105 protein-coding genes and 1 other RNA gene (2 of these 106 cut by a window edge) are annotated in these 113543 nt (G+C 64.1%); 71 read left to right on the top strand and 35 right to left on the bottom strand.

Going from position 1 to position 113543, the window contains the following annotated elements; all coding sequences use genetic code 11:
- From WH367_RS02850 to WH367_RS02840, 3 genes are all read left to right on the top strand, one after another.
- On the top strand, positions 1–1387 hold the 3' portion of the coding sequence (locus tag WH367_RS02850) for a sensor histidine kinase (protein ID WP_339534083.1). It extends 149 nt beyond the left edge of the window; the window shows 1387 of its 1536 coding nt (coding positions 150–1536); the start codon falls outside the window, past its left edge; its stop codon occupies positions 1385–1387.
- A 198-nt stretch (positions 1388–1585) separates the two neighbouring features.
- Entirely contained in the window at positions 1586–2068 is a 483-nt protein-coding gene (locus WH367_RS02845) for a tripartite tricarboxylate transporter TctB family protein (protein ID WP_021027529.1), read from the top strand.
- 3 nt (positions 2069–2071) lie between these two features.
- Positions 2072–3625: a tripartite tricarboxylate transporter permease gene (locus WH367_RS02840; protein WP_312988755.1), complete on the top strand. Its 1554-nt coding sequence runs from the start codon at positions 2072–2074 to the stop codon at positions 3623–3625.
- A gap of 95 nt (positions 3626–3720) precedes the next feature.
- On the opposite strand, the gene cysK is transcribed toward WH367_RS02840, so the two are convergent.
- Complete coding sequence (cysK, locus tag WH367_RS02835) at positions 3721–4638, bottom strand: cysteine synthase A (RefSeq protein ID WP_312988756.1); 918 nt, start codon at positions 4636–4638, stop codon at positions 3721–3723.
- Between the two features lie 221 nt (positions 4639–4859).
- On the opposite strand from cysK, the gene WH367_RS02830 reads away from it, so the two are divergent.
- Entirely contained in the window at positions 4860–5030 is a 171-nt protein-coding gene (locus WH367_RS02830; protein WP_239644993.1) for a hypothetical protein, read from the top strand.
- A gap of 4 nt (positions 5031–5034) precedes the next feature.
- Here WH367_RS02830 and WH367_RS02825 read toward each other — a convergent pair whose 3' ends face one another.
- Positions 5035–5937, bottom strand: a complete 903-nt coding sequence (locus tag WH367_RS02825) for a DMT family transporter (RefSeq protein ID WP_339534082.1) — start codon at positions 5935–5937, stop codon at positions 5035–5037.
- 128 nt (positions 5938–6065) lie between these two features.
- Here WH367_RS02825 and WH367_RS02820 point away from each other — a divergent pair, with 128 nt between their 5' ends.
- Both WH367_RS02820 and rnpB read left to right on the top strand, forming a co-directional pair.
- Positions 6066–6863 (top strand): AraC family transcriptional regulator, encoded by a 798-nt coding sequence (locus WH367_RS02820; protein ID WP_312988758.1) that lies wholly within the window; start codon positions 6066–6068, stop codon positions 6861–6863.
- Between the two features lie 91 nt (positions 6864–6954).
- Positions 6955–7294: RNase P RNA component class A (gene rnpB / locus WH367_RS02815), an RNA gene on the top strand.
- A gap of 68 nt (positions 7295–7362) precedes the next feature.
- Here the strand turns inward: rnpB and WH367_RS02810 are convergent.
- From WH367_RS02810 to dapF, 3 genes are all read right to left on the bottom strand, one after another.
- On the bottom strand, positions 7363–8292 hold the full coding sequence (locus tag WH367_RS02810; RefSeq protein WP_339519678.1) for a tyrosine recombinase XerC: 930 nt from the start codon (positions 8290–8292) through the stop codon (positions 7363–7365).
- Between the two features lie 5 nt (positions 8293–8297).
- Positions 8298–8990, bottom strand: a complete 693-nt coding sequence (locus WH367_RS02805; RefSeq protein WP_133856986.1) for a DUF484 family protein — start codon at positions 8988–8990, stop codon at positions 8298–8300.
- Positions 8991–9055: 65 nt separating this feature from the next.
- Entirely contained in the window at positions 9056–9928 is an 873-nt protein-coding gene (gene dapF, locus WH367_RS02800; RefSeq protein WP_312990132.1) for a diaminopimelate epimerase, read from the bottom strand.
- 183 nt (positions 9929–10111) lie between these two features.
- Between dapF and WH367_RS02795 the strand changes: the two genes are divergently transcribed.
- Positions 10112–11809 carry an MBL fold metallo-hydrolase gene (locus tag WH367_RS02795; protein ID WP_339534077.1) on the top strand — a complete coding sequence of 566 codons (1698 nt, stop codon included), beginning with the start codon at positions 10112–10114 and terminating at the stop codon, positions 11807–11809.
- 30 nt (positions 11810–11839) lie between these two features.
- Here WH367_RS02795 and pssA read toward each other — a convergent pair whose 3' ends face one another.
- Entirely contained in the window at positions 11840–12463 is a 624-nt protein-coding gene (gene pssA / locus WH367_RS02790) for a CDP-diacylglycerol--serine O-phosphatidyltransferase (RefSeq protein WP_027011044.1), read from the bottom strand.
- A gap of 211 nt (positions 12464–12674) precedes the next feature.
- Between pssA and WH367_RS02785 the strand changes: the two genes are divergently transcribed.
- The 3 genes from WH367_RS02785 to WH367_RS02775 are packed head-to-tail and all read left to right on the top strand — an operon-like array spanning position 12675 to position 16032.
- The gene (locus WH367_RS02785) at positions 12675–14057 is read left to right on the top strand and encodes an aspartate aminotransferase family protein (RefSeq protein WP_339534075.1); all 1383 of its coding nucleotides are present in this window, start codon (positions 12675–12677) and stop codon (positions 14055–14057) included.
- Complete coding sequence (locus tag WH367_RS02780) at positions 14054–15121, top strand: GNAT family N-acetyltransferase (protein WP_339534073.1); 1068 nt, start codon at positions 14054–14056, stop codon at positions 15119–15121. The genes WH367_RS02785 and WH367_RS02780 overlap by 4 nt, the downstream gene beginning before the upstream one ends.
- Positions 15118–16032 carry a hypothetical protein gene (locus WH367_RS02775; protein WP_339534071.1) on the top strand — a complete coding sequence of 305 codons (915 nt, stop codon included), beginning with the start codon at positions 15118–15120 and terminating at the stop codon, positions 16030–16032. The genes WH367_RS02780 and WH367_RS02775 overlap by 4 nt, the downstream gene beginning before the upstream one ends.
- Here WH367_RS02775 and WH367_RS02770 read toward each other — a convergent pair.
- The 9 genes from WH367_RS02770 to WH367_RS02730 are packed head-to-tail and all read right to left on the bottom strand — an operon-like array spanning position 15962 to position 23851.
- On the bottom strand, positions 15962–17200 hold the full coding sequence (locus WH367_RS02770) for a DegT/DnrJ/EryC1/StrS family aminotransferase (RefSeq protein WP_339534069.1): 1239 nt from the start codon (positions 17198–17200) through the stop codon (positions 15962–15964). The genes WH367_RS02775 and WH367_RS02770 overlap by 71 nt on opposite strands.
- 28 nt (positions 17201–17228) lie before the next feature.
- Positions 17229–17678, bottom strand: coding sequence for an EamA family transporter (locus tag WH367_RS02765; protein ID WP_339519689.1), 450 nt, complete (start codon positions 17676–17678; stop codon positions 17229–17231).
- 4 nt (positions 17679–17682) lie between these two features.
- Positions 17683–18057: an EamA family transporter gene (locus WH367_RS02760; protein ID WP_339519690.1), complete on the bottom strand. Its 375-nt coding sequence runs from the start codon at positions 18055–18057 to the stop codon at positions 17683–17685.
- Complete coding sequence (locus WH367_RS02755; protein ID WP_339534067.1) at positions 18047–18982, bottom strand: alpha/beta hydrolase; 936 nt, start codon at positions 18980–18982, stop codon at positions 18047–18049. Before WH367_RS02755 ends, WH367_RS02760 begins: the two co-directional genes overlap by 11 nt.
- Positions 18979–19689 (bottom strand): MtnX-like HAD-IB family phosphatase, encoded by a 711-nt coding sequence (locus WH367_RS02750; RefSeq protein ID WP_339534065.1) that lies wholly within the window; start codon positions 19687–19689, stop codon positions 18979–18981. Before WH367_RS02750 ends, WH367_RS02755 begins: the two co-directional genes overlap by 4 nt.
- A complete protein-coding gene (locus WH367_RS02745; RefSeq protein WP_339519694.1) occupies positions 19682–20611 on the bottom strand; it encodes an HlyD family secretion protein in 930 nt (309 codons plus the stop codon). The genes WH367_RS02750 and WH367_RS02745 overlap by 8 nt, the downstream gene beginning before the upstream one ends.
- Positions 20608–21336: an ABC transporter ATP-binding protein gene (locus WH367_RS02740; RefSeq protein WP_021025291.1), complete on the bottom strand. Its 729-nt coding sequence runs from the start codon at positions 21334–21336 to the stop codon at positions 20608–20610. Before WH367_RS02740 ends, WH367_RS02745 begins: the two co-directional genes overlap by 4 nt.
- An 11-nt stretch (positions 21337–21347) precedes the next feature.
- On the bottom strand, positions 21348–22493 hold the full coding sequence (locus tag WH367_RS02735; protein WP_339534063.1) for an ABC transporter permease: 1146 nt from the start codon (positions 22491–22493) through the stop codon (positions 21348–21350).
- On the bottom strand, positions 22490–23851 hold the full coding sequence (locus WH367_RS02730) for a TolC family protein (protein WP_339534061.1): 1362 nt from the start codon (positions 23849–23851) through the stop codon (positions 22490–22492). The genes WH367_RS02735 and WH367_RS02730 overlap by 4 nt, the downstream gene beginning before the upstream one ends.
- 305 nt (positions 23852–24156) lie before the next feature.
- Between WH367_RS02730 and WH367_RS02725 the strand changes: the two genes are divergently transcribed.
- The 26 genes from WH367_RS02725 to WH367_RS02600 all read left to right on the top strand — a co-directional run bounded on the left by WH367_RS02725 (position 24157) and on the right by WH367_RS02600 (position 53425).
- Positions 24157–24882 carry a response regulator gene (locus WH367_RS02725; RefSeq protein ID WP_339534059.1) on the top strand — a complete coding sequence of 242 codons (726 nt, stop codon included), beginning with the start codon at positions 24157–24159 and terminating at the stop codon, positions 24880–24882.
- Entirely contained in the window at positions 24879–26036 is a 1158-nt protein-coding gene (locus WH367_RS02720) for a sensor histidine kinase (RefSeq protein WP_239644922.1), read from the top strand. The genes WH367_RS02725 and WH367_RS02720 overlap by 4 nt, the downstream gene beginning before the upstream one ends.
- Before the next feature lie 158 nt (positions 26037–26194).
- Positions 26195–26950 (top strand): RNA pseudouridine synthase, encoded by a 756-nt coding sequence (locus tag WH367_RS02715; RefSeq protein ID WP_021026152.1) that lies wholly within the window; start codon positions 26195–26197, stop codon positions 26948–26950.
- A gap of 320 nt (positions 26951–27270) precedes the next feature.
- Entirely contained in the window at positions 27271–28386 is a 1116-nt protein-coding gene (locus WH367_RS02710) for a CobW family GTP-binding protein (RefSeq protein WP_021026153.1), read from the top strand.
- 448 nt (positions 28387–28834) lie between these two features.
- On the top strand, positions 28835–29317 hold the full coding sequence (gene dksA, locus WH367_RS02705) for an RNA polymerase-binding protein DksA (protein WP_027010726.1): 483 nt from the start codon (positions 28835–28837) through the stop codon (positions 29315–29317).
- Positions 29318–29359: 42 nt separating this feature from the next.
- Complete coding sequence (locus tag WH367_RS02700) at positions 29360–31036, top strand: hypothetical protein (RefSeq protein WP_339519702.1); 1677 nt, start codon at positions 29360–29362, stop codon at positions 31034–31036.
- 108 nt (positions 31037–31144) lie between these two features.
- Entirely contained in the window at positions 31145–31690 is a 546-nt protein-coding gene (gene hslV, locus WH367_RS02695; RefSeq protein ID WP_021026155.1) for an ATP-dependent protease subunit HslV, read from the top strand.
- A 95-nt stretch (positions 31691–31785) separates the two neighbouring features.
- The gene (hslU, locus tag WH367_RS02690) at positions 31786–33102 is read left to right on the top strand and encodes an ATP-dependent protease ATPase subunit HslU (protein WP_339519703.1); all 1317 of its coding nucleotides are present in this window, start codon (positions 31786–31788) and stop codon (positions 33100–33102) included.
- A 386-nt stretch (positions 33103–33488) separates the two neighbouring features.
- Positions 33489–33914 carry a division/cell wall cluster transcriptional repressor MraZ gene (gene mraZ, locus WH367_RS02685; protein WP_021026157.1) on the top strand — a complete coding sequence of 142 codons (426 nt, stop codon included), beginning with the start codon at positions 33489–33491 and terminating at the stop codon, positions 33912–33914.
- A 7-nt stretch (positions 33915–33921) separates the two neighbouring features.
- Positions 33922–34851, top strand: a complete 930-nt coding sequence (gene rsmH / locus WH367_RS02680) for a 16S rRNA (cytosine(1402)-N(4))-methyltransferase RsmH (RefSeq protein ID WP_339519836.1) — start codon at positions 33922–33924, stop codon at positions 34849–34851.
- 43 nt (positions 34852–34894) lie between these two features.
- On the top strand, positions 34895–35179 hold the full coding sequence (gene ftsL, locus WH367_RS02675) for a cell division protein FtsL (RefSeq protein WP_027010728.1): 285 nt from the start codon (positions 34895–34897) through the stop codon (positions 35177–35179).
- Complete coding sequence (locus WH367_RS02670) at positions 35176–36921, top strand: peptidoglycan D,D-transpeptidase FtsI family protein (RefSeq protein WP_021026160.1); 1746 nt, start codon at positions 35176–35178, stop codon at positions 36919–36921. The genes ftsL and WH367_RS02670 overlap by 4 nt, the downstream gene beginning before the upstream one ends.
- Entirely contained in the window at positions 36918–38465 is a 1548-nt protein-coding gene (locus WH367_RS02665) for a UDP-N-acetylmuramoyl-L-alanyl-D-glutamate--2,6-diaminopimelate ligase (protein WP_339519705.1), read from the top strand. The genes WH367_RS02670 and WH367_RS02665 overlap by 4 nt, the downstream gene beginning before the upstream one ends.
- A 2-nt stretch (positions 38466–38467) precedes the next feature.
- On the top strand, positions 38468–39883 hold the full coding sequence (locus WH367_RS02660; protein ID WP_339534133.1) for a UDP-N-acetylmuramoyl-tripeptide--D-alanyl-D-alanine ligase: 1416 nt from the start codon (positions 38468–38470) through the stop codon (positions 39881–39883).
- On the top strand, positions 39877–41055 hold the full coding sequence (mraY, locus tag WH367_RS02655) for a phospho-N-acetylmuramoyl-pentapeptide-transferase (RefSeq protein ID WP_339519706.1): 1179 nt from the start codon (positions 39877–39879) through the stop codon (positions 41053–41055). The genes WH367_RS02660 and mraY overlap by 7 nt, the downstream gene beginning before the upstream one ends.
- A gap of 5 nt (positions 41056–41060) precedes the next feature.
- On the top strand, positions 41061–43046 hold the full coding sequence (murD, locus tag WH367_RS02650) for a UDP-N-acetylmuramoyl-L-alanine--D-glutamate ligase (RefSeq protein WP_445228059.1): 1986 nt from the start codon (positions 41061–41063) through the stop codon (positions 43044–43046).
- Entirely contained in the window at positions 43043–44311 is a 1269-nt protein-coding gene (gene ftsW / locus WH367_RS02645) for a putative lipid II flippase FtsW (protein ID WP_339534056.1), read from the top strand. The genes murD and ftsW overlap by 4 nt, the downstream gene beginning before the upstream one ends.
- Positions 44308–45372, top strand: a complete 1065-nt coding sequence (gene murG / locus WH367_RS02640) for an undecaprenyldiphospho-muramoylpentapeptide beta-N-acetylglucosaminyltransferase (RefSeq protein WP_021026166.1) — start codon at positions 44308–44310, stop codon at positions 45370–45372. Before ftsW ends, murG begins: the two co-directional genes overlap by 4 nt.
- Complete coding sequence (gene murC, locus WH367_RS02635) at positions 45369–46802, top strand: UDP-N-acetylmuramate--L-alanine ligase (RefSeq protein WP_339534054.1); 1434 nt, start codon at positions 45369–45371, stop codon at positions 46800–46802. Before murG ends, murC begins: the two co-directional genes overlap by 4 nt.
- Positions 46799–47773 carry a D-alanine--D-alanine ligase gene (locus WH367_RS02630; protein WP_445228054.1) on the top strand — a complete coding sequence of 325 codons (975 nt, stop codon included), beginning with the start codon at positions 46799–46801 and terminating at the stop codon, positions 47771–47773. Before murC ends, WH367_RS02630 begins: the two co-directional genes overlap by 4 nt.
- Positions 47774–47803: 30 nt before the next feature.
- The gene (locus WH367_RS02625) at positions 47804–48589 is read left to right on the top strand and encodes a cell division protein FtsQ/DivIB (RefSeq protein WP_232539438.1); all 786 of its coding nucleotides are present in this window, start codon (positions 47804–47806) and stop codon (positions 48587–48589) included.
- A gap of 59 nt (positions 48590–48648) precedes the next feature.
- The gene (gene ftsA, locus WH367_RS02620) at positions 48649–49878 is read left to right on the top strand and encodes a cell division protein FtsA (protein WP_021026170.1); all 1230 of its coding nucleotides are present in this window, start codon (positions 48649–48651) and stop codon (positions 49876–49878) included.
- A 165-nt stretch (positions 49879–50043) separates the two neighbouring features.
- The gene (gene ftsZ, locus WH367_RS02615) at positions 50044–51291 is read left to right on the top strand and encodes a cell division protein FtsZ (protein WP_021026171.1); all 1248 of its coding nucleotides are present in this window, start codon (positions 50044–50046) and stop codon (positions 51289–51291) included.
- 277 nt (positions 51292–51568) lie between these two features.
- The gene (lpxC, locus tag WH367_RS02610; RefSeq protein WP_021026172.1) at positions 51569–52492 is read left to right on the top strand and encodes a UDP-3-O-acyl-N-acetylglucosamine deacetylase; all 924 of its coding nucleotides are present in this window, start codon (positions 51569–51571) and stop codon (positions 52490–52492) included.
- Positions 52493–52507: 15 nt separating this feature from the next.
- Positions 52508–52684: a hypothetical protein gene (locus WH367_RS02605; RefSeq protein ID WP_021026173.1), complete on the top strand. Its 177-nt coding sequence runs from the start codon at positions 52508–52510 to the stop codon at positions 52682–52684.
- 255 nt (positions 52685–52939) lie between these two features.
- Positions 52940–53425, top strand: a complete 486-nt coding sequence (locus WH367_RS02600; protein ID WP_021026174.1) for an RcnB family protein — start codon at positions 52940–52942, stop codon at positions 53423–53425.
- 254 nt (positions 53426–53679) lie between these two features.
- Here the strand turns inward: WH367_RS02600 and ruvC are convergent, their stop codons facing one another.
- From ruvC to WH367_RS02570, 6 genes are all read right to left on the bottom strand, one after another.
- The gene (gene ruvC, locus WH367_RS02595) at positions 53680–54228 is read right to left on the bottom strand and encodes a crossover junction endodeoxyribonuclease RuvC (protein WP_182343568.1); all 549 of its coding nucleotides are present in this window, start codon (positions 54226–54228) and stop codon (positions 53680–53682) included.
- Positions 54229–54261: 33 nt separating this feature from the next.
- The gene (locus WH367_RS02590; RefSeq protein ID WP_339534052.1) at positions 54262–55050 is read right to left on the bottom strand and encodes a transglycosylase domain-containing protein; all 789 of its coding nucleotides are present in this window, start codon (positions 55048–55050) and stop codon (positions 54262–54264) included.
- 56 nt (positions 55051–55106) lie between these two features.
- Positions 55107–55952 carry a shikimate dehydrogenase gene (gene aroE / locus WH367_RS02585; protein WP_339534051.1) on the bottom strand — a complete coding sequence of 282 codons (846 nt, stop codon included), beginning with the start codon at positions 55950–55952 and terminating at the stop codon, positions 55107–55109.
- Positions 55953–56086: 134 nt separating this feature from the next.
- The gene (locus tag WH367_RS02580; RefSeq protein WP_339519719.1) at positions 56087–56959 is read right to left on the bottom strand and encodes an energy transducer TonB; all 873 of its coding nucleotides are present in this window, start codon (positions 56957–56959) and stop codon (positions 56087–56089) included.
- Positions 56960–56968: 9 nt separating this feature from the next.
- Positions 56969–59035, bottom strand: a complete 2067-nt coding sequence (locus WH367_RS02575) for a ribonuclease catalytic domain-containing protein (RefSeq protein ID WP_339534050.1) — start codon at positions 59033–59035, stop codon at positions 56969–56971.
- Positions 59036–59140: 105 nt separating this feature from the next.
- Positions 59141–59731, bottom strand: a complete 591-nt coding sequence (locus WH367_RS02570; protein ID WP_339534048.1) for a YqiA/YcfP family alpha/beta fold hydrolase — start codon at positions 59729–59731, stop codon at positions 59141–59143.
- A 151-nt stretch (positions 59732–59882) separates the two neighbouring features.
- Between WH367_RS02570 and rodA the strand changes: the two genes are divergently transcribed.
- From rodA to WH367_RS02525, 9 genes are all read left to right on the top strand, one after another.
- Positions 59883–61055, top strand: a complete 1173-nt coding sequence (gene rodA / locus WH367_RS02565) for a rod shape-determining protein RodA (RefSeq protein WP_339534046.1) — start codon at positions 59883–59885, stop codon at positions 61053–61055.
- 139 nt (positions 61056–61194) lie between these two features.
- On the top strand, positions 61195–62685 hold the full coding sequence (gene tldD, locus WH367_RS02560; RefSeq protein ID WP_021027762.1) for a metalloprotease TldD: 1491 nt from the start codon (positions 61195–61197) through the stop codon (positions 62683–62685).
- A gap of 420 nt (positions 62686–63105) precedes the next feature.
- Positions 63106–64260: a 3-deoxy-7-phosphoheptulonate synthase gene (locus WH367_RS02555; protein ID WP_027011094.1), complete on the top strand. Its 1155-nt coding sequence runs from the start codon at positions 63106–63108 to the stop codon at positions 64258–64260.
- A 59-nt stretch (positions 64261–64319) separates the two neighbouring features.
- Positions 64320–64631 carry a hypothetical protein gene (locus WH367_RS02550; RefSeq protein ID WP_021027764.1) on the top strand — a complete coding sequence of 104 codons (312 nt, stop codon included), beginning with the start codon at positions 64320–64322 and terminating at the stop codon, positions 64629–64631.
- Positions 64632–64825: 194 nt separating this feature from the next.
- The gene (locus WH367_RS02545; RefSeq protein ID WP_339534045.1) at positions 64826–65533 is read left to right on the top strand and encodes a response regulator; all 708 of its coding nucleotides are present in this window, start codon (positions 64826–64828) and stop codon (positions 65531–65533) included.
- Positions 65530–67044: a sensor histidine kinase gene (locus WH367_RS02540; protein ID WP_339534044.1), complete on the top strand. Its 1515-nt coding sequence runs from the start codon at positions 65530–65532 to the stop codon at positions 67042–67044. The genes WH367_RS02545 and WH367_RS02540 overlap by 4 nt, the downstream gene beginning before the upstream one ends.
- A gap of 235 nt (positions 67045–67279) precedes the next feature.
- On the top strand, positions 67280–68200 hold the full coding sequence (locus WH367_RS02535) for a Bug family tripartite tricarboxylate transporter substrate binding protein (protein ID WP_239645010.1): 921 nt from the start codon (positions 67280–67282) through the stop codon (positions 68198–68200).
- 133 nt (positions 68201–68333) lie between these two features.
- Positions 68334–68777, top strand: coding sequence for a tripartite tricarboxylate transporter TctB family protein (locus tag WH367_RS02530; RefSeq protein ID WP_339534043.1), 444 nt, complete (start codon positions 68334–68336; stop codon positions 68775–68777).
- A complete protein-coding gene (locus WH367_RS02525; protein ID WP_339534041.1) occupies positions 68774–70300 on the top strand; it encodes a tripartite tricarboxylate transporter permease in 1527 nt (508 codons plus the stop codon). The genes WH367_RS02530 and WH367_RS02525 overlap by 4 nt, the downstream gene beginning before the upstream one ends.
- 87 nt (positions 70301–70387) lie before the next feature.
- On the opposite strand, the gene mpl is transcribed toward WH367_RS02525, so the two are convergent.
- Positions 70388–71791 (bottom strand): UDP-N-acetylmuramate:L-alanyl-gamma-D-glutamyl-meso-diaminopimelate ligase, encoded by a 1404-nt coding sequence (gene mpl / locus WH367_RS02520; protein WP_339534039.1) that lies wholly within the window; start codon positions 71789–71791, stop codon positions 70388–70390.
- A gap of 103 nt (positions 71792–71894) precedes the next feature.
- On the opposite strand from mpl, the gene WH367_RS02515 reads away from it, so the two are divergent.
- From WH367_RS02515 to WH367_RS02485, 7 genes are all read left to right on the top strand, one after another.
- Positions 71895–72491, top strand: coding sequence for a hypothetical protein (locus tag WH367_RS02515; RefSeq protein ID WP_339534038.1), 597 nt, complete (start codon positions 71895–71897; stop codon positions 72489–72491).
- Positions 72492–72497: 6 nt separating this feature from the next.
- Complete coding sequence (locus WH367_RS02510; RefSeq protein ID WP_339534037.1) at positions 72498–73079, top strand: TlpA disulfide reductase family protein; 582 nt, start codon at positions 72498–72500, stop codon at positions 73077–73079.
- A 118-nt stretch (positions 73080–73197) separates the two neighbouring features.
- Positions 73198–73650, top strand: coding sequence for an acetyl-CoA carboxylase biotin carboxyl carrier protein (accB, locus tag WH367_RS02505; protein ID WP_021026146.1), 453 nt, complete (start codon positions 73198–73200; stop codon positions 73648–73650).
- A 10-nt stretch (positions 73651–73660) separates the two neighbouring features.
- Positions 73661–75016: an acetyl-CoA carboxylase biotin carboxylase subunit gene (accC, locus tag WH367_RS02500; RefSeq protein WP_021026145.1), complete on the top strand. Its 1356-nt coding sequence runs from the start codon at positions 73661–73663 to the stop codon at positions 75014–75016.
- 75 nt (positions 75017–75091) lie between these two features.
- Positions 75092–76012, top strand: a complete 921-nt coding sequence (gene prmA, locus WH367_RS02495; protein WP_021026144.1) for a 50S ribosomal protein L11 methyltransferase — start codon at positions 75092–75094, stop codon at positions 76010–76012.
- Positions 76013–76037: 25 nt separating this feature from the next.
- Positions 76038–77597 (top strand): zinc-ribbon and DUF3426 domain-containing protein, encoded by a 1560-nt coding sequence (locus WH367_RS02490; protein ID WP_339534036.1) that lies wholly within the window; start codon positions 76038–76040, stop codon positions 77595–77597.
- 27 nt (positions 77598–77624) lie between these two features.
- A complete protein-coding gene (locus WH367_RS02485) occupies positions 77625–78527 on the top strand; it encodes a carbohydrate kinase family protein (protein WP_339534035.1) in 903 nt (300 codons plus the stop codon).
- Between the two features lie 36 nt (positions 78528–78563).
- Here WH367_RS02485 and WH367_RS02480 read toward each other — a convergent pair whose 3' ends face one another.
- The 8 genes from WH367_RS02480 to WH367_RS02445 form a co-directional block, all read right to left on the bottom strand.
- The gene (locus tag WH367_RS02480) at positions 78564–79043 is read right to left on the bottom strand and encodes a GNAT family N-acetyltransferase (RefSeq protein WP_339534034.1); all 480 of its coding nucleotides are present in this window, start codon (positions 79041–79043) and stop codon (positions 78564–78566) included.
- Positions 79044–79078: 35 nt separating this feature from the next.
- Entirely contained in the window at positions 79079–79516 is a 438-nt protein-coding gene (locus WH367_RS02475; protein ID WP_021026140.1) for a divergent PAP2 family protein, read from the bottom strand.
- 2 nt (positions 79517–79518) lie between these two features.
- Positions 79519–80397 (bottom strand): decaprenyl-phosphate phosphoribosyltransferase, encoded by an 879-nt coding sequence (locus tag WH367_RS02470; RefSeq protein ID WP_339534033.1) that lies wholly within the window; start codon positions 80395–80397, stop codon positions 79519–79521.
- A 4-nt stretch (positions 80398–80401) separates the two neighbouring features.
- Positions 80402–81829, bottom strand: a complete 1428-nt coding sequence (gene wsfD / locus WH367_RS02465; RefSeq protein ID WP_339534031.1) for a glycan biosynthesis hexose transferase WsfD — start codon at positions 81827–81829, stop codon at positions 80402–80404.
- 5 nt (positions 81830–81834) lie between these two features.
- Positions 81835–82887, bottom strand: a complete 1053-nt coding sequence (locus tag WH367_RS02460) for a bifunctional nicotinamide-nucleotide adenylyltransferase/Nudix hydroxylase (protein ID WP_339534030.1) — start codon at positions 82885–82887, stop codon at positions 81835–81837.
- A gap of 79 nt (positions 82888–82966) precedes the next feature.
- Entirely contained in the window at positions 82967–84667 is a 1701-nt protein-coding gene (locus WH367_RS02455) for an NAD+ synthase (RefSeq protein WP_339534028.1), read from the bottom strand.
- 9 nt (positions 84668–84676) lie between these two features.
- Positions 84677–85864, bottom strand: coding sequence for a nicotinate phosphoribosyltransferase (gene pncB / locus WH367_RS02450; protein ID WP_339534026.1), 1188 nt, complete (start codon positions 85862–85864; stop codon positions 84677–84679).
- Between the two features lie 69 nt (positions 85865–85933).
- Positions 85934–86791: a cysteine hydrolase gene (locus WH367_RS02445; protein WP_339534025.1), complete on the bottom strand. Its 858-nt coding sequence runs from the start codon at positions 86789–86791 to the stop codon at positions 85934–85936.
- Positions 86792–86956: 165 nt separating this feature from the next.
- Between WH367_RS02445 and WH367_RS02440 the strand changes: the two genes are divergently transcribed.
- Positions 86957–87640: an NUDIX hydrolase gene (locus WH367_RS02440; RefSeq protein ID WP_445228053.1), complete on the top strand. Its 684-nt coding sequence runs from the start codon at positions 86957–86959 to the stop codon at positions 87638–87640.
- Positions 87641–88260: 620 nt separating this feature from the next.
- Here WH367_RS02440 and metK read toward each other — a convergent pair.
- Positions 88261–89445 (bottom strand): methionine adenosyltransferase, encoded by a 1185-nt coding sequence (gene metK, locus WH367_RS02435; RefSeq protein ID WP_133856926.1) that lies wholly within the window; start codon positions 89443–89445, stop codon positions 88261–88263.
- A gap of 132 nt (positions 89446–89577) precedes the next feature.
- Between metK and WH367_RS02430 the strand changes: the two genes are divergently transcribed.
- Both WH367_RS02430 and WH367_RS02425 read left to right on the top strand, forming a co-directional pair.
- Positions 89578–90438, top strand: a complete 861-nt coding sequence (locus WH367_RS02430) for a lysophospholipid acyltransferase family protein (protein WP_339534023.1) — start codon at positions 89578–89580, stop codon at positions 90436–90438.
- A complete protein-coding gene (locus WH367_RS02425) occupies positions 90431–91300 on the top strand; it encodes a lysophospholipid acyltransferase family protein (RefSeq protein WP_339519753.1) in 870 nt (289 codons plus the stop codon). The genes WH367_RS02430 and WH367_RS02425 overlap by 8 nt, the downstream gene beginning before the upstream one ends.
- 46 nt (positions 91301–91346) lie before the next feature.
- On the opposite strand, the gene yihA is transcribed toward WH367_RS02425, so the two are convergent.
- Positions 91347–92081, bottom strand: coding sequence for a ribosome biogenesis GTP-binding protein YihA/YsxC (yihA, locus tag WH367_RS02420; RefSeq protein ID WP_027010720.1), 735 nt, complete (start codon positions 92079–92081; stop codon positions 91347–91349).
- Positions 92082–92164: 83 nt separating this feature from the next.
- On the opposite strand from yihA, the gene WH367_RS02415 reads away from it, so the two are divergent.
- From WH367_RS02415 to ccsB, 3 genes are all read left to right on the top strand, one after another.
- Entirely contained in the window at positions 92165–92797 is a 633-nt protein-coding gene (locus tag WH367_RS02415; protein ID WP_116926463.1) for a c-type cytochrome, read from the top strand.
- A 221-nt stretch (positions 92798–93018) separates the two neighbouring features.
- Entirely contained in the window at positions 93019–95154 is a 2136-nt protein-coding gene (locus WH367_RS02410; RefSeq protein ID WP_445228052.1) for a cytochrome c biogenesis protein ResB, read from the top strand.
- The gene (gene ccsB, locus WH367_RS02405; protein WP_339534022.1) at positions 95151–96524 is read left to right on the top strand and encodes a c-type cytochrome biogenesis protein CcsB; all 1374 of its coding nucleotides are present in this window, start codon (positions 95151–95153) and stop codon (positions 96522–96524) included. Before WH367_RS02410 ends, ccsB begins: the two co-directional genes overlap by 4 nt.
- A gap of 16 nt (positions 96525–96540) precedes the next feature.
- Here ccsB and WH367_RS02400 read toward each other — a convergent pair whose 3' ends face one another.
- Positions 96541–97350 carry an MBL fold metallo-hydrolase gene (locus WH367_RS02400; protein ID WP_239810723.1) on the bottom strand — a complete coding sequence of 270 codons (810 nt, stop codon included), beginning with the start codon at positions 97348–97350 and terminating at the stop codon, positions 96541–96543.
- Between the two features lie 121 nt (positions 97351–97471).
- Positions 97472–97690 carry an LPS translocon maturation chaperone LptM gene (gene lptM, locus WH367_RS02395; RefSeq protein ID WP_133856919.1) on the bottom strand — a complete coding sequence of 73 codons (219 nt, stop codon included), beginning with the start codon at positions 97688–97690 and terminating at the stop codon, positions 97472–97474.
- A 12-nt stretch (positions 97691–97702) separates the two neighbouring features.
- Here lptM and cyaY point away from each other — a divergent pair, with 12 nt between their 5' ends.
- Positions 97703–98032 (top strand): iron donor protein CyaY, encoded by a 330-nt coding sequence (cyaY, locus tag WH367_RS02390; protein WP_021026124.1) that lies wholly within the window; start codon positions 97703–97705, stop codon positions 98030–98032.
- 72 nt (positions 98033–98104) lie between these two features.
- Here cyaY and WH367_RS02385 read toward each other — a convergent pair whose 3' ends face one another.
- Positions 98105–100405: a penicillin-binding protein 1A gene (locus WH367_RS02385; RefSeq protein ID WP_021026123.1), complete on the bottom strand. Its 2301-nt coding sequence runs from the start codon at positions 100403–100405 to the stop codon at positions 98105–98107.
- A gap of 357 nt (positions 100406–100762) precedes the next feature.
- On the opposite strand from WH367_RS02385, the gene WH367_RS02380 reads away from it, so the two are divergent.
- The 12 genes from WH367_RS02380 to WH367_RS02325 form a co-directional block, all read left to right on the top strand.
- Positions 100763–101842 (top strand): pilus assembly protein PilM, encoded by a 1080-nt coding sequence (locus WH367_RS02380; protein ID WP_339534021.1) that lies wholly within the window; start codon positions 100763–100765, stop codon positions 101840–101842.
- Positions 101839–102441 carry a PilN domain-containing protein gene (locus WH367_RS02375; RefSeq protein ID WP_021026121.1) on the top strand — a complete coding sequence of 201 codons (603 nt, stop codon included), beginning with the start codon at positions 101839–101841 and terminating at the stop codon, positions 102439–102441. Before WH367_RS02380 ends, WH367_RS02375 begins: the two co-directional genes overlap by 4 nt.
- 8 nt (positions 102442–102449) lie before the next feature.
- On the top strand, positions 102450–103124 hold the full coding sequence (locus tag WH367_RS02370; RefSeq protein ID WP_339534019.1) for a type 4a pilus biogenesis protein PilO: 675 nt from the start codon (positions 102450–102452) through the stop codon (positions 103122–103124).
- 8 nt (positions 103125–103132) lie between these two features.
- Complete coding sequence (locus WH367_RS02365; protein WP_021026119.1) at positions 103133–103678, top strand: pilus assembly protein PilP; 546 nt, start codon at positions 103133–103135, stop codon at positions 103676–103678.
- On the top strand, positions 103675–105795 hold the full coding sequence (gene pilQ / locus WH367_RS02360) for a type IV pilus secretin PilQ (RefSeq protein WP_339534016.1): 2121 nt from the start codon (positions 103675–103677) through the stop codon (positions 105793–105795). Before WH367_RS02365 ends, pilQ begins: the two co-directional genes overlap by 4 nt.
- Before the next feature lie 21 nt (positions 105796–105816).
- Positions 105817–107373: an Ig domain-containing protein gene (locus WH367_RS02355; protein ID WP_021026117.1), complete on the top strand. Its 1557-nt coding sequence runs from the start codon at positions 105817–105819 to the stop codon at positions 107371–107373.
- A gap of 117 nt (positions 107374–107490) precedes the next feature.
- Positions 107491–108048 (top strand): shikimate kinase, encoded by a 558-nt coding sequence (locus WH367_RS02350; RefSeq protein ID WP_339519767.1) that lies wholly within the window; start codon positions 107491–107493, stop codon positions 108046–108048.
- 40 nt (positions 108049–108088) lie between these two features.
- Complete coding sequence (gene aroB / locus WH367_RS02345; protein ID WP_339534015.1) at positions 108089–109198, top strand: 3-dehydroquinate synthase; 1110 nt, start codon at positions 108089–108091, stop codon at positions 109196–109198.
- A gap of 25 nt (positions 109199–109223) precedes the next feature.
- The gene (locus WH367_RS02340; protein WP_445228058.1) at positions 109224–110423 is read left to right on the top strand and encodes a deoxyguanosinetriphosphate triphosphohydrolase; all 1200 of its coding nucleotides are present in this window, start codon (positions 109224–109226) and stop codon (positions 110421–110423) included.
- Positions 110424–110622: 199 nt separating this feature from the next.
- A complete protein-coding gene (locus tag WH367_RS02335) occupies positions 110623–111252 on the top strand; it encodes a DUF1415 domain-containing protein (RefSeq protein ID WP_021026113.1) in 630 nt (209 codons plus the stop codon).
- A gap of 5 nt (positions 111253–111257) precedes the next feature.
- Complete coding sequence (locus tag WH367_RS02330; protein ID WP_027010716.1) at positions 111258–112139, top strand: class I SAM-dependent methyltransferase; 882 nt, start codon at positions 111258–111260, stop codon at positions 112137–112139.
- 227 nt (positions 112140–112366) lie between these two features.
- Positions 112367–113543, top strand: the 5' portion of a protein-coding gene (locus WH367_RS02325) for a PhoX family protein (protein ID WP_021026111.1). Its footprint extends 857 nt past the window's final position; the window shows 1177 of its 2034 coding nt (coding positions 1–1177); the start codon lies at positions 112367–112369; its stop codon lies off the right edge, out of view.

Raw genomic sequence — 113543 nt, 5'->3', positions numbered from 1 at the left:
GCTGGAGCCGGCCCAGGCGCTGTCGGACAACCTGCGCTGGGACAGTGAAGGCCAACTGAGCCTGGACGAGCCGCTGCACATCATCTCGATGTTCGAGGTGCTGAGCAGCCGGCGCAAGTTTTTGCGCGTGCAGCTGCAGACCCCCGATGGCACGCAGCAGCGCCTGCTGCTGGGCGCCGCGCAGTTCCCCGAGCCCGCGCACGACCCGGCTGACCCCAGCCGCCCTTTTCGCGCCGCAGAGGATGGCACGCGCGTGTCCTATGCCGCCGAGGTGGAGCACCAGCCGGTGCGGGTGCTGGCGCTGCTGCGGGTGCTGCATGACCAGACGGGCCAGGAGTGGCGCGTGCTGATCCAGACCGCGCAGACCAGCGCCGGCATTGAGCGCACGGTGCGCAGCCTGATGTGGGACAGCCTGCTGCGCGATGGCCGCACCTTGCTGGTCCTGGTGCTGGTGGTGTGGCTGGGTGTGGCCTGGGGCCTGCGGCCGCTCCAGGCCTTGCGCCGGGCCGTGCAGCAGCGCCGCAGCGATGACCTGCAGCCGCTGGCCACCGAGGCCGTTCCCGGCGAGGTGCGGCCCCTGGTCGACGCGATGAACCTGCACCTGGCGCAGCAGCGCGATGCGCTGGCCCAGCAACGCCAGTTTCTGGCCGATGCCTCGCACCAGCTGCGCACGCCGCTGGCCATTCTGAGCACGCAGGCCGCCTATGCGCTGCGCGAGACCGATCCCGAGGCGGTGCAGGCCAGCTTGCGCAGCATGCTCCAGCAGCTGCAGCGCGGCCGCCGCGTGTCCGAGCAACTGCTGGCGCTGGCCCATGCCAGCCAGCCTGCCGCCCAGCTGGCGCGGGAGGGCGAGGTCTGCGACGCCAATGCGGTGGCGCGCGAGGTGGTGCTGGCCTACCTGCCGCTGGCGCTGGACAAGCAGCAGGACCTGGGCTGGATCGATGTGCGCGGCCAGGATTTTGAGGGCGATGCCGAGGGCGAGGCCGACCCGGGCGCCGCTATGGCCGCAGCAGTGCAGGCCCCCGCCACCGCCGTCTATGAGCTGCTGGCCAACCTGGTGCACAACGCGATTGCCTACACGCCAGCCCAGGGCCGCATCAATGTGTCGGTGCAGCGTGACGGTGCCTGGGTGCAGATCCGCGTGCAGGACAACGGCCCTGGTATTGCACCCGAGGACCGCGAGCGTGCCTTTGCGCGCTTTAGCCGCTTGCAGCCTGATGCCGCACTGGCGCCGGACGGATCGGGCCTGGGCCTGGCCATTGCCCGGGCCTATGTGCAGCGCTTCCATGGCGAGCTGCTGCTGGACGATGGCGAGGCCCGCGATGGCGTTGCCGGCCGGGGGCTGAGCGCCTTCGTGCGCCTGCCCGTGGCCCGCGATCCCGCCTGAGCGCACTGTCCTTTGCGGGACTGTTTTCGCTAAGTAGATTTACGTATTTTGCGGCGCCATCCGACATTTGGCAGCTGTTTGGCAGCTTCGTTTTCTAGACTTTCCGCGCAAGTTGTAAGAAAAGGAGACGAGCATGAGTCAATACAGGTCCACCCTTGCGGGTGTGCAGGGGCGCCGGGCGCCCGCCAAGGAGCGGCCATGAGCGCCGGCGGCAAGAGCTACAACAAGGATTACTACGGCGGCGCGCTGATGATCCTGCTCGGTGGCAGCGCGGCCTACGCGGCGCAAAGCTACAACATCGGCTCGCTGGCCCACATGGGGCCTGGCTACTTTCCGTTTGCGGTCGGCATTCTGCTGGCGCTGACGGGCGTGCTTATCGCGCTGAACGCCAAGAAAAAAGGCCCCGGCGACGAGGCGGCGCTGGTGGGACACAAGCATGAGATTCCCGATTTCCGGGGCGCCGCTTGCATCATCTTAGGCACCATTGCCTTTTACTTCTGTGGCGAATACCTGGGCCTGCTGCCAGCGACCTTTGCCATCGTCTTCATCTGCGCGTTGGGTGACCGCAGCAACAGCGTGATGGCCTGCTTTGTGCTGGCCATGTCGATGATGATTGTCGCCGTGGTGATTTTCTGGTGGGCGCTGCAGGTGCAGATGCCGCTGGTCAGGTGGGGGATGTAAGCCATGGGACAAGCACTGCAAGACCTTTGGTACGGCTTTGGCATCGCCTTCCAGGGCCATAACCTGATGTGGTCGTTTTTCGGCGTGCTGGTGGGCAACCTGATCGGCGTGCTGCCGGGCATGGGCGCGCTGTCGGCGATCTCCATTCTGCTGCCACTGACCTACACCATGCATCCGGTGCCAGCCATCCTGATGCTGGCCGGTATCTTCTACGGCTCCCAGTACGGCGGCGCCATTGGCGCCATCTTGCTGAACCTGCCATCGCACCCGCCCCATGCCGTGACCTGCCTGGACGGCTACCCCATGACCAAGAAGGGCAAGGGCGGAACGGCGCTCGGGATCACGATGATCTGCTCGTTCTTTGCGGCCTCGGTCGGCATCATCGTGATGATCTTTGCCTCGCCACTGCTGACCACGATCGCGTTCAAGTTTGGCCCGGCCGAGCTGTTCTCCATCATGCTGCTGGGCCTGCTCGCGGGCTCGACCATGTCACGTGGCTCGCCGCTCAAGGGCGTGGCGATGACCTTGTTTGGTCTGCTCTGCGGCATTGTCGGCACCGACGTGAACAGCGGCACCTTCCGCTTTGCCTTCGACATCCCGGACCTGAGCGATGGGCTGGAGATGGTGGCGGTGGCGATGGGCTTGTTCGGTATCGCCGACTTCCTGCTCAACGTCAACAAGATGAAGGCGATCACCAGCAACACCAAGATGCGCATCCGTGACATGCGTCCCTCGATGGCTGAGCTCAAGGAAGCCTTCTGGCCGATGGTGCGCGGCACGGCCGTGGGCACCCTGTTTGGCGCCATGCCCGGCACGGGCCCGACCATCACCACCTTCATCGCCTATGCGCTGGAGCAAAAGGTGGCCAAGGACCCAAGCCGTTTTGGTACCGGCATGATCGCTGGCGTGGCAGCCCCCGAGGCCTCCGCGCACTCGAAGACCCAGGTGGACTTCATCCCGACCATGAGTCTGGGCATCCCCGGTGACGCCGTGATGGCGCTGCTGCTGGGCGCGCTGCTGATCCAGGGCATTCAGCCTGGTCCTCAACTGATCACCGAGCATCCGGACATTTTCTGGGGCCTGATCGCCAGCTTCTGGATCGGTAACGTGATCCTGATGATTCTGAACGTGCCGCTGATCGGTGTCTGGGTCAAGATGCTGGCCGTGCCTTACAAGTACCTGTTCCCCTCGGCGATGTTCTTCATTGCTGTCGGTGTGTTCACCACGCAAAACAGCCTGTTCCACATCTGGGAGGTGCTGGCCTTTGGCATCATTGGCGCCATCCTGATGGTGCTGGATTTCTCAGTCGCGCCGATCATGCTGGGCTTTGTGCTGGGGCCCATGATGGAGGAGAACTTCCGCCGTGCGCTGCTGCTGTCCCGTGGCGACATGATGGTCTTCATGCAGCGCCCCATCAGCGCGACCTTTGTCTGCATCAGCCTGTTCCTGCTCGCTGCCGTGACCTGGTCGGCCTGGCGCAAGCGCTCGGGCGTGAGCAAGGTGGCGCAAGCCATCGCGCAGGAGACCTCGGACGCCGGCGTGGTGGTGGCCAAGTAAGCCTCGCTGCCCCAAGCAAAAGCCGCTCCTCGGAGCGGCTTTTGCTTGGGGCCTGGCGCAGGCACCATGGCCTGCAGACCGCCAGCAGAGGGGGATCAGGCGGGCAGAAAGCCCTCTACCGACAGGTAGCGCTCGCCGGTGTCATAGGCAAAGCCCAGCACCTTGGCGTTGGGCGGCAGCTCGGGCAGCTTTTGCGCAATGGCGGCCAGCGTGGCGCCCGACGAGATGCCGACCAGCAGGCCTTCCTCACGCGCGGCGCGGCGGGCGTATTCACGGGCGGGTTCGGCATCGACCTGGATCACGCCGTCAAGCACGCTGGTGTCCAGGTTGCGCGGGATAAAGCCGGCACCAATGCCCTGGATCGGGTGGGGAGCTGGCTGGCCGCCCGAGATAACGGGCGAGGCGGTGGGCTCGACCGCATAGACCTTGAGCTGCGGGAACTTGGCCTTGAGCACATGGGCGACGCCGGAGAGGTGGCCGCCGGTGCCCACGCCGGTGATCAGCACATCGATGCCATCGGGGAAATCGGCCAGCAACTCTTGGGCGGTGGTGCGCTCATGCACGGCGGTGTTGGCGGGGTTTTCGAACTGCTGCGGAATCCACGAACCCGGGGTCTGCGCGGCCAGCTCTTCGGCGCGGGCGATTGCGCCCTTCATGCCCTTTTCCTTGGGCGTCAGGTCAAAGCTGGCGCCATAGGCCAGCATCAGGCGGCGGCGCTCGATGGACATGCTCTCGGGCATCACCAGGATGAGCTTGTAGCCCTTGACGGCGGCGACCAGCGCCAAGCCCACACCGGTGTTGCCGCTGGTGGGCTCGATGATGGTGCCGCCAGGCTTGAGCGCGCCGGTCTTTTCGGCATCTTCGATCATCGCCAGCGCGATGCGGTCCTTGATGGAGCCGCCCGGGTTGCTGCGCTCGGACTTGATCCAGACCTGGGCGCCCGCGCCAAACAGGCGGTTGATATGGACCACCGGCGTGTTGCCAATGGTGTGCAGAATATTCTCAACTTTCATGGAGCCTCCAGCGGATCGGGATGAACAAGGGGGTGGAAATAGCCGAACCATTGTGACGCAGTTGATCATTCCGGCTGGAATATCAATATGCCCAGGATGTTCTTAACGACATGGGACTATAGACAACCGCCCACCGGCCTTTCCTTGATAGCCGTCAATACCGCCTGCAGCCCATCGGCCCAAGATGGGCACTGAACGTTATCGCTGTGCAAGGAGGCCGTTTGCTGAGTTTCAACACCACCCTGGTTCTGCTGGGCGTCTGCTGCGTCAGCCTGCTGCTGGGCTTTTCCTGGCGCGACAAGGTCTGGGCGCCCTGGCTGATGCTGGTATCGGTCGCTGGCCTGCTGGCGCTGATGGCCAGGATCATCTACGACCTTTTGTCGATGGGCTGACCGATCAGGCGGCCCTGCTGGCTGCGTCCCTGGCGCGGCGCAGTGGTGTTTTCCACAGCTCGGCCAGCAGCACGCCCAAGATGGTCATCGCGCCGCCGATCCACAGGTAGCTGTGCAGCTGCTCCTTGGCCCAGGCCGAGGCGATCAGCGCCGTCAGCAGCGGGGTCAGGTTGAAGAACATGATCGAGCGGCTGGGCCCGAGCTTGGCGACAGCGGTCATCCACATCCAGGTGGCGACGATGGAGGCCATGGTGCCGGCATAGGCAACCAGGTACCAGTTGTCTGCGTTGAGGCCGACCTTGGGCGAGGCCAGGTAGAACGGCAGCTGCGCGAACATGGCCACCACCATCTGCAGGTACAGCAGCTGCCAGCTGGGCACGCGCGGCATGGCCCAGCGCTTGAGCAGGATGTTGTATGCCGCATAGGCCAGGCAGGCCAGCAGCATCAGCAGATCGCCCCGGTTGATGCCTTGTTCCAGCAGCGATGCCGGATGCCCCTCGCTGATCACCAGCACCACCCCGGCAAAGGCCAGCACCGAGCCGATGGCGCCGCCCGCCGTCAGCACCTGGCCGAGCAGGCCCACGCAGATGCCCAGCACCACCAGCGGCGACAGGGTCAGGATGATGCCCATGTGCGTGGCCGTCGTGTAGGCGGCGGCAAAGTAGGCGCAGCTTTGGTAGACCACCATGCCCAGCACGCCCAGCACCAGGATCTGGCCGGCATGGCCCCGGATGGCCTCGCGGTTGCGCCAGACCGCCGGCAGCAGCACGGGGGTGACCAGCAGCACCGCCAGCACCCAGCGCAGAAAGCCGATTTCAATGGGGGCGATGGCGCCAGCGGCTTGTTTGCTGACGACGGTGTTGCCCGACCAGATCAAGACCGCGAGCAGCGGATACAGGTATTGCATGGGAGTAGAACTTAAAAACGTCTGGCTGCTATCATCGCCGTGGCAGGTTTAAAGCCTATAGCTGTAATCAGACATTTGATGCACCAAGCCAGACATGTTGCGCTGACCGGATGCTGCAAGGAGCCACGATGGCGACAGGCCAAGCACTGAAGATCTACGACGTTGACCAGGAGACCGCACCCTATTTGGTGCGCTACGACGAATTTGCCGCCGGCAGTTTTGCCGATGCGCACCGCCACCGGCTGGGCCACCTGAACTACACCTCGCATGGCACGATGACCATCGTCACCCAGGGGCGGCAGCTGGTGGCGCCGCCGCAGTACGGCATCTGGATACCGCCGGCCGTCGAGCACAACTGCTATGTGCCGCAGGCCGCCGTCTACCGCTCGTTTTATGTGCAGCCAGCGCTGTGCACGGGCCTGCCCCAGCAGGCCTGCATTCTGCGCATCAGCGCCATCGTGCGCAGCATCCTGGCCGATCTGGCCCAGCGCGACATACGCCGGCCCGCGGCGCCCGAGGACCTGCGCCTGGCCGAAGTGATGGTGGACCAGCTGCGGCTCGTCCCCTCGGAGCACAGTTTTTTGCCGGCGGCCCAGACCCGCGCACTGCTGAGCGTGCTCGATGCCCTCAAGGCCGAGCCTGGCAGCCGCCGCACGATGGCCGAGTGGGCGGCCTCGGTGCATATGACCGAGCGCACCCTGGCGCGCCACTGCCACCAGGAGCTGGGCATGGGGCTGGCCGAATGGCGCCAGCGCCTGCGCCACCTTTGCGCGGTGGATGCGCTGGGCCAGGGCCGGACGGTGCAGGAGATTGCCTTTGACCTGGGCTACAGCACGGCCTCGGCCTTTATCGCGATGTTCCAGCGTGCAGCAGGCATGCCGCCCGAGCAGTTCCGGCGCGAGTTCAGCAGCGCGGTGGCGGAATAGGGGATCGATACGCGGTTTACCCCGGCAGCGGCCTGCAGTTTTTGCGCGGCTCGCGCGGGCGAGCCCCATTCGGTGGAATAATCACGCCTGTGAAGCCTGCCAGACCGCCGCTGGTGCAAGTGCCGAAAGGCCGCACTGGAGGAACGTCCGGACTGCACAGGACAGCGTAGCAGCTAACGGCTGCCCACCGTGAGGTGAGGATCAGAGCAACAGAGACGAGTCCGGGGGGCGTACCGCAAGGTAAACCACCCGGGGTGAAACGGGCAATCTCTACGCGCAGCAATACCAAGTAGGCCAGCGTTGATGTGGTTCCGCAGAGTTGGCGGGTAGGTAGCGTCGAGCCGTGGTGGCGACACCCGGCCCAGAGTAATGGCGGTCACGCCTGGGGCAACCCAGGTGCACAGAATCCGGCTTATCGGCAGACTTCACACTTTGATAATGGATAAAACGGCCACCGATGTAGATCGGTGGCCGTTTTGTCTTTTTGAACGCGGCGGACTCAGTCCTTTTTGCGCGCGCGCGGATGGGCCTGGTCGTAGACCTGGGCCAGGTGCTGAAAATCCAGCCGGGTATAGACCTGGGTGGTGGTGATGCTGGCATGGCCCAGCAGCTCCTGCACGGCGCGCAAATCCTGGCTGGACTGCAGCACATGGCTGGCAAAGGAATGGCGCAGCATGTGTGGATGCACGGGGGTGGTCATGCCGGCGACCAGGCTGCGCTCGCGCAGGCGCTGCCAGACGCTGGCGGCCGACAGGCGGGCGCCGCGCACGCCGATGAACAAGGCCGCATCACAGGGCGCCACCTGGTCGCGCACGGCCAGCCAGGCCTGCAGCGCGGCCAGGGCCGCCTTGCCCACCGGCACCACACGGCGCTTGCTGCCCTTGCCCAGCACATGGGCCTCGGCTGCGTCCCTATCGATCCAGCCCAGCGCCTGGACGCTGGCAGCGGTATCGAGGCCCACCAGCTCGCCCACACGCAGGCCGCTGCCATAGAGCAGCTCGACCATCGCGCTGTCACGCGCCTGCACCCAGGGGTCGCCCTGGGCCTGGCTGGTTTCGGCAAAGCGCACCGCATCGTCGACCGACAAGGCCTTGGGCAGTGGCTTGGGGGATTTGGGTGCGCGCACATCCTGCACTGGGTTGCGCTCGACCAGGCCTTCGCGGCCGGCCCAGGTAAAAAAGCCGCGCCAGCCGCTCAGGATCAGCGCAATGCCCCGGCCGCTGCGGCCTGCCGCATGCATCTGCGCAACAAAGCGGCGGATATGCTGGGGGCCGAGCTGCAGCACCTCGGTCTGGGCCTCGGCGGCCATGGCCGACAGGCGCTGCAAATCCAGCGTGTAGAGCGTGTGGGTGCGTGGCGCCAGCCGCTTTTGCACGCGCACATGCTCCAGGTACTGGAGCATGGGGGCGCTGAGCGCGGCGGTGTCCATGGGAACTAGCGCAGGCGGCAGAGCACGCTGGCGGCGATCTCGCCAATGCGCTCGAGCAGATCGGTGTCCATGTCGGCCTGGAAGCGGGCCGGATCGGGCGAGCCCAGCACCAGCAGGCCCCAGGCGGGGGTGTCGCCCAAAATGGCGCCATCGCGCAGCGGCAGCAGCACCACCGATTGGACCTGGGCGCTGTCGGGCAGCCAGCCGGCGGGCTCGACGCCGACATTGGGGCCGCAGTAGGGCGTGGACAGCGAGCTGGCAAAGCTGCGGGCATCGGCGCTCACGCCCTGGGCAAAGGGCTCGTTCAGGTAGGTTTCGGCCACATCCCACAGGCGCAGCGCGACCTGGGGCACCTCGAAGTGCTGCATCAGGCTCTCGGCAATCACCTCGGGCAGCTGCAGCGGGTTGCGGGTCTTGACCACATCGCAGGTCCAGTGGTGGATGCGGTCGATGGTGTGGTGGTTCTGGCTGCCGTTGCGCATCATGTCCATGATGCGGTGCTCCAGGCCCTTGATCTTGTCGCGCAGCATCTCGGCCTGCCGCTCCTGCAGGCTGACGGTGCGGTTGCCATAGGGGCTGACCATGTGCACGCCGGTCAGTACCTGGGCCTGGCGCTCGAAGAAATCCGGTGTCTGCACCAGGAACTCGGCGATGTCTTCTTCGGTAATGGGGGGAACCTGGTTGTTGTTTGCGCTCATCGGTCTCTCTCGTATCGGCTGTTCGCCGTCTCCTCGTTCGGTCACCGCAGTATGCCGCGCTGTGTCTAGTCCGGAATGCTGATCTCACCTTCGAACACGGTCGTGGCCGGGCCGGTCATCATCACCGGGTCGGCGGCCTGGCCGCTCCAGGCAATGGTCAGCAGGCCGCCCCGGGTCTGCACATCGACCGGGCTTTGCAGCAGTCCCAGCGTGATGCCGGCCACCACCGCCGCGCAGGCGCCGGTGCCGCAGGCCAGGGTCTCGCCGGTGCCGCGCTCGAACACCCGCAGGCGCACCTGCTGCGCTGTTTGCACCTGCAAAAAGCCGACATTCACGCGCTCGGGAAAGCGGGGGTGGGACTCCAGCACGGGGCCCTGGGATTCGACCGGCGCGGTATCCACATCATCGACCAGCATCACCGCATGCGGGTTGCCCATGGACACGGGCACGATGAACACGGTAGTTGGATCGACCGGCACCTGCAGCGCCAGCGGCCATTTCTGCGTGTGGTGCTGGGCCACCGGCGTGAGGCCGCTGGTGTTGAAGGGGACGTCTTCGGGCACCAGGCGGGGCTGGCCCATGTTCACGGTGACCCGGCCATCGGCCATCAGCTCGGGGGCGATCACGCCTTTTTGGGTCTGGACCCGGATGGCGCGCTTGTCGGTCAGGCCCTTGTCATACACAAAACGGGCAAAACAGCGCGCGCCATTGCCGCATTGCTCCACCTCGCCGCCATCGGCGTTATGGATCAGGTATTCGAAATCGATCCCAGGGGCGGGCGAGGGCCGCACCGTCAGGATCTGGTCGGCACCCACGCCAAAATGGCGGTCGGCCAGAAAGCGGTACTGGTCGGCACGCAAACCCAGCGGGCCAGCGGTCTCGTCGAGCACGACAAAATCATTGCCGGCGCCTTGCATCTTGGTAAAACGGATGTCCATCCGCCCATTATCGCTTTTTGGGCCCGCCTGGATGCGCAACGGGGCAGAGGGCGTAAGAACCTGTTACTCGTAGCCCGCCCCGAGGTTGCAGATGCGGACAGTCTGGGGCCAGCTCGAAACGCGTCCGCCCCGCCCGCCCTGCGGGTGACACAGCCCGGCCATGCAAGTGTTGATAATGGCCCCATGACCCGTACCAGCCAGCTCCTCCATGCGCAACGCGAGCCCGCTCCGGCCCGCGCAGCCGCCACGGCCTTGTTCCTGCGCGATGCGCCAGACCCCCAGGCCGGGCCGGGTGCGACGCGGCTGGAGGTGTTGATGTCGCGCCGCTCGGACCAGGCCCGTTTTGCGGCAGGGCACTATGTGTTCCCCGGTGGCGCGGTCGATGCCAGCGATGCCCTGCACCACGATCTGCTGGCGCGCCGCACGGCACAGACCACCGAGGAGCTGACCTATGCGCAGGCTGCGATCCGCGAGAGCCTGGAGGAGATGGGCGTGCTGCTGGCCCGCCATGCCGATGGCCGCTGGGCCAGCCAGGCCGAGGTGGCGGGCATGGACCGCAGCCAGCCGCTGCTGCCGCAATGCGCAGCGCTGGGCCTGACCTTGGCGGCCGATATGCTGTGGCCGCTGGCGCGCTGGACGGCCGCGCAGGAGATACCGATCCGCTTTGATGTGCCCTTCTTCGTCGCGCGCATGCCCGAGGGCCAGGAGCCGGTCACCGACGACACCGAACAGTTCGAGGCGCTGTGGGTGCACCCCGCGCAGGCCTTGCAGCGCGCAGCTGATGGGCAGATGACGGTGATGTTCCCCACCCGGGTCACGCTGGAGCGCCTGGCCGCCTACCCCACGGTGCAGGCGCTGCTCGATGTGCTGCAGGCGCTGCAGCAGGTGCAGCCGGGCCAGTGGCTGTGGCAATCGATGCCGCGTGGCGCGATGGTCAACGGCGAGGTGCGGCGCTTTATGGAGCATGAGACCGCCTATGGCGAGCTGGCCCTGGTCTGCCCCGATGGCCAGCTGCACCATGCGCTGGGCTGGCAGAGCGCACAGCCAGTGCCACTATTGAAGAACGTGCAGCGCCTGACGGCCGACAACGGCGGCACGATGACCGGGCCGGGCACCAACACCTACCTGGTCGGTGATGCCGAGACCGGCTACATCGTGGTCGACCCCGGCCCCAAGCCGCAGCCGCAGGACGACCCGCACCTGGCGCGCATCCTGGCCGCCACCGGGGGCGATATCCGCGCCATCGTCTGCACCCATTCGCATGCCGACCATTCACCGGGTGCGGCGCCGCTGCAGGCGCTGGTGGCCCAGGCAGGGCGCAGCAAACCGGTGATCTGGGGACTGGCTTCTGCCTGCACTGCGCGCGCGGGCAGCCAGTTCACGCCCGACCAGGCGCTGCACGACGGCCAGGTGCTGCAACTGGCCCACCCCAGCGACCCGGCGCGCAGCCACAGCCTGCGCGTGCTGCATACGCCCGGCCATGCGGCCAACCATGTCTGCCTGGTGCTGGAAGAAGACGGCCTGCTGTTCAGCGGCGACCATATCCTGAACGGCAGCACGACGGTGGTGGACCCGCCCGACGGCAATATGCGCCTCTACCTGGCGTCGCTGACCAAGCTGGCCCAGGCCTGCGAGCAAGGGCAGATCGGCTTTATCCTGCCGGCCCATGGCTATGTGCTGGCCCAGCCGCTGCAGGTGATTGCCAAGCTGCATGCGCACCGCATGGCGCGCGAAGAGAAGGTGCGCGATGCCATGGCCCAGGCGCCCGATGGCACGCCGGAAGACTGGGTGGCCATCGCCTATGCCGACACGCCCGAGCGGCTGTGGCCAGTGGCCAAGCGCTCACTGCTGGCCCACGTGGAGCATATTCGCGGGATGTGAGGCAGGCTTGGGCCTTGCGCCCAAGCTCGCTCAGAGCTTAGGGATCTTGATGCGGCTGATCATCAGCGAGCCCGAGACCGCAAACAGCAGCACCAGCGGGTGCAAGGTGAAGCCGCCAATCAGCAGCTTGCCAAACCACAGATCGGCGCGCACCGCATTCATCGCGGCGGCCAGCGCGAGCAGCGCGACCAGTACGATGGAGGTGGGGATGGGGGTGCCTTCGAAGTACTTCACCTTGCCCGATGGCCCCTCTGACAGTGATTCTGCGGTCACGTTGTAGCGCGCCAGGCGCGAGACGCCGCAGGCCACAAAGTAGCCCAGCACAATGCGGTCCCACAGGCCTTGCATGCCGCAGGCATAGGCAATGATGGCTGGCGCCACACCGAACGAGATCACATCGGCGAGCGAATCGAGCTCGCGGCCCATCGCCGATGACTTTTGCCGCCAGCGCGCAATGCGGCCATCAAAGATATCGAAGACCAGCGCGGCCAGCACCAGCGCGGCGGCAAAGTAGATGTGCCTGCGGTCCGAGGTCTCCAGAAAGGTCATCGCCGAGAACAGCGCGCCCACGCCGCAGACGGCATTGCCCAAGGTGAACCAGTCAGCGAGGTGGAACTCGCGAATCATCGAAAAACGTTTGTGAGGACTATTCATGAAGAAGGGGCCAGGGGCCAAAGTGCAGCGGCTGCCCGTGCGGCGGCCATGGTTGGCAATCATGGTACACCGTGCGCCAGCCAGCACCAAACCCGGAGCCGGCCGCGCTCCATCAAGCGGGCAAGATCTCCATCAATCCTACAAATAACGTAGGCGGAGCCACAACATTGCAGGGCCAGACTGGCGGCACTCAAAACTGGAGCCCTTTGCCGTGACTTTCAATACCGAACAACTGCTGGCTGACGAAGCCCAATACTGCTCTTTTGGCGACACCGTTCACTACGTCAATCCCCCCAAGATCTTCAGCGGCTGCGAGGGCAGCTACATGTTTGACCAGGCCGGCACGCCTTACCTGGACTTGCAGATGTGGTACTCGGCCGTCAACTTCGGCTACAAGAACAAGCGCCTGGAAGACAAGATGATCGAGCAGCTGCGCGAGCTGCCCCAGGTGGCCAGCCAGTACCTGCACCCCACGAAGATCGAGCTGGCCAAGTTCATCGCGCAGGATGCCGAGAAGAAATGGGGCATGCCAGGCCGCGTGCACTTCAACGTGGGCGGTGCCCAGGCGATTGAGGATTCGCTCAAGGTGGTGCGCAATGCCACACATGGCAAAAGCCTGATGTTCGCGTTTGAAGGCGGCTACCATGGCCGCACCCTGGGTGCATCGAGCATCACCTCCAGCTACCGCTATCGCCGCCGCTTTGGCCACTTCAGCGACCGCGCGCAGTTCATTCCCTTCCCCTACCCCTTCCGCCGCCCCAAGGGCATGACCTCCGAAGAGTATGCGGAGTCCATCGTGCAGGAGTTTGCGCGCAAGTTCGAGAACGAGTACCACGCCGTCTGGGACCCCAAGACCCAGCAGTGCGAGTACGCGGCCTTCTATGTGGAGCCGATCCAGGGCACCGGTGGTTACGTCGTGCCACCGCCCAATTTCTTCAAGGGCCTCAAGAAGGTGCTCGACGACCATGGCGTGCTGATGGTGGTCGACGAAATCCAGATGGGCTTCTGGCGCACCGGCACGCTGTGGTCGGTGGAGAACTTTGGCGTCAAACCCGATGTGCTGGTGTTTGCCAAGGCGCTGACCAATGGCTTGAACGCGCTGTCGGGCCTGTGGGCCCGTGAAGAGCTGATCAACCCCACGGTGTTCCCACCAGGCTCGACCCATTCGACCTTTGCCTCCAACCCGCTGGGCACGGCGCTGGGCCTGGAAGTGATGAAGATGACGCACGAGATGGACTTTGGCCGCCAGGTGCGCGAGTCGGGGGCCTATTTCCTCGATGGCCTGCGCCAGCTGCAAAAGCGCCACCCGGAAATCGGCGATGTCGACGGCATGGGCCTGGCGCTGCGTGCCGAGATCTGCACGGCCGATGGCTTTACCCCCAACAAGCCACTGCTCGACAAGATGGTGGACCTGGGCCTGGAAGGCAAGCTCGAGTACCAGGGCCAACAACGCGGCCTGGTGCTGGACGTGGGCGGCTACTACAAGAACGTGATCACCTTCGCGCCGTCGCTGATGATCAGCCGCAGCGAGATCGATGAAGCGCTGGTGCTGCTCGACCAGCTGATCACCCTGGCCAAGCGGTCCTGCGCTTGAGCGAGCCACTGCGCCCTGGGCGCAACCAGTTGGAGCCCTCGGCGCTGATCGGGCAGTTTGCCGCGCATCCGCCCGAGGGATTTGTGGTGCGCTCGGACCGGTCGTATCCGGCCTTTCGCGCGCCCTTCGATCTGCTGACCACGGCCGACGCGGCCGTCAAGCGCTGGGTGCTGCAGCTGCCCGGCGGGGCCTGGCTGGCGCAGCGCTTGCGACTGCGCACCGATTTTGTCGGCTCGACCTTGAGCGAGTACCTGGTGCTGCCCCCGGAGGTGGAGATGGACAAGCTCGCTGGCGAGCTGCGCCGCCACGCCGGGCGCTGTATGCTGACCATCGTCAAGGACCTGCCGCAGGACTCGCCGCTGCTGCCCCCTGCCGACAATGCCGATGCCCGCCGGCTGGCCCAGGCGCTCCAGCACCAGGGCTTCATCCTGGTCGAAGGCCAGGCGCTGGCCTATGTGCCTATCGATTTCGACAGCATCGATGCCTACCTGGCGCGGCTGTCGAAGAACCGGCGCTCCGACCTGCGCCGCAAGCTCAGGAGCCGCAGCCAGCTGCAGATTCGCCGCATTCCCACCGGCCCGGCCTTTGCCGACGAGGCCCTGGTCGATGCCTACTATGCGCTGTTCGAGGCCGTGTATGCGCAAAGCGCGCTGCACTTTGACAAGCTCAGCCGCAGCTTTTTTGCCGCAGTGCTGCGTGATGCCAGCAACCAGGGTCTGGTGTTCGAGTACCGCGATGCGCAGGATGGCGCCTTGCTGGGCTGGAACCTGTGCTTTGCCCATGACGGGCGCCTGGTCGACAAATACATCGGCCTGTCCTACCCGCGTGCGCGCCAGACCAACCTGTACTTTGTCAGCTGGATGCTGAACCTGGAATATGCGCTCGAATGCGGCCTGTCACACTATGTGGCAGGCTGGACCGATCCCGAGGTCAAGGCGCAATTGGGCGCCAGTTTCACGTTTACCCAGCATGCGGTCTACATCCGCAACCCGCTGCTGCGGGCTTTGGGGCGGCGGTTTTCCCGGCATTTTGAAAGTGACCGCGCATGGCAGGAACAGCGATGACCCCCTTGGTGCTCGATGTCGATGGCTCCGTTGGCCCCTTGGCCGGCGAGCTGCGCCTGCCGCTGGGCGATTGGCAGGAGGCGATCCGTTTTGGCGCATCGCTGGGCCGCTACCAGCAGTTCCGCCGCCATGTGCAGGCCCAGCTGCCCGCGCAGCATGGCACGGCCTGGATGGGCAGTGGCGATTTCCACCACCTCTCCTGGCTGCTGATCGAGCACTGCATTGCGCGCCAGGGCTATACCGCTGCGCGCCCGCTGCGCGTGGTGGTGCTGGACAACCACCCCGACAACATGCGCTTTCCCTGGGGTGTGCACTGCGGCTCTTGGGTGCGGCGCATTGCCATGCACCCGGCAGTTGCGCATGTGCATGTGGCGGGCATCACCTCCGCTGACATTGGCGCCGGCCACGCCTGGGAGAACTACCTGGGCCCGCTGCGTGCCGGCAAGCTCAGCTACTGGAGCTGCGGCGTGGATACCGGCTGGGCGCGGCGCCTGGGCCTGTCCGCCGCCTTTCGCGCATTTCCCAGCCTCGATGCCCTAACCGATGCCTTGGCGGCGACCCTGGCGCGCGAGCGCCAAAGCACTTACCTCAGCATCGACAAGGATGTGTTTGCCACTGACGTGGTCACCACCAACTGGGACCAGGGCCAGATGCGCGAGGCGCAGGCGCTGGGCATCATTGCAGCGCTCGACGGCCAATTGGTGGGCAGCGATATCACCGGCGATGTCTCATCCTGGCAATACAGCACCTGGTGGAAGCGCTGGCTGAGTGCCGGTGATGGCCAGGACACCGCCATCGATGCACAGGCGCTGGCGGCAGCCCAGGCGGGCCAGCATGCGCTCAACCAGCGGCTGATGGCGGCCTTGTCTGCCGCAACGCATCCAGCAGCTGGGCAAACAGCGCATCGCTGAGCCAGGCACTGTTGCTGATGGCCAGCAGGCGCTGCGCCCAGTCGCGGGCCTGCGGCACCGGGTCGTGCAGGGCCTCGCCCAGCAGGGGCGCGTAGCGCGCGTAGTCGGGCAGCACCTGGCTGAAGGGCAGCGACAGGCCCCAGCCGCTCGCCCAGTGCGCCTGCATCAGCGCATCGCGCTGGGCGGCGCTGGGCAGGCGCAGCAAAATCACCGGCCAGATGCCCTGCGCCTGGGGCGCGGCATCGTCCACCACCTCTACACCGGGCAGGGCGCGCAGCTGGGCCACGCGCCGCTGCGCCTGCTGCTGGGCCTGCTCCCAGTGCGGGCGCAGCCGCGCCAGTGCGCGCAGGCCAACGCGCCGGCGCCAGGCGCCCAGGCGGTGCTGCGGGATATGGCTGTCAAAATCATCGCCGGCCGCTTCCACCCAGTCGCCCCGTGCCAGGCTGCGCCGCAACGGCGCGCCGTAAACCCGGTCCAGCAGTGCCGGGCGGAAGGCTGCGGCATAGCCGAGCAGCTCCAGGCTGCGGCGCAGTTCCCAGGCCAGGTGGGGGCGTATCGATGCCTGGTGCTGTGCGCGCAGCGCCGCCATCAGCGCCGGGTCGCGGACCAGCAGCACGCCGCCTTCATAGGTCGTCAGGCCCTTGCCCACCGCCAGGCTGAACAGCGCGATGTCGCCCTGCAGGCCCACGCTGTGGCCCGCTACGCGGGCGCCCAGGGCCTGGGCGGCGTCTTCGATCACATAGGCACCGCAGGCCTGGGCGCGGGGCAGCAGGCTGGCGACATCGGCCACCCTGCCACCCAGGTGGGTGGGCACCACGGCCAGGGTGCGGTGGCTGAGCACGGCATCCAGCGCTTGGCCCTCCATGTCCAGGTGGTCGGGCGACAGATCACAGAGCCGCAGCTGCAGCCCGCATTGCGCGACGGCCATTGCCACCAGCGGGCAGGTGTAGGCGGGCACCACCACCTCGCAGCGCTCGGGGGCGAGCTGCTGCAGCGTACGCAGCGCCAGCATCAGCGCAGAGGTGCCGGAGCATTCCAGCAGCACCTCGTCTACCCCCAGCCAGGCGGCCAGCGCCCGGTCCAGATGCTTGTCTCCCCAGGGGCGAAGATCGGCTAAGCGCAGCGCCAGGCCGGCGGTGGGCGGTACCGTGATGCGGCGCGCAGTCATCGCTGGGGGCCCTGGCAGTTGCCTGCCATCAGCGGGCGGCCGCGCTGGCGCCTGCCGCGCCATCCGCCGGGCCCTGTGCCAACTTCTCTGCCGGCTCGGCGGCGCCATGGTCCTGGGCTTCGCTCACCGCCAGGCAGGCAATGCCGGCAATGATGAACCCGCAGCCCAGAATCTGGGGCAGGCCGATGCTCTCCTGGAACAGGTAGTGCGACAGCAGCAGCACCGAGATGATCTCCAGGTGCGAGGCGGCAAACGCCGGGCCCACGGGCGCGCGCCGCAGCAGATGCATCCAGGTGAAAAAGGCGCCGATGTAGCCGATCAAGGCGCCGTAGATCCAGGGCTGGGCAAACACGCGCCAGAGCCAGGACGGGCTGAACTCCAGCGGCAGTGCGGCGTCGCCGGCCTTCTTGAAGCTCAGCTGGGCCAGGGTGTCGAAGGCCATCAGCACCATAAAGCCGACCAGGTAAAAGCGTTTCATGCCATCACCCCTTGAGACCCACGACGGCCACGCCAATGGAGACGAGCACGATGCCTGCGACCCGCATCGGGGCGAGCTTTTCCTTGAACAGAATGCGCCCGGCCACCATGATGGCCACGATGTTGATGCTGCCCAGCAGCACGCCATCGGACAGGGGCACCAGCGACAAAAAGGCCAGCCAGGCGACAAACTCGATCACATAGCAGGCGCCGCCGATCCAGATCCAGGGGCGCGCGAGCATGAAGCGCCAGTGCGCCATACCGGTCGCCGTGCCCGGGGTCTGGCTGGCAGCGGCCTTGAATGCCAGCTGCCCGCCGCTGTCGACCAACACATTGATCAGCCACAGGCTGATGACCAGGGGGGTGATCTCAGTGCCCATGGGAGGCGGCCTGTGTTGGTATGCCACCAAGGCGGGCCACAAAGTCATGCACCTTGGCGATCACCGTGCGGCGCTCGCGGTCGATGGTGATCATGTGGTAGCAGTTGTCGAGCAGCACGACCTCGACCTGCGCATGGACGGCGCCAGCGGCGATGTCCTCGGCATTCGAGCGGTGGGAGATGTCGTCTTCCTTGGCATGGATGGCCAGGCATGGCGCGCGCAAATCCCGCAGATGGCTGCGGACATGGGCCGAGAGCCGGCGCAGCTCGATGATGGACCACCAGGGATTGCCGGGCAGTCCCGCTGCAGCGCTGTCGCCGCCATGCATTTGCGCGACCACCCTGGCGCGCAAGGCCTCGTCCTTGATGCCGTAGGGCGGTGCTTCCATGAACACGCTGTGGCGGCCAATGCCCAGCAGGCGGAACAGCGGCAGCAAAAAGGCCAGCTTGGTGTAGCTGGGAATGCTCCAGCCGTCATAGCGGAACGTGGTGGACAGCGCAGCCACCCCAGCCACCTGGCGCGGGTGCGAGGTGGCCACCGCCAGCGACAGCAAGGCGCCCATCGACAGGCCGCCGACCACCACGCGGTCGACATGGGGCGCAAAGCGCAGCAGCGCCGATTGCACGCTGGCGAGCCAGTCGGTCCAGCGCGTCTGCACCAGGTCCTGCATGCTGCCGCAGTGGCCGGCCAGTTGCACCGCATAGACGGTAAAGCCTTCGCGGTTGAGGCCCTTGGCCAGCAGGCGCATCTCGGCAGGGGTGCCGGTCAGGCCATGCACCAGCAGCACGCCGGTGCGCGCGGCAGCGCCGGAGCCGGGCATGACGAATTCATGGGGCGTGAGGCACAGCGTCTGCAAGGCCGCTTCTGCCGCTCTTTCCTGGGGTTGGCCGGCCAGATGGCGGGCGAGTGCGTCATTGGCCTTCATGCGACGGCCTCCTGCTGCTGCATGAACTGCAGGAGCCAGGGCGTGGCATCGCTGAAACCCTGAAACGGTGCATGGGCAATGCCATGGCGCTCGCAGTGGCCGATCAGCCGGTACTTGGCCAGCACATAGTCGGCCTCGTGCGAGACGCAGAAGTCCGAGCTGCTGTCGCCCACATACAGAACCCGGCCGGCCAGCGTTTTCTGCGTGGCCAGGCGCTCGCATTTGCAGTTGCCACTGGCACGCTTGCAGTGCGGGCTGGCCCAGGGGGATTCCAGCGACCAGCGGCGTGTGTCCTGCTGTACCAGGCGGTTGGCGATCACCTCCAGATGGCCCAGGCCGTGGCGTGCCAGCACATGTTCGATGGCGTAGTCGATGCCGTCGCTGACCACCTGCACGCGCAGGCCCAGCGCCTGCGCTGCCTGTACAAAGCCGGGGAAGCCGGGGTCGATCGCAATGCTGTCCAGGTGCGCGTCCAGCTCCTGCTGGCTCATGTCCAGCAGCGCGACCTGGCCTTGCATGCAGGCGCGCGAGCCGATCTCGCCGCGCTCCCAGGCGTCTTCCAGGTCAGTCCAGCCGGGCCGGCCAAAGCGCTGCAGCAGGCTGTCGGTGACATCGACCAGGCTGATCGTGCCGTCAAAGTCGGACTGGACCATCCAGCCCGTGGTGTTGTGGCAAGCGGGCGCCTGCGCAAGCATGTATTTATTCATGGAAGCTCACTCTCACGTTCTGGCCCACGCGCACATGGATGGGGGCGGTCTCGAATTCAAGCACGCACTCGACCACGCGCAGCGGGCCGCGCTGGGCGTCGTCCTGCAAGGTCGACGGCCCGTACATGGGGTTGATGCGCAGCACCCGGGCCTCGGGCAGCGCGGTGGCGCTGTCGTTGTCCAGCACCACACTGGCGCGCATGCCTTTTTGCACCGTGCCGGCAAAGCTCTCGTTGAGCTCGGCGCGGATGCGCAGCGGGCGCAGCGGCAGCAGACGCATCGCCGCCTGGCTGGTGTGTACCTGGCTGCCGACCTGGGCGCGCAGATGCACCACGGTGGCCGCTTCCGGCGCATGCAGCGCATAGAGGCGCTGGCGCTCGCGCAGCTGCTGGGTCTTGGTCTGCGTCAGCTGTACCTCGGCCTGTGCCACCTCGGTCTCGGACTGCGCATTGCGCAGCGCGGCCTGGGCGTTGTCCACTTCCTGCAGATCGGCAGCGCCGTCGCGGGCGGCAGCCTGCAGGCGCTTGAGCTGGGTCTGCAGCAGGGGCAGCTTGGCGGCCAGGGCCTTGTGCTTGGCCTGGGCCAGCCGGTAGGAGGACTGGGCGACGGCCAGCTCGGCGCGCAGGTCCTCGTCATGGACCTTGAGCAGCAGCTGGCCGGCCTGCACCTGCTGGCCTTCGCGCACGGCGATCTGCTGCACGGTGCCATCAACGGCGGTGGCCAGCTCCAGCAGGCCGCCATCGACTTCGATCTTGCCCCGGGCCACGGCCACCGGGCTTTGGTGCTGCTGGCTGGTGCTGGGGGCGGGGGGGCTGTCCGCTGCCGGTGTGCAGCCTGCGAGCCCGCCTGCTGCCAGGCAGAGCAGACCCAGCACCTGCCAGGCATGCGGCAAGGGCCAGGGGGTTGCGGGGATCTTGGTCACGCGGGGTTCTCCATCAGGGTGTTTTGGCGCCGGTCGCTGTAGACGGCGCCGTCTTCCATATTCAGTACGCGGTCGGCATGCCCCACCAGGCGCGGGTCATGGCTCACGCACAGCACCGTGGTGCCATGGCTGCGCGCGACGCGGTGCAGGATGTCGATCACCCGTTGTCCGCTTTCGGCATCCAGCGCGCTGGTGGGCTCATCGGCAAACAGCAGCTGGGGGGCCTTGGCCAGCGCGCGGGCAATGGCCACGCGCTGCTTTTCGCCGCCCGACAGCTCGGCCGGGCGCATGTGCGCGCGGTGGGACAGGCCGACTTCGTCGAGCGCATCCTGGGCGCGCTTCAAGGTCTCGGCGCGCCGTATGCCCAGGTAGCCCAGCGGCAGCTGCACCTGCTCGAGCGCCGTCAGCGCCGGGAACAGGTTGAAGCCCTGGAACACAAAGCCGGTATGCAGCAGCCGAAAGCGCTCCATCTCGCGGGCGGGCATGGTCGTCAGGTTCTGGCCGAGTGCAAAGGTCTGGCCGTCATCGGGGGTGAGCAGGCCCGACATCAGCGACAGCAAGGTGCTTTTGCCGCAGCCCGAGGGGCCGGAGATCAGGGTCAGCTCGCCGGCGTACAAATCGACCGACAGATCCTGCAGGACCTGGATGCGGATGGCGCCTGAGACATAGGTCTTGCGCAATCCGACGGCCTGCAGGCTGGGTGTTGGAGGGGTGGTGGTGGGCATGGCGATGTCCTTCAGCGCAGCAAGGTGGCCGGGTCGGTGCGCAGCAGCACGCGCATCGCGCCCAGGCCGGACAGCAGCGCCAAGGTGGCCACCAGGGCGGCGCAGGCCAGCGCGGCTTGCAGGTTGAGCGCAACGGGCACCCGGTAGACCTGGGCGAGCGAGACCAGGGCCACGCTGGCGATGCTGGTGAGCAGCAGGCCGGCAGCGCCGATCCAGCAGGCCTGCTCCACCACCACCCGGCCCAGCGCCGCGCGGCTGACGCCCAGCGCGTTGAGCACCGCGTATTCGCGCACCGAGCCCGCCACCACGCTCTTGAGCGACTGGCTGGTGACGACCGCGCCGACCAGGCACACCACGATGGCCATGAACAGCACGCCAGCGCCCGCGCCGGTATCGAGCATCCAGTAGCGCTGGGAGCGGTGCGCAAAGCTGTCGGCGGTCCAGACCTCGTGCGGGCCAAAGCTGCGCGCTTCGCTGCCCAGGCGCCGTTGCACGGCATGGCGGTCGGCGCCCTTGCGCACCCGGGCCAGCAAGTAGGTGCTGCCCTGGCTGGGCGAGCTGCCAGCGATCTGGTGTGCGCTCTCCAGCGAGGCCAGCACGTTGACGCCGCCCAGGCCGCGCAAGCCGTCGACGGCGGCCACCACGCGCACGCGGTGGTTGTTGATCCAGGCGGTGCCGCCTTCCTGGGTGGCCAAGCTGTCCAGATCGGCGCGGTCGACGATGACGGCGCCGGGCTCGCGCAGTAGCTTGCGCTGCCAGGGGGCAATGACCCGGTCGAACACCATGGCCGTGCCGGCGGTGGAAATGCCCGACAGGTAGACCGACACCGCACCGGCGGCCTGGGCCGCGCCCTGGCTGGAGCGCCAGTCGCCATCGACCCAGACATAGGGCTCGACGGCACGGATGTCCGGATCCATGCGCAGGCGCATTTCCACATCGGGGCCGATGTTGCGGCCAAAGTTCACGCTCTGCGTGCCGGGGTAGCCCACCCAGAGGTCGGCCGAGCTGGCGGTGATGTAGATGGCGGCCGAGCTGAAAATGCCCAGCACCAGTGCGGCCTGCATCACCAGCAGCACCCCTGCAAAGCCCACCGCGAAGACCGAGGGCACAAAGCGACGCCATTCGTAGACCAGGGTTTTGCGTGCCAGCGCAATCATGGCGTGGCCCCCGGGGTGGTGGGCGGCGATTGCGGCGGCAGCGGGGCGCCGCCCAGCGCCTGGAACAGTGCCACCCAGGCCAGTGTCTGTGCGGCTTGCGCCACGCTTTGCTGGCTTTCGTGCAGCAGCAGCTGGCGGCGGGGCTCCAGCGTGTCGAGCTCGCTGGCCAGCCCCAGCTGCTGGCGGCGCTGCAGCTGTTGGGCGCGGCTGCGCAGCAGCGGCGTTTGGGCATCGAGCGATTGCCAGCGCTGTTGCTGGGCGCCCAGGCCGGCCAGCGCGGTTTCCACATCGGCAATGCCGTCAAGCACGCTTTGCCGGTAGGCCTTGACGGCATTGTTCATCTGCAGCTCGTCGGCATCGGCCTGTGCGCGCCGGCGGCCCCAGTCGAACAGCGGAATGTCGATCACCGGGCCCAGCGAGGGCACATGGTCGGAGCTGGAGCGGCGGTTCTGCGTCAGGTTGAACGAATAGAGCAGCGAGCCGCCCAGCGCAAACCGCGGGTAGAGCGCCGAGTTCGACAGGCCTGCCGCGGCTGCGGCGCGCTGCACCGCGGCCTCGGCCGCCAGGATGGCCGGGCGGCTGCGCAGCAGCTCGGCGGGCAGTACTTGCAGGCTCAGTGCAACGGCGCTGGGGATATGCGGGGCGCTGGAGGCGGCCAGCCAGGCGGCGTCGGGCTCGCTGCGGCCCAGCAGTGCGGCCAGCGCATGCGCGGCACGTGCCTGGTGCTGCAGCAGTTCGGCCTCCTGGGCGCGGCTGCGGTTGAGCTCCAGATGGGCTTGCTGCACCTGCTCGGTGCTGCCCAAGCGTTGCTGCACCCGCAGCTGCTGCAGCTGCAGCCGGCGCGCATCGAGCTGCAACTGCTGGTCCAGCCCAAAGCGTTGCTGTTGCGCGACGCAGATGTCCAGATAGCGCTGCACCACATGGGCGATCAACTGGACCCTGGCGGCCTGCAGCTGCGCCTGGGCATCGAGCAGCTGCGCCTGGCCGTCGAGCGCGCTGGATTCCTGGGCGCCAAAGAGACCCAGGTTCCAGCCCATGTCCAGGCTGGCGTGGAAGTAGGAGTCGAGCGCGGCCACATCCTGCAAGGTGCGCACGCCGGCGGTGATTTCCGGCTTGTAGGCGGCCGTGGCCGTGCCCAGCAAAATGCGCTGCGCCTGGAGCCTGCCCCGTGCCTGGGCCAGATCCAGGTTCTGGGCAAGTGCCTGCTCCACCAGCGTGTTGAGCGCGGGATCGGCCAGCAGCGTCCACCAGCTGGCCAAATCGGCCGCCTGGACGGCGCGCGCATTCGCCTGCGCCTTGCCGGCCTGGCGCCACTGCGCAGGGGGGTCTTGGCCCAGTGGGGGCTGGGGCGGCGTCATGCAGCCAGCCAGCAAAGCCGCAGGCGCAAGCATCAGCAGTGTTTTGCAGAACAGGGGTTTCACGTGCAAGGCAATCGGTTCATGGCCCGCAGGGGCCGCAGCGGCCCAAGCCGCAGATGCGGGGCCGGTATGCGTTGGATTCAACCCTGTAAAACTTGCGCAAGCTTGCACAATTGATGGAGGAAACATGGAGGCGCAAAAGGGGGTGCCAGGGGGCGGTGGCACGGTCATAATGGCTTGTTTCAACAGCGTGTGCGCGCCTTGGAGGCTGCACCGCATGCCCTTATTTTTGGAAGCAGTCCGCGATGAAACTACCCACCCCAACGGTGGCGGCTCCGCTGGTGCTCGTCGTGGAGGATGAGCCGGGAATCGCCACGATTTTGCTGGCCTACCTGGAGCGCGATGGCCTGCGCAGCCTGCATGCGCGCGATGGTGAACAGGCGGTGCAGCTGTTTCGCCAGCATGCGCCCGACCTGGTGCTGCTCGACATCCACCTGCCCGGCATGGACGGGGTCGATGTGCTGCGCTTCATCCGCGACCAGGGCCAGACCCCGGTGATCATGGTGACGGCGCTAGCCGACGATGTGGACAAGCTGGTGGCTTTGCGCCTGGGGGCCGATGACTATGTGGTCAAGCCCTTCAATCCTGCGGAGGTGGTGGCGCGGGTGCGCGCCGTGCTGCGCCGCAGCCAGCCCAAGGCCGCCTCTGCGCCGCTGGCGCCGATCCGGGTGGGGGTGCTGGAGATCAACCCCGCCGAGCACAGTGCCCGGGTCTATGACACGCAGGGCCAGGCCACGCCGCTGCCATTGACGCTGACCGAGTTTCGCCTGCTGGCCCTGCTGGCCTCGCAGCCACGGCGCTGTTTCTCGCGCGCGCAACTGATCGAGCATTGCCTGCCCGAGAGTGACGCGCTCGAGCGGGTGATCGACTCGCACCTGTCCAAGCTGCGCCGCAAATTGCAGCTGGCTGGCCAAGATGAGCTGATCGAGACTGTCCGCAGCATTGGGTACCGCCTATGGCCCGGGGATTGAACCGCATCTGGGTGCGCTTTGGCCTGTGGATTGCCGCCACCCTGCTCACCTCCATTGCCCTGCTTAGCGCCTGCGCCTGGGCGTTCGATGCGTTGGAGTACAACCAGTTCTACAAAAGCCTGCCCGAGACCGTGCGCGTGGAGCTGGACGATCTGGTCGAGCGGAACATGGAGAGCAGCCCGCGCGCGATGCAGATCTATGGCGAGTACTGGCGCGGCGAGGTGTTTTTTGGCGAGCAGGTCTCGGCGGTCATTGCGCTGCTGATCTGCCTGCCATTTGGCCTGGCCATGGGCTTTTTCGTCTCGCGCTATATCACCCGGCCGCTGGCCTCGATGGTGGAGGTGGCGCAGCGGGTGGCGCATGGGGATTTCAGCTCGACGCGGGTGGTCGAAGAGGGCGCGCATGGCGAGCTGAAGGAGGTGGTGCACACCTTCAACGCGATGCTCGATGCGCTGCAAAAGCTCAAGGCTGAGCGCCAGGCGTCGGCCGCCTCCATCTCGCATGAGCTGCGCACGCCCTTGTCGGTGCTCAAGACCCATCTGCATGCGCTCTGCGATGGCGTCATTGCGCCCAGCGAGCTGGAGTTTCGGCTGCTGCTGGCGCAGACCGAGCACCTGGGCCGCCTGATTGACGACCTGCATACGCTGGCGATGGCCGAGGCGGGAGAGATGTCGCTGCGCAGGGAGCGGTTGAGCCTGGGCGCGCTGGTGCGCGCGAGCCTGCAGGAGCTGCAGCCCCAGCTGCAGCAGGCCGAGATGGCGCTGTCGCTGCTGCTGCCCCAGGACGATGCGCTCAGCACGATCCGCGCCGACCCATTGCGCATGCGCCAGATCATTGCCAACCTGGTCGGCAATGCCGTGCGCCACGCGGCCAGCGGGCATTGGCTGGAGGTAGAGGTGCGCAACCTGCGCGATGCGCAAGGGCATATCTGGATCGAGCTGCTGGTCAGCGATGCCGGGCCGGGCCTGCCGCAGGAGTTGCGCGCCCACCCCTTCCGCCGCTTTGCAATGGCCCCGGGCCGGCGCAAGCGGGAAGGCTCGGGCCTGGGGCTGTCCATTGTGCAGGCGCTGACCGAGTTGCAAGGCGGGGTGGCACATGCCGAGAGTTCGCCGCGGGGCGGCGCGCGGTTTCGCCTGCGTTTTGCGCCGGCCTGAAGCCCTCCACCCGGTCAAAGGCAAGGCCACACAGCAGGCATCGGGCGCAAGCGATGGCCGGCGATTAAAATGGCGTTTACGCTCTGTGATTGCAGAGTTTTTGCTATTTTTTAAGGAGCGGATGGCGCGTTGTTGCGCCAAGCCGCAGAGTTGCTGCCATGCAAGCCCAAGACCCCCAAGCCATTCGCCTGTCCAAACGCCTGGCCAGCGACATCGGTTGCTCGCGCGCCGAGGCTGAGCACTACATCGATGCCGGCTTTGTCTCGGTGGATGGCCAGATCCAGGACACCCCCGGCGCCCGTGTGCTGCCCAGCCAGACCGTGCTGCTGCAGCGCGGCGCCGATCTGCGCCCGATCCAACCGGTCACCTTGCTGCTGCACAAGCCTGCGGGCTACAGCCTGCGCGCGCTCGAGCCCGGGCGCCCGGGCCTCAGTGCGCTGGATTTGCTGACGCCCGACAACCTGGCCGATGTCGATACCCCCCAGCCTGCCCGGCCCGTGGCGCGCCATTTTCGCCACCAGCAGTTTTTGCTGCCGATCCCGCGCGCTGCCAGCGGCCTGGTGGTCTACAGCCAGGACCCGCGCATCATCCGCCACCTGGCCGAAGAGGCGGATTTGCTGGAGCAGGAATGCCTGGTCGAGGTGCAGGGGCAGATCGTCGACGATGGCCTGGCCTTGCTGGCCCAGGGGCTGTATGTGGATGGCGAGCGCCTGCCGCCCCTCAAGGCCAGCTGGCAGAACGAGACCCATCTGCGGTTTGCGCTCAAGCGGGTCGCGCCCGAATGGCTGCCCGCCATTTGTGCCGCACTGGGGCTGGAGCTGCTGTCGCTCAAGCGTTTGCGCATCGGCCGGATTTCGCTGAGCAAGCTGCCCCAGGGGCAGTGGCGCTACCTGCAGGGCTACGAGCGGTTCTGACGCGCTTGGGGGCCCCACGGTGCCTGCTCGAAAAAACCGGACCGCCATTTGTTATTGATTTGATAGCAAGCTTTGTTGACTGGCATTGAAATATCCGCCGCTTGTTCCGTTGAGCGTGCTGCCTGCAAAACATGCCACAATAGCCCGCTGTCGGCATCGCCACAGAAATTACCTGTGGCTGTCTTGATATTGCCTGGCATGGCCCCATATAACGGTGTTTGATACAAAGGCCTGAGCTTGTGCGCTGGGCCGTGGGCGGGCAAGCCTGGCGCGTGGCGCGGCTTGTGAACGCTGCCTTTTGTGTAACTATCAGGGGTCCTATGTCACTCATTCCAGTCACCATCCTCACGGGCTTCTTGGGCTCGGGCAAAACCACGCTGCTCAAGCGTGTGCTGCATGAGTCGCACGGCATGAAGATTGCCGTGATCGAGAACGAGTTCGGCGAAGAGAACATCGATACCGACATCCTCAAGACGGAATCGAAGGAACAGATTCTGCAGATGAGCAATGGCTGCATCTGCTGCACCATCCGTGAGGACCTGCGCGAAGCGCTGCAGCTGCTGGCGGCCAAGCGCCGCAAGGGACTGGTGGATTTCGAGCGCATCGTGATCGAAACCACGGGCCTGGCCGACCCCGGACCGGTGGCCCAGACATTCTTCATGGATGAAGAAATTGCCGAAACCTATTTGATCGACTCCATCATCACCCTGGTGGACGCCAAGCATGCCGGCCAGCAGCTCGACACCCGCCAGGAAGCACGCCGCCAGGTGGGCTTTGCCGACCAGATCTTCCTGTCCAAGACCGACCTGGTGACCGAGGCCGACAAGGACGCGCTGGTCCACCGCCTCAAGCACATGAACCCGCGCGCACCGATCCGCGCAGTGCATTTTGGCGATGTGCCGCTCAAGGACGTGTTCGATCTGCGTGGTTTCAACCTGAATGCCACGCTCAACATCGATCCGGACTTCCTCAAGGAAGAAGGCCACGACCACGGCCATGTGCATGACGAGCATTGCGGCCACGACCATGACCATGGCGATAGCCATGGCCATGTGCACGATGAAAACTGCGGCCATGACCATGACCACGTGCATGGCGAGCACTGCAACCACCCGCACCACCACCACCATGACGATGATGTGAAAAGCTTTGTCTACCGCGTGGACAAGGCCTTTGACCCGGCCAAGCTGGAAGACTTCCTGGGCGCCATTGTGAACATTTATGGTCCGCGCATGCTGCGTTACAAGGGCGTTCTGGCGATGAAAGGCACCGACCGCAAGGTGATTTTCCAGGGCGTGCACCAGCTGATGGGCAGCGATCTGGGTCCCGAGTGGGCTGCCGACGAGCGCCGCCAGAGCAAGATGGTCTTCATCGGTATTGATTTGCCGCAGGACATCCTGCGCCAGGGCCTGGACCAGTGCGTGGTGGAGGCCTGATTGCCCACGAGGGGCCGGCCCGGGGATGAGACCCCGGGGAAACCCCCCGTTGCATCCGGGCTGCATCCACTTGTTGCTGTGCAGCGATGCCATATACAATCGCGGCCCGAAATGCAGCAAAGCAGGCATGCGGCGAGATACGGTTTCCGTGGTTCGTCCTGAAGATTTCGATGAGAGAGCGCGGTGTGACAAGGGGCTTTGGCCTGTTGGACACGGCGCTGAAGGAGAAGGAGGCTTGTGCAAGCGAGCTTTACCCTGCCAGGTGCTGGCCGGGTTGGCCTGCAAGATGACGGAGTTGCGGGCACCGGCCCGACTTCATAGATGTGCCTGGGTCCCTGTGGGACGCGGGCAAGTTGATCAGGGGGCGGAGCCTGTCGGGCTTTGCACCTTTTGTAACGAGACGGACATCCGTCGCATGTAAGAACTGCGCTAGCCAGTCGAGAGAACTATGCCTACCACTACGCAAACCATCCCTAAACGCGACGCCAAGCTGGCCAATGCCTGGAAGTCCAAGACGGTAGACACCCTCACTGACGATGAGGTGCTGTCGATGCCGGAGAGCGAATACATGAACGACATCCAGCTGGCGTTCTTTCGCAAGAAGCTGGTGGAGCTGAAGACGGGCATCCACCTCAATGCCGATGCCACGACGGAAAACCTGCGTGAAGACACCGTGGTCGTGCCCGATCCAGCAGACCGCGCTACCATTGAGGAAGAGCATGCGCTTGTCTTGCGCACGCGCGACCGTGAGCGTAAGCTCTTAAAGAAGATCGACCAGTCGATCAGCCGCATCGATGCGGGCGACTATGGCTACTGCGACGAGACGGGCGAACCCATCGGGGTGGGCCGTCTGCTGGCGCGTCCTACGGCCACTTTGTCGCTGGAAGCGCAGCAGCGCCGTGAATTGAAACAAAAAATGTTTGGTGATTGAGGCTGGGGCAGCGCACCGGACACACAAGGGGAGGGAGTAACCATGAGTGAGGCTCAAAAGCCAACCAAGGGTTTGTTGTCCAAAGTGGTGCGCTTTGTAACCAAACCGACCACGCAGTGGTCGGAGCTGGACAAGACGCCGGAGCCGGAGAACCCTGAGGCGCAGTTTTCCAAGCAGGCGCTCAAGGAAATCATGGAGCGCAAGCGCCGCAATGATTTTGTGCGCAAGCTGGAGTTCGACCAGCTGCGCAAGATTCGGCGCGAAGCCAACAAGTCCAGCAGCGCTGGCGCCGATGGCGCTGCCAGCTCGGCGGCCATGCTCGAAGGCGGGGTGGCGCCCGATGCCGCAGCCGTTGCGGCGGGCAAGCATGCCCATCCTTCGCACACCATCGAGAAAATCAACCAGATCGAGCGGCAGATGTCCAAGCAGTGGTGGTCCGGCGACAACGCCGCTGCGGCTGCGGCCGATCCTGCCGCTGCTGCCCCTGCCGAGGCCACGCCGGTCAGTGCGCCGGTGCCTGTGGCATCTGCTGCGGCGCCCTTGGTGGCCGAAGCTGTGCCTGTGGCACCCGCTGCTGCACCGGTGGCGCCGCCGCCAGCGGCACCGGCGACCTTGCCTGCCGCTGCCTTTGATGCCCAGGTCGAGTCGGGCCGGTTTATCCACGATACCGATCTGGAAGAAGCGGCGGTGCTGTTTGCCAACGGCGATGCAGCCGGGGCCGAGGCCTCGCTGCTGGCCCTGGTGCAACAGCGCCGTGGCGATCTGATGGGGCAGCTGACGATCTGGCTGACCTTGTTTGACCTGTACCGCGCCACCGGTGACCAGACCAAGTTTGATTTCCACGCTATTGAATTTGCCAGCAAATATGGGCGCTCTGCGCCCGTGTGGTTCTCGATGCCGCAAGAGCTGGGCGCCAAGGCGCTGCAGGCGGGCGACACCTCCGCGCAAGAGGTGCGGCTGCTTAACTGGCAGGCACCGCCCGTGCTCAGCAGCGCGGCGCTCAGTGGCCTGCAAGGCAACCTCAAACGCTATGCACCCCCCTGGACGCTGAACTGGTCCCGCGTGACCGAGGTGCGCGATGAGGTGGTTGCCGCGCTGCTGGCGCAGTTCCGCGTGTGGGCAGACCAGCCCGATGCGCGCCTGGTCTTTGTCGGGGCGGACCATCTGCTCTCGGTGCTCGAGGCGCAAACGCCCGTGGGTGACAACGCCGTGGCCCAGGAGCGCTGGTCGCTGCGCATGGCCTTTTTGCGTTTGCTGCAGCTGGAGCAGGATTTTGAAGCGGCTGCGCTCGATTACTGCATCACCTACGAGGTCTCGCCGCCATCCTGGGTCGCGCCCCGGGCCGAGACCAGCAGCGACAGCGGGCGCTCTGGCGCGCCCGCTGCGCCCGATATGTCGCTGGGCTTTGATCTGCCCGAGAGAAAGCCGGTGGCCGCCGACAGCCCGCAGGCCGTGCTCGAGGGGATTGTCGAAGGGGATGTCTCGCAGCAGCTCGATACCTTCACACCGATGGTGGAGCCGGGCATGCCGTTCACGGTGCGCTGCGACCGCCTGATGCGCATCGATTTTGTCGCGGCTGGCTCGGTGCTCAACTGGGTGGCCGAATGCCAACAGAAAAACGTGCTGGTGCGTTTTGGCAACCTGCACCGCTTGAATGCCGTGTTCTTCAACCTGATCGGCATCAACGAGCATTCCATCGTCAACCAGCGGGAAAACTGATCGGTCAGCGGCAGCTGGCGACCAACGCACCTGCGGGTGCGTTTTTTTCTGCCTGCTGTGCCGCCCCCTCCTTGGAAAACCCGGGCCAGGCTCCATATAGACAAGACTATGGAACAGTATCACGGCACAACCATTCTCAGCGTGCGGCGCGAAACGCCGCAAGGCATCCAGGTCGCCATCGGCGGCGATGGCCAGGTCACCCTGGGCAACATCGTCGTCAAGGGCACTGCACGCAAGGTGCGCAAGCTCTATGGCGGCAAGGTGCTGGCCGGCTTTGCCGGCGCCACGGCCGATGCCTTCACCTTGTTCGAGCGCTTCGAGGCCAAACTAGACAAGCACCAGGGCCAGCTGACCCGCGCAGCGATCGAGCTGACCAAGGACTGGCGCACCGACCGGGTGCTGCGCCGGCTCGAAGCCATGCTGGCGGTGGCCGACCATTCGGCCTCGCTGATCATCACCGGTAACGGCGATGTGTTGGAGCCCGAGCAGGGCATTGTGGCCATCGGATCGGGCGGCGCCTATGCGCATTCGGCCGCCAAGGCGCTGTTGAACAACACCGAGCTGTCGGCCGAAGAGGTGGTGCGCAAATCGCTGGGCATCGCCGGTGAGCTGTGCATCTACACCAATATGCACCACACGATTGAGACCTTGTGAGCGTCTGGCAGGCTGGCGCGCCGCCTGCCGCCCCATCTCCCATTGATCGACTGCTGTACCCGTTGCCCGGCGGGTGCCAACCGGATTTTTGCACTATGTCCTCGATGACACCCCAGGAAATCGTTTCCGAACTCGACAACCATATCGTTGGCCAGGCCAATGCCAAGCGCGCGGTCGCTATCGCGCTGCGCAACCGCTGGCGCCGCCAGCAGGTCGCTGACGGCCTGCGCCAGGAGATCACGCCCAAGAACATCCTGATGATTGGCCCCACGGGTGTGGGCAAGACCGAGATCGCCCGGCGCCTGGCCAAGCTGGCCGATGCGCCCTTCATCAAGGTTGAGGCGACCAAGTTCACCGAGGTGGGCTATGTGGGCAAGGATGTGGATGCCATCATCCGCGACCTGGCCGAGGTGGCCGTCAAACAGACCCGCGCATCGGACGTGAAGAAGCTGCGCGTGCGTGCCGAGGATGCCGCCGAAGAGCGCATTCTGGACGCGCTGCTGCCACCCGCCCGCACCGGCGAAGCCGCACCCGATACCAGCACGCGCCAGGTGTTCCGCAAGAAGCTGCGCCAGGGTGAGCTCAATGACAAGGAAATTGACATCGAGGTGGCCGAGGCCAAGCCCCAGCTCGAGATCATGGGCCCCCAGGGCATGGAAGAGATGGCCGAGCAGCTGCGCGGCATGTTCAGCCAGATGGGCCAGGAAAAGCGCAAGGTCCGCAAGCTCAAGATCAGCGAAGCGCTGCAGCTGATCACCGATGAGGAGGCGGCCAAGCTGGTGAACGAGGAAGATGTCAAATCCCGGGCCATCGAGAACCTCGAGCAAAACGGCATCGTCTTCATCGACGAGATCGACAAGGTCGCCACGCGCCAGGAGACCAGCGGCAGCGATGTCTCGCGCCAGGGCGTGCAGCGCGATCTGCTGCCCCTGGTCGAAGGCACTTCGGTGTCGACCAAGTACGGCATTGTGAAGACCGACCACATCCTGTTCATTGCCTCGGGCGCCTTTCACCTGGCCAAGCCCAGCGACCTGATCCCCGAGCTGCAAGGGCGTTTTCCGATCCGCGTTGAGCTCGGCTCGCTGTCGGTGCAGGATTTCGAGGCCATTCTGACGCAGACCCATGCCTCGCTGATCAAGCAGTACGAAGCGCTGCTGGCCACCGAAGGCGTGACGCTGCAGTTTGAGGCCGATGGCATCACGCGCCTGGCGCGCATCGCCTTTGACGTCAATGAGCGCACCGAGAACATCGGCGCGCGCCGCCTGGCGACGGTGATGGAGCGCCTGCTCGAGGAGATCAGCTTTGGGGCCGCCAAGCTGGGCGGGCAGACGGTGGTGATTGACGCCGCCTATGTGGACCAGCGCCTGGGCTCGTTGAGCCAAAACGAGGATTTATCGCGTTATATCCTCTAGCCATAAGGTGCGCGGCAGCGCGCATTCTGAACCGCGTGCCCGCCCATGTTGGCGGGCACTTGCTTTTCGCCCAGCCGCCGCATCTGGGCCTGTAGGAGAACATCTAGTTTTGTAACAAAAGACGATCAGATGCTAATCCCTGATGGCGTCAATTTTGCTAAGAGTCTGGATATAGAGGCGATTGTAAGTGCCTATCAAATAAGAAGAATTTCATAGCGGTTTTTGCTCGAAGTGCGTTATAAGTTATTGATTTACTTGTATTTTCATTGCAAATCATTGTGTTGAAGTGTGGCGCGATCTGGAATTCCTGATACAGTGGGGAAAAGTGCAGTTTTGTGGGAAAAAGTGCACTTACTCCCTCCGAAACCCCAACCAGAGTCCACACCGTGTTTCAAGGAGCTTCCTCACTCAGTCTTGATGCGAAAGGTCGGTTATCGATACCGACCCGGCATCGCGACGCGCTGACGAAGCCCGGACCCACGCTCACCATTACCCGCCACCCCCATGGTTGCCTGATGATCTTCCCGCAGGATGCCTGGGCGGTTTTCAGCGCGCGCATGGCGCAGGTCAAGATGGGCGAGCAGGTGCTCAAGCGGATTTTTCTGGGTAGCGCCATGGATGTGGAGATGGATGGCACTGGCCGTGTGCTGGTGTCCCCCGAGCTGCGTGCTGCGGCCAACATCACCAAGGACGCGATCCTGATGGGGATGGGCAGCCATTTTGAATTGTGGGACAAGGCGACGTACGAGAAGCAGGAGGCCGAAGCCCTGCAGAATCTGCCGCCCGACGCCCTGGATAACTTTGCATTCTGAGGTGCATGTGGAAACCAAGAACTACCTGCACACCACCGTCTTGCTCAACGAGGCCGTGGACGCCTTGTTGGAGGCCAGGGTCGAGATGGACCCGGTCTTTGTCGATGGGACCTTCGGCAGAGGCGGGCACTCCCGCCTGGTGCTGTCCAAGCTGCCGGCCCAGGGCCGGCTCATTGCTTTTGACAAGGACGTGGAGGCGATTGCCGAGGCCGGCAAGATTGCCGACGCCCGGTTTGCCATTCGCCATGAGGGCTTCAGCCACATGGCGCAGCTGCCTGCCGCTTCGGTGGCCGGCGTGCTGCTGGATCTGGGGGTCAGCTCCCCGCAGATCGACAGTCCCGAGCGCGGCTTCAGTTTCCGCTTCGATGGCCCGCTCGACATGCGCATGGACACCACCCGAGGCCAGAGTGTGGCCGAGTGGTTGCAAGAGGCGGAAACACAGCAAATAGCGGAGGTGATTCGTGACTTCGGTGAAGAACGGTTTGCTGGGCCCATTGCAAAGGCGATTGTTGCGCGGCGGGAGGCTGGCTCGCCAGTCGCCACCACTGCCGATCTGGCCGAGCTCGTGGCTGGCGCAGTCAAGACCCGCGAGGCTGGGCAAAATCCAGCTACGCGGACATTCCAGGCTCTTCGGATTTTCATTAATGCCGAGCTCGAAGAGCTCGAACAGGCGCTAGAGGCCAGCCTGCGGGTGCTCGCTCCCGGCGGCCGCCTGGTGGTGATCAGCTTCCACTCGCTGGAAGACCGCATCGTCAAGCAGTTCATCGCCAAGCATTCCAAAGAGGTGTTCGACCGCCGTGCACCCTTTGCAGCGCCCAAGCCCATGCTGCTCAAGGCGCTCGAGCGCATCAAACCCAGTGAGGCAGAAGTCTCGGCCAACCCACGCGCCCGCAGTGCGGTGATGCGGGTGGCCGAACGCACCGAGGTGGCGGCATGATGCACCGCTGCCTGCCCGGACCATGCAACAGGGGGTGGCTGTGCTGCTGCGCCTGAACATTCTGCTGCTCATGGTGACGATCCTCAGCGCGATGGCGCTGGTGCAGTCGCAGTATGAATCGCGCAAGCTGTTCACCGAACTCGACCGCGCACTGGCCGAGTCGCGCCAGCTGGAGACGGACCACCAGCGCCTGCAGGTGGAAAAGCGCGCCCAGGCCACGCCGCTGCGCCTAGAGCAGCTCGCGCGCGACAAATGGGGCATGCAGACGGCGACGCCGGCCGTCACCGTCTATGTGCCCGAGCCGGGCACCGGAGGCGTGGCACCATGAGCAAGGACATGCGCTACTCCACCAGCCCGCTGCTGGCCGAGCGCACGCCGATGTGGCGCAGCCGCTTCATCATGATTGGCCTGGCGCTGGCCTTTACCGGCCTGATTGGCCGCGCCGCCTATGTGCAGGTCATCGGCAACGATTTCTTTCTGCGCCAGGGCGAAGTGCGCTTTGCCCGTACGATCGAGCTGCCGGCCAACCGGGGCCGCATCCTCGACCGCAATGGCCTGATTCTGGCCTCCAGCGTGCCCGCTGCCAGCATCTGGGCGATTCCCGAAGATGTGGACCAGGCCGATCCGGCGATCAAGGCCAAGATTGGCGAGATCGCCAAGCTGATGGGCATGCCGCTGGCGCAACTCGATGCCAAGCTGGCCGATGAGGACAAGTCCTTTGTCTGGATCAAGCGGCAGCTCGATTGGGATATCGGGCAGAAGATCAAGGCGCTGGATGTCAAGGGCATCTACCTGCGCAAGGAATACAAGCGCCAGTACCCCGAAGGTGAATCCGCAGCCCACGTCGTGGGCTTTACCAATGTGGAAGACCAGGGCCAGGAAGGCATGGAGCTGGCCTTCAACACCGAGCTGGGCGGCAAGGCCGGCTCGCGCCGCGTGATCAAGGACCGCCTGGGCCGCATCGTCGAAGGCGTCGGCGTGGAGACGCCGCCGCAAGAGGGCCAGGACATCCAGCTGTCCATCGACAGCAAGGTGCAGTTCTTTGCCTACCAGAAGCTGCGCGACCAGGTGGCCGCCTTCAAGGCCAAGGCCGGCAGCGTGGTGGTGATGGATGCCCACACCGGCGAAGTGCTGGCGCTGGCCAACTACCCCAGCTATGACCCGAACAACCGCTCGCGCCTGACCGGCGAGCAGCTGCGCAACCGCGCCATCACCGACACCTTTGAGCCCGGCTCGACGATGAAGCCCATCACCGTGGGCACGGCCCTGGAGCTGGGCCGGGTCAAGAACACCACGATCATCGACACCACCCCCGGACGCTACGCGATCGGCGGCTTCACGATCAGTGACACCCACAACTACGGGGCCTTGACGGTGGATGGCGTGATCCAGAAGTCCTCCAACGTGGGCGCGCTCAAGGTGGCGCAGAAGATGACGCCCCAAGAGATGTGGAATGTGCACTCGGCGCTGGGTTATGGGCAAAAGCCCCAGATCGCCTTCCCGGGCGCGGCCAGTGGCCGCCTGCGTCCCTGGAAGACCTGGAAGCCGGTCGAGCAGGCCACCATCTCCTACGGCTACGGCCTGTCGGCTTCGCTGTTCCAGATGGCGCGCTCCTACACCGTGTTCTCGAACGACGGCAATGTGATCCCGGCGACCATGCTCAAGCGCACGGGCCGTCCTGCGGGCACGCCGGTGTTCTCGAAGAAGACCGCCGAGCTGGTGCGCCACATGCTGTGGATGGCTGCCGGCCCCGGTGGTACCGGCCAGAAGGCGCAGACCGTGGGCTACTCCATCGGCGGCAAGTCGGGTACGGCCCGCAAGCAGCAGGGCCGGGGCTATGCCGCAGGCAAGTACCGCGCCTGGTTCACCGGCATTGCACCGATCGAGAACCCGCGCATCATCGTGGCCGTGATGGTCGACGAGCCCAGCCAGGGCAGCTTTTATGGCGGTACCGTCGCTGGCCCGGTGTTCAGCGAAGTGGTGCAGCAGACCCTGCGCCTGATGGGCGTGCAGCCCGATATGTCGGTCAAGCCGCAGATCGTGGCCAACGATGTGGAGGAGCCGCTATGAGCACCACCACCCACAACACCACCACCGTGACCACGGTGCACAGCACCGCCGCCGCCGTTGAGTGGCTGCGCGAGCGTGTACGTGGCGGCACCCTGCACACCGACAGCCGCCAGGTGCAAGCGGGCGACGCCTTTATTGCCTGGCCCGGCGGCGTCAACGACGGCCGGGCCTATGTGGCCCAGGCCGTGCAGCGCGGCGCGGCCGCCTGCCTGGTCGAGCAGGCTGGCCTGGAACAATTTGATCTGCAGGGCATGCCCGTTGCTGCGATGGCCGATTTGAAGGCTGCCACCGGCCCGATGGCCAGCGCCTGGTTTGGCCAGCCCAGCGAGCAGCTCGATGTGCTGGCTGTCACCGGCACCAATGGCAAGACCAGCATCAGCTGGTGGCTGGCCCAGGCGGTGAGCCATCTGTGCGAAGCCGGTGTGCTGCCGCACCGGGGCTGCGCCATGGTCGGTACCCTGGGCGTGGGCATTCCGCCGCACCAGCTCGATGTGACCGGCATGACCACCCCCGATCCGGTGCTGCTGCAACGCGCTTTCCGCAGCTTTGCCGATGCCGGCTATGGCGCTTGCGCGATCGAGGCCTCGTCCATCGGCATTGCCGAGCACCGCCTGGCCGGCACCCGCATCCGGCTGGCCATCTTCACGAATTTCACCCAGGACCACCTGGACTACCACGGCAGCATGGACGCCTACTGGGCCGCCAAGGAGGCACTGTTCCACTGGTCCGGCCTTCAATCGGCTGTGGTCAACCTGGACGACGCCCGCGGCGCGGCACTGGCGGCATCCTTGGCCGGTGGCGCGCTGGATCTGTGGACCGTCTCCGTGGATAAGCCCAGCCAGGCCCGTCTGTCGGCCCAGGCCATCCGCGCGGGCGAACGTGGCCTGGTGTTCGAGGTTGTAGAGGCGGGCGCCGAAGCCGCTGCCGTGACCCTGCACAGCCAGGTGATTGGCCAGTACAACGTGCTTAACCTGCTGCAGGTGATGGCCAGCCTGCGCGTGCTGGGAGCGAGCTTGCAGCAGGCTGCACAAGCCTGTGCGGTGCTGGCGGCAGTGCCCGGGCGCATGGAGCAGGTCAGCCAGGCCGGTGCGCCGCTGGTGGCCATCGATTACGCCCACACCCCCGATGCGCTGGACAAGGCCTTGCAGGCGCTGCGCCCGCTGGCTGTACAGCGCGGCGGCCAGCTGTGGTGCGTGTTTGGCTGTGGTGGCAACCGCGATGCCGGCAAGCGCCCGCTGATGGGCCGCATTGCCCAGGCCGGTGCCGACGAGGTGGTCGTGACCAGCGACAACCCGCGCGGCGAGCAGCCCCAGGCCATCATCGACGACATTCTGCGCGGTATGACGCCCAGTGCGCATTGGCATGTACAGGCCGACCGCGCGGCCGCCATCGAAGAGGTGCTGCTGCGCGCGTCCAGCCAGGATGTGGTGCTGCTGGCCGGCAAGGGCCATGAGGATTACCAGGAAGTGGCTGGCGTGAAGCTGCCCTTTCTCGATGCCGCGCAGGCCCATGCTGCGCTGGCCAAGCGGAAAGAACAACTATGAGCATGATGACCCTGCAGCAGGCGCTGGGCTTCATTGAGCCCTTTGTCCCCCAGGCCCGGCTGGTGGGGGATGGTGCTGTGCCGCTGCTGCGCGTCCACTCGGACTCGCGCAGCCTGCAGGCGGGCGATTTGTTTGTGGCGCTCAAGGGTGAGCGCTTTGATGCCAACCAGTTTCTGGCCCAGGCCCAGGCGGCAGGTGCAGCGGCCGCGCTGTGCCATGCCGACCCGGCCGAGGCTGGCCTGCCCGGCATTGTGGTGCCCGATACCCTGGCGGCGCTGGGCGCACTGGCCACGGGCTGGCGTGCGCAGTTCCCGCTGCCGCTGATTGCGGTGACGGGCAGCAATGGCAAGACCACGGTGACCCAGATGCTGGCCTCGATCCTGCGCGCCCATGCGGGTGATGCGGCCTGGGCCACGCGTGGCAACCTGAACAACGAGATCGGCGTGCCGTTGACCCTGCTGGGCCTGACGGCTGCGCACCGCGCTGCCGTGGTCGAGCTGGGTATGAACCACCCTGGCGAAATCGCCGTGCTCGCCGCGATGGCGCAGCCCCAGGTGGCCCTGGTCAACAACGCGCAGCGCGAGCACCAGGAGTTCATGCACACGGTGGAAGCCGTGGCCCGCGAAAACGGCAGCGTGCTCGCCGCGCTGCCGGCCGATGGCGTGGCGGTGTTCCCTGCTGGCGATACCTACACCCCCTTGTGGCAAGCACTGGCTGCCGGCCGGGCGACCTGCCTGTTCGGCGAACAGGCCGATGGTGCCCAGGCCTATGCCAGCGATGTGCGGTGGCAAGAGGGTGCCTGGCATTTGCAGCTGCACCTGCCCGGTGGCGCTGCGCCCGTGGTGCTGCAGATTGCTGGCCGCCACAACGTGCGCAATGCCTTGGCCGCCGCTGCTTGCGCCCATGCCGCCGGTGTGCCGCTGGCTGCGATTGCCCAGGGCCTGTCGGCGTTCGAGCCGGTCAAGGGCCGTTCGCGCGCGCTGGCCCTGCCCATCGCCGGCCGCAGCCTGACGGTGGTCGATGACAGCTACAACGCCAACCCGGATTCGGTGCAAGCCGCGATCGAGGTGCTGGCCGAGCTGCCTGCGGCCCAGCTCTTGGTGCTGGGTGATATGGGCGAGGTGGGTGACCAAGGGCCCCAGTTCCATGCCGAGGCCGGTGCGCTGGCCAGGCAGCATGGCATCGCCCAGTTGTTTACTTTGGGTGCCCAAAGCCAGTCGGCCGCCGAGGCCTTTGGTGCGGGTGCTCAGCATTTCGAGAGCATGCCTGCCTTGCAGGATGCGGTGTGCAAGTTGATGCCTCAGTTGGGCAGTGTGTTGGTCAAAGGTTCGCGGTTCATGAAGATGGAGCAAGTGGTGCAGGCGATGCAGTCGTGCGCAGACAAGGGCCTGAACGCCCATGAGGAGGCCGCATGCTGATTGTGCTCGCCAGCTGGTTGCAAAGCCTCTCGCCCGAGTTCGGCTTTTTGCGCATCTTCCAGTACCTGACCTTCCGCGCGGTGATGGCGGCGATGACGGCGCTGGTGATCGGCTTGGTGGCTGGCCCCAAGGTCATCCGCACCTTGTCGGCGCTGAAGATCGGCCAGCCCATCCGGGGCTATGCGATGCAAAGCCATTTGAGCAAGAGCGGCACCCCCACGATGGGCGGCGTGCTGATCCTGCTGGCGATCACCATCTCGACCGTGCTGTGGTTTGACCTGTCCAACCGCTTTGTCTGGATCGTGCTGATCGTCACCTGGGGCTTTGGTGCCATTGGCTGGGTCGATGACTGGCGCAAGGTGGTCAACAAGGACCCCGAAGGCATGCGCTCGCGCGAAAAGTATTTCTGGCAGTCGGTGCTGGGCCTGGCCTCCGCGCTGGCCCTGGTGTTCTGCATCTCGGAAAACACCAATGCCGAGGTCTGGAGCCTGTTCGTCAACTGGGTGCAGTCGGGCTTCTCGCTGGATCTGCCGCCCAACGCTGGCCTGATGGTGCCCTTCTTCAAGCAGGTGAACTACCCGCTGGGCGTGCTGGGCTTTGTGATCATGACCTACCTGGTCATCGTGGGCGCGAGCAATGCAGTCAACCTGACCGATGGTCTGGATGGCCTGGCCATCATGCCGGTGGTGATGGTCGGCTCGGCCCTGGGCGTGTTCGCCTATGTGACCGGCAGCGTCAATTTCTCGCGCTACCTGCTGTTCCCGCACATTGGCGGCACCGGTGAGCTGCTGGTGTTCTGCTGCGCAATGACCGGCGCGGGCCTGGCCTTCCTGTGGTTCAACACCCACCCGGCCCAGGTCTTCATGGGCGATGTGGGCGCGCTGGCGCTGGGCGGCGCGCTGGGCACGATCGCGGTGATCGTTCGGCAAGAGATCGTGCTGGCCATCATGGGCGGCATCTTTGTGGCCGAGGCCGTGTCGGTGATGATGCAGGTGGTCTGGTTCAAGTACACCAAGAAGCGCTATGGCGAAGGCCGGCGCCTGTTGAAGATGGCCCCCTTGCACCACCATTTTGAAAAGAGCGGCTGGCGTGAAACCCAGGTCGTTGTGCGTTTCTGGATCATCACGATGCTGCTGTGTCTGATCGGTCTGTCTACCTTGAAGCTGCGGTGAGCACCATGTCAACCGAGCACCTCCACCCCCTTGACCCTTTGGCAGAAGCCGCAGCTGCGCCCCTGGCGCCAGCGGTAGTGCCGGTGGCTGCGGCTGAGCTGGCGCAGCCTGCCGCGTTGCAGCCTGAGGTGGCAGCGCCTGGCGCCGATGCGCAAGTGCTGGCACAGCCCTTGGCTGAAGATGAAGCCCCCGTGGACGCGGCTGCGGACGAAGCAGCCGTTGTGGCTACCGATGCTGCGGATGCTGAAGTGCCCCCCGTTGCCGACGCCTCGGCAGTGGACATGGCCCCGGTGCCCGATGTGTCGACCCTGACGGCCGCCAAGGATGCGGCGGCCTTTGTCGCGCAGATCTTTGCCGATCCTGGCGTGTCGGACGCTGCCAGCAGCGAGGTGACCGCGGTGGATGTACAGCCCCAGGAGGCCGAGGTGGTCTATGCCCCGGTGCCGGCCCAGTGGCCGCAGGGGCAAGAGCATCCGCTGCAAGGCCAGCAGGTGCTGGTGCTGGGTTTGGGTATCTCGGGCCTGGCGATGGCGCGCTGGTGTGTGCGTTGCGGCGCCCAGGTGACGGTTGCGGATACGCGCGATGCGCCATCCCATTTGGCGCAGCTGCGCAGCGAGCTGCCGGAGGTGCGTTTTGTCGCCGGTGTGTTGTCCGCTGCGCTGGTCGATGGCCAGCCGGTGCGTGTGGTCTACCGCTCGCCCGGACTGAGCCCCGAAACCGTAGCCCCCGTCGTTGATGCGGCGCGCGCCATTGGCTTGCCGGTCAGCGGCGAGCTGGATCTTTTCAGCCTGGCCCTGCAGTCGCTGGCCCAGGCCCATGGCTATGCGCCCAAGGTGCTGGCGATCACGGGCACGAATGGCAAGACCACGGTCACGTCGCTCACGGGGCAATTGCTCGCGCATGCCGGCATGACCACGGCCGTGGCCGGCAATATCGGCCCCAGCCTGCTCGATACGCTGTCGCAGCACATCGATGCCCAGAGCCTGCCCCAGGCCTGGGTGCTGGAGCTGTCCAGCTTCCAGCTCGAAGATGCGCATGCCTTCAACCCGACGGCAGCGACTGTGCTCAATATCAGCCAGGACCACCTGGACTGGCATGGCAGCATGGAGGCCTATGCAGGCGCCAAGGCCAAGATTTTTGGCAGCGATGCGCTGATGGTGCTCAACCGCGACGACCCGGCCGTGATGGCCATGCTGCCGCCGCCCGTGCGCGTCAAGCTGCAGCGCCCCCAACTGCGCCCGCACATCAGCTTTGGCCTGGATCTGCCCACGCAGGTGGGCGACTACGGCATGGAAGTGGTCAACGGCATGGCCTGGCTGGTGCGTGCGCAGGACGATGGCAACAGCGCCAGCAACAAGCGCAACCAGACAGCCGCAGACGATGTGTTCCTGCAGCGGCTGATGCCCGCCGATGCGCTGCGCATCCGGGGCCGCCACAACGCGATGAATGCGCTGGCCGCGCTGGCGCTGGGCCATGCGGCAGGTGCCGGTTTCGCCCCAATGCTGTTTGGCCTGCGCGAGTACCGGGGCGAGCGCCACCGGGTCGAGCCCATCGGCATCGTCAGCGATGTGGAATATTTTGACGACAGCAAGGGCACCAATGTGGGCGCCACAGTGGCCGCGCTGATGGGCCTGGGTGCCGAGCGCCGCATCGTGCTGATCCTGGGCGGTGAGGGCAAGGGCCAGGATTTTTCGCCGCTGGCCACGCCCGTGCTGCGCTATGCGCGCGCCGTGGTGCTGATCGGCCGCGACGCGCCGCTGATCGAAGCCGCACTGGCCGACACCGGTGTGCCGATGTTGCACGCAGCCAGCATGGACGATGCCGTGCTGCTGGCCAGCCAGAAGGCGGTCGCAGGCGACGCGGTGCTGATGTCGCCGGCCTGCGCCAGCTTTGACATGTTCCAAAACTACGGCCACCGCGCCGAGGTCTTCTGCCAGGCCGTTGCGGCGCTGGCCGAAGAGCGCGGCACCAGCCTGGAGGTGCAGCCATGAGCGCCGATACCGGACTGCGCAGCAGGTTCTCGGGCTGGTTCAAGCCAGCCGGGGAAAAGCCTGTCGATATCCTGCCTGTGCGCGTGGGCGGCAATGAATACCGCCAGACGCCGTCGAGTGCCACCAATATCTTTGGTGCCGACCAGGTGCTGATCTGGCTGGTGGTGGCCATCCTGTCCTGGGGCATCGTCATGGTGTTCTCGGCCTCGATCGCGATGCCGGACAACCCGCGCTTCGGCAAGATCGCGCATTACTATTTCTTCCAGCGCCACCTGATGAGTGTGGGGCTGGGCTTTGTGGCGGCGGTGCTCACCTTCCAGATCCCGATGAAGGTCTGGGAGCACTGGGCGCCCTGGCTGTTCATTGCCTCGATCCTGCTGCTGATTGCGGTGCTGATTCCGCATGTGGGCACGGTGGTCAATGGCGCGCGCCGCTGGCTGTCGCTGGGCATCATGAACTTCCAGCCCTCCGAGCTGGCCAAGATCGCGGTCATCATGTATGCCGCCGATTACATGGTGCGCAAGATGGAGGTCAAGGAGCGCTTCTTCCGCGCGGTGCTGCCGATGGGGCTGGCCGTGGGCATCGTCGGCGCGCTGCTGCTGGCCGAGCCCGACATGGGCGCCTTCATGGTGATCGCCGTGATCGCGATGGGCATCCTGTTCCTGGGCGGCGTCAATGCTCGCATGTTCTTCCTGATCGCGCTAGTGCTGGTAGCAGCCTTTGCGCTGATCGTGATGACCTCGGAATGGCGGCGCGAGCGGATTTTTGCCTACCTCGATCCCTGGAGCGAAAAGCATGCGCTGGGCAAGGGCTACCAGCTCTCGCATTCGCTGATTGCGATTGGCCGGGGCGAGATCTTTGGCGTGGGCCTGGGCGGCAGCGTCGAGAAGCTGCACTGGCTGCCCGAGGCGCATACCGACTTCTTGCTGGCGGTGATCGGCGAGGAACTGGGCCTGGTGGGCATCATTGCGCTCTTGGGTCTGTTCTTCTTCATGATCCGCCGCATTGTCGAGATCGGCCGCCAGGCGATCCGCATGGACCGTATCTTCTCCGGCCTGGTGGCGCAGGGCATTGCGATCTGGCTGGGCTTTCAGACCTTCATCAATGCCGGTGTGAACCTGGGCGCCTTGCCCACCAAGGGCCTGACCCTGCCGCTGATGAGTTTCGGCGGCTCGGCGATCTTGATGAACCTGGTGGCGATTGCCATCGTGCTGCGCATCGATTGCGAAAACAAGGCCATGGGTGCCGGGGGGGCGCGATCATGAGCGGCAAGACGGCACTGATCATGGCGGGCGGCACTGGCGGCCATATCTTCCCCGGCCTGGCCGTGGCCCAGGAGCTGCGCAGCCGTGGCTGGACCGTGCACTGGCTGGGCGCGCCCGACAGCATGGAAGAGCGCCTGGTACCCCCCCAGGGCTTTGCGCTGGAGCGGGTGGCGTTCTCGGGCGTGCGTGGCAAGGGGCTCATGTCCCTGGTCGGCATGCCGTTGCGCCTGTTGAAGGCCTTGCAGCAGGCGCGCGCCGTGCTGCGCAAGGTCCGCCCCGATGTGGTTGTGGGCATGGGTGGCTACATCACCGTGCCCGGCGGCCTGGCGGCCAAGCTGGCCGGTGTGCCCATCGTGCTGCATGAGCAGAACTCGGTGCCGGGCATGGCCAACAAGCTGCTGGCCCGCATGGCCCAGCGCGTGTTCAGCGCCTTCCCCCATGCGATTGACGGCGGTCAGTGGGTGGGCAACCCGCTGCGCGCCGAGTTCCTGCAGCAGCCAGAACCTGCTGAGCGCTTTGCCGGCCGCAGTGGCCCGCTGCAGCTGCTGGTGGTGGGCGGCAGCCTGGGCGCCAAGGCCTTGAACGAGGTGGTCCCTAAGGCGTTGGCGCGGATGGCACCCGAGACCCGCCCGGTGGTCACGCACCAAAGCGGCGCCAAGCAGATCGATGCACTGCAGGCCAATTACGCAGCCGCTGGTGTGCAAGCCAGCCTCACCCCCTTTATCGACGATGCGGCCAAGGCCTATGCGGATGCCGATGTCATCGTCTGCCGCGCCGGCGCCAGCACGGTGACCGAGCTGGCCGCCGTGGGCGCTGCAGCGGTGTTTGTGCCGTTTCCGGCGGCGGTGGATGACCACCAGACGGCCAATGCGCGCTTTCTGGTGGATGCCGGCGCCGGCTGGTTGGTGCAACAAAGCGTGTTGACCCCGGAAAACCTGGCTCAGATGCTAGAGAATATGCAGCGGACGGGCCTGGTGGACATGGCCCAAAAGGCAAAGAAAATGCAGAAATTGGAAGCCGCCCAAGCAGTGGCGGATGCCTGCGTGGAGGTGGCACGATGAAACACGCCATCCAACGCATTCATTTTGTAGGTATCGGCGGTGCCGGCATGAGCGGCATTGCCGAAGTGCTGCACAACCTGGGCTATGTGGTCTCGGGCTCGGACCTGTCGGACAGCAGCACCATGGCGCATCTGCGCGATGCCGGTATCACCACCTTTGTGGGCCATGATGCGGCGCATATCGCCCAGGCCCAGGCCGTGGTGACATCGACGGCGGTGCAGGCCGACAACCCCGAAGTGGTGGCCGCCCGGGCCATGGGAATTCCGGTGGTGCCGCGCGCGCTGATGCTCGCCGAGCTGATGCGCCTGCGCAAGGGCATCGCGATTGCCGGCACCCATGGCAAGACGACCACCACCAGCCTGGTGACCAGCGTGCTGGCCGAGGCGGGGCTGGACCCGACCTTTGTCATTGGCGGCAAGCTCAACAGCGCCGGCGCCAATGCACGCCTGGGCAGTGGTGAGTACATCGTGGTCGAGGCGGACGAATCCGATGCCTCGTTCCTGAACCTGCTGCCCGTGATGGCGGTGGTCACCAACATCGATGCCGACCACATGGACACCTATGGCCATGACTTTGGCCGGCTCAAGACGGCCTTTGTCGATTTTTTGAACCGCATGCCGTTTTATGGCAATGCGGTGGTCTGCATCGACAGCCCGGCCGTTGGCGACATCATCGAGCGCGTGGCCTGCAAGGTCACGACCTACGGCCTGGGCGAGAACGCCCAGATCCGCGCTGTGAGCCTGCAGGCCGACAACGGCCAGATGCGCTTTACCGTGCAGCGCCGCCTGGCCCAGCCCTTGCCCGATCTGGAGGTGGTGCTGAACCTGCCTGGCGAGCACAACGTGCTCAATGCGCTGGCCGTGGTCGGTGTGGCGGCTGCCATCGGCATCGATGACGCAGCGCTGCAGCGGGCGCTGCAAGGCTTCAAGGGCGTGGGGCGCCGTTTTCAGCGTTATGGCCAGGCCCAGCTGCCCAACGGCGGCGAGTTGACGGTTATTGACGATTACGGACATCACCCTGTCGAAATGGCTGCCACCATTGCGGCCGCGCGCGGCGCGTTTCCAGGCCGCCGGCTGGTGCTGGCCTTCCAGCCGCACCGCTACACCCGCACGCGGGATTGCTTTGAGGATTTTGTCCAGGTGCTGGGCGGCGCCGATGCGGTGCTGCTGGCCGAGGTGTATGCCGCTGGTGAGACGCCCATCGTGGCGGCCGACAGCCGTGCGCTGGCCCGCGCGGTGCGTGTGGCTGGCAAGGTGGAGCCGGTGTTTGTCGAGCAGATCAGCAGCCTGCCCCAGCAGATTCTGGACCAGGCGCAGGACGGCGACGTGCTGCTGTGCATGGGCGCGGGATCGATTGGTGCGGTGGCTGCCAAGGTGATGGCATTGGCGGGTGGGCAAGAGCGTGTAGCGCCGCAGGGGAGCGCGGTATGAGTGAAACCATGAACAATATTGATGTGAAGGCCTTGGGCAAGGTCGCGGTGCTGATGGGCGGGAGCTCGGCAGAGCGCGAGGTGTCGCTGATGTCCGGCAAGGGCGTGCTCGCTGCGCTGCAGTCCAAGGGGGTGGATGCGCATGCGTTTGACCCCTCGCAGCAGGACCTGGGCGAGCTGCGCAAGCAAGGCTTTGCGCGCTGCTTCATCGCGCTGCATGGCCGCCATGGCGAAGACGGCACGGTGCAAGGCGCGCTGGAGCTGCTGGGCATTCCCTACACCGGCCCGGGCGTGATGGCCTCGAGCATCGCGATGGACAAGATCATGACCAAGCGCATCTGGCGCTTTGAAGGCCTGTCCACCCCTGAGTGGCGCATGGCCGCCAGCGAGCAGGACACGCGCGATGCGCTGGCCGCACTGGGCGCGCCAATGATCGTCAAGCCTGCACGCGAGGGCTCGACCATTGGCCTGTCCAAGATCAGCAGCCCCGAAGAATGCGCCCAGGCCTATGCGCTGGCCTCCCGCTACGACCCCGAAGTGCTGTGCGAGCAGTTCATCGAGGGCATGGAAACGACGTGTGCCGTGCTGGGCCAGGGCCGCAGCGCCAAGGCGCTGCCGGTGATCAAGATCGTCGCGCCCGAAGGCAACTACGACTACCAGAACAAGTACTTCACCGACACCACCCAGTATTTCTGCCCCAGCGAGCTGCCAGACGAGATGGAAGCGGCGATCCGCGACCTGGCGGAAAAGGCCTTCCGCACCCTGGGCTGCCGGGGCTGGTCGCGTGCCGATGTGATGGTGCGGGCTTCGGACCAGCAGCTGTTCCTGCTGGAGATCAATACCTCGCCGGGCATGACCAGCCATTCGCTGGTGCCGATGGCCGCCCGTGCCACCGGCATGAGCTATGAAGACCTGTGTTTGCACCTGCTGGCCCATGCATCGAGCGATGCGGCCCAGGGTGCGGAGCTCTAAGACAAGGAGATGAGATCCATGGAGCAGACCATGCCAGTCCCCTTCGACGTCAAGCTGATGAACATGCTGGCCACGGCATTGTTCCTCGGCTGCGGCGCGTTGCTGGTGCTGGCTGGGGTGCGCTGGGCCATCCACCATCCGGCGCTGAGCATTGCGCGCATCGTGGTGCAGGGCGAGCTCGAACACAACAGCGCCGTGTCGCTGCAGGCCAATGTGATGCCGTCCTTGAAGGGCAACTTCTTCACGATGGACCTCGATGAGACGCGCCGGATCTTCGAGCAGGCGCCCTGGGTGCGCCAGGCGCGCATCAAGCGCGAGTTCCCCAGCACCTTGGCGGTGACGATCACCGAGCAGGATGCGACGGCGATCTGGGGCGCGGAGGGCGAGTCCCGCCTGCTCAACAGCGAAGGCCAGATGTTTGAAGGCGACTCGGCCGACCCCGATCTGCTGCACCTGCCGCACCTGTCGGGCCCGGCTGGGCGCTCGCAAGAGGTGCTGGCTATGTTCCGCGCGCTCGCGCCCATCTACGCCAAGCTCGACAACGCGCTGGTGGCGCTGGCCGAGTCGAACAGCGGCAGCTGGAAGGCCACCTTGCAGTCGGGTGCAGTCATCGAGATGGGCCAGGGCCGGGAGGATGTCCTGAGCGAGCGGGTACGTAAATTTGTTGAATCTTTGCCTGAAGTCACCGGTACCTACAGACGCAGCGTGGCATCGCTGACGTCGGCGGATCTGCGCCATGCCGGGGGCTATGCGGTGCGCATGCAAGGGGTGACCACGGGCACCTCGGCAGCGGGCCGGGCGCCAGTCAAAAAATAAAACACAGAGATGCGAAACATGAACCATACCAATCACTTGATCAGCGAGGGCTACTGACTATGGCGCGAGATAGCAAAGACGTGGTCGTCGGCCTGGACATCGGCACCGCCAAGATCATGGTGGTCGTCGCCGAGGTGCTGGGCAATGGCGAGCTCAAGCTGGCAGGGCTGGGCGTGGCGCCCAGCAACGGGCTCAAGCGCGGTGTGGTGGTGAACATCGATGCGACGGTGCAGAGCATCCAGCAGGCGCTCAAGGAGGCCGAGCTGATGGCCGACCTGAACATCCAGCGCGTCTACACCGGCATCACCGGCAGCCATATCCGCGGCATCAATTCCAGCGGCATGGTGGCGGTCAAGGACAAGGAAGTCTCGGCCGCCGATGTGGCGCGCGTGCTGGACACTGCCAAGGCGATCAACATCCCGTCGGACCAGCGCCTGCTGCTGGTCGAGCCCCAGGAGTTTGCGATCGACGGCCAGGATGTGCGCGAGCCCATCGGCATGAGCGGTCTGCGCCTGGAGTCCAAGATCCATATCGTGACCGGGGCACAAAGCGCGGCCGAGAACATCATCAAATGCGTGCGCCGCTGCGGGCTGGAAGTCGAGCAGCTGCTGCTCAACCCGCTCGCCTCCAGCCAGGCGGTGCTGACCGATGACGAGCGCGAGCTGGGCGTGTGCGTGGTCGATATCGGCGCGGGCACGACCGATGTGTCGATCTTCACCGGTGGCGCGATCCGCCACACGGCGGTGATCCCGATTGCTGGTGACCTGATCACCAGCGACATCGCGATGGCGCTGCGCACGCCGACCAAGGACGCCGAGGACATCAAGGTCGAGAGCGGCTGCGCCAAGCAGCTGCTGGCCGATCCCGACACGCAGGTCGATGTGCCCGGTCTGGGTGACCGGGGCCCGCGCCTGTTGAGCAAGCAGGCGCTGGCCGGCGTGATCGAGCCACGCGTCGAAGAAATTTTCTCGCTGGTGCAGCAAGTCATCCGCGAGTCTGGTTATGAGGAGGTGCTGTCGTCGGGCATTGTGCTGACGGGCGGCAGCGCGGTGATGCCGGGCATGGTGGAGCTGGGGGAAGACATCTTCCTCAAGCCCGTGCGACGCGGCATTCCCAAGTATTCCGGCACCCTGGCCGAGATGGTTGCGCAGCCCCGTGCTGCCACCGTCATGGGCCTGCTGGAAGAGGCCCGCATGGCCCGCATGCGTGGCTACAAGGTGGCCCAGAAGTCCGGTTCGGTGAAATCGGCATTTGGGCGTTTGAAGGACTTTATTGTGGGGAACTTTTAACCATGCATGACACCACTTGTTGGCTGGCGCAAAGCAGCCCTTCAAGGCTCAAAGGGTATGACCCTTGGAGACCTAAAGGGCCACCAGCAATCCATTGTTCATTAAAGAGTGAATTATTCGTAACCCATTTTTCTCATGTTGACGCGAGAGCGAGAGGAGCAGGCAATGACCATCGAAATGTATGAAGGCAACACATTCAACCAAGGCACCCAGATCAAGGTGATCGGCGTCGGTGGCGGTGGTGGCAATGCGGTCGAGCACATGATCGCCAACAGCGTGCAAGGTGTCGAATTCATTTCGGCCAACACCGATGCGCAAGCGCTGGAGCGTTGCCATGCCCACCGCGTGATCCAGCTGGGAGAGACCGGCCTGGGCGCGGGCAGCAAGCCTGAGAACGGCCGCGAGGCTGCCGAATCCGCGATCGAGGACATCCGCGCTGCGATCGTGGGCTCGCACATGCTGTTCATCACCGCCGGCATGGGTGGTGGCACCGGTACCGGTGCTGCCCCCGTGATCGCTCGCGTCGCCAAGGAAATGGGCATCCTGACCGTGGGCGTGGTGACCAAGCCTTTCGAATGGGAAGGCAAGCGCCGCATGTCCAACGCCGATGGCGGCCTGAGCGAGCTCGAAGCGAATGTCGACTCGCTGATCGTGGTGCTCAACGAGAAGCTGCTCGATGTGCTGGGCGACGACATCACCCAGGACCAGGCCTTCGCCCATGCCAACGATGTGCTGAAGAACGCGGTCGGTGGTATCTCCGAGATCATCAACGACCACGGCTACATCAACGTCGACTTTGCCGACGTGAAGACCGTGATGAGCGAGCCCGGCAAGGCGATGATGGGTACGGCAACGGCCAGCGGCCCGGACCGTGCACGCATCGCTGCGGAACAAGCCGTCGCTTGCCCGCTGCTGGAAGGCATCGACCTGTCGGGCGCCAAGGGCATCCTGGTGCTGGTCACCGCGACCAAGGGCAGCCTCAAGCTGGCCGAATCGCGCCAGGCGATGAGCACCATCAATGCCTACGCCTCGCCAGAGTCGCATGTCATCTTCGGCGCGGCCTATGACGAGACGCTGGGCGACGAGATCCGCGTGACCGTGCTGGCCACCGGCCTGTCCCGTCCCGTGGCCAAGCGCCAGCCCATCTCGGTGATCCAGGGCAGCGCAGGTCTGCGTACCGGTACCGACGACATCGCCTACACTCCCCAGTCGGTCAACAGCCCCGTCTCGGGTCTGGGTGTGCAAAACGCAGTGCCCATGGGCAATGCCTTTGCCAACGACTTTGCCGACAAGAAGACCCCCTCGGTCTGGCGCACTGGCCGCAATGCGGCTTCGGCCCGCGTCGATGCGATGTCTTCGAGCGGCATGGAAGACCTGGAGATCCCCGCCTTCCTGCGCAAGCAGGCGGACTGATCGCCTTGCGGGGCTTTCGTTGAAGCCAGTCCAGCCTCTGGGATGGACCGGGCTTTGAAGACAACGCGCTGAAACCTTTCAGGGGTTCAGCGCGTTGTTATTAGAGGGCTGCGTGGTTGTTCGTTGTCCCGTCCGCTGTCCGTGCAAGCACGGGGGTAGCGGCTTTGTGCACAGATTGGCCGGCAAGGCAAGTGTTTGTCCTACAAGGCTTGCACTATCTGGGTGATTGGCATTTTTGCGCGTCCCAAGCGGGCGTACGGCGTAAAATCAACGAGTTATGCTCCAGCAACGAACCATCAAGTCTTTAACCCGTGCCGTGGGCGTGGGCCTGCACAGCGGCCAGCGGGTCGAGCTCACCTTGCGCCCTGCACAACCCAATACGGGCATTGTGTTTCGCCGGGTGGACCTGCCCGAGCCGGTCGATATCCCCGTCAACGCCGAAGCGGTGGTGGACACCCGCATGGCCTCGACCCTGGGCAAGGGTGATGTGCGCATCCATACGGTGGAGCATGTGATGTCGGCCTGCGCCGGCCTGGGCATCGACAACCTCTATATCGACGTGACGGCCGAGGAAATCCCGATTCTCGACGGATCGTCGGCCTCCTTTGTGTTTTTGCTGCAGAGCGCCGGTATCGAGCTGCAAAACGCGCCTAAGCGCTTTTTGCGCCTGACCAAGCCGGTCGAAATCCGCCAGGGCGAGGGCGCTGCGCAAAAGTGGGCGCGCCTGGACCCCTACCATGGCTACAAGCTGCGTTTCGAGATCGACTTCTCGCACCCGGCGGTGGATTCCACCGGCCAGACCTATGAGTTCGACCTGGGCATCGGCAACTACAGCCGCGATATCGCCCGCGCCCGCACCTTTGGCTTTACCAAGGATGTGGAAATGCTGCGCTCCAACGGCCTGGCATTGGGTGGTGGTCTGGACAACGCCATCGTCATGGACGACTACAAGGTGCTCAACAGCGACGGCTTGCGCTATGACGACGAGTTCGTCAAACACAAGATCCTCGATGCCATCGGTGACCTCTACATCGTGGGCTATCCCTTGCTGGCCGCCTACAGCGCGTTCCGCTCGGGCCATGGCCTCAACAACCTGCTGCTGCGCGAGCTGATGCAGCGCCAGGATGCCTGGGACATCGTCACCTTTGACCATGTGCGCGAAGCCCCGCAGGGCTTTGCGCAGTCTGCGCTGGCCTGGTAAGTCTGGGCTGCACGGATGCTGCTGTTTCGCTGGATCTTCATGCTGCTGGTGCTGATGGCAGCCCTCAGCTTTTGCTTTTACCTGGGCACCGGCCAGCGCCGCTACCGCCAGTGGTCCCTGCTGCTGGTCAAATGGACCGTGGTCGCGGGCCTGGCCTTCTTTGCGGTGCTCTTTGTCGGCCGCATGGTCTGAGCCAGACCGGCCTGGGGCAGGCCGCGCGACAGGTAAAGTGCGGTAAACCCAGGCTTGCCCCGGGCGGGCCAACACCGGCCCCAGCCCTCTGCCCATGCGGCTTTGCCGCCTCCTTCCCAACTTTACAAATGACACATACCGGTGCGCAGCACCGGCCTTGGGTAAACGATGGCGCGCCGACAGGCGTTAAATCTGCATGGGGGCATGCTTGCCGCTCGCACCAGCAGCCGCTGGTTCATCAGAAAGGATTCCGTCATGAACAAGCACCGAAGCCGTTTTAGCCGTCTGGCCGGCATGGGCAGCCTGGCCCTGGCATTGGCCGGCGCCCTGGCTTTTAGCGCGCCTGCACAGGCCCAGCCCGATGGACGCCATGGTGACCGCCATTACCAGCGCGATGACCGGCGCGACCATGCCGACCACCGCCGCTGGGAGCGTGAACGCGAGCGGGACCGCCGCTACCGCGAGCAGCAGCGCCGTGATTACCGCCATGACCACCGCCCACCTCCCCGTGTCGTGGTCGTGCCAGACCGGGGCCGTGGCATCGGCCCGCGCAATGACTGGTACCGGGGCGGCTATGTGCCCGCACCTTACCGTGGCTACAGCTATGTGGTGGGCGACTGGCGCGGCCACCGCCTCAGCGCTCCACCCCGGGGCTACCAATGGATCCAGTACGGCGGTGACTACCTGCTGATCGCCATTGGCACCGGCCTGATCGCCAATATTGTCATCAATGGTTATTGAGCCGCCGCGAAGTCGCGATAATTGAGGGTTTGCATGGTGCCCACAACGAACCTTTGTGTGGCGCCACGCTCCAAAGCTTACTTTGGTGGTTGCACCTTATGCCGAGCGCTGCTTCACGGAGCGCACGGATCCACGCATAAGGAGCCTGTAGCCGGCCAGACCTGTGCACGCTAGCGATGCACAGGTTTTTTTTTGCCTGCGCGCTGCAGGCGGAGTGGTTCACCAGGCCGCAGAGGCACCCGGTGGGTGCTTGCCTAGTAGCTGCGCCCGGCCTTGTACATCGCGTGCTGGCGGCGTTGCAAGGGGCTGGCCTCGGCCATGCGTGCCATTGCCAGGCCGGCATGGGCATGGGTGATCGCCAGGCCCAGCGCATCGGCTGCATCGGTGCCGGGCAGGCCGGGCAGCTGCAGCAGGCGGCGCACCATCTCCTGGATCTGGTTCTTGGCAGCGCGCCCATGGCCGACCACGGCTTTTTTCATCTGCAGCGCGGTGTACTCGGCAACCGGCAGGTTCTGCGACACCAGCGCCGTCAGCGCGCAGCCCCGGGCCTGGCCCAGCAGCAGGGTGGACTGGGGGTTGACGTTGACGAACACGATTTCCACCGAGGCCATGTCGGGCTGGTAGCGTTGGCTGACTTCGCAGATACCGTCAAAGATCATCTTCAGGCGGCCGGGCAGGTCGCCCAGGTTCAGCGTGGTGGTGCGGATGGTGCCGCTGGCCACATAGGACAGGCGCTGGCCATCGACGTCGATGACGCCAAAGCCGGTGGTCTGCAAGCCAGGGTCGATGCCAAGGATTCTCATGCGTCTCAAAAGGGGTGGGCGCGAAGGCGCCTGTCAGGGAAGCTCAGCATAGCGCATACGTGCTGCGATGGTGGCGCTGCGGCGGTTGAGGTAGGCGGAGTTGGGGTTCTTGTCGGCACCCTTGGGGTTGGGCAGCATGACGGCCAGGCGCGCTGCTTCATAGGCGCTCAGCTGGGCGGCCGGTTTGCCAAAGTAGCGCTGGGCGGCGGCCTCGGCGCCAAACACGCCGTCTCCCCATTCGGCATGGTTGAGGTACAGCTCCAGAATGCGCTGCTTGCTCAGCAGGAACTCCAGGGTGTAGGTCAGCAGCAGCTCCTGGCCTTTGCGCAGCAGGCTGCGCTCCGACGACAGCAGCAGGTTCTTGGCCAGCTGCTGGGTAATGGTGGAGCCGCCCATGATCCTGGCGGGCGGGCCGGCTTGCACTGCGCTGGGGTCAAAGGCCTCGCCACGCCGCTCGGCCTGGGCCTGGGCGCGTGCCAGGGCCTTTTCCCTGCGCTGCTCGGCGCGCTCGATGGCCTTGGCATTGCGCGCGCGGGCCTTTTCAATCGCATCCCAGAGCACGCCATCGTGGTTGACAAAGTCGTCGTCCTCGGAGGCGATCACCGCGCGCTGCAGGTTGACCGATATCTGCGACAAGGGCTGCCATTGCTGGCGCCAGTGCAAGCGCCCATCCTGGCGCAGCTGGCGCCAGGCTTCGCTGCGCTCAAAGGCGGTGGAGGCCGGGTCCACACTGGCCATCATCGCAATGCGGGCGACAAAGAACAGCTGCAGCGCGATGCCCAGCAGCAGTGCCCAGCCGATCCAGCGCGCAATCGCTTTCATCGGCGGGGCCTGCGGGCTAAGGCGGGGAGAGGGCTGGGAACCATCGGCGCCTGCGCTCAGTGGGCGGCCAGTTCGCTGCGCAGCTGCGCCAGCACCGGCAGGGAGGGGGGGCGCACGCCGCGCCACAGCGCAAAGGCCTCGGCCGCTTGCTCGACCAGCATGCCCAGGCCATCGCGGCCCTGGGCGCCGTGCTGCGCGGCCCACTGCAAAAAGGGCTGGGCGGCGGGGCCGTACATCATGTCGTAGGCCAGCGCGCCGGGGCGCAGCAACGCGCCGGGCACTGGGATGGCCGCGCCTTGCAGGCTGCTGGCGGTGGCGTTGATCACCACATCGAAGCGGCCTTCGAGTGTGCCCGCTTCCAGCGCCAGCAACTGGGTGGCCGAGCCCTGGGCCAGGTCGGCATGCTGGTCCACCAGATCCTGGGCCTTGGCATGGGTGCGGTTGCAGACCACGAGCAGCGCCGGTGCCTGGGCAATGAGCGGTGCCAGCGCGCCGGCAGCGGCGCCGCCGGCACCCAGCAGCAGCACGCGCTGGCCGGCGAGCGCCACCCCCGCATTGCGCACGATATCGGCCACCAGGCCCAGGCCATCGGTGTTGTCGGCGTGGATGCGGCCATCGGCGCCCACCACCAGGGTGTTGGCCGCGCCCGCACGCAGCACGCGCTCGCTGCGGCTGTCGGCCAGGCGCGCGGCGTCGAGCTTGAAGGGAACGGTCACATTCATGCCCCGGGTACCGGCCTGCACCAGCTGGCGCAGGGCCGCGTCAAAACCGTCCAGCGCCACCAGCTCGGCCTCATAGACCAGCGCCTGGTCGGTCAGCTGCGCAAACAGCGTGTGGATGCGGGGTGAGCGGCTGTGGGCAATCGGGTTGCCCATCACGCAATAGCGGTCTGGAAGGGGCATGGTCGTAAGGGCCTGGGCCGTAGCGGCTGCGCGGTGAAGGCGCTGGCCGCGCATGGCAGAAAAAAGGGCATGCGCTGGGCATCCGGTGGCGGCGCAACGCGGCCCGCCAGCATGGCGCTCAAGCGCCTGCCACTTTACTGCAAATTGGCCGTTTCCAATGTCTGCTCGCGGGTGAAGCGGAATTTGGAGACGACGGCAATCTGGTCGGCCTTGGCGCGCAGCGCGGGGCCAAAGTGGCCAAAGGGGCCGCTGCTGACGGCAATGGCCTCGGCCCGGCGGTCGAGCTGCTGGTTGCCCGAGCTTTTGTAGACCTCGGTGCCCAGCACCCGGCCGTCGTGGTTGACGGTCATGATCATCACCAGCTCGCCATAGAGCTTGCGGCCACCGGCTTCGGGGAAGTTGCTGGTGCCCCGGTCCTCGACCTTGCGGCGCAGCTGGTCGTAGTAGATGGCGAACACCTCTTCGCGCGTGGCGGGGCTGATGTAGCGCTTCTTGGGGCGGGCGTTTTCTTCGTGGATGCGCTTTTCGATCTCGGCGAGCATCTTGAGCAGCTGCTGGTGCTTTTCTTCCTGCTCGACCTCCGCCTGCGAGGCGCTGGCCTTGCGCGTATCGGGCGGCTGGTACTGGGCCAGCTGGTTGCGCAGGTCGGCCAAGAGCTGCATCTGCTGGGTCTGCATGGCATCGAGCTGGCGCTGGCGCTCTTCAAAGTCATCACCCATGTTGGTGATGGCCGAGTAGGGCATGGGGCTGGTGGCGCGCTCCTGGCTGTTGGCCGATTCGCCGCCGCCGGCCAGGTTGGCCTGGGCGACGGCCTGGGCCTTGTCAGGCGGGGCGTCGTTGGACTTGGCGTTGACCAGAATCACTTCGAGCGGGGTGTCCTCGAACACCCGGTCAAAGGCCTGGGGGTCGACAAAGCGGATGCTCAAGATGGCGGCGTGCACCAGCACGGACACGGCCAGCGCCAGTTGCAGCGTGGACAGCGATCGAAGAAATTGGAAAAACTTCACGGTTCCGGGTTAATCGGTTTTTGTGGTCGCCGCGTCCTCACCGTCGCCCATGTCCACCGCGATTGCGATGGGCCCAGCCACAGCCTCCTCCTCATCTTCTGGCGACTCTGTCTCGGCCTGGTTGGCCTGTTCGTCGTCCAGTCTCTCCAGCACGGTTCCGGTCACATCCAGCGTGATCTCGTCGATCTCGCCGAGCTTGACCCGGACCTGGGCACCACGCGGCAAACTCTGCGCGCCCAGCACCGGAAACACCAATGGTAGTTCATCTGCACGCACCAGCATGCTGCCTGCCGGGCCTTCCTTCATAACTGTTGCAGTGAGGTCACTGATGCTGTTCTGCGCCAGGTACTTCAAGGTCCAGTAGCGCTCCATGCCGGCCTGGTAGCCGTTGTAGGCGCTGTAGGCCGCATCAAAGCCGCTGATGATGGAGAACAGTTCCGCATCCTTGGGCTTGAATGGGGCGACCAGCGCGGCGGTGGCACCATGGCGCGCGCAGGCGATGATCTGCCACTGGTTGACCAGGTCGGTGTAGCGGCGCAGCGGCGAGGTGGCCCATACATAGCTTTTGACGCCGATGCCGGCATGCGGCAAGGCCTTGGTGGACATGCGCACCTTGATGCCGGGTGCCAGGCTGGCCTGGCTGCGGTAGATGCCGGGCACACCATAGTCGGCCAGCAGCTGGCCCCAGCTGCTGTTGGCGACGATGGCCGCCTCGGCCACGATCAGATCGAGCGGCGCGCCGCGCTTGCGCACGGAGATCTGCACCGTCTCGCTGCCGTTGGGCACCTGGTCGCCATTGCCTTGCAGACGGAAGTTGTAGTCCGGGCGGTTGAAATTCTCGGGCTTGCCGCGCACCACTTCGCGGCCGGCCTTGAGGTGGCGCGAGAGGCGGTAGAGAAAGCTCAGCTCGTCGCGCTTGTCCAGCAGCGGCTGGGGCGTGTCCTCGACCTGCAGTGCCGGGTCGGTCAGCCAGGCTTCGGTGGCGATGTGGTCGAGCTTGTCGTAGCGGAAGTTGCTAACTACCGGTACGCGCTCCAGGCGCGTTTCCTTGTTCAGCACCTCCAGCGTTGCTTCGTCGTAGGTGACGTAGAGCGAGACGGCGGGGTTGGCGCGGCCCTCATCCAGGGTGTAGATCTGCACCACTTCATCGGGCAGCATCGTGACCTTGTAGCCTGGCATGTAGACGGTGGAGTAGCGGCTGCGGCCCAGATGGTCAAGCGCCGAGCCGGGCTCGATCGCGAGACCAGGTGCTGCAATGTGCACGCCGACGATCACCTGGCCGGTGCCCAGGCCTTGTACCGACAGCGCATCGTCGATTTCGGTCGTGGCCGAATCGTCGATGGAGTAGGCCTCCACCGTGGCCAAAGGCAGATCGGCAGGCGGCAGGGGCGCGGTGACGGCCGGGAAGCCCGTGCCCTTGGGGAAGTTGTCAAACAAAAAGCGCTGCCAGTGGAACTGGTAGGACGAGTCGATGGCGCCGGCCTGTTGCAGCAGCGCCAGCGGCGCGAGCTGCGCCTTGCGGCTGGCTTCGACCACGGCCTTGTACTCAGGCGCGTTCTTGTCCGGGCGAAACAAGATCTTGTAGAGCTGCTGCTGCACGGGCGCAGGGCACTGGCCGTTGACGAGTTCGGCCGCCCAGCCGTCGATCTGGGCCTGGATCTGGGCCTTTTTCTCGATGGCGGCCAGCGCTTGCTGCACGATCTCGGCCGGCGCCTTCTTGAAGCGGCCCTTGCCGGCGCGGCGGAAGTAGTGCGGTGCTTCAAACAAGGTGAAGAGCGCCGCCACCTGTTCGGTGATCGAGGCGTTCTCCGAGAAGTAGTCGCGCGCCAGGTCGGCAAAGCCAAACTCCTGCTCGGGCGCAAACTCCCAGGCAAGCTGGGGGTCGATGTCCGCCGACAGGGTTTGCGCCTGTGCGATCAGCTCCGCAGGCGTGGGCTTGTCAAATTTGAGAAGCAGGTTCGCTGCTTTGACCTTGACCCGTTTTCCGGAGTCCAATTCAATTTGGGCGGAGCTTTCAGCTTCGGAGAGGATACGGCCGGCCAAAAATTTGCCAGCGTCGTCAAACAGTGCATACATAGCCGGGCATTTTCCCATGCTGGATGGTGCCGGGGCGCGCTCGCAGGGTTTTTTGCGTGGGGGCTCTGGCCGGCCCACGGCGGGCAGGCCTGCCAGCGCTGGTTTTTACCAGCCCAGAAACTTGTCGATCTGCGGCAGATAGCTCTCGAAGTTGGACAGCGCATGGTCGCTGCCCTCGTCCAGCAGCAGCTGGGCGGCGGGGTAGCGCGCGACCATGTCCTGCCAGTGCAGCACCTCGTCGCCCATGGCGGCAATCAGCAGCTGGGCCGCGGCAGGGGGCTGGCCGTTGACGTTCAGTGCCTGCAGCTCGTCCAGGTATTCCGGGCGGAAGAAGAAGGATTCTTCCGGGTTGTGCCAGGCCGTTTGCTCGCCCAGGTGCTGCGCCAAGGTGACCCAGGGCGTTGTCGAGGGGTTGATCATCACGCTCTTGCAGCGCAGCTGCTGGGCCACCCAGCTGGCGTAGAAGCCGCCCAGCGAGGAGCCGACGACCGCCAGGCTGTCGGGCGGCAGGCCAGCCCAACTGCGGGTGGTTTGGAGCAGCAGATCGGCCGCTTGCCGGGGCGAGGCGGGCAGTTGGGGGGCTGACCACACCACATGCGGGCGGGTGTCTTCGATATGGCGTTGCAGGCGCTGGGCCTTGGCCGATTGGGGGGAGGAGCGAAAGCCGTGCAGGTAGAGCAAGTGGGTGGTCGTCATACACAAATGATAGCGCCCAGACCGCCACTGCTAAGGCCTTGACAACCTTAGTTGTTTTGTTGAATTGATTTGGTTCGGGTGACACAGGTAAAACCGGTCTTTACCGCTAGCGCTGGCGGCCATTCTGTGCCAAGCAGAGATAATGGCGGCCATGTCCGAAGTTCTTGATAAACCGAATCTGTTCCAGCGTCTCATGCCGATGCTGCGCGGTTATGACTGGCCGCTGATCTTCATCATCGGCACCCTGGCCGCCATCGGACTGACGGCCATGTATTCCGCCGGGTTTGACCATGGCACCCGCTTTTCCGACCATGGCCGCAATATGCTGCTGGCGCTGGGCATCTTGCTGGTGGTGTCGCAGATCCCGCCGCACCGCCTGGCCAGCTTTGCGCTGCCGCTGTATGGCTTGGGCGTTGCGTTGCTGATCGCCGTGGCGCTGTTTGGCATCACGAAGAAGGGCGCGCAGCGCTGGGTGAACCTGGGCATCGTCATCCAGCCCAGTGAGCTGCTGAAGATTGCGATGCCGCTGATGCTGGCCTGGTGGTTCCAGCGCCGCGAAGGGGCCTTGCGCCCGGCCGATTTTGTCGTCGCGTTTGCGATTCTCGTCATCCCGGTGGGCCTCATCATGAAGCAGCCCGACCTGGGCACGTCGCTGCTGGTGATGGCTGCGGGCCTGGCGGTAATCTATTTTGCCGGCCTGTCCTGGAAGCTGATCATCCCGCCGGTGCTGATTGGCGTCATCGGCCTGCTGCTGATCGCCATCTATGGCCACCATCTGTGCGAAGACGGTATGGACCTGGTGGTGCTGCATGAGTACCAGCGCCAGCGCGTCTGCACCTTGCTCGACCCCACCCGCGACCCGCTGGGCAAGGGCTTTCACATCATCCAGGGGATGATTGCCATCGGCTCGGGCGGCTTTATGGGCAAGGGCTTTATGGCGGGCACGCAGACCCATCTGGAGTTCATCCCTGAGCGCACCACCGACTTTATCTTTGCCGCGTTTTCTGAAGAGTTCGGCCTGGCCGGCAACCTGCTGCTGATCTTTTTCTTCCTGCTGCTGGTCTGGCGCGGCCTGGCCATTGCGATGCGCGCGCCCACCTTGTTTGGCCGTCTGATGGCCGGTGCGGTGGCGATGATCTTTTTCACCTATGCCTTCGTCAACATGGGCATGGTCAGTGGCATCCTGCCGGTGGTGGGTGTGCCCCTGCCCTTTGTCAGCTATGGGGGCACGGCCATGGTCACCCTGGGGCTGGCGCTGGGGATCTTGATGTCGGTCGCCCGATCGCAGCGCCAGCTGGCGCGGGAGCAGGCGCCGCGCCTCTAGCGGACAGGTGCAGGCCAGGCTTTGCCATTGAAAACACCCCCGCCAGCCGCAGATACGGGAGAGGTGGCAACTGGCCCGCTGGCCACCGCAAATCAACGCATGGGCCCACGGCCATTGCGCAAGCCCTAAAATCGCCTCTATGAATGCACCTTTTGACCTTGCTGTGGCCAAGCCGCTGGCGGCTTCTACCGAACAACGACTGGATATAGCGCGCAGCCTGCTGCTGACGCCTTTTGGTCTGGATGACAGCCATCTGGCGCGCGCGCTGGCGGATATCCGCGCCCACAAGGTGGACGATGCAGACCTGTACTTCCAGTACACCCGGGCCGAAGGCTGGAGCCTGGAAGAGGGCATCGTCAAGACGGGCTCCTTCTCGATCGACCAGGGCGTGGGCGTGCGCGCGGTGTCCGGCGAGAAGACGGCCTTTGCCTATTCGGACGACATCTCGCTGGCATCGCTGTTGGATGCCGCCCATACGGTGCGCAGCATTGGGGCGCAAAGCCAGTCGCGCCAGGTCAAGGTGCCTGCCAAGAAGATTGCGCTGAGCCGCTCGCTCTACCCCGATCTGGACCCGATCTCCACGCTCGACAGCACCGCCAAGGTCGCCTTGCTGGAAAAGGTCGAGAAACTGGCCCGTGCCAAGGATCCGCGCGTCAAGCAGGTGATGGCAGGTCTCGCCGCTGAACACGATGTGGTCCTGGTCGCCCGTGCCGATGGCACCCTGGCTGCCGATGTGCGCCCGCTGGTGCGCCTGTCGGTCACGGTGATCGCCGAGAGCAAGAGCCGCCGCGAAGTGGGCTCGGCCGGCGGCGGTGGCCGCTTCGGTCTGGCCTATTTTGACGATGAACTGGTGCAGCAGTATGTGGACGAGGCCGTCAAGGCGGCACTGGTCAACCTGGAATCGCGCCCCGCGCCAGCCGGCGTGATGACCGTGGTTCTGGGCCCGGGCTGGCCCGGTGTGCTGCTGCATGAGGCGGTGGGCCATGGCCTCGAAGGCGACTTCAACCGCAAGGGCTCGAGCGCCTTCAGCGGCATGATCGGCCAGCGCGTGGCGGCCAAGGGCGTGACGGTGCTGGACGACGGCACGATCGCCGACCGCCGCGGATCGCTCAATGTGGACGACGAGGGCCAGCCGACCCAGCGCAATGTGCTGATCGAAGACGGCATCTTGAAGGGCTATATCCAGGATGCGATGAATGCGCGCCTGATGAAGGTCAAGCCCACCGGCAATGGCCGGCGCGAGAGCTATGCCCACATCCCCATGCCGCGCATGACCAACACCTACATGCTGGGGGGCGACAAGGATCCGCAGGAAATCATCGCCTCGATGCAAAAGGGCCTGTATGCAACCAACTTTGGCGGTGGCCAGGTCGATATCACCAGCGGCAAGTTTGTGTTCTCCGCCAGCGAAGCCTATTGGGTCGAGAACGGCAAGATCCAGTACCCCGTCAAGGGCGCCACCATCGTGGGCAGCGGCCCCGAGTGCCTCAAGCACGTCAGCATGATCGGCAACGACATGCGCCTGGACAGCGGCGTGGGCACCTGTGGCAAGGAAGGCCAGAGCGTGCCCGTGGGCGTGGGCCAGCCGACCATGCGTATCGATGGTTTGACGGTGGGCGGTACGGCCTGAGCGATCCAAATAGCCGCTGCTTAGGCGGCTACAGCCAGAATCAACCAAACGCCTGCGCGGTTTCTGCCGCGCAGGCGTTTGTTTTTTGACATCTTTCTGCAGTGTGTCTTTCTCAGCTGCGCAATAAAAATGCGTATAGAAACAAATTGACAAAACAATGGTGTGATTTCAATTTTGAAATCTTATTTTTTGCAATTTTTGTGCGTTTTATACAGAATGATGAATTGCGCCGCCCGCAGATGTGGTACATTGAAAAACATGCAAGCACGTAGCGCTTTTACCTTTTACTTTTGGTTCTCTGTCCCAGGCGGACGAGAGGTCTAAAAGCGCGCGAGCACCTAAACCTCCAGACAACCGCCGAAGCTGAAAAGCCCGGCGGTTTTTTGTTGCATAAACCACCCACACATTCAGGATCCTTAGATGACTCAGCAAGCCCAACCCACAAGCGATGCTTGGTATCGCGGTGTCGAGAAAACAAGCCAAACCGACGACCAACGTATCAAGGACATTACTGTGCTGCCGCCACCCGAGCATCTGATTCGCTTCTTCCCCATCAACGGCACGCCCGTTGAATCGCTGATCAGCAACACCCGCCAAAACATCCACAACATCATGTCCGGCGCGGATGACCGCCTGCTGGTCATCATCGGCCCCTGCTCGATCCATGATCCGCAAGCCGCGCTGGAATACGCCCGCCGCCTCAAGGCCGTGCGCAAGCAGTACGAAGGTACCTTGGAGATCGTCATGCGGGTCTACTTCGAAAAGCCCCGCACCACGGTGGGCTGGAAGGGCCTGATCAACGACCCCTACCTCGACGAGAGCTACCGCATCGACGAAGGCCTGCGCATTGCGCGCCAGCTGCTGATTGAGATCAACCGCCAGGGTGTGCCCGCGGGCAGCGAGTTCCTGGACATGATCTCGCCCCAGTACATTGGCGACCTGATCAGCTGGGGCGCGATTGGCGCGCGCACGACGGAGAGCCAGGTGCACCGCGAGCTGGCCTCGGGCATCTCGGCGCCGGTGGGTTTCAAGAACGGCACCGATGGCAACATCCGCATCGCCACTGACGCGATCCAATCGGCCAGCCGCCCGCACCATTTCCTGTCGGTGCACAAGAACGGCCAGGTCGCCATCGTGCACACCAAGGGCAATACCAACTGCCACGTGATCCTGCGCGGCGGCAAGACGCCCAACTACGATGCCGTCCATGTGGCCGCCGCCTGCAAGGACCTGGAGGCCGCGCACCTGCCCGCCACCTTGATGGTGGACTGCAGCCATGCCAACAGCAGCAAGCAGCACGAGAAGCAAAAAGAGGTGGCGCGCGATATTGCCCAGCAGATCGAAGGCGGCTCGCGCAGCGTGTTTGGCGTGATGATTGAAAGCCACCTGCAAGCCGGCGCGCAGAAGTTCACCCCGGGCAAGAACGATCCGGACAGCCTGGAGTACGGCAAGAGCATCACCGACGCCTGTCTGGGCTGGGACGACTCGCTGGAGACCTTGGCCGAGCTGTCCGACGCGGTGCAGGCCCGCCGCGTGCGCGCAAATACCGAGGAGCGCGCCGCTGCAACGGTGTAAGCTGGCGGCTTTGGGGCGGCCGCTGCCCGCCCCGTTTGCACCACCAATAAGGGATTGTCATGCGCAATGAAGTACGGGTTCTGCTCGAGGATGGCCAAGAGTTTGTCCATGGCTTTGACAGTGCGGAGGCCATGTCCAACGAGGACGGGCGCCGCTGGCTGGACCAGGAATTTCTGCGCATGGACTGCGAGCCGCTGCGCGCCAGCGGCAAGGTGCTGATCGTCGACAAAGTTGTCGTTGTTGCCAAGGCCGCCGGCGCCCCGCTGCTGGGTGATGCCCAATGGCTGGCGCAGTTTGCCCGTGCCAGCGTAGGCGCGGTGGGCCGGCCCACGGTGGTGGTGAACACCAAGGCGATGACGGCCTCGTTTTAAGCGTTCTCACTGCCCGCCTGACCTCAAAGCGCGAGCCGCTGGGTTCGCTCACCACGCCAAAAACCCGCTCGACAATGAGTGGGTTTTTTCTATTGTGGAGAATGCATCGTTAATCAACCGCTATGGATGCTGGCTGAAGAGTGTGTTGCTCCAACCATGGGTGCATCTGGCAGATATCTCGGGAGGGAGGGTGGATGCGAATCCTGTTGGTGGAGGATGAACAAGATCTGGCGCACTGGCTGGCCCGAACGTTGGCGCAGCAGTCGGGCATCGTCGTGGACTGGGTGGGCGATGGGCAGATGGCAGATCTGCGCCTGCAGCAGGAAGACTTTGATGCGGTGGTGCTGGACCTGGGTCTGCCTGGCATCGATGGCCGCACCGTGCTGGAGCGCATGCGCGAGCGCGATGACCGCACACCCGTCCTGGTGCTGACTGCGCGGGACTCCCTGGCTGAGCGCGTCGGCACGCTCAAAAATGGTGCCGACGACTTTCTGGCCAAACCCTTCTTGCTCGATGAGTTGGAGGCGCGCCTGCAGGCCCTGGTTCGCCGCAGCCGGGGGCGCGAGCACCCTCGGCTGTCCTGCGGGCTGTTGCAGTTTGATGTTGCTGCGCAGCGCTTTTCGATGGCGGGCGATGCCTTGCCGCTGACACCCCGAGAGCATGCGGTGTTGCTGGCGCTCATCCAGCGCAGCGGTGAGCCAGTGGGCAAGCAAAGTATTTTGGACCGGGTCTTCCTTGGAGACCGGGATGTGAACCTCCAGGTCATTGAGGTACTGGTGTTTCGTCTGCGCAAGAAGCTCTTGGGCCGTGGCGTGCAGATTGTCACCCTGCGCGGTCTGGGCTACTGCCTGGAAGAGATGCAAGGCCGTGGCGTAGCCGGCGCTGCATTGCAAGGCCCATGATCTGGCGCAGCGCCGATCGCGATCTGGATGGCCGCGCTGCTTGGCGCCACCGCTGGTGTGATCGCGCCCGCTCTTTGAAGGCTGCGCTATTGGTGTGGCTGGTGCCGGGTTTGCTGCTGGGCATGGGCGGCAGCTTGCTGTGGTCCACCTACAGCCTGCGCATCCAGGTTGACGAGGCCTATGACCGTGCGCTGGCGGGTGCGTTGCGCGCGATCCACTACAACATCTCCACAGCCAGCGGCGGCTTGAGTGTGGAGCAGCCGTATCTGCTGCTGGAATTCTTCGAGTTGACGGTCAACGGCCGGGTCTACTTCCGGGTCGCGACCGAGGACGGTCTGGTTGAAATGGGGAATCCGGGCCTTCCTTTGCCCGAGGGCGAGCTCGAACTCGGCGTGCCGCAGTTCTATGACGCGGTGTACCTGAATGAGCCCATCCGTGTGGCCGCCTGGGCTCGGCTGGCGGACCCGCCCGTCGCGGGCAATCCGCACAGCCGCATCGTGGTGCAGGTGGCAGAGAATCTTCAGGAGCGTGCGCTGGTGGAGCGGCACATGGTCACGCGTGCCATCTTGCGCGATGTGCTGCTGGTCGGCATCAGCGTGGTGTTGCTGGTGGCGGGCGTGGTGCGCGCGCTCAGGCCATTGAAGCGCCTGCGCCAGCACCTGGATGCGCGCGCCTGGGATGACCTCTCGCCCATCGATGCGGCCAGCCTGCCTGCAGAAGTGCGGCCACTGGTGCAATCGCTGAACCATTTGGTGGAGCGCTATGCCCACAGCGCCCAGGCCCAGCGGCAGTTTCTTGATGACGCCTCCCACCAACTGCGCACGCCGCTGGCCTTGCTGCGTACCCAGATCGGCTATGCATTGCGTGAGCGGGACCCGGCCCAGATGCGGGCTGCACTGCATGCGATGCAAGACGGTCTGGGCCGGGCCGAGCGCCTGACCCAGCAGATGCTGGCGCTGGCCCGCGCCCGAGATGCCGGGGCCGCTGCCAGTATCCGATCGCAATTTGCCGAGGTCGATCTGCGGGCACTGGCGGAGCAGGTGGTCACCACCTTGTGGCCGCTCGCGCGCGCCAAGCAGATTGACCTGGGGCTGGATGTGGTGGGGTTGGGCGACGACCCCCGAGGGCGGCAGGTGCAGGCCCTGGGCTGGCTGCTGCGCGAGGCGATCAGCAACCTGGTGGACAACGCCATCCGCTATACGCCTGCCGGTGGCCAGGTCACCGTGCAGCTGCGGGGCAGCGCGTCGTCCATCGCGCTGGTGGTGATCGACAGCGGTGGGGGCATGAGCGAGCACGACAGGGCACAGGCGGGCAGCCGGTTTCGGCGTGGTGCTGCGGGCAAGCGCCAGCAGGGCGCGGGCCTGGGCCTGGCCATTGTGCAGACCATTGCCCAGATGCATGGCGCCGAGTTCAAGCTGGCCAATGGCCGTGATGCGCAGGGGCAGCTGGGTTTGCACGGCAGCTTCCGGATGCCGCATACCGCCGCTGACCTGGGAATAACCCCGAATTGAAAGGCTATTGAAAGCCGCGAGCGTTTAGTCTTTGTCTACCTTGGTGGCGATCCCTCGCCCGACCAGGTTCCACGCTTGGCCAGCGCTGCCAGCCAGGTTCTGGCCAGCCGCCCCTTGGCCAAAGCGCCCATGCCCAAAAAAGGAGACAAAACCTATGTTTGCAAGCCGTTTATCAGGCCAGGCCTCAGGCCTTTTCATCAGCACGGTCATCGCAGCGAGCACCTGGGTGCCAGCGATGGCGCAGGCAGAGCCCCGCCGCCCGGAGTGCATTGCCCCGGCCCAGCCTGGCGGCGGGTTTGACCTGACCTGCCGCCTGGCCCAGACGGGCATGCGCGAGTCCAAGGCGCTCCAGAAACCCATGCGCATCGTCTACATGCCTGGCGGCATTGGTGCGGTGGCCTACAACAGCATCATCACCCAGCGCCCGGCAGATGGCAGCGCCATTGCTGCCTTCTCCAGTGGCTCGCTGCTCAATCTGGCCCAGGGTAAGTTTGGCAAGTACAGCGCCGATGATGTGCGCTGGCTGGCCACTGTGGGTGCGGATTACGGTGTGGCCGTGGTGCGGGCGGATTCGCCCCACCAGGATCTCAAGGGCCTGATGGCGGCTTTCAAGGAAGATCCGAGCCAGGTGGTGCTGGGCGCGGGCGGCTCCATTGGCAGCCAGGACTGGATGAAGGCAGCGCTGACCGCGCGCGCCGCCGGCGTGGACTACAAGAAAATGCGCTTCGTTGCCTTTGAGGGCGGTGGCGAAGCCGTCACGGCGCTGCGCGGCGGCCATGTCCAGGCCTTCATGGGGGATGCGGCCGAGGCGGTCACCATGCTCGAAGGCGGTGCCCCCATCCGCGTGCTGGCGGTTTTCCACTCCGAGCGCTTGCCGGGCAAGCTGGCCGACGTGCCGACCGCTGCCGAGCAGGGCTTCAACATCGAATGGCCGATCATCCGGGGTTTCTACGTGGGGCCCAAGGTATCGGATGCCGACTACCGCTGGTGGCTGCAGGCGTTTGACAAAGCCATGGCCACGCCCGAGTTCCGCAAGGCCCAGGCGCAACTGGGTCTCATGCCCTTCAACAAGACGGGGCCCGAGCTCGACCACTACATCAAGGCCCGTACCCGGCACTACACCGAGCTGGCCACGTCCTTTGACCTGGTCAAGTAAGACCTGGTCAAGCAGGAGCTGGTCAAGTAAGGCCTGCCTGGGCATGGCACCTGCCAGCCTGGCCCATGGGGCTTGAACAAGGCGGCCAGATACCCTGGTCCGCTGCACTCGCACATCTTGCGGAAAGATATCTATGGTTCTCAATGATCGCACTCTGGGCGTGGCGGCGCTGCTGCTATCGGCCTTTCTGGCGTGGTTTGGACACGGGCTGGAGGCAGCATTTGCCTACGAGCCGGTGGGTCCGCGCGCCTTTCCTTTGTTGCTGGCCACGGTGATTGGCTTGTGTGGCCTGCGCCTTGTCGTGAAAGGCGGCAACCCGGCAGCGCCCAACCCGCCCGGGGCCAACAGCCGCATTGCGCTGATGGTGGCGCTGGTGCTGGTGTACGCCGGGCTGTTCCAGTGGGCCGGCTTTGTGCTGGCCACGGCCGTGGTTGCCGCCTGCGTGGGCCGGCTCTTTGGTGGCAGCTGGCTGCAGTGCGGGATCGGTGGCACCAGCCTGAGCGTGCTGTTTTATGTTCTTTTTGACCGTTTGCTGGACGTGGTGCTGCCACTGGGCTGGCTGGAGGGGCTGCTATGAGCGCGATGCTGGATAACCTCTCCCTGGGTTTTGGTGTTGCCTTCTCGGGCACCAACTTGCTCGTGGCACTGATTGGCTCGTTCTTTGGCACCATCGTCGGTGTGCTGCCGGGCCTGGGCCCGACGAACGGGGTCGCCATGCTGGTGCCGATCGCCTTTGCGATGGGCTTGCCGCACGATACCGCCTTGATCTTGCTGGCCGCTGTCTATGTGGGTGCCGAATACGGAGGCCGGATCACCTCGATCCTGATCAATGTGCCCGGCGAGGCGGCTGCGGTCATGACCACGCTGGATGGCTACCCGCTGGCGCGCCAGGGGCTGGGAAGCGTGGCGCTGTCCCTGTCGGCCTGGTCCTCCTTTGTCGGCTCCCTCATCGCCATTGTCGGTATCGCCGCGTTTGCGCCCTTTCTGGCGCAGTGGGCCTTGGCGTTTGGCCCGGCGGAATACTTTGTGCTGATGGTGTTTGCCTTCTGTGCGCTCACCAGCTTGCTGGGGGAGCAACCCATCAAAGGGCTTTTGGCGGCCGCCATCGGGCTGTCGATTGCGACGATCGGGGTGGATGCGAACTCCGGCGTTTACCGCTATACCTTCGACATCCCGCACCTGGCCGATGGCCTGGATTTTGTCGTCGTTGTCATTGGCTTGTTTGCCGTCGCGGAAATGCTGCAAATGCTGGAGAACAAGCTCTCGGGCCAAAGCGTCGAAGTGCCACCCAGCCAACGCAAGCTCTTCAATCTGCGCGAGCTGCGCTTTACCTCCGGCAGCACCATCCGTGGCAGCCTGCTCGGGTTTGTGATGGGCGTGTTGCCAGGGGCGGGCGCCAGCGTGGCCTCGGCCGTGGCCTATGCCAACGAGAAGCGCTATATAGAAGACAAAGACCCGGATGCCAAATTTGGCCAGGGAGACATGCGTGGCTTGGCCGCGCCTGAGGCGGCGAACAACAGCGCCGCTACCGGCTCGTTCATCCCCATGCTCACCTTGGGCATCCCTGGCTCGGGGACGACGGCCGTGATGATGGGCGCGCTCACGCTCTACAACATCACCCCCGGCCCGGTGCTGTTTGAGCAGCAGCCCGCGCTGGTCTGGGGCTTGATCGCCTCGCTGCTGATTGCCAATGTGATGCTGCTGGTCATGAACATCCCGATGGTGCGGGTGTTTGCCTCGATGCTGTCCATCCCGGGCTGGCTGCTGGTGCCGGGCATCCTGGCCATCAGCTTTATCGGTGTCTATGCCATCAGTGCCACGACCTTTGACCTGATGGCGGTCGTCGCCATCGGCGTGATCGGCTACCTGCTGCGCAAGCTCCAGGTGCCCATGGCGCCGATGGTGCTGGGCGTTGTGCTGGGCACGATGATGGAGCAAAACCTGCGGCGTGCGCTGTCCATCACCAATGGCGATGTGTCCATCCTCTGGGCCAGCACGGTCTGCACCATCCTCTGGGTGCTGGCAGCTGCGGTGGTGCTGGGGCCGACGGGATACCGTTGGCTGGTTAAGCGCAGGCGTGCGCAGGACCCAGCCCCATGATGCTGGTGCCGCTGGCCTGGTGTTAAGGTCGCTGTCAGCAAAAAGGCGAGCTGGGGGCTCGCCTTATTCTTGATGGTGGCGGGCCTATCAACCCCGGGCCGCAAGCGCCTGCAGCAATTTGTCGTGGATGCCGCCAAAGCCGCCATTGCTCATGCAGACAATCACGTCTCCGGCCTTGGCTGCCTGCAGCACCTGGGCGATCAGGCTGTCGATATTGCTGGCGGTCTGGGCGCGGGCACCCATGGGGGCCAGCGCCTGGGCGGCGTCCCAGTCCAGGCCGGCAGTGTGGCAAAAGGCCAGGTCGGCCGATTCCAGCGACCAGGGCAGTTGCGACTTCATCGTGCCCAGCTTCATCGTGTTGCTGCGCGGCTCGAACACCGCAAGAATGCGGGTTTGCGCGCCCACCTGCTGGCGCAGGCCATCCAAGGTGGTGCGGATGGCCGTGGGGTGGTGGGCAAAATCGTCGTAGACCTGGATGCCGGCAGCGGTGCCACGCAATTCCATGCGGCGCTTGACGTTCTGAAAGCGCGACAAGGCTTGGGCCGCTTCTGCGGGTGCCACGCCCACATGCTGGGCCGCAGCGATGGCAGCGAGCGCATTCATCTGGTTGTGCACGCCGCTCAGGCCCCACTGCACCCTGCCAGCGGGCGCATCTTTGTAGAGCACCTCAAAGTTGGATGGGTCGCCCTCGGCGCGCATATCGTCAATGGCAGCGCCAAAGCGCATCACTTCGCTCCAGCATCCTTGGTGCAGCACGCGGGTCAGGCTTTCTTCAACACCATTGGCCACCACGCGGCCGCTGGCGGGCACGGTGCGCACTAGGTGGTGGAACTGGCGCTCAATCGCTGCCAGGTCATCAAAGATGTCGGCATGGTCGAACTCCAGGTTGTTCAGCACGGCAGTGCGGGGGCGGTAGTGCACAAACTTGCTGCGCTTGTCGAAAAAGGCGGTGTCGTATTCGTCGGCCTCGATCACAAACACGGGGCGCTGGTCGCCACCGCCGGGCCGGGTGGGCGCACCCAGGCGGGCAGAGACGCCAAAATCGAGTGGCACGCCACCGACCAGAAAGCCCGGCTGCAGGCCTGCGGCCTCCAGAATCCAGGTCAGCATCGAGGTCGTCGTGGTTTTGCCATGGGTGCCGGCCACGGCCAGCACATGGCGGCCCTGCAGCACATGCTCGGCCAGCCATTGGGGGCCGCTGGTGTAGGGGGCGCCGGTGTCGAGGATGGCCTCCATCAGCGGAAACTTGGGTGAGCCATCGTCCAGGCGCGCACGGCTGACGACGTTGCCGACCACGTACATATCGGGCTGCAGCGCGAGCTGGTCGGCGCCAAAGCCTTCGATCAGCTCGATGCCCAGCGCGCGCAGTTGGTCGCTCATCGGCGGGTAGACGCCGCTGTCGCAGCCCGTCACCTTGTGCCCAGCCTCGCGTGCCAGTGCGGCTACGCCACCCATAAAGGTGCCACAGATACCCAGAATATGAATGTGCATGGACGTCGATTCTACGGCGCGTCCGGATATAAGCCGCGCTCTGGGCGGCTGTAATTGCAAGCAAGTGCCGCAGGGGCCATGCAAATCCGACACAATGGAATGCATGAAGACTGATGCAAGCTGGGAAATCGCCAATACCGCCGCACGCATGGTGGTGGAGGAAGGCCTGGAGTGGGGGCCGGCCAAGAAGCGCGCCGTCAAGCAGCTGGGGCTGCCAGGCCGCACGGCGCTGCCCGACAACGAGGTGCTGGAAGCGGCGGTGCGCGAGTACCTTGAGCTGTTCTGCGCCGACACCCAGCCCGCTGAGTTGCGCGCCTTGCGCGAGATGGCCGTCGTGTGGATGGAGCGCATGGAGGCTTTCCGGCCTTATCTGGCAGGCGCCGTCTGGAATGGCACGGCCACGCGCCTGTCTGATATATACATTCAGTTGTTCTGCGATGACTCCAAATCGGCTGAGATTGCGCTGATTGACCATGGCGTGCGCTATAAGGTATCGTCGATCAACGGTTTCCACGGTGAGACGGTGGATGCCTTGTCGATCAGCAGCCTTTGCAAACCGCTCCATGAAAACATTGGTGTGCACTACCTGGTCTATGACCTGGATGACCTGCGCGGCGCCTTGAAGCCCGATGCCCAGGGCCGCACACCGCGCGGCTCGCTGGAGGCGGTGCGCCGCCTGCTGACCCCACCCACGGAGTGATGCCCCATGCCGACACCTGAACGCGCGCCTGTTGATGCAGCGCAAACCTTGCCAGCGCAGGCCGCCGCCAGCCGCCGGCGCCTGCTGACCGGTGGCGTAGCGGCGGCAGCTTTGGCCGCCGGTGCAGGCTGGGCCTGGTGGCGCCACCGCTTGGCCGAGCCCAGTGGCCCGGCGATGGACGGGCTGTGGGGCCAGGCCTTTGCGGCGCCTGGCGGGCAGACCGAAGTGCGCATGCAGGTCTTCCAGGGCAAGCCCTTGCTGCTGAACTTTTGGGCCACCTGGTGCCCGCCTTGTGTTGAAGAGCTGCCGATGCTCAACCAGTTCTACGAAGCGCAGCGCGCCAAAGGCTGGCAGGTGGTGGGTTTGGCGGTGGACCAGGATGCGGCAGTACAGCGTTTTTTGCAGCGCACGTCGCTGGCCTTCCCCGTGGGGATTGCCGGCATGGGCGGCACGCAGCTGACGCGCGATCTGGGCAATTCCGCCGGCGGCCTACCGTTCACAGTGGTATTTGGTAGGCAAGGTGACGTTCAACATCGTAAAATGGGGCAACTTCTTGCATCTGACTTGCAAAATTGGGCAAGTCTATAAGGTGTGCAAGCCGGGACGGCAGTAGTGCCGTTGATCAAAAATCAAAGATATTGAGTCAAATAGGGCGAAATTGGAGTAAATTTGCGCCCTGTTTGATTTTCTAGCCGTTGGAGCTCCCATGGATTTACGCAAGCTGAAAACCCTGATCGATCTCGTGTCCGAATCGAATGTCTCGGAGTTGGAAATCACCGAAGCAGAAGGCAAGGTTCGCATTGTGAAGGGCGGCGGCGCTGTGGTGCAGCAAGTGATGGCGGCGCCCGTGTTGCCCGCTGCGGCCCCTGCAGCAGCCCCCGCTGCTGCCGCTGCGCCGGCAGAAGCTGCTCCCGCTGCGGCGCAAGGCCATACGGTCAAGTCGCCGATGGTAGGCACGTTCTACCGCTCGTCCGCGCCCGGCGCCAAGGCCTTTGTCGAGGTTGGCAGCCAGGTCAAGGAAGGCGACACCGTGTGCATCATTGAAGCGATGAAGATCCTCAATGAGATCGAAGCCGACAAGTCCGGCACGATCAAGCAGATCCTGGGCGAGAACGGCCAGGCCGTGGAATTTGGTCAGCCTTTGTTCATCATTGAATAAGGCCTCGCCCATGTTCAAGAAAATTCTGGTTGCCAACCGCGGAGAGATCGCACTGCGTGTGCAGCGCGCTTGCCGCGAGCTGGGCATCAAGGCCGTGATGGTCTATTCCGAGGCCGACCGCGACGCCAAGTATGTGAAGCTGGCCGATGAGGCCGTCTGCATTGGCCCGGCTCCGTCGGCCCAAAGCTACCTGAACATGCCGGCCATCATCTCGGCGGCCGAAGTGACCGACGCCGAGGCGATCCACCCTGGCTACGGCTTTCTGTCCGAGAACGCCGACTTTGCCGAACGCGTGGAAAAGAGCGGCTTCCAGTTCATTGGCCCGACGCCCGAGTCCATCCGCATCATGGGTGACAAGGTCTCGGCCAAGCAGGCGATGATCAAGGCCGGTGTGCCCTGCGTGCCTGGCTCTGATGGCGAATTGCCCGATGACCCCGCACTGATCCGTCGCATTGCCAAGGCCATCGGCTACCCGGTGATCATCAAGGCCGCAGGCGGCGGCGGTGGCCGTGGCATGCGCGTGGTGCATACCGAGGCTGCGCTGGTCAATGCCGTGCAGATGACCAAGGCTGAAGCCGGTGCTGCGTTCGGCAATCCTGCGGTGTACATGGAAAAGTACCTGCAAAACCCGCGCCACATCGAAATCCAGGTGATGGCCGACAAGTTCAAGAACGCCGTCTACCTGGGCGAGCGCGACTGCTCCATGCAGCGCCGCCACCAGAAGGTGATTGAAGAGGCGCCGGCCCCTGGCATTCCACGCCGCCTGATCGAGAAGATCGGCGACCGCTGCGTGGCCGCCTGCAAGAAGATCGGCTACCGCGGCGCGGGCACGTTCGAGTTTCTGTACGAAAACGGCGAGTTCTACTTCATCGAGATGAACACCCGCGTGCAGGTCGAGCACCCGGTGACCGAATGGATCACTGGCGTGGATATCGTCGGCACCCAGATCATGGTGGCCGCTGGCGAGAAACTGCCGTTCACGCAGCGCCAGATCAACGCGCAGATGCGTGGCCATGCGATCGAATGCCGGATCAACGCCGAAGATGCCTACAAGTTCACGCCATCGCCTGGCCGGGTCACCACCTGGCACATGCCTGGCGGCCCGGGTGTGCGCGTCGATTCGCATGTGTACGCCAACTACTTTGTGCCACCGAACTACGACTCGATGATCGGCAAGCTGATCGTCTATGGCGACACCCGCGAACAGGCCATTGCCCGCATGCGCACCGCGCTGCTGGAGACGGCGGTCGAAGGGATTTCGACCAATATCCCGCTGCATTCGGAGCTGATGGTGGATGCCAAGTTCAATGCCGGCGGCACCAATATCCACTATCTGGAAGAGTGGCTGGCTGCGCGCAAGCGCTGATGCGCCCCCTTTCATCGTGATAGATGCTGGCATTTCCAAGGGAATGCCAGCTTTTTGCATTAAGGAAACCCTGTCATGTACGAACTGTGCCTGATGTGCCCGGAAGACCGGGTCGAGAGCGTGAGCGAAGCGCTGGATGCGCTCGATGCGCTCAGCGTCTCGGTCGAAGATGCCGATGCCCAGACCGATGCCGAGCAGGCGCTGTTTGGCGAGCCCGGCATGCCGCCGCCCAAGGATGGCTGGCAGCGCAGCCGCATCGTGGCGCTGTTCCCGCAGCGCGCTGCGGCCGAAGAGGCGCAGAGCCTGCTGCAGCTGCAGGATTTCTTTGCAGGTTGCAGCCTGCTGGGCATCCGTGAAGTGGCCGAGCAGGACTGGGTGCGCCTGACCCAATCGCAGTTCGCTCCGGTGGACATCACGCCGGAATTCTGGATTGTGCCCACCTGGCATGAGCTGCCAGCGGCCGCGACCCGCAGCATCCGGCTGGACCCGGGCCTGGCCTTTGGCACCGGCACCCACCCCACCACCCGCATGTGCCTGCGCTGGATTGCCCAGCGCGGCGCGCAAGGCCAGGACCTGGGCCGTGTGCTCGACTACGGCTGCGGCTCCGGCATTTTGGCCATTGGTGCCGCCAAGTTTGGTGCGGTGGATATTGATGCGGTGGACATTGACACCGCTGCCGTGGAATCGACCGAATACAACGCCCAGGCCAACCATGTGCAGCTGCGCGCCGGCTTGCCTGATGCCGCCCAGGGCGAGTACCAGACGGTGCTGGCCAATATCCTGGCCACCCCGCTGAAGGTGCTGGCCCCCTTGCTCTGCGCCCATGTGGCCCAGGGTGGCCACCTGGTGCTGGCCGGCATCCTGGAGCGCCAGACCGATGAGCTGAAAGCCGCCTACGCCCCTTATCTGCAGCTGGACGTGGCCGATACCGAAGACGGCTGGGTGCTGATGACAGCACGGCGCGCAGCAGATTCCGCCACCGGGACAGGCCGCTGAACTTCTGACCCTACAATCCACTGCGATGAGCCAGATAACGCGTTGCCCCCAGTGCCAGACCCGCTTCAAGGTGGTGGATGACCAATTGCGCATCTCCGATGGCTGGGTGCGCTGTGGCAAGTGCAAGGCGGTGTTTGATGCGCTGACGCACCTGGTGGCCGGCGCGCCGGCGGCAGTGTCCGCAGGGCCGCAGGTGCCGGCTGTGGACCATGCCGCTGTCGCCGCGCAGGCCCCGGCGGTCGCGCCATCGCAGATGGTGTCGCCTGCAGCTCCTGCACCCAGCGCCGAGCCCGTGCAGGAGGGGGCGGCGGTGCTGCGGACCGAGAACTCGCTGCAGGTGGACCCTAACGCCCAGGTGCCCGAGCTGTCGGTGCTGGTGTTTCCGCGCCGCGCCAATGCGAGCGGGGATTCGGGCTATGTGGATTCGTCCTGGATGCAGGCCTATGAGGAAGAGGCCCAGGCGCAGACCCCTGTCGCGCCACCCGCAGGCCAGGACCGCAGCGGTCTGGAGAGCGAATGGCAGCCGATGGCAGACCAGCGCCCGGAATCGCTGCGCAGCAGCCGGGTGGACTTTTCGGCGACGGACGACCTGGCGGAGCTGCAAGCCCGCGAGGGCCGCTTGCTGGAGGCCATTGCCGAGCGCCAAAAGCCCGCGCAGGCACCTGTGCCGCCTGTGCCGCCCGTACCGCCAGTTCCAGCGCAGCCCGTTGAGGTGGCTGAGGCCCCGGCGCTGGTTGTAGACAATGTGATGGCACCCGCTGCCCCGGCCGCAAAAGACGTGCAGGTGCAGGCGCCTGCTTCACCTCCGCCGTATTTGAGGCAGAGCAGCGCCCATGATCTGTCCGACCCCGGCTCGGCGGCGCGGCAAGAGGATGCGCTGCTGCTGGCGCCCGAGATGGCGGGCAGAACCCTGGATGCCGGCAAGCTGGAGCCCTCGCTGGCTGCAGCCACCAACTATGTGGCGCAGATGGACGAGGCCGTTGCAGCTGCTGATGCAGCGGCTGCCGATGCTGCGGCCGCCGATGCAGCCGCTGCCGACACCGCTGCTGCTGCCGGCATGGGTGCGGCAGCCGAGCCCGGTTTTGTGCGCGCCGCCAAGCGCAAGGCCTTCTGGCGCAAGCCCTGGGTGGTCGTGCTGTCGCTGTTGCTCAGCCTGCTGCTGTTGGCGGCCTTGCTGCTGCAGATCGCGCTGACCCAGCGTGACCGCCTGGTCCTGGCCCAACCCCAATGGCGCCCGGCATTGCAAGCGGCTTGCCGTCTGGCGGGTTGCGAGATTGCGCCGCCCCGGCAGCTGCAGGCCGTCTCCATCGACAGCACCAGCTTCAACGCCGTGGGGCCGCGCCAGTTCCGGCTGCGCGTGGTCTTGCGCAATGGGGCGGACTATCCAGTGGCAGTCCCTGCGCTGGAGCTGAGCCTCAATGACGCGGCAGAAAAGCTGGTGCTGCGCCGCGTGCTGAGCCCGCAGGAGCTGCAGGCACCTGCCGCGCTGGACGCGCATGGCGAGTGGACGGCGGAGATGGTCATCCAGGTGGCAGAGGCGGCAGGTGATGTCGTGGGCTACCGTGTGCTGGCGTTTTACCCTTGAATTTTTGATAACAGAAAGAATAGCTTCATGGCTTCGCTGATCTGCGGCTCGCTCGCATTTGACAACATCATGACCTTTTCGGGCCGCTTTGCCGACCAGATCATGCCCGATCAGATCCATATCCTGAACGTGTCCTTTCTGGTGCCGACCTTGCGCCGCGATTTTGGCGGCTGCGCCGGCAATATTGCCTATGCGCTGCACCTGCTGGGTGGCCAGGCGCTGCCAATGGCCGTGGTGGGTCATGATGGTGACGGCTATGTCGCGCATTTCAAGCAGCTGGGTATCGATACGCGCTTTATCAAAAAGCTCGACGACCACTACACCGCCCAGTGCATGATCACCACCGACATGGACAACAACCAGATCACCGCCTTCCACCCTGGCGCGATGATGCAGGCCCATGAAAACACCATCACCAAGGACTGTGGCGCAGCCATTGGCATCGTGGCGCCCGATGGGCGTGACGCCATGCTGCAGCACGCCGAGCAGCTGCATGCGGCCGGCATTCCCTTTGTGTTTGACCCGGGCCAGGGCCTGCCGATGTTCGATGGCAATGACCTGCGCCACTTCATCAGCCTGGCCACCTGGGTGACCGTGAACGACTATGAAGGCAAGATGCTGAGCGAGCGCACGGGTTTGTCGTTTGCCGAGATCTCTACCCAGGTGCAGGGCCTGATGGTGACCCTGGGTGCCGAGGGCTGCGAGCTCTGGGAAAACGGTGAGCGCACCCATGTGCCTGGCATCCAGGCGGCGGCCGTGGTCGATCCGACCGGCTGCGGTGATGCCTGGCGCGGTGGTCTGCTCTGGGGCCTGGAGCAGGGCCGTCCGCTGCGCAGCTGCGTGGAACTGGGCAACCGCATGGGCGCCTTGAAGATCGCCGCACGCGGCCCGCAGAACTACCAGCTGGATTTTGACCCCGCAGCGGTCTGAGGCGGTGGCTTGGCCCCCCCGGGCTGAGCCTTGTCCTCAACCCTTGGCAAAGGCCTCCAGCGCCTCGCCGGTCATCCGGTAGCGGATCCATTCGCTCTGCGGCTTGGCGCCCAGGCTGTCATAGAACTCGATCGATGGCGTGTTCCAGTCCAGCACGCTCCACTCGAAGCGCCCGCAGTCCTTGTCCACGGCAATGCGCGCCAGATGGCGCAGCAGGGCCTTGCCCGCGCCGCTGCCACGGTGGCTGGGGTCAACGTACAAGTCTTCCAGGTAGAGGCCATTGCGCCCCTGCCAGGTGGAGTAGTTGAAAAAATACACCGCAAAGCCAATGGCCTGGCCATCTTGCTCGCAGATCAGGCCATGCGCCGTGGCGCCTGCGCTGAACATGGACTTGTGCACATGGGCGGCTGTGGAGAGCACCTCGTGCTCGGCGTTTTCATAGACGGCCAGATCACGCACAAAGCGCAGGATGGTGTCGGTGTCGTCGATGGTGGCGGGGCGGATGGTCAATGGCATACGAAAAAGCCGCTGGGGCGCTGGCAAGCAAAGGCTCAATCGTACAACGGCAGCCAGGCCTGCACGGCCCAGGCGAGCAGGATGCCGCAGACCACACCGCCCACAATCTCGGCAAGGCTGTGGCCCATGCGTTCGCGTAGCGGCGGGGCTGTGGGTGCCGCATCGGGAGCTTGCGCCTGGAGGTGGTTGATGGCCTGCGCCTGTTTGCCCACCTGCCGGCGCAGGCTGCTGGCATCTAGCACCACGATAAATGCCAAGGTCAGCGCGACGCCAAACGCAGGGTGACCAATGCCCTGTTTGAACGCGACCAGCGCAGCCATGCTGCTGACAATGGCGCTGTGGTTGCTGGGCATGCCGCCATAACCGATCAAGCCAAAGGCGGGCTTGCCCGCGCGCAAGCTGTTGATCAGAAACTTGAGCGAGCCAGCAACCAGCCAGGCCAGCAACGGGGTCAGCAGATACGACAGGTCCATGCTTATCCTTTCAGCCCTGCCAGTGCCCAGAGGCAGACCAGCACCCAGGCCAGCACCGTCAGCAGCAGCGGCAGATCGCTGAGCAAGGCATCGGTAGGCGACTCACCGCCATCGAGCTTTTCCACCACATACCAGTAGCGAAACAGGCCAAACAGGACCAGCGGTATGGACACCACCAGCTGCGGGCGGACCGACATCACAAACATGCTGTAGAACAGCAGCGCGCCGGTGGCGGCGATTTCTGCGTAGCGTTCCACCAGTGACACCGAATACTTCTGCAATACTGCCCGGGCCTCGGTACCCGTTTGCAGCAGCTCCTGGCGCCGCTTGAGGGCTGCCAGATACAGGGCCAGGCACAAGGTGGTGACAAACATCCAGGCGCTGATCGGTACCTGCAACGCCTGCGCACCACCCCATACGCGCAGCACAAAGCCGATGGCGATTGTGAAAATATCCAGCACGGGCTGGTGCTTGAGGTAGTAGCTATAGGCCAGGTTCAGCGCCAGGTAGGCAGCAATCACCGGCAGCACCTGCGGTGCCAGCGGCCATGCGGCCAGCAGCAGCACATACAGCACCAGTAGCAGCAGCAGTGCCTGGCGCACAGTCACCAGGCCTGCGGCGAGGGGGCGGCTTTGGGATTTGCGGGGGTGCTTGCGGTCCTGCTCGATGTCGCGCAGGTCGTTGACGATATAGGTAGCCGAGGAGGCGACACAAAACAGCAGCATGGCCAGCAAGGCCTGCAGCACGGCATGGTGGTCGGTGAACGACCCGGTGAACACCAGCGGCGCCAGCACAAAGCCGTTCTTGATCCACTGGCGCGGCCGCATCAGGCGCACAAGACCTTGCAGGCGGTGGCAGGGCGAGGGGGGGGGCACGGACATGGCGCTATCTTGCCGCACGCAGGCGATCGAGCAGGCCAAAGAGCGCCCCCAGCCACAGAAGGATGAAGCCAGGCAGGAAAACGGCTGCATGGCGTTCGACCTCCAGCAGGCCATCGCCAAACACCGAGCTGAAGATGCTGTAGAAACACAGCAAGCCGCCCAGCCAGATGGCATGTGCCCAGAGGCACTGGCGCCCCCGAGGCAGCAGCGCATAAACAAAGGCGGCTGCTGCCAGCAAGGCCATGGTGGCCACCATTCCCAGGTACAGTCCCCGGGGGGCGCTCACCATCAGCGATGAGGGCGAGCTGGCATACATGCCTGGCGACAGCTCACTGGCGCGGTGGGGGTAGAGCTGCGGGAAAAAGCCATAGACCGGCTTGTAGGCCTCTGCGCCCGCGAGCAGTGTCTTGGCAATAGTCGCTGGTTGCTGGGACGCCAAGTCCAGCAGCTTCAACCGGCTGATGCTGGCGACCTCCGGGCATATGTTCTCTTTGAGGCCATGGTTGAAGACATGGGCATTGATACCGGCCATTTGGGCGCATTCGGGACGCAGCCCGAGGCTGACGGCTGCTTCTTCTGGCTTGCTGGAATGCATCAACACGCCATAGAAGATGGTGTCGATGCGGTTGACGCGGTCGATGCCGGCATAGAACTCCTGGCTTTGTGCGGGGCGCAGATAGCTATGGCAGAAGCTGGCCACCAGCACCGCGCACAGCATGGCAGCGCTGTGCAAGCGGTAGTGCCTGCCATTGAAGAGCAGGAAGGCGGCAGCCAGCACAATGGCCAGGTAAAAGTACTGCTGGTTGGAAAACCCCAGCATAAAGGTCAGCACTGCCAGCAGCAGCGAGGCCCAGGGGCTGCGCGCGTACGCATCCAGGCGGCAGGCCAGCAGGGCCACCACCACGAACAAAGAAAAGAACAGGCTGCTAAAGACGGGGTAGAGCGACTGAAAGTACAGCAAGGTGCTCATGTCCCACCACAGCAGCACAAAGCAGGCGCTGAGAAACACGCGCAGGCGCATGCTGCGCAAGGCCCACATCAGCGCGGCATAGGCCAGCAGCAAGACAGCCAATTTGGTATAGGCCAGGTGCTGGATGGGGAAGGTGTCCCCCACGCTGTGCCCGAGCTTGAGCGCGCTCAGGTAGAGGGTCTCGGCCGTGGGATTGCAAAACTGCCAGAGCCGCTCGTTGTTGTAGTGCAGCTGCGCGACCACCCGGTCGGGTGCAGGGCTGTGGAAGGCTTCGGACTGGGCGTCAAAGTTCCAGATGCCGACGCAGCCCGAGGTACGCAGGAAATCGAAGTTGTTGGGGTAGCCGAGCACCGGTGCGTGCGCGCTGAACACCAGAAAACGACCGATACCCAGCAGCACCAGCACGGCAATGAGTAGCCAGGGCCAGCGGGCACCTTGGCGGTTGGAGACAAAGGCTTGCATGGCCGCTATTGTGCGTTGCCCGCCAGTACTTTCTGCACGATCTGGAAATGGTCCTCAAAAAACTCGGCCTCGCGGGCGCGTATCGCATCGATGCTAAGCCAGAAGGCCTCGGCCGCGTCATCGTCGGCGCGCACGGCGGGCTTGGGGCTGCGCTGCAGGTCGAAATAATGCACATGGGTGATGGTGCGGCCACGCTGGCTGCGGTCGGGGTGGTCGAACACGGTCACCGATTGCAGGCTGGCCTGCAGTTGCGACTCGTCCAGCGCGCAATGCGTCTCTTCCTGCAGCTCGCGCAGGCAGGATTGCCAAAGGCTGTCGCGCGGCTCGACAAAGCCGCCGGGTAAGGCCAGCAGGCCTTGGCCGGGCGCATGGCCACGGCGGATCAGCAGCACCTCGTTGCCGCAGCGCAGCAGCGCATCGACGGTGACAAAGACCGGTGGGTAGGGCGCTGCCGCCCAGGAGGCCTGGTAGCGGCGCAGCATCTGCCATTCGGTTTGCAGCGCGGCGTATTCTGGGGTAGTGCGGAACTGTTGCAGAAACTGCAGCGAGCTGGCGGGCAGCATGTCGGCCAAGGCGGCAAGACTTGCTGCGGAGCCATCGCCTTGCGTGCCAAAGTAAGTGTCGCGGATGGGGGTGGCGTCGATGCTGTTCTGGCGCGGCAGGCTCACCAGCTCCCAGCCGGGGAAGTGGGCCAGGTAGCTGCTGCTCTCGTCCTTGAAGTGGCCCACCAGGCCAATGCGCGCACCCGGTGTGCTGTGGCTGGTGACGGCCTCGCGCACCGCGGTCACCCAGCGCGGCTCGTCATAGTAATCGCGGATGGGCACAAACACCAGGCGCGCTGCATCGGTGGGGCAGAGCGCTGCAGCAAACATCTGCGCACGCTCTTGCCAGGTGAATGGGTTCTTGGGGCTGCGGGCCTGCAGCGCAGATCCCAATACCACCACCACCTTGCTGGCGCGGGCAAGCGCCTGCTGCAAGAGGGCCAGGTGGCCCAGGTGCGGCGGCTGGAAGCGGCCAATCAATACGGCCAGGTCATAGTGCTCGGTAGCTGCGATCATGTCTCGTTGTCTTGGTGCCTGCTGGGGTGCTGGCTTGGGATTATGCGCTGTGGATGTGCCGGGGCGCCGCGCTGTGTCTTCATGGGTAGTAGGCCGCAATCGGCATTTGCCGGCCGGTGCCGAAGGCGCGTGGGCGCAGTCGCAGGATGGGCGGCGCCTGGCGGCGCTTGTACTCACTGCGGTGGACCATGCGCTGCACCTTGGCGAGGGTCTGGCGCCCGGCCTCGGTCTGTACAAAGCGATCGACAAAGAGGCGCGCGGCGTCGTACTCCAGGCTCGACAGGCGCTGGCCTTCGATGAGGATCTTGAGGATCTCGTCGAGCACCGCATAGGGCGGCAGGCTGTCCTCGTCCTTCTGGTCGGGGGCCAGCTCGGCCGATGGCGGCTTGTCAATGATGGCCCGGGGGATGATCTCGCGCCCGGCGCTGGCGTTGATATGGCGCGCGAGCGCGAACACCTCCGTCTTGTACAGGTCGCCGATCAGGCCCAGGCCGCCGTTGGTGTCGCCATACAAGGTGCAGTAGCCCACCGAGATCTCGGACTTGTTGCCCGTGGTCAGCAGCAGGTGGCCAAAAGCATTGCTGTACTCCATCAGAATGGTGCCGCGAATGCGGGCCTGGACGTTCTCCAGCGGCAGGCCTTGCAAGGGAGCGCCAAAGCTGGCCTCAAACTGCTGGGCATAGCCCTGCACCAGGTCGGCAATCGGGTGCGTGTGCAGCGCAATGCCCAGGTTGCGGCACAGCGCTACCGAGTCATCCACCGAGCCGCTGGAAGAATAGCGCGAGGGCATGGTGATGCCGACCACGTTCTCGGGGCCGAGCGCCTCGGCGGCCAGCGCCAGGGTCAGCGCCGAATCGATGCCGCCGGAGCTGCCGACCACCACCTGGCGAAAGCCGCAGCGGCGCGCATAGTCGCGCAGGCCCAGAAGGGTCTGCTGGCGGTAGAATTCCATCGTCGGCAGGCCTTCTGCCGGAGGGGTGGTGGGCCGTGTGCCATCGGGCAGGCAGAAGTCGCCGTTGTCAAAGCCCAGCGTGCAGACGGTTTGCACAAAGCGCGGCGCCTCCCAGACGATGCCACGCTCGGGCTGCACCGCAAACGATGCGCCATCGAACACGATCTGGTCCTGGCCCCCGATCTGGTTGACATACAGAATCGGCAGGCCATGGCGGCACGCGGCCTGGCTGAAGATCTGGTGGCGCTCCTCGCGCTTGCCCAGGTGGCTGGGGCTGGCATTGATGCTGACCACCACATCGGGGGCGGCATCGGCCATGCGCTCGAAGGGGTTGGTGGCGTAGTCGGCGCCGCTGTCGTTCCAGCCGTCCTCGCAGATCAGAAAGCCGACCTGCATCTGGCCGATGCGCAGCACCTTGGCCACGTCGCGGCCGGGCTCAAAGTGGCGGCGCTCGTCAAAGATGTTGTAGGTGGGCAGCAGCTGCTTGTCGTACTGCAGGCGGATGGCGCCGTTGTGCAGCACCAAGAGGCTGTTGTGCAGGTGCTTGCCGGGGCCGGCGGCGCGGGTGGGCGCACCCAGCACCCAGTGCAGATCGGGCAGTTGCTGGCTCTCTTGCAAAAGCCGCGCAATGCCGGCATCCACACCGGCCAGAAAATCGGGCTCGTCGAGCAGATCGCCGGGGTAGTAGGCGGTCAGCGACAGCTCGGCAAAGACGACCAGTTGCGCGCCGTCGGCCTGTGCCTGGCGGGCGGCGGCCAGCATCTGGTCGATGTTGCCGTCCATGTCGCCCACGGTGGGGTTGAGCTGGGCCAGGGTGATCTTGAGCATGGAGGCTCCTTACTGCGTCACATGGAACACTTGCTTGAGGTAGGCCAGGTAGGTCTCGTCGTCGCACAGGGTTTTGCCTGGGCTGTCGCTGAGCTTGGCCACCGGCTGGCCGTTGGCATGCGTGAGCTTCATCACGATGTTGAGCTGCTTGAGACCCATGTCGTTGGCCAGCTGGGTGCCGATGCCAAAGCCGCACTGGATGCGATCGGCAAAGTGCTGGTAGAGGGCCAGCGCGCTGTCCAGGGTCAGGCCATCGGAGAACACCAGGCGCTTGGCATGCGCATTGATGCGCAGCTTGGCGTAGTGGGCCAGCGCTTTTTCGCCCCATTCATAGGGGTCGCCCGAGTCATGGCGCAAGCCGTCGAACAGCTTGGCAAAGTACATGTCGAAATCGGCGAGGAAGGCATCCATGCCGACGGTATCGGTCAACGCAATGCCCAGGTCGCCCCGGTACTCCTGCACCCAGTCTTCCAGCGCAGCGATCTGAAAATCACGCAGGCGCACGCCATGGGCCTGGTAGCTTTGCAGGTACTCGTGGGCCATGGTGCCGATGGGCACCAGGTTCAGGTCGCGCGCCAGCAGAACGTTGGAGGTGCCCTTGAACCACTGCGCCGTTTGCGTGGCAAAGGCCTGCACCACCTCGCGCTGCCAGGGGGCCGAAAAGCGCCGGCGCACGCCAAAATCAAACAGCTCAAAGGGGTGGCGGTGCTTGGCCTCCTGCGCCAGCTCCTGCAGCCGCACTATTTTTGCCCCCAGGCGCTTGCGCCCCTCGGCCAGCGCACTGGCCTGCGCAAAGCGGCGGAAATACAGCTCGTTGACGATGGACAGCACAAAGATCTCAAAGCCCATCACATGCACCTGGGGGCCATGGGCAACAATATGCAGGCCGTCACCATCGGGTTCGACCTCGATGAAATCACGCTGGAACTGGAAGATGCGCAGAAAGTCGATGAAATCGCTCTTCATGAAGCGCAGACTGGCCAGGTAGTCGAGCTCGTCCTTTTTGAACTTCAGCGCACACAGCGCGTCGATCTCGGCGCGCACTTCGGCCAGCAGATCGACCAGCGGAAACTCGGTCTGCGAGCGGCAGACAAAGCGGTAGGTGGACTGTGTCTGCGGATGGCGATGGAGCATGGCCTGCCACATCGTGAACTTGTACAAATCGGTGTCGAGCAGGCTGGTGATGATGGGCTGCATACCGCGTCTTTCTCTGTCAAAAATACGATCCATCAGCGCTTGTCCCTCAAGCACCAATGGCCAAACGGCTTACAAACTGAAAGCCGTGCTGGTGCAGCAGCGTACACCGAGGGCGCGCATCTGCTGCAAAAAGGTGTCTTGGGCCGCTTCAAAACCGGCGACGGGGCTCATGCAGTCGGTCAGCAGGACGATACGCGAGAAATCCTCCGCGCCCCAAAGTGCCGCCATATGCTGCACGATGTGCTCGGTGGTGGCGCGCACGCAGTGGCTGCCCGCTTCGCCGGCAATCACCAGGGTATCGGCCTGCGCCAGCTGCTGGAGCAGGGCGGTGTTGAGGCCGGTTTCCGCATCCTGCGGATCGGGCACCTCGGCGCAGATGGCGCTGTAGTGCTCGGTGTAGGGGTTCATGCCCTTGAACACATGCTTGACTGCGCGCTGGCGCTGGCTTTGCCATTGGCGGCAGGCGTTCAATATGTCGGCATGCACGCCATGGCCGATGCTGCCGATCTCGCAGTGCAGCGGCCAGACCATCAAGGTGTAGCGGCCCTGGGCTTCCAGCGCATCCAGATAGGCGAGGGTACGGGCCTGCTCGTCCGGGTTGCGGGGCTTGAAGCTACCGTCGCGCATCTGGGCCGCCGTGATGGCGGTAAAGGGCTGCACCGTGCTGCCATCGCCTTGCTGCCAGAAGGCGGGGTGGGCAATGTCATAGGCCTGGTGGGAGTCGAGTGTGACGGTGATGCCATCGAGCTGCGCAGCATGCTGCAGCAGCCATTGCGCCAGGCGTTGCATGTCGGCATGCGCCCCCGCCACCGGCAGGCTGGGGGCATAAGGCGCGGGGCTTGCCGCGCTGCTGGGGCGCCAATCTGGCGGCAGATCGCAAAAGTCGTTTTGCGGGTCGATGATGAGCAGCTGTGTGCGTTGGCGCATGTCTTTCTCCTTCGATGTGAGGCAGTCTACGCTTGTTAAAACATTTTTGCAACTAACTAATTAAAAAGAGGTCGAAGCAAATCTTTTGCCTGAAGTCTGTGTTTTTATTGATTCTGGGTGGCTGCAGCGGCATACTGCCCTTCATGAAAAAGACTTGGTACAGAAATGATGCAAAGTGAAGCCGCCTCCATCCAGGTGCTGACCACCGTGGATGTGGTGGTGCTGACCTTGGTGGACGGGGTGCTGAGCGTCGTGATGGTGCAGCGCGAGCGCGCGCCGTTTGCCGGAGTCTGGGCTTTGCCGGGCGGCTACATCCATGCGCAAGAGGACGCCGATGCCCATGCCAGTGCCGCCCGCGTGCTGCGCAGCAAGGCGGGGATCGAAGAGGCGTACCTGGAACAGCTGGCCACTTTTAGCGGCCCGGCGCGTGACCCGCGCGGCTGGTCGGTCGCCATCAGCTATTGCGCACTGATCCCGCAACAAAAGCTGCCCACGCCAAGGCCGGGGCTGAAGCTGGTACCCGTCGCTGCCACTGGCCAGCTGCCGTTTGACCATGCACAGATCCTGCAGGCAGCGCTGGCGCGGGTGCGCAGCAAGAGCCAGTACTCCTCGCTGCCGGTGCATTTTTTTGGCGAGACCTTTACCCTGCCGCAGCTGCAGCAGGTCTATGAAAGCATTCTGGGCGAGCCGCTGAACAAGGTGAGCTTTCGCCGCAAGATGGACGAGCTGGGCATGCTGGAGCCCGTGCCGGGCGAAATGCAGGCCGGTGGCGCGCACCGGCCGGCGCAGCTGTACCGGGTGCGGCCGGAGTTCAGGCAGCAGCTGGCGCTGAGTGCGAGAGGATTGTGAGTGCGTTGCCCGGACTGACGAGCGCGCATGAAAAAATCCGCTGGATCACTCCGAGCGGATTTTTTGCGAAGACTGACCTGAATTACTTCAGACCGGCTGCAGCACGAAGCAGCGCAGCCTTGTCTGTACGTTGGCTTCGGCCGGGCCTGGCGGCCCTTCACATCGCAAGCGATGTGAGCCTTCGCCGAAGAACCGACAAACTCGCTGCGCTCGGGGCCTTACAGGCCCGCAGCAGCGCGTAGCACTGCTGCCGTCAGCGGTCTTTGGCTTCGGCCGGGCCTGGCGGCCCTTCACATCGCAAGCGATGTGAGCCTGCGCCGAAGAACCGACACACTCGCTGTGCTAGGGGCCTTACAGGCCCGCAGCAGCGCGCAGCACTGCTGGCTGTCAGCGGTCTTTGGCTTCGGCCGGGCCTGGCGGCCCTTCACATCGCAAGCGATGTGAGCCTGCGCCGAAGAACCGACACACTCGCTGTGCTAGGGGCCTTACAGGCCCGCAGCAGCGCGCAGCACTGCTGGCTGTCAGCGGTCTTTGGCTTCGGCCGGGCCTGGCGGCCCTTCACATCGCGAGCGATGTGAGCCTGCGCCGAAGAACCGACAAACTCGCTGCGCTCGGGGGCCTTACAGGCCCGCAGCAGCGCGCAGCACTGCTGCCTTGTCGGTTCTTTCCCACGTAAACTCAGGCTCCTCGCGGCCAAAGTGGCCATAAGCCGCCGTTTTGCTGTAGATCGGGCGCAGCAGGTCCAGCATCTGGATGATGCCCTTGGGGCGCAGGTCAAAGTGCGCGGCCACGAGCTTGGCGATCTCGGCGTCGGGGATCACGCCGGTGCCTTCGGTGTAGACGGTGATGTTCATCGGACGGGCCACGCCGATCGCATAGGCCACCTGCACCTGGCACTGGCGCGCCAGACCGGCAGCGACCACGTTCTTGGCGACATAGCGGGCAGCGTAGGCGGCAGAGCGGTCCACCTTGGTTGGATCCTTGCCGGAGAACGCGCCGCCGCCGTGGGGGCAGGCACCGCCGTAGGTGTCCACAATGATCTTGCGGCCGGTGAGGCCACAGTCGCCCTGGGGGCCGCCCACGACGAAACGGCCGGTGGGGTTGATCAGGTACTTGGTGTCCTGCAGCCATTCCGATGGCAGCACGGGCTTGATGATCTCTTCGATGATGGCTTCGGTGAAGCTGGCCTTCATCTTGGTGGCGGTTTCCGACTGATCGGGGCTGTGCTGGGTGGACAGCACGACGGTGTCGATGCTGTGGGGCTTGCCGTCCACATAGCGCATGGTGACCTGGCTCTTGGCGTCAGGGCGCAGGAAAGGCAGGCGGCCATCCTTGCGCAGCTGGGCCTGGCGCTCGACCAGGCGGTGCGCGTAGTAGATCGGCGCGGGCATCAGCTCGGGCGTTTCGTCGCAGGCATAGCCAAACATCAGGCCCTGGTCGCCGGCACCGGTGTTCAGCTCGTCATCGCTGGCCTTGTCCACGCCCTGGGCGATGTCCTGGCTTTGCTTGTCATAGGCCACCAGCACCGCGCAGCCCTTGTAGTCGATGCCGTAGTCGGTGTTGTCGTAGCCGATGCGCTTGATGGTGTCGCGGGCTACCTGGATGTAGTCCACGTTGGCGCCGGTGGTGATCTCACCTGCCAATACCACCAAGCCGGTGTTGGTCAGTGTCTCTGCAGCCACGCGGCTGTGTGGATCTTGGGTGAAAATAGCGTCCAAAATCGCATCAGAGATCTGGTCGGCTACTTTATCGGGATGGCCTTCGGACACTGATTCCGAGGTAAACAGAAAATCGCTGTTTGCCATAAACAAAAAACTCCTTCAAAGCTTGGGCAATTGCGTTGCCCGAGCCTTGAAGGAGCCTGGCGAACGCTTTAGCAGTTTGTTTTTAACGTCGCCCTGCAAGTTGCTCTTTAACTCAGCGACCGACACATTCTAATGCCTTTCTTGTTTCGACTATTTGCTGCGCTGCCGTTGTGGCTATTGCATGGCCTGGGCGCTGGCCTGGGTTGGCTCACCTTTGCCGCCTCGCCCACCTACCGCCGGCGCTTTCTGGCCAATGCCCAGCAGGCGGGCTACCGTTTTGCCGATGTGAAAATGGCCGTGGCCCATGCCGGGCGCATGGTGGCTGAGGTGCCGCGCCTGTGGTTTGGCGCGCCGCTGCCCTGCGATATCCATGGTGCCGACGTCATCGAGCAGGCGCTGGCCGCGGGCAAGGGCATCGTGTTCTTGACCCCGCACATGGGCTGCTTTGAGCTGTCAGCCCAGTACATGGCGCGGCGCTGGGGTGTGGTGCATGGCCCCATCACCGTGCTGTACCGCCCGGCACGCCAGGCCTGGCTGGCCAAGCTGATGGAGACGGCGCGGGCCCGGCCCGGCCTGGCCTCGGCACCGACGACGATGGCGGGGGTGCGGCAGATGATCAAGGCCCTGCGCCAAGGCCATAGCGTGGGCCTGCTGCCCGACCAGGTGCCGCCCGATGGCCAGGGCATGTGGGTGCCGTTTTTTGGCAAGCCCGCCTACTCGATGACCTTGGCTGCCAAGTTGGCCCAGCAGACGGGTGCGGCTGTTATATTGGCGCGCTGTGTGCGCCGGCCCCTGGGCCGGGGCTTTGATCTGTACGTGCGCGGCCTGCAGACCCCGCTGGCCCAGGAGGCCGAAGCCGCCGTACTGCAGATCAACCAGGAAATGGAGCGCTTGATCCGCGACAGCCCCGAGCAGTACCTCTGGGGCTATGCGCGCTACAAGCAGCCGCGCAGCCTCGCTGCCGCTCCCTCGGAAGGTCAAAAGCATGGGTAAGTTGTTTATCGGGTGGATGTGGCTGATGTCGCACCTGCCTTTGTCGGTCTTGCGCGGCCTGGGCTGGTTGATGGGCCGGGTGCTGTTCTATCTGGTGCCCTCGCGCCGCCGCATTGCGCTGCGCAATCTGGAGCTGTGCTTTCCCGAAGCCAGCGCTGAGCAGCGCCGGGCCTGGGCCAAGCAAAGCTTTGTGGTGTTCTGCCAAACCTGGCTGGACCGCAGCTGGCTGTGGTTTGCACCACAAAAAACGCTGGAGAAACGCACCCGCATGACGGGCGCGCTCGAAGAGCTGGAAGGCGATACGCCGACCATCATCTTTGCGCCGCACTTCTACAGCATGGATGCCGGCGGTACGGCGCTCACCATCCACTGCAGCCGGCCCTTCACGTCGATCTTTTCGACCCAGCCCAATGCCGATGTCGATGCCTGGATCCGCAAGGGCCGCCAGCGTTTTGGCGATGTGCGCATGCTCAACCGCGACGATGGCATCAAGCCCATCATCGCCAGCCTGCGCAAGGACCATGGGCTGTTGTACCTGCTGCCAGATATGGACTTTGGCCCCAGCGACTCGCTGTTTGTGCCATATTTTGGCCAGGTGGCCGCGACCATTCCCTCGCTGTCGCGCTTTGCGCGGCTAGGCAAGGCCAAGGTGATCGGCATGTACACGCGGCTGACGCCGCAGGGTTACGAAGTCACCATCTCTCCGGCCTGGCAGGACTTTCCCACTGACGATGTAGTGGCTGATACCACGCGCCAGAACCGTGAGTTGGAAGCCCAGATCCGCACCATGGTGCCCCAGTACTACTGGGTGCACAAGCGCTTCAAGACCCGGCCCGAAGGCGAGCCCTCGCTCTATTCATAAATAACAAAGGCCCGAAGGGGCCTTTGTTGTTTGGCGTTCGTGCAGTTTATTGCTCGTCCGCAGGGGCTTCTGGCGCTGCTGGCGCGGCCTCAGGGCTGACCAGGCTTTCGGGGTGCGACCACTGCCACAGCAGCTGAGCGACCTTGTCCACATTCTGCTTCTTTAATGCGCTGAACAGCATCACCTCACCACCGCCGGCATTGAGCTTGGTGATAGACAAGATCTTGGCCTGCTCGACGCGGGTCAGCTTGTCGGCCTTGGTGAGCAAAATCAAGAACTTGAGGCCTTGCTCCACGCGGGGGCGGATGATGTCGAGCAGCGCTTCGTCCAGCTCGGTCAGGCCCAGGCGCGGGTCGCAGAGCAGCACAATGCCCGTCAGGCTGGGGCGGCTGACGAGGTAGTTCACCATCACCTGCTGCCAGCGCTTCTTGTCCTCGCGCGAGACAGCGGCATAGCCGTAACCGGGCAGGTCGGCCAGCACGGCGTCGGTCACGCCCTTCTTGCCCAGCGAAAACAGGTTGATGTGCTGGGTACGGCCGGGCTTTTTCGAGGCAAAGGCCAGCTGGTTCTGTTGGGTCAGGGTGTTGATCGATGTGGACTTGCCCGCATTGGAGCGGCCCACAAAGGCGAACTCTGGCACATCGACGACAGGCAATTGGTGCAGTTGCGCAGCGGTGGTGAAGAAGCGGGCGGTGTGCATCCAGCCCAAAGCCGCCTTGCCATCGATTCCTGGGCTTGGCGTGTCTGCAACGGCTTGGGGGGTACTAGGTGTTGTCGTCATGTGCGTTCGAGTCTATCTAAGGCATCATTGTAGAATCTGGCCGCTTTGGCCTTATACCCATAAACCAGACAAAGACCCACGATATGAAGTTGATCGCCCCTTTGCTGACAACGGCTGTACTGGCTTTTTCTTCCGTTTCTGTGTATTCGGCGTCCGAGACGCCCAACCGGTCGCCCAAGCCGGACCTGGCCAAGGGGGAGGCCAGCTACACCGCCGTCTGCGTCGCTTGCCACAATGCCGACGGCAATGCCTCCATCGCCATCAACCCCAAACTCTCGCAGCAGCATCCTGAGTACCTGCTCAAGCAGCTGCAGGAGTTCAAATCCGGCAAGCGCAAGGACCCGGTGATGCAGGGCATGGTTGCCGGCCTGTCGGATGCGGACATGCTCAATATCTCGGCCTGGCTGGCCAGCAAACCTGGCAAGCTCGGTTTTGCCAAGGACAAGGACGCTGTTGCTTTGGGCGAGCGCATCTACCGCGGCGGCCTGCCCGACCGCCAGATTGCCGCCTGCGCGGGCTGCCACAGCCCCAATGGTGCTGGCATTCCTGCCCAGTACCCCCGGCTTTCTGGCCAGAACGCGGACTACGTCAGCAAGACCTTGCATGATTTCCGCGATGGCAAGCGCGGCAACAGCCTGCAGATGACCGGCGTCACCGCCAAGATGAACGACAAGGAAATCAAGGCGGTGTCGGACTATATTGCGGGCTTGCGCTAGGCCGGCGCCTTGTGCGTTGGGCCTGTGCCGCCAGGGGGAAAGCCCCCGCGCCAAGACATTGAGCGCGTTGCTGGGCATTTTCCGGGCCCCCGGGCTATCCCTAGGGTTGCAGACTAAACTTGGCGTTCTGCGAACTTGTACTCTGGTGGCGACTCCATGGGGTGCGGACTGGCAGCGCAGCAGCGGTCCTGCTCCTGCTTTTCACCGATAGCGTCGTACCCATGTCTGAATCCTCTCCCCCGCCAACGCAACTGCAGCCTCAGTTGGGCACCCGTGCCATCTATGAGATGCTGTCGTCGATGCGCTTTGCCATTGCGCTGCTGTCCATCATCTGCATTGCCTCGGTCATCGGCACGGTACTGCGCCAGCATGAGCCGGCCGTCAACTACGTCAACCAGTTTGGCCCCTTCTGGGCGCAGCTGTTTCTGTCGCTCAAGCTCAATGCGGTCTACAGCGCCTGGTGGTTTCTGCTGATCCTGGCGTTTTTGGTGACCAGCACCAGCCTGTGCATTGCCAAGCATGCGCCCAAATACCTGGCCGATTTGCGCCAGTACAAAGAAAACCTGCGCGTGCAAAGCCTGCAGGCCTTCCACCACCAGGCCAGCGCCCATTTGGCAGAGACCCCGGCGCAGGCGGCGCAGCGGGTGGGATCGCAGCTGGCCGGCAGCGGCTGGAAGGTGCGCCTGCAAGAGCGCAGCGATGGCTGGATGGTGGCGGCCAAGGCCGGTGCCGCCCACAAGATGGGCTACCTGGCAGCGCACAGCGCCATCGTGCTGATCTGCCTGGGTGGCCTGCTCGATGGCGATTTGATTGTGCGCGCGCAAATGCTGCTGGGCGGCAAGACCACGTTCAGCGGCGGCGGCATGATTGCCGATGTGCCCGAGCAGCACCGGTTGTCCGCCAGCAACCCGACCTTCCGTGGCAACCTGATTGTGGCCGAAGGCGCGCAGTCGGGCACGGCCATCCTCAACCAGTCGGACGGCATCCTGCTGCAGGATTTGCCGTTTTCGGTGGAACTGAAGAAATTCATCGTCGAGTACTACTCCACCGGCATGCCCCGGCTGTTTGCCAGCGAGGTGGTGCTGCATGACAAGAAAACCGGCGCTGCGGTGGAAAAACGCATCGAGGTGAACCATCCCGCCAGCTACCAGGGCATCGAGATCTACCAATCGAGCTTTGAAGACGGCGGATCGCGCCTGCAGCTGCGCGCCGTGCCGCTGGTGCCGGGCATAAAGAGCTTTGAGGTGAAGGGCGAAGTGGGTGCCTCCACGCAGATCACGATGGGCGAGGGCCAGCCACCGCTGGAGATGGAGTTCACCGGCCTGCGCACCATCAATGTGGAGAACATGGGCGCCAACCCGGGTGATGGGGCACAGGGCGGCACCGATGTGCGCAAGGTGGATTTGAGATCCAGTCTGGACAACCACCTGGGCGCCGGCAACAAGGTGACCACGCCGCGCGATCTGCGCAATGTGGGCCCCAGCGTCAGCTACAAGCTGCGCGATGCCTCGGGCCAGGCGCGCGAGTTCAACAACTATATGCTGCCCGTCGACATGGGCGATGGCCAGCCGGTCTACCTCTGGGGCGTGCGCGAGACCCTGGCCGACCAGTTCCGCTACCTGCGCATTCCGGCCGATGACCAGTCGAGCTACCGGGGCTTCCTGCGTTTGAAGGCGGCGCTGCAGACGCCAGCAATGCGCGAGCGGGCCGTGCAGCAGTATGTGGCAGGCGCTGTGGAGGCGAGCCGCCCGGCACTGCGCGAGCAGCTCTATGCCTCGGCACTCAAGGCGCTGGTGATTTTTGCTGGCGATGGCCAGGCGGGCGCGAGCAGCGTCACCGGCTTGCAGGCGATATCAGCCTTCATGGAGCAAAATGTGCCCGAAGGCGAACGCGCCAAGGCGGGCGAAGTGCTGGTGCGCATCCTGAACGGCGTGCTGTTTGAGCTGATGCAGGTGGCGCGGGTCGACGAGGGCCTGGCACCGCTGGAGCCCAATGAGCAGACACAGCGCTTCATGACCCAGTCGGTGTTGTCGCTCAGCGATGCGCTGCTGTACCCGGAGCCCCTGGTGTTTGAGCTGACCCAGTTTGACCAGGTGCAGGCCAGCGTCTTCCAGGTGGCCAAGGCGCCGGGCAAGCTCGTCGTCTACCTGGGTTGCCTGTTCCTGATTCTGGGGGTGTTTGCGATGCTCTATGTGCGCGACCGGCGCCTCTGGGTCTGGCTGGCGCCGCGCGCCGATGGCAGTGCCGATGCGCGCATGGCCTTGTCTACCAACCGCCGAACCCTGGATGTGGACCGCGATTTTGAGGGCCTGAGTCAAAAGCTTCTGGGCACGAGCCCCAGCGGAGAACAACGATGAATACTGCTTCCACCAACCTGCCGCCCACCCAGGCGGGCACCGTGGTCCAAACGGTGCAACTCAACCCCGGCTATTTCAGCAGCCGATCGGTCTGGGACTGGCTGTTTGCGTTGGCCTTGGCCCTTGGTGGCGGTTTTGCGCTGTTTCTGTATGGCCACCATATGGATGGCTATGAAAAAGGCATCCTGATTGCATCGGTGCCGTTTTTCATCTGGCTGGGCTGGTTCTGGCGGCCCTTGCAGCTGTTGATGCTGGTGGTGGCTGCGCTGTCGCTGCTGGCCATTGGCCTGTACCGGGTCGATGGCGCTGGGCAGATCGCCCGCTCGGAAACGGTGTTTGGCCTCAAGTACTTTCTGTCCAGCCAGTCGGCCATCCTGTGGATGAGCGTGCTGTTCTTCATGAGCACGGTGTTTTACTGGATCGGCCTGCTCTCCAAGGGCGAGGGATCGGCGCTGACGGCCGTCGGCAGCCGCCTGACCTGGCTGGCCATTGTGATGGCGCTGGTCGGCACGATGGCGCGCTGGTATGAGAGCTACCTGATGGGGCCGGACATCGGCCACATCCCCGTCAGCAATCTCTATGAAGTGTTTGTGCTGTTCGCCTGGATGACGGCGCTTTTCTACCTCTACTTTGAAGCGCATTACCAGACCCGGGCGCTGGGCGGCTTTGTGATGCTGGTGGTCAGCGCCTCGGTGGGCTTTTTGCTGTGGTACACCGTCGCGCGCCAGGCCCATGAGATCCAACCGCTGGTGCCTGCGCTGCAAAGCTGGTGGATGAAGCTGCATGTGCCAGCCAATTTTGTCGGCTATGGCACCTTTGCGTTGGCGGCCATGGTGGCACTGGCCTACCTGCTCAAGGCCGCCACGCAGCGCGCGCTGTGGATCGGCCTGGTGCTCGTGCCCATGCTGGTGCTGGTGCTGCCGCTGGTGGCTTTCCGCATCTGGGGCGATGAGAGCCTCTACCCCTCGCTCGACAAGACCTTGCGCATGGCCTTGCCGCTGGAGCTGTTCTTCGGGCTGATGATCCTGCTGCGCAGCTGGATCAACCGGGGCACGCCGCGCCTGCAGATCATGGATGACCTGATGTACAAGGCCATCGCCGTGGGCTTTGCGTTTTTCACCATTGCCACCGTGCTGGGCGCGCTCTGGGCGGCCGAGGCCTGGGGCGGCTACTGGAGCTGGGACCCCAAGGAGACCTGGGCGCTGATCGTCTGGCTCAACTATGCCGCCTGGCTGCACATGCGCCTGGTCAAGGGCCTGCGCGGTGCTGTCTCGGCCTGGTGGGCGCTGGTGGGCCTGGTGGTGACCACCTTCGCGTTCCTCGGCGTGAACATGTTTCTGTCGGGCTTGCACAGCTACGGCACGCTGTAAGCGGTACGCGCCAGGCTTACTGCGGGCGTTGCGGCTGCGGCGAGATCGCCTGTTGGGGCAAGGTGTAGTTCTGGTTGTCCATCAGATCGACCCCGCACATCAGGTGGTCGAGCCAGTCAAAGAACTGCGCAATGGCCGGGCCCATGATGGGCGCGCCGTGCTGGGGCACGATCAATGAGATATCCAGCTGGCGCGCCATGGCCACCCACAGGCGCAGCACCTTGTTGGACACCATGTAGCGGCGGTGAAAGCCTTCCATGCGCGGAATGTGCGGGGCCAGGTCGGTCACGGGGGTGCGCGCGATATAGCCATCGGTCATCGAGACGCCCAGGTCCCCGGTGAACAGGATGCGGCTGATCGGGTCGTAGAAGTGGAAGTTGCCTTCGGCATGCAGAAAATGCGCGGGCAGGATGTGCAGCTGGCTCTGGCCCAGCGGCAGAATGCCACCGGGGTCCTGCACGGGAATGACACGGTTTTCGGTCTTGCCGACCTTGGTGAAATGCGGCACAAAGCGCTCCCAGACGCGGGAGATCACCAGGGATGCGCGGGTAGAGGTCAGCCAACGGTCCAGTGAGGCGATGATGTCCGGGTCGGCATGCGAGGCGATCAGGTAGGACAGCTTGTGCGGCGAGAAATAGCGCACCATGCCCATGTAGAGCTCATTGAAGGCGAGGTTGCCGCCCGGGTCGATGATGGCGCCGGTGCCATGGTCGACAATCAGGAACTGGTTGGCCTGCACGGCCTGCGCATCCTCTTCCACCAGATCGGTGAACATCAGACAAGCATGCTGCTCGTCACGGTACAGTTCCACAGGTTCCAACGCCATCTATTCCGCCCAGTTATCTATTGCAACGGGCGTGACTGTAACGGGGTGTAGTGGGTTGGACCTTGAGGTGGATCAAGGAGGCAGGCTGGGTGGGCCGAAGAGGGCAACGGCCGGCGCTGGATCAGGGCTTGGCAGCGGGCTGCATCACGGTGGAGGGCTGCAGCTGGGGCTCAGGCCGGTCCGGGGCACTGGGGTCCAGCGTTTGCGGCAAAGTGGCCCGGTTGGCTGCTGCCGGCTCGGTGGGCAGGTACAGCGGCCCACGTTGGCCGCAAGCGGCCAATAGTGCCGCACCGGTGGCAAGGACAATGGTCCTGCATACAATTTGGTAAATACTCCACATTGAAGCATTGTAATGAACGAACTCGAATACCTGGATGCGGCAGAAAAACTCTTGCTGGCGGTTGAGCAGACCTGCGACCGCATCAACGATGACACCGATGCCGATATCGACGCCCAGCGTGTGGGCGGCCTGCTGACCCTGATTTTTTCCAACCGCAGCCAGATCATCATCAACCTGCAGCCGCCGCTGCACGAGGTATGGCTGGCGGCCAAGTCCGGTGGCTACCACTACAAGTTCGATGGCAGCGTGTGGCGCGATACCAAGACCGGCCATGATTTCTTTGCCGATCTGACGCGGGATGCCGGTGTGCAGTCGGGTCTGCCCCTGGTCTTCAAGGCCTGACGCGACGCCCCCGAGTAAAAAGGCCAGTCCGCGCAATGCGGGCTGGCCTTTTGTCTGGACGCTGGCGCTGTGTCAGTTGCGGAACAGGTCCAGAATCTTGTTGCGCTCTTCCGAGTTCGGCGGCGGCACCATGGTGCCAGCAGTTGACGCGGGGGAATCCAGGCCCAGGTTGGGGGCACTGCGCGCATATTCTTCGTAGAGCCAGTCCCCACCCACATTGACCAGGCCGCTGGGCGGCGTCATCTTGTCTACCGGCACGTCCTTGAGCGCGTGCTGCATGTAGTTGATCCAGATGGGCAGGCTCAGACCCCCCCCATATTCGCGCGCACCCAGGCTGCGAGGGTTGTCATAGCCCATCCAGACGACGGCCGCGTTGGTGGGCTGGAAGCCGGCAAACCAGGCGTCCACCGAATCATTGGTGGTGCCGGTCTTGCCATAGATGTCCGGGCGCTTGAGTTGGGCCTGGGCCTTGGCGGCAGTGCCGTAGCGGGCGACATCCTGCAGCAGCGAGTCCATCACAAAGGCGTTGCGGGCATCGATGGCGCGCGGCAGGTCCTCAGTGGCCGGTGGTGCAAATTCAGACAGCACATTGCCACGGTGGTCGGTGATCTTGGCAATCAGGTAGGGATTGACCCGGTGCCCGCCATTCGCAAACACCGAATAGGCCGCCACCATCTGCATCGGGGTGACGGAGCCCGCGCCCAAGGCCATCGGCAGGTAGGGTGGCTGCTTGTCAGCATCAAAGCCGAACTTGGTCACCCATTCCTGCGCCTTCTTGGGGCCCACCGATTGCATCACACGGATGGTCACCAGGTTCTTGGAGCGTGCCAGTGCCTGGCGCATGGTCATGGGGCCATCGAAGCGGCCGTCGGAGTTCTTGGGCTCCCAGGGCTGTTGGCCGGCCGATCCGGGGAAGCTCAGCGGCGCATCATTGATCACCGTGGTGGGTGAGAAGCCTTTTTCCAGTGCCGCCGAATAGATAAAGGGCTTGAAGCTGGAGCCCGGCTGGCGCCAGGCCTGGGTCACATGGTTGAACTTGTTCTTGTCGAAATCGAAACCACCGACCAGCGCCTTGATGGCGCCGCTGCGCGGGTCGAGCGAGACAAAGGCGCCTTCCACTTCGGGCAGCTGGGTCAGCTCAAAGGTCTTCTTGGCGGTTTCCATGATGCGCACCACGGCGCCGGGGCGCAGCTTGGTGTTGGGCGGCGCCTTGTCGCTCAGGCCCGATTGCACGGGCTTGAGGCCGTCCCCGGTGATCTCGATCGGATCGCCATCGGCGCGGATCACCACGACCTTGCGCGGCGCAGCCTCGAGCACGACGGCAGACAGGATATTGCCGTTGTCCGGGTGCTGGGCCAGTACCTCGTCAATGGCTTCGTCCCGCTCCTGGCCGGCGGCCGGCAGACTGATGAACTTCTCCGGGCCACGGTAGTGCTGGCGCTTTTCGTAGTCCATGATGCCCTTGCGCAGCGCCTCATAGGCCTTTTCCTGGTCGCTGGCGATCAAGGTGGTGTAGACGTTGAGGCCGCGTGTGTAGGCCTCGCTGCCGTACTGGGCAAAGATTAGCTGGCGCGCCATCTCGGCCACGTACTCTGCATGCACGCGGTTGTCCGCATAGCTGGACCGGATCTTGAGTGACTCCTCACGTGCTTGGCTGGCCTGGGCGGGTGTGATGAAGTGGTTCTCTTCCATCCGGTCAATGATGTAGAGCTGACGGATGCGGGCGCGCTTGGGATTGCTGATCGGGTTGTAGGCCGAAGGGGCCTTGGGCAGGCCGGCGAGCATGGCTGCTTCTGCCACCGTGACATCCTTGAGCGGCTTGCCGAAATAGGTTTCGGACGCGGCCGAGAAGCCATAGGCACGGTTGCCCAGGTAGATCTGGTTCATATAGATTTCCAGAATCTGGTTCTTGCTCAAGGTGTGCTCGAGCTTCAAGGTCAGCAGGATCTCATATATCTTGCGGGTATAGGTTTTTTCAGACGATAGATAGACATTGCGGGCCACCTGCATCGTGATGGTGGAGGCGCCCTGGGCCTTTTCGCGCCCCAGGTTGGCAAGCAGCGCGCGCGCCATGCCCTTGTAGTCCACACCGCTGTGCTCAAAAAAGCGCGTGTCTTCGATGGCCAGCACGGCATCGACCATCACCTTGGGGATCTCGCTGATCGGCGTCAAATTGCGGCGTTCTTCACCAAACTCGCCCAGCAGAGCGCCTTCTGAGGAGTAGACGCGCATCGGCAGCTTGGGCCGGTAGTCGGCCAGCTCGGAGACATCGGGCAGGTTGGGGTAGGCCATGGCCAGGCCCACGGCGACCACCGCCGCCCCGGCGATGGCGCCTGCCACCAGCAAGGCCAGCAGCCAGCCAAAGAACTTCATGGCCTTGGTGGCGAAGCTCGATGGCTTGGCTTGCTTGGGAGATTTGGCGGGAGGTTTTTCAGGCGTTCTGCGCGAAATCGGAGCGTCTGGATTCATGGGGTCAGACCGTCGAGGGGAGCTTGCATAAGCAGGGGATGCTATCACGCGGCTGCTTTGGCTGGGGTACGCGCCGGTTTTGAATTAGCTTGTGACAAATGTCATGCTGCGTCCAATGTATCCCTTGTATCGTATTGTTTTGACAACGAATTGGACCTGGGAGCAGGTGGTTCTTTGCTGCGCGACTATCTTGCTGATAGCATTCATAGGGGGTGTTAAGTTTTGTAGCTCAATATAGAGCAAATTAGGGAGGAGCCCATCTTGGTCTCAATGGGATCTTTGTTCCGACGCCAGCCGCCTAGCCTCTTGGGGATAGACGTGAGCGCGTCGAGCATCAAGTTGGTTGAACTGGGGAGGAGCGGCAGCGGTCAATACATTGTTGAGCGCTGTGCACAAGAGCTGCTGGAGCCTGGCTGGGTCACCGAGTCAGGCATCGAGCGTTTTGACGAGGTGGCCGATTCCTTGCGGCGCCTGGTCAAAAAAAGCGGCACGCGCACCAAGCAAGCGGCACTGGCGTTGCCGCTTTCTGCCGTCATCCAGAAGAAAATCGTGCTGCCATCGGGGCTCTCCGAGCTCGAGATGGAGTTTCAAGTTGAATCAGAAGCTAACCAATACATACCATTTTCCCTCGATGAGGTGAATCTGGATTTCTATGTCATCGGTCCCTCCGCCAACTCGGTGGGGGATGTTGACGTGTTGATTGCCGCTGCCCGCAAGGAAACCGTGCAAGACCGGCAGGGCCTGGCGGAAGCCGCAGGCCTCAAGCCAGTGGTGCTGGAGATCGAGTCCAACGCTACCGCGCTGGCGGCGCGGCGCTTGATCGGCAATATGCCCAGCAAGGGCAAGGATGCCTTTATCGCCATCTTTGAAATCGGTGGCAACGCGTCTTTTCTGCAGATCATCCACAACAACCAGGTGATCTATGAGCGTGACCAGTCCTTCAACGGCGGCCAGCTCACACAGATGATCATGCGGCAATACGGTTTTTCGCAAGAAGAGGCCGAGCAGAAAAAACGCGGTGGCGATCTGCCTGCCGACTACAAGCAGGTGGTCCTCAAGCCTTTCGTCGAGAGCATCGGGCAGGAGATCAATCGCGCTTTGCAGTTCTTCTTTACCAGTACGCCGCACAACCGCATTGACCACATCCTGCTCGCGGGCGGCTCTGCGGTGCTGAGCGGCCTTACGGATGCGGCGATCGATGCGACCGGCTTTGCCGCGTCCGCTGCCAACCCGTTTGAAGACATGGTGATGGATGCCGCCGTACGGTCCAGGGCCAAGAGCAAGGACTTCACCACCTATCTCACCGCCTGCGGCCTGGCACTGCGGAGGTATGCAGCATGATCTTGATCAATCTGCTCCCCCACCGCGAAGCTGCGCGCAAAAAGCGCAAAGAAAGCTTCCAGGCATCGATGGTGGCCGCTGCCCTGGTGGGAGCGCTGGTCTGCGGTGCCGTGTACATGTTCTACCAGTACAAGATTGATCTGCAGGGCCAGCGCAATGCGCTGCTGACGCGCGAGATCAAGGCGCTGGATGTCAAGATCGCCGATGTGGCCAAGATCGATGCAGAAATTGCGGCGCTGAAGGCGCGGCAAAAGGCCGTAGAAGACCTGCAGTCCGACCGCAATCTGCCCGTGCATTTGCTCAATGAGCTGGTGCTGCAGCTGCCCGATGGCGTCTATATCGAAAGCCTCAAGCAACAAGATCAGACCGTGCAGATCCAGGGCATCGCGCAGTCGAATGAGCGGGTGTCCGAGTTGCTCAACAGCCTGGCGACCAAGACGCCCTGGCTCTCCAAGCCTGAATTGGTCGAGGTAGTCGGTACGACCACACAGGTCAATGCGCGCGAGAAAAAGCGGGTCGCTGGCTTCAACCTGCGTTTTGGCTTGGTACGCTCCAGCGACGTGGAACAGGCCCATAACGCGCAGGCGCTGAAAAAATAAGGGCGACCATGGCAACGAAAAAAAATATTCAAGTGGGAGAGGCGCTGCAAGGCTTTCAGCGCCAGTTTCAAAATCTGGATCCCAAGGATCCTTCCGTCTGGCCGGCTGCGCCGCGTGCGGTTTTGTTGGTGGTTATTGCGGCCGTGGTGATTGGTTTGGGCTGGTATGCCTATCTGAGCAGTTTTGAGGAAGAGTTGACCGCCTCGCAGTCCCAGGAGCTCAAACTCAAGGAGGACTACAAGACCCGTCTGCGCAAAGCCGTCAACCTGGATGCGCTGCGCAAACAGCGTGAGCAGGTCTTGCAGTATGTGACCCAGTTGGAAAAGCAACTGCCCAGCAAAGCGGAGATGGCAGCGCTGCTGTCGGACATCAACCAGGCGGGTATTGGCCGCAGCCTGCAATTTGACCTGTTCAAGCCTGGCCAGACGGTGGTGAGGGACTACTACGCGGAATTGCCGATTACGCTGAAGGTCAATGGCAAGTACCACGACATCGGCTTTTTTGCGGCCGATGTTGCCAACCTCTCCCGTATCGTGACCTTGAACAATATCGCTTTGGCGCCGGCCAGCAAGGACAGCGCTACCTTGGCGTTGAATGCCACGGCCAGAACCTTCCGCTATTTGGATCCGCAGGAACTCCAAGAGCAGCAAGCTGCGAAGTCCAAACAAAAAGGGAAGAAGTAGGGTGGGATATGCATACTTTGTCTAAATGGATAGGGGCTGCGCTGGCGGTATCGCTGCTGGCAGGCTGCAGTGACGAAGGCGATGACCTGCAGCAATGGATGCAGCAGGAGCAGGCGAGCACCCGGCCTTCGGTCAAGCCCATCAGCGCTCCCAAGGAGTTCGTGCCCCAAGGCTATCTGGCCAGTGCGACGCTCGACCCTTTCAGCAAGGAGCGGCTCGCAGCCCTGTTGGGTGGCAGTCCAAACGCACCAGCAACCATCTCGGATGCCCTGGTGGCGCCCGAGCGTGCGCGGCGCAAAGAGCAGCTTGAGTCGTTTCCGCTCGACACCATTTCCATGGTGGGTTTCTTGAAAAAGGGCGCGCAGGACGTCGCGCTGGTCAAGGCCGATAGCCTGATCTACCAGGTCAGCAAGGGCATGTACATGGGCCAGAACTACGGAAAGATAAAAAGCATCAGCGACAGCGCAATCACCCTGCGGGAGATTGTGCAAGACGGTGTAGGTGAATGGATAGAGAGAGATGCAGTGCTTGAGCTGCAGGAGGCCAAAAAATGAAGAAATTCAGTGTACTTATCCCTTTGATGGCCATGCTGCTGCCATCCTGGGCGCTGGCACAGGGGCGTATCAACAAAGTCTCGACTCTGGTGCGCGATGGCGTGGAGATGGTCAAGATTGAGACCGATGGTGCGCCGCTGGTCCTGCCAGAGACCTTCAGCATCCAATCGCCTGCACGCGTGGTGCTGGATCTGCCAGGGTTCAAAAGCGCAATGCCCAGCAACCGGGTGGAGCTCAACCAAGGCAATCTGCGTTCCTTGAATGTCGTGGAGACGGATACCAAGGCCCGTGTGGTGCTGAACTTGAAGGAAAGCACCAGCTACAAGACTGAAGTGAGCGGCAACGACTTGCTGGTGGCGCTGGAACCTGCTGCCAAGGCGGTCGCCAGCGTCAATGCGCAAAACACGCAGTTTGCCGAAGATGGCAATAACTATTCGCAGCCGCTGTCGGATCTGGATTTTCGCCGTGGTACCGATGGCGCAGGCCGTCTGGTGATCTCCTTGCCGAACAACAAGGTGGGCGTGAATATCTCCAAGCAAGGCGATGGCCTGACCTTGGAGCTGCAGCATACTCTGCTGCCCGAGGCGCTGCGCCGCAGGCTCGATGTGGCAGACTTTGGCACGCCAGTGGGCATGATCTCGGCACGCCAGTCTGGCAGCACCGTTTTTGTGCAGTTAAAAAATGCGGGTGAGTGGGAACACAGTGCCTACCAAAGCGACAACCAGTTTGTGGTCGAAGTGCGCCAGCGCAAGAGCGACCCGAACAAGCTGGGTTCATCGGGCACCTTCACCGGTGAAAAGCTGTCGCTGAGCTTCCAGAACATTGAGGTGCGCTCGCTGCTGCAGGTGATTGCAGATTTCACCAACTTCAATATCGTCACCTCGGACACCGTCAATGGCGCGCTGACGCTGCGTCTCAAGGACGTTCCCTGGGACCAAGCCTTGCAGATCATCCTGGATGCCAAGGGCCTGGGCATGCGCAAGTCCGGCACGGTTCTTTGGATTGCGCCCAAGGATGAAATCGATGAGCGCATCCAGAAGGACTTTGATGCGGTCGCCAAGCTCGAGGAAAAGGTTCCTTTGCAAACCCAGTCGTTCCAGCTCAACTATGCCAAGGCGACTGAGTTGCTTAAACAAATCACCGGCAATTCAGGCGGTGGCGGAGGTGCTGGTGGCACCCGAAGTCGGTTCTTGACGGCCCGTGGCTCGGCCATTGCCGAGCCCCGCACCAACCAGCTGTTCGTTACGGATATCCCTGCCAAGTTGGAAGAGTTCAGACGCCTGCTCGTGACCCTGGACATTCCCGTGCGCCAGGTGCTGATCGAGGCGCGGATTGTGGAGGCGCGCGACACCTTTGGCCGTGCGCTGGGTGTGCGTCTGGGTGGTGGCGATATGCGTGCTGCCAATGGTGGTGATGGCGGCTATAGCATTGGGGGGGGTAACCGTGTGGGCTTTGGTACCAGCTATGAGAATGCGGTGGGGACTACGGGAATGGGGGGAACCAATACCTCAACAGGGAATTTTGTCAATTTACCCGCATCGACGATTTCTGGGGTTACCGGTACTGGAACATTTGCGCTGTCTATTTTTAACTCCGCAGCCAATCGCTTTTTGTCGTTGGAGTTATCGGCGATGGAGGCGGATGGCAAGGGCAAGATTGTCTCCAGCCCGCGCTTGATCACGGCCGACCAGACCAAGGCGCTGATTGAACAAGGTACCGAAATTCCCTACCAGAACTCTGCGCAAAATGGTGCGACCACCGTAGAATTCAAAAAAGCGGTGTTGAAGCTCGAAGTGGTGCCTCAGATCACGCCTGAAGGCAGCATCATCTTGGATCTAGATGTCTCCAAGGATTCTCAAGGAGCGAACACTTCCGCCGGCCCTGCTATCGATACCAAGCACATCAAGACCCAAGTCTTGGTGGAAAATGGTGGGACCGTGGTGATTGGTGGTATTTTTGAGCTCACGGAGACACAGTCCACCAACAAGATCCCACTGCTAGGTGATTTGCCTGTGGTGGGCAATCTGTTCAAGAACAATCTTCGAGAATCGGAAAAGCGCGAGATGCTGGTGTTCATCACTCCGAAGATGATTTCAGACCGCGGTGAAATGCGTTAATTAAGATAGACAGGGAGAGTTATGAGAAATTTATTGAAGCCCTTGGTGCTGGTGGCGCCGCTGTTGTTGGCCGCCTGCGGCGGCGGCGGTGGCAGCGGTGGTGAAGCGCAACTGCAGTACAGCATCAAGCTGACGGCTGCTAAGGCAGCAGTTCCTGTGAACCTGACATCGTCCCTGCCAGGTTATGGTAGGGGTGATTACTACCCTTACATGTCCACTCTGTACATTCAGGCCAACGCAGGTGGCAATCCGATTCCAAACCAGGAGGACGGAGCCTTTGCCTGTAATATCACGTCAGGGCTGGATTCTGGTTCGCTTTACTACTTGGACGGCAAGGATGACCACACGGTGGATGTCGTCATCGAAACAGAGACCGTTAAAGTGCCCGGTGCTTATCGGAATATCACTTTAGGCTCTAATGCAGGCGGCGCCTCATTCCATATCATCTCGCACGAAATCGCTGGCGATGTCACCGTGCAGTGCAGCGTTACTGACCCGCGCGACAATAAGGTCTACACCGATCGCGCTACCGTGAAGGTCGGAGGCGGTAGCACCGCTACCCCTGCAACGGTCACGTTCACGAATCAGACCGAGTACTTGGGATCTCGTGACAACCTGAATGACATCCCTAATAGCGTGGTGGTGCAGGCTACGGTTAGAAACGACAATAACCAGCCCATCACCAGCATGGGCAATGCCAATCTGCAGGTCAGCATTGTGCCGAACGCCGCATCCGACGGCGCCAAGTTGTTCGCAGGGGGCCAGACGTATAGTGGTTCCATGCAGATCAGCACAGTCAATGGCATCGGCCAGTTCTCGGTTGCAAGCGGTCCGGCGTCTGGTGCTCTGTTGCTGCGCTTTACGGTAGATCGTGCAGACAATGACCTTACTAACGGCATTCAAGAACCAATCACCCAATACACTGTGATTCCAGTGGTGCATGGGCTGGCTTCCAGCGCGCTTACCATTCCTGCATCCGAGCTGGCTCAGACCGTGCAGAATGCTGAACCTTACGTCCATGCCTTGATTGCAGAAGGCGGTGTTGCTCCTTTCCTGTGGTCCACCAGTTCGACCTTGCCGACAGGTCTGAGTCTAAGCTCGAATGGTTTGATTTCGGGTACACCCAATGTCAAGGGTCCAGGCCAGTACACCGTCGTGCTGAATGTGCGTGACGCCAACGGTGCGACTGCGCGCCAAACCTTGGTGCTGACTGTGGTTGGCAACTTGCCTGACAATCCCGTGGCCTTCACCATCAATGGCTGCACCGGTTCTTCGACTTCGCCCTGCCCAATCTCCTCGGTGGAAGTGGGAACCTCCTACACCTACACATTTTCCGCCACAGGTGACAATGTGACCTGGGCTTTGGAGGGTGCACCTAGCTGGCTGCAAGTGGTGGGTCAAGGCTCTACGGGACGCATCGCGTCGGGTGCTCCTCTCACCTGTGCGGACGTAGCAACATATCGCATGTTTGTGACGGCAAAGAATGCAGCCAACTCGGTGACCCGTGAAGTCACGTTCCGTGTGACTGACACTGGCAATACGTGCACGCCTGTTACGCCACCAGTTACTACGCCGTAATTGCTTGCCTTTAGATCCCTCCGCGGGTCTGCCTCTAAAAACCTCCGGCAACCCCGGAGGTTTTTTTATGCCCGCCATTGCCCTATCATGTGCAGTCCGTTTTCAGGATCTAGCGCGATGGCACCTTCTGTGTGTTTGATTGGGCTGCCCGGCAGTGGTAAATCCACCATCGGCCGGCAGCTGGCACGCCTTTGGGGTGTGGATTTTGTCGATTCCGACCATGTGATCGAGGCGCAGCTGGGTTGCACGATCAAGGAGTACTTCTCGGCCCAGGGCGAGCAGGCTTTTCGCGATGTCGAGGCCCAGGTGATTGCCGCATTGGCGACACGGGAGCGGGCCTGCATTCTGTCCACCGGGGGCGGTGCAGTGCTGCGGCCCGAGAACCGTGCGGTGCTTCATGCCCACACAACGGTGTTCTACCTGCATTCCAGCCCCGAGGACATTGCCCGGCGCCTGCGCAACGATACCGGGCGGCCCTTGCTGCAGGGCGATGACACGCTCAAGCGCCTCAAGGACCTGCTGGCCGTGCGCGCGGCCCTGTACGAAGAGACGGCGCACTACACCATCGACACCTTGCGTTGCGGCACCGGCCAGGTCATGCGCAAGGTCAGCATGCAGGCCGAGCTCGCTGGCTTGGTGCCGCAGCTGGGCGCGAATCTGGCAACTCCCCGATAATGGGCGGGCGAAACCGTATAACTTCCCGACGCAAACACCTGTGACCGACACTGTTCATATTGATCTGGGCGACCGCTCCTACCCCATTCTGATTGCTGCTGGCTTGCTCGCCCAGGCGGACACCTTTGCGCACTGCCCCAAGGCCTCGCAGGCGCTCATCGTCAGCAATGACACGGTGGCGCCGCTCTATGCCCGCCAGCTGCAGGCCGCGCTGGCACCCCACTACCCCAAGGTCGAACTGGTAGTGCTGCCCGATGGCGAAGCGCACAAGAACTGGACAACCCTGCAAGGCATCTTTGATGCACTGATGCACAACGGCGCCGATCGCAAGACGGTGCTGTTTGCTTTGGGGGGTGGTGTTGTGGGCGATATGACCGGCTTTGCCGCTGCCAGCTTCATGCGTGGTGTGCCTTTTGTGCAGGTGCCCACCACCTTGCTGTCGCAGGTGGATTCGTCGGTCGGAGGCAAGACCGGCATCAACCACCCGCTGGGCAAGAACATGATCGGCGCCTTCTACCAGCCCCAGCTGGTGGTCTGCGACCTGGACACCTTTGACACCTTGCCCGCCCGTGAGTTGAGCGCTGGCCTGGCCGAAGTCATCAAGTACGGCCCGATTGCCGATATGGCCTTTATGGATTGGCTGGAGGCCGAGATGCCTGCGCTGATCGCCGGCGACAAGCGCGCATTGGCCCATGCGGTGCGCCGCAGCTGCGAGATCAAGGCCGATGTGGTCTCCAAGGACGAGCGCGAGGCGGACCTGCGCGCCATCCTGAACTTTGGCCACACCTTTGGCCATGCGATCGAGGCCGGCATGGGCTATGGCGTCTGGCTGCATGGCGAAGGTGTGGGTGCCGGCATGGTGATGGCTGCCGAGCTGTCCCAGCGTCTGGGCTTGGTCGATGCTGCCTTTGTGCAGCGTCTGCGCGCCTTGGTGGCCCGGGCCGGTTTGCCGGTGCGCGGCGCCATGTTGGATGCCGATGACAACGCGGGCCGCTATCTGGAACTGATGCGCCACGACAAGAAATCCCAGGCCGGCGCGATCCGCTTTGTGCTGATCGATGGCCCGGGTAAGGCGGTGGTGCGCGAGGCGCCCGATGCGCTGGTGCGCGAAGTCATCGACCTGTGCTGCGCCGGCGCAGTACAGGCCTGATCGGATGGACCGTCCCTCGCTGCTGATGCAGCCAGCCGAGCCCCAGCAGATCTGGACCGAGATGGGCCTGGCACCTTATGCTTGCTTCTCCCACCGCAGCCAGGGCCGTCTGCATGCGCAAGAGGCCGCGCCCACGCGCAGCGCTTTTCAGCGCGACCGCGACCGGATTGTCCACTCCACCGCCTTTCGCCGACTGGTCTACAAGACCCAGGTGTTTCTGAACCACGAGGGCGACCTGTTTCGCACCCGCCTCACGCACTCGATCGAGGTGGCGCAGCTGGGCCGCTCCGTGGCGCGGGCGCTGCGCATCAATGAAGACCTGACCGAAGCGATCTGCCTGGCCCATGACCTGGGCCACACCCCTTTTGGCCATGCGGGCCAGGATGCGCTCAATGCCTGCATGCAGGACTTTGGCGGCTTTGAGCACAATATGCAAAGCCTGCGCGTGGTCGATACGCTCGAAGAGCGCTACCCGGACTACAGCGGTCTGAACCTCTGCTTTGAGACCCGCGAAGGGATTTTGAAGCACTGCTCGGCCAAGCACGCGCGCCAGCTGGAGCAGCGCGAGCCCGGCGGTGTGGGGCAGCGTTTTTTGCTCGGCCACCAACCGGGGCTAGAGGCCCAGCTGGCCAATCTGGCCGACGAGATTGCCTACAACGCCCATGATGCGGACGATGGCGTGCGCTCGGGCCTGATCAGCCTGGAGCAGCTGATGGGCGTGCCGCTGTTTGCCCGCTATGCCCAGGAGGCGCTGGCCGAGTACCCGCAACTGCAGGAGCCGCGCTGGCAGCGCAAATGGCTGTATGAGGCCACGCGCCGCATGCTCAGTGAGCAGATCTACGATGTGATCCGCCACACCAGCGCCGGCCTGCAGGCTGCGCAGCCCGCCGATGTGGATGCTGTGCGCCAGCTGCCCGCTCTGGTCGGTTTCAGCAGTACGATGGCGGCCGAGTCGGCCGAGCTCAAGCGCTTTTTGTTCAAGAACCTGTACCGCCATCCGCAGGTGGTGCAGACCACCGGGCAGGCCAAGGTCGTCGTGCGCAAGCTGTTTGACATCTACCTGGCTGACCCCGCGCAGATGAAGCCGCGCTTTGCCGCCCGTGCAGCCGGTCTGGACCCGATTGCTTGCGCCCGTGTGGTGGCCGATTTCATCGCCGGCATGACCGACCGCTATGCACTGCGCGAGCATGAGCGCCTGACCGGCCAGCGCGTGCTGGTCCCCTGAGGGGTTACGCCTGCACGCTGGACATGGCTTAGCGCCGCAAGTGGCAAAGCGCCCCTCGCTACAATGGCAGGCCCAGCGTCAGCCTCTGCCTGCCTGCGGCCCTGCGCCGCCCTAGCGCCTAGCGCCCACCCCCGTTGCAGGGTGATGGCCCGCAGACAGCCCCCGCTGGCCACCCATAACTCCACCAGAAAGCCCCACGATGACCGATACCCATGCTGCGCCCGCGCCTGCGGATGAGGCCTTGCACCAAGTGGTGATCGCCGACACCGTGAACTGGCTGGAAAAAGCCGTCATCGGCCTGAACCTCTGCCCCTTTGCCAAGGGCGTACATGTCAAGGACCAGATCCACTATGTGGTGAGCGATGCGCAGGACGCCGAAGCGGTGGCGCATGATCTGCACCGCGAGCTCGAAGCGCTGGCCGAAGCCAATCCGGACAAGCGCGATACCACCTTGCTGATCCTGCCGCTGGCCCTGCATGATTTTCTGGATTTCAACGATTTCCTGGAGATCGCCGACGAAATGATCGAGGAGCTGGATCTGGGCGGCATCCTGCAGGTGGCCTCATTCCACCCGCTGTTCCAGTTCGAGGGCACCACGGTCGACGACGTGACCAACTGCACAAATCGTTCGCCGTACCCGATCCTGCACCTGCTGCGCGAAGAGAGCATCGACAAGGCCGTCGAAGCCTTTCCCGAGGCGGATGCGATTTACGAAAAGAACATGGACACGCTCGATGCGCTGGGCCTGGAAGGCTGGCTCGACTTGGGCGTGGGCCCGCGCTGCCCCTTCCCGCACCAGGGCGCTGCCAGCGACAAGGCCAAGGAATGAAAACGATGAAAGCACCGCGCGCCGCAGGCCGTAGCGCCACCAAGCCCGCCGCCCCCGATGTCGCCCAGCAGCTGGAGCTCAAGCCCGGCCAGTCGATTGAGTTGCTCAAGGCGCTGCACATCCTCACGCGCGATGGCAAGCTGAACCAGGATTCGCGACGCAAGCTCAAGCAGGTCTACCACCTCTACCAGTTCATCGAGCCTTTGCTCACCGAGCTGTCGGCACAAGACCATCCGGTCAGCCTGGCCGACCATGGCGCGGGCAAATCCTACCTGGGTTTTATCCTCTACGACCTGTTCTTCAAGAACCTGGGCCGTGGCCATATCTACGGCATCGAAACCCGGGCGCCATTGGTTGAGGCCTCGCAGCAGCTGGCGGCCGATCTGGGTTTTGCGCGCATGTCGTTCCTCAACATGTCGGTCGCTGATTCCACCCGTACTGATGCCGTGCCCGAGCGCTTTGATGTGGTCACTGCGCTGCATGCCTGCGATACCGCCACCGATGACGCCATCGCCTTTGGCCTGGAAAAGCGGGCCCGCGCCATGGTGCTGGTGCCCTGCTGCCAGGCCGAAGTGGCGGCCTGCCTGCGCCAGAACAAGGCCATGAGCCTGTCGCGCACGCCCCTGGCCGAACTCTGGCGCCACCCCATCCACACCCGCGAGATGGGCAGCCAGATCACCAATGTGCTGCGCTGCCTCTACCTGGAAAGCCAGGGCTACCAGGTCACTGTGACCGAGCTGGTGGGTTGGGAACACAGCATGAAAAACGAGCTGATTCTGGCCAAATACACCGGCCAGAAAAAGCGCGCGGCGGCCGAGCGCCTGCAGCAGCTCTTGGTTGAGTTTGGTCTGGACCAGTCTTTGCAGCACCGGTACCGGCTGGATTGAACAGCGAGGAGATCGGTGGGGTTTGGCGGCGAATGGGTGCTGCACCAACGACTCTGTTAGCCCCCGCCAGCGGCCTTGGCGCAGGCCTTCGCTGCAGGCTTATACCGCACAAACTTATCGCATCGATGACAGTGCTGTGACGTCATCGGAGATTCATAAAAGTCGCGTCGCCGCTTTCTAGACTGGGCCTTCCCTACGGTGGTTCAATAATCTGGAGAGTCGAAGCGATGAGCAAATCCATTTCCGACAAAGTCGTCCGCAACACGGATGGCAACACCCCTTTCAGCACCATTCTCGAAGCGAACATGTCGCGCCGTTTGGTGATGCGCGGCAGCCTGGGCTCGGCCCTGGCGCTGTTTGCCGGTGCCAGCATCTCCGCCTGCGGTGGCGGCAGTGATGGCGATGATGACAAGGCCGTCAAGCTCGGCTTTGCGTCGCTGCCCAACTCGATGACGGATGCCTGCGTAGTGCCCGCCGGCTATGTGGCCTCGGTCATCGGTGCCTGGGGTACGCCGCTCAACGACCAGGCAGCGCCCTGGAGCAATGAAGGCCGCAACACCTCGCAGGATCTGCTGCACTCCACCGGCATGCACCATGACGGCATGCACTACTTCCCGCTGGCCGGCAGCTCCAGCGAAGGCCTGCTGGTCGTCAACCACGAGTACATCGACGAAAAGGCCTTGCATCCCAACGGCCCCACCTCGGTGGCTGGCAAGCGCCCGGCTGAAGAGGTGCGCAAGGAGGTCAATGCCCATGGCGTTGCTGTGATGCATGTGCGCAAGCAGGGCAGCCAGTGGGAGATTATCCAGAACTCGCGCTACAACCGCCGCTTCACCTCCGCCACGCCGATGAACCTGTCCGGCCCTGTGGCGGGCACCGACTGGGTCAAGACGCCGTTCTCCACCACCGGCAGCCAGGTGCGCGGCACCAACAACAACTGCGGCAATGGCACCACCCCTTGGGGCACCTACATCACCGCCGAAGAAAACTGGGCCGCCTGCTTTGTCAACACCGGCGAGCAAACCGCCGCGCAAAAGCGCGTGGGCGTGCAGACCAAGCTGGGCCGCTACCAGTGGGAAACGGCCGCCGGCGATGCGACGGAGCAGCAAGGCGAATTTGCCCGCTTCAACATCACCGCCACTGGCGCCGATGGCCTGCAGGACTGGCGCAATGAGGTCAACGGCTTTGGCTACCTGGTCGAGATCGACCCCTACGACCCCGGCAGCACGGCCACCAAGCGCACCGCGATGGGCCGCTTTGCCCACGAAGGCGCTGCCTACGGCATCCCGGTGGCGGGCAAGCCGCTGGCTTTCTACAGCGGTGATGATTCGCGCTTTGAATACATCTACCGCTTTGTGTCCGAAGCGCTGTGGGACCCCAAGGATGCCGAGCGCAGCGACCGCA

Origin of the sequence: Comamonas sp. MYb21 (assembly GCF_037479395.1) — a bacterium.
Lineage (GTDB): Bacteria > Pseudomonadota > Gammaproteobacteria > Burkholderiales > Burkholderiaceae_C > Comamonas.
The sequence above is the reverse complement of the archived record's forward strand: the minus strand, read 5'-3'. Positions and strand labels throughout refer to the sequence as shown.

Bases quoted from the DNA above. Each gene is read 5' to 3' on its own strand.
- WH367_RS02845 (WP_021027529.1), top strand. From the start codon at position 1,586: ATGAGCGCCGGCGGCAAGAGCTACAACAAGGATTACTACGGCGGCGCG.
- WH367_RS02840 (WP_312988755.1), top strand. From the start codon at position 2,072: ATGGGACAAGCACTGCAAGACCTTTGGTACGGCTTTGGCATCGCCTTC.
- cysK (WP_312988756.1), bottom strand. From the start codon at position 4,638: ATGAAAGTTGAGAATATTCTGCACACCATTGGCAACACGCCGGTGGTC.
- WH367_RS02825 (WP_339534082.1), bottom strand. From the start codon at position 5,937: ATGCAATACCTGTATCCGCTGCTCGCGGTCTTGATCTGGTCGGGCAAC.
- WH367_RS02820 (WP_312988758.1), top strand. From the start codon at position 6,066: ATGGCGACAGGCCAAGCACTGAAGATCTACGACGTTGACCAGGAGACC.
- WH367_RS02810 (WP_339519678.1), bottom strand. From the start codon at position 8,292: ATGGACACCGCCGCGCTCAGCGCCCCCATGCTCCAGTACCTGGAGCAT.
- WH367_RS02805 (WP_133856986.1), bottom strand. From the start codon at position 8,990: ATGAGCGCAAACAACAACCAGGTTCCCCCCATTACCGAAGAAGACATC.
- dapF (WP_312990132.1), bottom strand. From the start codon at position 9,928: ATGGACATCCGTTTTACCAAGATGCAAGGCGCCGGCAATGATTTTGTC.
- WH367_RS02795 (WP_339534077.1), top strand. From the start codon at position 10,112: ATGACCCGTACCAGCCAGCTCCTCCATGCGCAACGCGAGCCCGCTCCG.
- pssA (WP_027011044.1), bottom strand. From the start codon at position 12,463: ATGAATAGTCCTCACAAACGTTTTTCGATGATTCGCGAGTTCCACCTC.
- WH367_RS02775 (WP_339534071.1), top strand. From the start codon at position 15,118: ATGACCCCCTTGGTGCTCGATGTCGATGGCTCCGTTGGCCCCTTGGCC.
- WH367_RS02770 (WP_339534069.1), bottom strand. From the start codon at position 17,200: ATGACTGCGCGCCGCATCACGGTACCGCCCACCGCCGGCCTGGCGCTG.
- WH367_RS02765 (WP_339519689.1), bottom strand. From the start codon at position 17,678: ATGAAACGCTTTTACCTGGTCGGCTTTATGGTGCTGATGGCCTTCGAC.
- WH367_RS02760 (WP_339519690.1), bottom strand. From the start codon at position 18,057: ATGGGCACTGAGATCACCCCCCTGGTCATCAGCCTGTGGCTGATCAAT.
- WH367_RS02755 (WP_339534067.1), bottom strand. From the start codon at position 18,982: ATGAAGGCCAATGACGCACTCGCCCGCCATCTGGCCGGCCAACCCCAG.
- WH367_RS02750 (WP_339534065.1), bottom strand. From the start codon at position 19,689: ATGAATAAATACATGCTTGCGCAGGCGCCCGCTTGCCACAACACCACG.
- WH367_RS02740 (WP_021025291.1), bottom strand. From the start codon at position 21,336: ATGCCCACCACCACCCCTCCAACACCCAGCCTGCAGGCCGTCGGATTG.
- WH367_RS02735 (WP_339534063.1), bottom strand. From the start codon at position 22,493: ATGATTGCGCTGGCACGCAAAACCCTGGTCTACGAATGGCGTCGCTTT.
- WH367_RS02730 (WP_339534061.1), bottom strand. From the start codon at position 23,851: ATGACGCCGCCCCAGCCCCCACTGGGCCAAGACCCCCCTGCGCAGTGG.
- WH367_RS02725 (WP_339534059.1), top strand. From the start codon at position 24,157: ATGAAACTACCCACCCCAACGGTGGCGGCTCCGCTGGTGCTCGTCGTG.
- WH367_RS02715 (WP_021026152.1), top strand. From the start codon at position 26,195: ATGCAAGCCCAAGACCCCCAAGCCATTCGCCTGTCCAAACGCCTGGCC.
- WH367_RS02710 (WP_021026153.1), top strand. From the start codon at position 27,271: ATGTCACTCATTCCAGTCACCATCCTCACGGGCTTCTTGGGCTCGGGC.
- dksA (WP_027010726.1), top strand. From the start codon at position 28,835: ATGCCTACCACTACGCAAACCATCCCTAAACGCGACGCCAAGCTGGCC.
- WH367_RS02700 (WP_339519702.1), top strand. From the start codon at position 29,360: ATGAGTGAGGCTCAAAAGCCAACCAAGGGTTTGTTGTCCAAAGTGGTG.
- hslV (WP_021026155.1), top strand. From the start codon at position 31,145: ATGGAACAGTATCACGGCACAACCATTCTCAGCGTGCGGCGCGAAACG.
- hslU (WP_339519703.1), top strand. From the start codon at position 31,786: ATGTCCTCGATGACACCCCAGGAAATCGTTTCCGAACTCGACAACCAT.
- WH367_RS02670 (WP_021026160.1), top strand. From the start codon at position 35,176: ATGAGCAAGGACATGCGCTACTCCACCAGCCCGCTGCTGGCCGAGCGC.
- WH367_RS02665 (WP_339519705.1), top strand. From the start codon at position 36,918: ATGAGCACCACCACCCACAACACCACCACCGTGACCACGGTGCACAGC.
- WH367_RS02660 (WP_339534133.1), top strand. From the start codon at position 38,468: ATGATGACCCTGCAGCAGGCGCTGGGCTTCATTGAGCCCTTTGTCCCC.
- mraY (WP_339519706.1), top strand. From the start codon at position 39,877: ATGCTGATTGTGCTCGCCAGCTGGTTGCAAAGCCTCTCGCCCGAGTTC.
- murD (WP_445228059.1), top strand. From the start codon at position 41,061: ATGTCAACCGAGCACCTCCACCCCCTTGACCCTTTGGCAGAAGCCGCA.
- ftsW (WP_339534056.1), top strand. From the start codon at position 43,043: ATGAGCGCCGATACCGGACTGCGCAGCAGGTTCTCGGGCTGGTTCAAG.
- murG (WP_021026166.1), top strand. From the start codon at position 44,308: ATGAGCGGCAAGACGGCACTGATCATGGCGGGCGGCACTGGCGGCCAT.
- murC (WP_339534054.1), top strand. From the start codon at position 45,369: ATGAAACACGCCATCCAACGCATTCATTTTGTAGGTATCGGCGGTGCC.
- WH367_RS02630 (WP_445228054.1), top strand. From the start codon at position 46,799: ATGAGTGAAACCATGAACAATATTGATGTGAAGGCCTTGGGCAAGGTC.
- WH367_RS02625 (WP_232539438.1), top strand. From the start codon at position 47,804: ATGCCAGTCCCCTTCGACGTCAAGCTGATGAACATGCTGGCCACGGCA.
- ftsA (WP_021026170.1), top strand. From the start codon at position 48,649: ATGGCGCGAGATAGCAAAGACGTGGTCGTCGGCCTGGACATCGGCACC.
- ftsZ (WP_021026171.1), top strand. From the start codon at position 50,044: ATGACCATCGAAATGTATGAAGGCAACACATTCAACCAAGGCACCCAG.
- lpxC (WP_021026172.1), top strand. From the start codon at position 51,569: ATGCTCCAGCAACGAACCATCAAGTCTTTAACCCGTGCCGTGGGCGTG.
- WH367_RS02605 (WP_021026173.1), top strand. From the start codon at position 52,508: ATGCTGCTGTTTCGCTGGATCTTCATGCTGCTGGTGCTGATGGCAGCC.
- WH367_RS02600 (WP_021026174.1), top strand. From the start codon at position 52,940: ATGAACAAGCACCGAAGCCGTTTTAGCCGTCTGGCCGGCATGGGCAGC.
- ruvC (WP_182343568.1), bottom strand. From the start codon at position 54,228: ATGAGAATCCTTGGCATCGACCCTGGCTTGCAGACCACCGGCTTTGGC.
- WH367_RS02590 (WP_339534052.1), bottom strand. From the start codon at position 55,050: ATGAAAGCGATTGCGCGCTGGATCGGCTGGGCACTGCTGCTGGGCATC.
- aroE (WP_339534051.1), bottom strand. From the start codon at position 55,952: ATGCCCCTTCCAGACCGCTATTGCGTGATGGGCAACCCGATTGCCCAC.
- WH367_RS02575 (WP_339534050.1), bottom strand. From the start codon at position 59,035: ATGTATGCACTGTTTGACGACGCTGGCAAATTTTTGGCCGGCCGTATC.
- WH367_RS02570 (WP_339534048.1), bottom strand. From the start codon at position 59,731: ATGACGACCACCCACTTGCTCTACCTGCACGGCTTTCGCTCCTCCCCC.
- rodA (WP_339534046.1), top strand. From the start codon at position 59,883: ATGTCCGAAGTTCTTGATAAACCGAATCTGTTCCAGCGTCTCATGCCG.
- tldD (WP_021027762.1), top strand. From the start codon at position 61,195: ATGAATGCACCTTTTGACCTTGCTGTGGCCAAGCCGCTGGCGGCTTCT.
- WH367_RS02555 (WP_027011094.1), top strand. From the start codon at position 63,106: ATGACTCAGCAAGCCCAACCCACAAGCGATGCTTGGTATCGCGGTGTC.
- WH367_RS02550 (WP_021027764.1), top strand. From the start codon at position 64,320: ATGCGCAATGAAGTACGGGTTCTGCTCGAGGATGGCCAAGAGTTTGTC.
- WH367_RS02545 (WP_339534045.1), top strand. From the start codon at position 64,826: ATGCGAATCCTGTTGGTGGAGGATGAACAAGATCTGGCGCACTGGCTG.
- WH367_RS02540 (WP_339534044.1), top strand. From the start codon at position 65,530: ATGATCTGGCGCAGCGCCGATCGCGATCTGGATGGCCGCGCTGCTTGG.
- WH367_RS02535 (WP_239645010.1), top strand. From the start codon at position 67,280: ATGGCGCAGGCAGAGCCCCGCCGCCCGGAGTGCATTGCCCCGGCCCAG.
- WH367_RS02530 (WP_339534043.1), top strand. From the start codon at position 68,334: ATGGTTCTCAATGATCGCACTCTGGGCGTGGCGGCGCTGCTGCTATCG.
- WH367_RS02525 (WP_339534041.1), top strand. From the start codon at position 68,774: ATGAGCGCGATGCTGGATAACCTCTCCCTGGGTTTTGGTGTTGCCTTC.
- mpl (WP_339534039.1), bottom strand. From the start codon at position 71,791: ATGCACATTCATATTCTGGGTATCTGTGGCACCTTTATGGGTGGCGTA.
- WH367_RS02515 (WP_339534038.1), top strand. From the start codon at position 71,895: ATGAAGACTGATGCAAGCTGGGAAATCGCCAATACCGCCGCACGCATG.
- WH367_RS02510 (WP_339534037.1), top strand. From the start codon at position 72,498: ATGCCGACACCTGAACGCGCGCCTGTTGATGCAGCGCAAACCTTGCCA.
- accB (WP_021026146.1), top strand. From the start codon at position 73,198: ATGGATTTACGCAAGCTGAAAACCCTGATCGATCTCGTGTCCGAATCG.
- accC (WP_021026145.1), top strand. From the start codon at position 73,661: ATGTTCAAGAAAATTCTGGTTGCCAACCGCGGAGAGATCGCACTGCGT.
- prmA (WP_021026144.1), top strand. From the start codon at position 75,092: ATGTACGAACTGTGCCTGATGTGCCCGGAAGACCGGGTCGAGAGCGTG.
- WH367_RS02490 (WP_339534036.1), top strand. From the start codon at position 76,038: ATGAGCCAGATAACGCGTTGCCCCCAGTGCCAGACCCGCTTCAAGGTG.
- WH367_RS02485 (WP_339534035.1), top strand. From the start codon at position 77,625: ATGGCTTCGCTGATCTGCGGCTCGCTCGCATTTGACAACATCATGACC.
- WH367_RS02480 (WP_339534034.1), bottom strand. From the start codon at position 79,043: ATGCCATTGACCATCCGCCCCGCCACCATCGACGACACCGACACCATC.
- WH367_RS02475 (WP_021026140.1), bottom strand. From the start codon at position 79,516: ATGGACCTGTCGTATCTGCTGACCCCGTTGCTGGCCTGGCTGGTTGCT.
- WH367_RS02470 (WP_339534033.1), bottom strand. From the start codon at position 80,397: ATGTCCGTGCCCCCCCCCTCGCCCTGCCACCGCCTGCAAGGTCTTGTG.
- wsfD (WP_339534031.1), bottom strand. From the start codon at position 81,829: ATGCAAGCCTTTGTCTCCAACCGCCAAGGTGCCCGCTGGCCCTGGCTA.
- WH367_RS02460 (WP_339534030.1), bottom strand. From the start codon at position 82,887: ATGATCGCAGCTACCGAGCACTATGACCTGGCCGTATTGATTGGCCGC.
- WH367_RS02455 (WP_339534028.1), bottom strand. From the start codon at position 84,667: ATGCTCAAGATCACCCTGGCCCAGCTCAACCCCACCGTGGGCGACATG.
- pncB (WP_339534026.1), bottom strand. From the start codon at position 85,864: ATGCAGCCCATCATCACCAGCCTGCTCGACACCGATTTGTACAAGTTC.
- WH367_RS02445 (WP_339534025.1), bottom strand. From the start codon at position 86,791: ATGCGCCAACGCACACAGCTGCTCATCATCGACCCGCAAAACGACTTT.
- WH367_RS02440 (WP_445228053.1), top strand. From the start codon at position 86,957: ATGATGCAAAGTGAAGCCGCCTCCATCCAGGTGCTGACCACCGTGGAT.
- metK (WP_133856926.1), bottom strand. From the start codon at position 89,445: ATGGCAAACAGCGATTTTCTGTTTACCTCGGAATCAGTGTCCGAAGGC.
- WH367_RS02430 (WP_339534023.1), top strand. From the start codon at position 89,578: ATGCCTTTCTTGTTTCGACTATTTGCTGCGCTGCCGTTGTGGCTATTG.
- WH367_RS02425 (WP_339519753.1), top strand. From the start codon at position 90,431: ATGGGTAAGTTGTTTATCGGGTGGATGTGGCTGATGTCGCACCTGCCT.
- yihA (WP_027010720.1), bottom strand. From the start codon at position 92,081: ATGACGACAACACCTAGTACCCCCCAAGCCGTTGCAGACACGCCAAGC.
- WH367_RS02415 (WP_116926463.1), top strand. From the start codon at position 92,165: ATGAAGTTGATCGCCCCTTTGCTGACAACGGCTGTACTGGCTTTTTCT.
- WH367_RS02410 (WP_445228052.1), top strand. From the start codon at position 93,019: ATGTCTGAATCCTCTCCCCCGCCAACGCAACTGCAGCCTCAGTTGGGC.
- ccsB (WP_339534022.1), top strand. From the start codon at position 95,151: ATGAATACTGCTTCCACCAACCTGCCGCCCACCCAGGCGGGCACCGTG.
- WH367_RS02400 (WP_239810723.1), bottom strand. From the start codon at position 97,350: ATGGCGTTGGAACCTGTGGAACTGTACCGTGACGAGCAGCATGCTTGT.
- lptM (WP_133856919.1), bottom strand. From the start codon at position 97,690: ATGTGGAGTATTTACCAAATTGTATGCAGGACCATTGTCCTTGCCACC.
- cyaY (WP_021026124.1), top strand. From the start codon at position 97,703: ATGAACGAACTCGAATACCTGGATGCGGCAGAAAAACTCTTGCTGGCG.
- WH367_RS02385 (WP_021026123.1), bottom strand. From the start codon at position 100,405: ATGAAGTTCTTTGGCTGGCTGCTGGCCTTGCTGGTGGCAGGCGCCATC.
- WH367_RS02375 (WP_021026121.1), top strand. From the start codon at position 101,839: ATGATCTTGATCAATCTGCTCCCCCACCGCGAAGCTGCGCGCAAAAAG.
- WH367_RS02370 (WP_339534019.1), top strand. From the start codon at position 102,450: ATGGCAACGAAAAAAAATATTCAAGTGGGAGAGGCGCTGCAAGGCTTT.
- WH367_RS02365 (WP_021026119.1), top strand. From the start codon at position 103,133: ATGCATACTTTGTCTAAATGGATAGGGGCTGCGCTGGCGGTATCGCTG.
- pilQ (WP_339534016.1), top strand. From the start codon at position 103,675: ATGAAGAAATTCAGTGTACTTATCCCTTTGATGGCCATGCTGCTGCCA.
- WH367_RS02355 (WP_021026117.1), top strand. From the start codon at position 105,817: ATGAGAAATTTATTGAAGCCCTTGGTGCTGGTGGCGCCGCTGTTGTTG.
- WH367_RS02350 (WP_339519767.1), top strand. From the start codon at position 107,491: ATGGCACCTTCTGTGTGTTTGATTGGGCTGCCCGGCAGTGGTAAATCC.
- WH367_RS02340 (WP_445228058.1), top strand. From the start codon at position 109,224: ATGCAGCCAGCCGAGCCCCAGCAGATCTGGACCGAGATGGGCCTGGCA.
- WH367_RS02335 (WP_021026113.1), top strand. From the start codon at position 110,623: ATGACCGATACCCATGCTGCGCCCGCGCCTGCGGATGAGGCCTTGCAC.
- WH367_RS02330 (WP_027010716.1), top strand. From the start codon at position 111,258: ATGAAAGCACCGCGCGCCGCAGGCCGTAGCGCCACCAAGCCCGCCGCC.